Source organism: Agrobacterium sp. NPDC089420 (assembly GCF_044900305.1).
Classification (GTDB): domain Bacteria; phylum Pseudomonadota; class Alphaproteobacteria; order Rhizobiales; family Rhizobiaceae; genus Agrobacterium.
The window spans coordinates 57,026-172,368 of record NZ_JBJDMY010000014.1 but is presented as its reverse complement, the minus strand read 5'-3'; the positions used below and the strand labels follow the sequence as shown (position 1 = coordinate 172,368).

At 61.3% G+C, this 115,343-nt stretch carries 99 protein-coding genes and 1 riboswitch (2 of these 100 running past the window's edge); of the genes, 33 read left to right on the top strand and 66 right to left on the bottom strand.

What is annotated here, in order from left to right:
* Together ACI2KA_RS20440 and ACI2KA_RS20435 are read left to right on the top strand one after the other, a co-directional pair.
* Position 1, top strand: a 1-nt sliver of a protein-coding gene (locus tag ACI2KA_RS20440; RefSeq protein WP_404504299.1) for an MmgE/PrpD family protein. It extends 1,346 nt beyond the left edge of the window; only 1 of the gene's 1,347 nt is visible here; its start codon lies off the left edge, out of view; only part of the stop codon is in view: it crosses the left edge, with 1 base visible at position 1.
* A gap of 26 nt (positions 2-27) precedes the next feature.
* Positions 28-1,338: an LLM class flavin-dependent oxidoreductase gene (locus tag ACI2KA_RS20435; RefSeq protein WP_404504290.1), complete on the top strand. Its 1,311-nt coding sequence runs from the start codon at positions 28-30 to the stop codon at positions 1,336-1,338.
* Positions 1,339-1,415: 77 nt separating this feature from the next.
* Here the strand turns inward: ACI2KA_RS20435 and ACI2KA_RS20430 are convergent, their stop codons facing one another.
* A complete protein-coding gene (locus ACI2KA_RS20430; protein WP_404504289.1) occupies positions 1,416-3,152 on the bottom strand; it encodes a methyl-accepting chemotaxis protein in 1,737 nt (578 codons plus the stop codon).
* A 331-nt stretch (positions 3,153-3,483) separates the two neighbouring features.
* On the opposite strand from ACI2KA_RS20430, the gene ACI2KA_RS20425 reads away from it, so the two are divergent.
* Positions 3,484-4,737: an NAD(P)/FAD-dependent oxidoreductase gene (locus ACI2KA_RS20425; RefSeq protein WP_404504288.1), complete on the top strand. Its 1,254-nt coding sequence runs from the start codon at positions 3,484-3,486 to the stop codon at positions 4,735-4,737.
* Positions 4,738-4,815: 78 nt separating this feature from the next.
* Here the strand turns inward: ACI2KA_RS20425 and ACI2KA_RS20420 are convergent, their stop codons facing one another.
* Together ACI2KA_RS20420 and ACI2KA_RS20415 are read right to left on the bottom strand one after the other, a co-directional pair.
* Positions 4,816-5,349, bottom strand: coding sequence for a hypothetical protein (locus tag ACI2KA_RS20420; protein ID WP_404504287.1), 534 nt, complete (start codon positions 5,347-5,349; stop codon positions 4,816-4,818).
* Positions 5,350-5,417: 68 nt separating this feature from the next.
* Positions 5,418-5,642: an aa3-type cytochrome c oxidase subunit IV gene (locus ACI2KA_RS20415; protein ID WP_404504286.1), complete on the bottom strand. Its 225-nt coding sequence runs from the start codon at positions 5,640-5,642 to the stop codon at positions 5,418-5,420.
* Between the two features lie 401 nt (positions 5,643-6,043).
* Between ACI2KA_RS20415 and ACI2KA_RS20410 the strand changes: the two genes are divergently transcribed.
* Both ACI2KA_RS20410 and ACI2KA_RS20405 read left to right on the top strand, forming a co-directional pair.
* Positions 6,044-6,583: a TRAP transporter small permease subunit gene (locus ACI2KA_RS20410; RefSeq protein ID WP_404504285.1), complete on the top strand. Its 540-nt coding sequence runs from the start codon at positions 6,044-6,046 to the stop codon at positions 6,581-6,583.
* 32 nt (positions 6,584-6,615) lie between these two features.
* Complete coding sequence (locus ACI2KA_RS20405; protein ID WP_404504284.1) at positions 6,616-8,085, top strand: TRAP transporter large permease subunit; 1,470 nt, start codon at positions 6,616-6,618, stop codon at positions 8,083-8,085.
* 389 nt (positions 8,086-8,474) lie between these two features.
* Here the strand turns inward: ACI2KA_RS20405 and ACI2KA_RS20400 are convergent, their stop codons facing one another.
* Entirely contained in the window at positions 8,475-9,569 is a 1,095-nt protein-coding gene (locus ACI2KA_RS20400; protein ID WP_404504283.1) for a TRAP transporter substrate-binding protein, read from the bottom strand.
* A gap of 293 nt (positions 9,570-9,862) precedes the next feature.
* Between ACI2KA_RS20400 and ACI2KA_RS20395 the strand changes: the two genes are divergently transcribed.
* Entirely contained in the window at positions 9,863-10,618 is a 756-nt protein-coding gene (locus tag ACI2KA_RS20395; protein ID WP_404504282.1) for a gamma-glutamyl-gamma-aminobutyrate hydrolase family protein, read from the top strand.
* 94 nt (positions 10,619-10,712) lie between these two features.
* Here the strand turns inward: ACI2KA_RS20395 and ACI2KA_RS20390 are convergent, their stop codons facing one another.
* The 19 genes from ACI2KA_RS20390 to ACI2KA_RS20300 all read right to left on the bottom strand — a co-directional run bounded on the left by ACI2KA_RS20390 (position 10,713) and on the right by ACI2KA_RS20300 (position 35,202).
* The gene (locus ACI2KA_RS20390) at positions 10,713-11,744 is read right to left on the bottom strand and encodes an ABC transporter permease (protein WP_404504281.1); all 1,032 of its coding nucleotides are present in this window, start codon (positions 11,742-11,744) and stop codon (positions 10,713-10,715) included.
* Positions 11,745-11,776: 32 nt separating this feature from the next.
* Complete coding sequence (locus ACI2KA_RS20385) at positions 11,777-13,318, bottom strand: sugar ABC transporter ATP-binding protein (protein ID WP_404504280.1); 1,542 nt, start codon at positions 13,316-13,318, stop codon at positions 11,777-11,779.
* 236 nt (positions 13,319-13,554) lie between these two features.
* Entirely contained in the window at positions 13,555-14,484 is a 930-nt protein-coding gene (locus ACI2KA_RS20380; RefSeq protein WP_404504279.1) for a sugar ABC transporter substrate-binding protein, read from the bottom strand.
* 416 nt (positions 14,485-14,900) lie between these two features.
* Positions 14,901-16,343, bottom strand: a complete 1,443-nt coding sequence (locus tag ACI2KA_RS20375; RefSeq protein ID WP_404504278.1) for a M20 family metallopeptidase — start codon at positions 16,341-16,343, stop codon at positions 14,901-14,903.
* Between the two features lie 127 nt (positions 16,344-16,470).
* Positions 16,471-18,015: an ABC transporter substrate-binding protein gene (locus ACI2KA_RS20370; RefSeq protein WP_404504277.1), complete on the bottom strand. Its 1,545-nt coding sequence runs from the start codon at positions 18,013-18,015 to the stop codon at positions 16,471-16,473.
* Between the two features lie 138 nt (positions 18,016-18,153).
* A complete protein-coding gene (locus tag ACI2KA_RS20365; RefSeq protein ID WP_162936835.1) occupies positions 18,154-18,990 on the bottom strand; it encodes a serine hydrolase in 837 nt (278 codons plus the stop codon).
* Between the two features lie 13 nt (positions 18,991-19,003).
* Complete coding sequence (locus tag ACI2KA_RS20360; protein ID WP_404504276.1) at positions 19,004-20,638, bottom strand: ABC transporter ATP-binding protein; 1,635 nt, start codon at positions 20,636-20,638, stop codon at positions 19,004-19,006.
* On the bottom strand, positions 20,635-21,453 hold the full coding sequence (locus tag ACI2KA_RS20355) for an ABC transporter permease (RefSeq protein ID WP_404504275.1): 819 nt from the start codon (positions 21,451-21,453) through the stop codon (positions 20,635-20,637). Before ACI2KA_RS20355 ends, ACI2KA_RS20360 begins: the two co-directional genes overlap by 4 nt.
* A complete protein-coding gene (locus ACI2KA_RS20350) occupies positions 21,450-22,394 on the bottom strand; it encodes an ABC transporter permease (RefSeq protein WP_404504274.1) in 945 nt (314 codons plus the stop codon). Before ACI2KA_RS20350 ends, ACI2KA_RS20355 begins: the two co-directional genes overlap by 4 nt.
* Before the next feature lie 180 nt (positions 22,395-22,574).
* Positions 22,575-23,480 (bottom strand): LysR family transcriptional regulator, encoded by a 906-nt coding sequence (locus ACI2KA_RS20345; protein WP_404504273.1) that lies wholly within the window; start codon positions 23,478-23,480, stop codon positions 22,575-22,577.
* A 103-nt stretch (positions 23,481-23,583) separates the two neighbouring features.
* Positions 23,584-24,528, bottom strand: coding sequence for an isoaspartyl peptidase/L-asparaginase family protein (locus tag ACI2KA_RS20340; protein WP_404504272.1), 945 nt, complete (start codon positions 24,526-24,528; stop codon positions 23,584-23,586).
* 44 nt (positions 24,529-24,572) lie between these two features.
* On the bottom strand, positions 24,573-26,111 hold the full coding sequence (locus ACI2KA_RS20335) for a hydantoinase/oxoprolinase N-terminal domain-containing protein (RefSeq protein ID WP_404504271.1): 1,539 nt from the start codon (positions 26,109-26,111) through the stop codon (positions 24,573-24,575).
* On the bottom strand, positions 26,108-27,184 hold the full coding sequence (locus ACI2KA_RS20330; protein WP_404504270.1) for a DUF917 domain-containing protein: 1,077 nt from the start codon (positions 27,182-27,184) through the stop codon (positions 26,108-26,110). Before ACI2KA_RS20330 ends, ACI2KA_RS20335 begins: the two co-directional genes overlap by 4 nt.
* A 118-nt stretch (positions 27,185-27,302) precedes the next feature.
* Positions 27,303-28,898 carry an ABC transporter substrate-binding protein gene (locus tag ACI2KA_RS20325; protein WP_404504269.1) on the bottom strand — a complete coding sequence of 532 codons (1,596 nt, stop codon included), beginning with the start codon at positions 28,896-28,898 and terminating at the stop codon, positions 27,303-27,305.
* A gap of 43 nt (positions 28,899-28,941) precedes the next feature.
* Positions 28,942-30,075, bottom strand: coding sequence for a DUF917 domain-containing protein (locus ACI2KA_RS20320; protein WP_004438394.1), 1,134 nt, complete (start codon positions 30,073-30,075; stop codon positions 28,942-28,944).
* Positions 30,068-31,624 (bottom strand): hydantoinase/oxoprolinase N-terminal domain-containing protein, encoded by a 1,557-nt coding sequence (locus ACI2KA_RS20315; protein ID WP_404504268.1) that lies wholly within the window; start codon positions 31,622-31,624, stop codon positions 30,068-30,070. Before ACI2KA_RS20315 ends, ACI2KA_RS20320 begins: the two co-directional genes overlap by 8 nt.
* 17 nt (positions 31,625-31,641) lie before the next feature.
* Positions 31,642-33,288: a nickel ABC transporter ATP-binding protein NikE gene (gene nikE, locus ACI2KA_RS20310; RefSeq protein WP_404504267.1), complete on the bottom strand. Its 1,647-nt coding sequence runs from the start codon at positions 33,286-33,288 to the stop codon at positions 31,642-31,644.
* 4 nt (positions 33,289-33,292) lie between these two features.
* Positions 33,293-34,174 carry an ABC transporter permease gene (locus ACI2KA_RS20305; protein WP_006698626.1) on the bottom strand — a complete coding sequence of 294 codons (882 nt, stop codon included), beginning with the start codon at positions 34,172-34,174 and terminating at the stop codon, positions 33,293-33,295.
* A complete protein-coding gene (locus tag ACI2KA_RS20300) occupies positions 34,174-35,202 on the bottom strand; it encodes an ABC transporter permease (RefSeq protein WP_404504266.1) in 1,029 nt (342 codons plus the stop codon). Before ACI2KA_RS20300 ends, ACI2KA_RS20305 begins: the two co-directional genes overlap by 1 nt.
* 136 nt (positions 35,203-35,338) lie before the next feature.
* Between ACI2KA_RS20300 and ACI2KA_RS20295 the strand changes: the two genes are divergently transcribed.
* Positions 35,339-37,690, top strand: a complete 2,352-nt coding sequence (locus ACI2KA_RS20295) for a response regulator transcription factor (protein WP_404504265.1) — start codon at positions 35,339-35,341, stop codon at positions 37,688-37,690.
* A gap of 3 nt (positions 37,691-37,693) precedes the next feature.
* Here ACI2KA_RS20295 and ACI2KA_RS20290 read toward each other — a convergent pair whose 3' ends face one another.
* From ACI2KA_RS20290 to ACI2KA_RS20270, 5 genes are read right to left on the bottom strand one after another with little or no spacing between them, the layout of a single operon-like run.
* Positions 37,694-38,404, bottom strand: coding sequence for a ribonuclease activity regulator RraA (locus ACI2KA_RS20290; RefSeq protein WP_404504264.1), 711 nt, complete (start codon positions 38,402-38,404; stop codon positions 37,694-37,696).
* Between the two features lie 57 nt (positions 38,405-38,461).
* Entirely contained in the window at positions 38,462-40,186 is a 1,725-nt protein-coding gene (gene araD / locus ACI2KA_RS20285; protein ID WP_404504263.1) for an L-arabinonate dehydratase, read from the bottom strand.
* Position 40,187: 1 nt separating this feature from the next.
* Entirely contained in the window at positions 40,188-41,267 is a 1,080-nt protein-coding gene (locus ACI2KA_RS20280; RefSeq protein ID WP_404504262.1) for a Gfo/Idh/MocA family protein, read from the bottom strand.
* The gene (locus ACI2KA_RS20275) at positions 41,264-42,280 is read right to left on the bottom strand and encodes a Gfo/Idh/MocA family protein (protein ID WP_404504261.1); all 1,017 of its coding nucleotides are present in this window, start codon (positions 42,278-42,280) and stop codon (positions 41,264-41,266) included. Before ACI2KA_RS20275 ends, ACI2KA_RS20280 begins: the two co-directional genes overlap by 4 nt.
* Positions 42,273-43,325, bottom strand: coding sequence for a Gfo/Idh/MocA family protein (locus ACI2KA_RS20270; RefSeq protein ID WP_404504260.1), 1,053 nt, complete (start codon positions 43,323-43,325; stop codon positions 42,273-42,275). The genes ACI2KA_RS20275 and ACI2KA_RS20270 overlap by 8 nt, the downstream gene beginning before the upstream one ends.
* 119 nt (positions 43,326-43,444) lie before the next feature.
* On the opposite strand from ACI2KA_RS20270, the gene ACI2KA_RS20265 reads away from it, so the two are divergent.
* On the top strand, positions 43,445-44,158 hold the full coding sequence (locus ACI2KA_RS20265) for a GntR family transcriptional regulator (RefSeq protein WP_404504259.1): 714 nt from the start codon (positions 43,445-43,447) through the stop codon (positions 44,156-44,158).
* A gap of 56 nt (positions 44,159-44,214) precedes the next feature.
* Positions 44,215-45,114, top strand: coding sequence for an SMP-30/gluconolactonase/LRE family protein (locus ACI2KA_RS20260; protein WP_404504258.1), 900 nt, complete (start codon positions 44,215-44,217; stop codon positions 45,112-45,114).
* A gap of 25 nt (positions 45,115-45,139) precedes the next feature.
* On the opposite strand, the gene ACI2KA_RS20255 is transcribed toward ACI2KA_RS20260, so the two are convergent.
* The 10 genes from ACI2KA_RS20255 to ACI2KA_RS20210 form a co-directional block, all read right to left on the bottom strand.
* Positions 45,140-46,453 (bottom strand): HlyD family type I secretion periplasmic adaptor subunit, encoded by a 1,314-nt coding sequence (locus tag ACI2KA_RS20255; RefSeq protein WP_404504257.1) that lies wholly within the window; start codon positions 46,451-46,453, stop codon positions 45,140-45,142.
* Complete coding sequence (locus ACI2KA_RS20250) at positions 46,440-48,287, bottom strand: type I secretion system permease/ATPase (protein WP_404504256.1); 1,848 nt, start codon at positions 48,285-48,287, stop codon at positions 46,440-46,442. The genes ACI2KA_RS20255 and ACI2KA_RS20250 overlap by 14 nt, the downstream gene beginning before the upstream one ends.
* A gap of 14 nt (positions 48,288-48,301) precedes the next feature.
* On the bottom strand, positions 48,302-49,057 hold the full coding sequence (locus tag ACI2KA_RS20245) for a hypothetical protein (protein WP_404504255.1): 756 nt from the start codon (positions 49,055-49,057) through the stop codon (positions 48,302-48,304).
* A 105-nt stretch (positions 49,058-49,162) separates the two neighbouring features.
* The gene (locus tag ACI2KA_RS20240; RefSeq protein ID WP_404504298.1) at positions 49,163-51,928 is read right to left on the bottom strand and encodes a TonB-dependent hemoglobin/transferrin/lactoferrin family receptor; all 2,766 of its coding nucleotides are present in this window, start codon (positions 51,926-51,928) and stop codon (positions 49,163-49,165) included.
* A gap of 167 nt (positions 51,929-52,095) precedes the next feature.
* On the bottom strand, positions 52,096-53,094 hold the full coding sequence (locus ACI2KA_RS20235; protein ID WP_404504254.1) for a FecR family protein: 999 nt from the start codon (positions 53,092-53,094) through the stop codon (positions 52,096-52,098).
* Positions 53,095-53,205: 111 nt separating this feature from the next.
* Entirely contained in the window at positions 53,206-53,706 is a 501-nt protein-coding gene (locus tag ACI2KA_RS20230) for an RNA polymerase sigma factor (protein WP_404504253.1), read from the bottom strand.
* A 162-nt stretch (positions 53,707-53,868) separates the two neighbouring features.
* Positions 53,869-54,621, bottom strand: coding sequence for an ABC transporter ATP-binding protein (locus tag ACI2KA_RS20225; protein ID WP_404504252.1), 753 nt, complete (start codon positions 54,619-54,621; stop codon positions 53,869-53,871).
* Positions 54,615-55,682, bottom strand: coding sequence for a FecCD family ABC transporter permease (locus tag ACI2KA_RS20220; RefSeq protein ID WP_404504251.1), 1,068 nt, complete (start codon positions 55,680-55,682; stop codon positions 54,615-54,617). The genes ACI2KA_RS20225 and ACI2KA_RS20220 overlap by 7 nt, the downstream gene beginning before the upstream one ends.
* The gene (locus ACI2KA_RS20215) at positions 55,679-56,818 is read right to left on the bottom strand and encodes an ABC transporter substrate-binding protein (protein ID WP_404504250.1); all 1,140 of its coding nucleotides are present in this window, start codon (positions 56,816-56,818) and stop codon (positions 55,679-55,681) included. The genes ACI2KA_RS20220 and ACI2KA_RS20215 overlap by 4 nt, the downstream gene beginning before the upstream one ends.
* A gap of 95 nt (positions 56,819-56,913) precedes the next feature.
* Positions 56,914-58,047: an ABC transporter substrate-binding protein gene (locus ACI2KA_RS20210; RefSeq protein WP_404504249.1), complete on the bottom strand. Its 1,134-nt coding sequence runs from the start codon at positions 58,045-58,047 to the stop codon at positions 56,914-56,916.
* Between the two features lie 113 nt (positions 58,048-58,160).
* On the opposite strand from ACI2KA_RS20210, the gene ACI2KA_RS20205 reads away from it, so the two are divergent.
* Positions 58,161-58,985 (top strand): class I SAM-dependent methyltransferase, encoded by an 825-nt coding sequence (locus tag ACI2KA_RS20205; protein ID WP_404504248.1) that lies wholly within the window; start codon positions 58,161-58,163, stop codon positions 58,983-58,985.
* A 40-nt stretch (positions 58,986-59,025) separates the two neighbouring features.
* Here ACI2KA_RS20205 and ACI2KA_RS20200 read toward each other — a convergent pair whose 3' ends face one another.
* The 5 genes from ACI2KA_RS20200 to ACI2KA_RS20180 form a co-directional block, all read right to left on the bottom strand.
* Positions 59,026-59,499: a pseudoazurin gene (locus ACI2KA_RS20200; protein ID WP_404504247.1), complete on the bottom strand. Its 474-nt coding sequence runs from the start codon at positions 59,497-59,499 to the stop codon at positions 59,026-59,028.
* Positions 59,496-60,296 (bottom strand): ABC transporter ATP-binding protein, encoded by an 801-nt coding sequence (locus ACI2KA_RS20195; protein ID WP_404504246.1) that lies wholly within the window; start codon positions 60,294-60,296, stop codon positions 59,496-59,498. Before ACI2KA_RS20195 ends, ACI2KA_RS20200 begins: the two co-directional genes overlap by 4 nt.
* On the bottom strand, positions 60,293-61,321 hold the full coding sequence (locus ACI2KA_RS20190; RefSeq protein ID WP_404504245.1) for a FecCD family ABC transporter permease: 1,029 nt from the start codon (positions 61,319-61,321) through the stop codon (positions 60,293-60,295). The genes ACI2KA_RS20195 and ACI2KA_RS20190 overlap by 4 nt, the downstream gene beginning before the upstream one ends.
* Positions 61,318-62,349: an ABC transporter substrate-binding protein gene (locus tag ACI2KA_RS20185; protein WP_404504244.1), complete on the bottom strand. Its 1,032-nt coding sequence runs from the start codon at positions 62,347-62,349 to the stop codon at positions 61,318-61,320. Before ACI2KA_RS20185 ends, ACI2KA_RS20190 begins: the two co-directional genes overlap by 4 nt.
* 159 nt (positions 62,350-62,508) lie before the next feature.
* Positions 62,509-62,744, bottom strand: a riboswitch (cobalamin riboswitch).
* A gap of 124 nt (positions 62,745-62,868) precedes the next feature.
* Positions 62,869-63,747 carry a GNAT family N-acetyltransferase gene (locus ACI2KA_RS20180; RefSeq protein WP_404504243.1) on the bottom strand — a complete coding sequence of 293 codons (879 nt, stop codon included), beginning with the start codon at positions 63,745-63,747 and terminating at the stop codon, positions 62,869-62,871.
* A gap of 217 nt (positions 63,748-63,964) precedes the next feature.
* Between ACI2KA_RS20180 and argE the strand changes: the two genes are divergently transcribed.
* The 6 genes from argE to ACI2KA_RS20150 all read left to right on the top strand — a co-directional run bounded on the left by argE (position 63,965) and on the right by ACI2KA_RS20150 (position 70,605).
* Positions 63,965-65,089, top strand: a complete 1,125-nt coding sequence (argE, locus tag ACI2KA_RS20175) for an acetylornithine deacetylase (protein WP_404504242.1) — start codon at positions 63,965-63,967, stop codon at positions 65,087-65,089.
* An 18-nt stretch (positions 65,090-65,107) separates the two neighbouring features.
* A complete protein-coding gene (locus ACI2KA_RS20170) occupies positions 65,108-66,034 on the top strand; it encodes a 2-hydroxyacid dehydrogenase (RefSeq protein ID WP_404504241.1) in 927 nt (308 codons plus the stop codon).
* 28 nt (positions 66,035-66,062) lie between these two features.
* Positions 66,063-66,419, top strand: a complete 357-nt coding sequence (locus ACI2KA_RS20165) for a cupin domain-containing protein (protein ID WP_004438300.1) — start codon at positions 66,063-66,065, stop codon at positions 66,417-66,419.
* Between the two features lie 192 nt (positions 66,420-66,611).
* Positions 66,612-68,075, top strand: a complete 1,464-nt coding sequence (locus tag ACI2KA_RS20160) for an aldehyde dehydrogenase family protein (protein WP_404504240.1) — start codon at positions 66,612-66,614, stop codon at positions 68,073-68,075.
* 13 nt (positions 68,076-68,088) lie between these two features.
* Positions 68,089-69,132 carry a tartrate dehydrogenase gene (locus tag ACI2KA_RS20155; RefSeq protein ID WP_404504239.1) on the top strand — a complete coding sequence of 348 codons (1,044 nt, stop codon included), beginning with the start codon at positions 68,089-68,091 and terminating at the stop codon, positions 69,130-69,132.
* A 15-nt stretch (positions 69,133-69,147) separates the two neighbouring features.
* Entirely contained in the window at positions 69,148-70,605 is a 1,458-nt protein-coding gene (locus tag ACI2KA_RS20150) for an NAD-dependent succinate-semialdehyde dehydrogenase (protein ID WP_404504238.1), read from the top strand.
* Positions 70,606-70,836: 231 nt separating this feature from the next.
* Here ACI2KA_RS20150 and ACI2KA_RS20145 read toward each other — a convergent pair whose 3' ends face one another.
* Both ACI2KA_RS20145 and ACI2KA_RS20140 read right to left on the bottom strand, forming a co-directional pair.
* On the bottom strand, positions 70,837-72,111 hold the full coding sequence (locus ACI2KA_RS20145) for an NAD(P)/FAD-dependent oxidoreductase (RefSeq protein WP_404504237.1): 1,275 nt from the start codon (positions 72,109-72,111) through the stop codon (positions 70,837-70,839).
* 15 nt (positions 72,112-72,126) lie between these two features.
* Positions 72,127-72,795, bottom strand: a complete 669-nt coding sequence (locus tag ACI2KA_RS20140) for a haloacid dehalogenase type II (protein ID WP_404504236.1) — start codon at positions 72,793-72,795, stop codon at positions 72,127-72,129.
* A 324-nt stretch (positions 72,796-73,119) separates the two neighbouring features.
* Here ACI2KA_RS20140 and ACI2KA_RS20135 point away from each other — a divergent pair, with 324 nt between their 5' ends.
* The 7 genes from ACI2KA_RS20135 (at position 73,120) to ACI2KA_RS20105 (ending at position 81,567) form a co-directional block, all read left to right on the top strand.
* Positions 73,120-73,956 (top strand): GNAT family N-acetyltransferase, encoded by an 837-nt coding sequence (locus tag ACI2KA_RS20135; RefSeq protein WP_404504235.1) that lies wholly within the window; start codon positions 73,120-73,122, stop codon positions 73,954-73,956.
* 14 nt (positions 73,957-73,970) lie between these two features.
* Positions 73,971-75,344 (top strand): aspartate aminotransferase family protein, encoded by a 1,374-nt coding sequence (locus ACI2KA_RS20130; RefSeq protein WP_404504234.1) that lies wholly within the window; start codon positions 73,971-73,973, stop codon positions 75,342-75,344.
* Positions 75,345-75,599: 255 nt separating this feature from the next.
* The gene (locus tag ACI2KA_RS20125) at positions 75,600-76,313 is read left to right on the top strand and encodes an HAD-IA family hydrolase (protein ID WP_404504233.1); all 714 of its coding nucleotides are present in this window, start codon (positions 75,600-75,602) and stop codon (positions 76,311-76,313) included.
* 94 nt (positions 76,314-76,407) lie between these two features.
* Positions 76,408-78,018: an ABC transporter substrate-binding protein gene (locus ACI2KA_RS20120; RefSeq protein ID WP_404504232.1), complete on the top strand. Its 1,611-nt coding sequence runs from the start codon at positions 76,408-76,410 to the stop codon at positions 78,016-78,018.
* A gap of 92 nt (positions 78,019-78,110) precedes the next feature.
* The gene (locus ACI2KA_RS20115) at positions 78,111-79,061 is read left to right on the top strand and encodes an ABC transporter permease (RefSeq protein ID WP_404504231.1); all 951 of its coding nucleotides are present in this window, start codon (positions 78,111-78,113) and stop codon (positions 79,059-79,061) included.
* Positions 79,061-79,915 carry an ABC transporter permease gene (locus tag ACI2KA_RS20110; RefSeq protein ID WP_404504230.1) on the top strand — a complete coding sequence of 285 codons (855 nt, stop codon included), beginning with the start codon at positions 79,061-79,063 and terminating at the stop codon, positions 79,913-79,915. The genes ACI2KA_RS20115 and ACI2KA_RS20110 overlap by 1 nt, the downstream gene beginning before the upstream one ends.
* A complete protein-coding gene (locus ACI2KA_RS20105; RefSeq protein WP_404504229.1) occupies positions 79,912-81,567 on the top strand; it encodes an ABC transporter ATP-binding protein in 1,656 nt (551 codons plus the stop codon). The genes ACI2KA_RS20110 and ACI2KA_RS20105 overlap by 4 nt, the downstream gene beginning before the upstream one ends.
* Positions 81,568-81,814: 247 nt before the next feature.
* Here the strand turns inward: ACI2KA_RS20105 and ACI2KA_RS20100 are convergent, their stop codons facing one another.
* Positions 81,815-82,291 carry an Lrp/AsnC family transcriptional regulator gene (locus ACI2KA_RS20100; protein WP_046801438.1) on the bottom strand — a complete coding sequence of 159 codons (477 nt, stop codon included), beginning with the start codon at positions 82,289-82,291 and terminating at the stop codon, positions 81,815-81,817.
* Between the two features lie 229 nt (positions 82,292-82,520).
* On the opposite strand from ACI2KA_RS20100, the gene ACI2KA_RS20095 reads away from it, so the two are divergent.
* The gene (locus ACI2KA_RS20095) at positions 82,521-83,846 is read left to right on the top strand and encodes an NAD(P)/FAD-dependent oxidoreductase (protein ID WP_404504228.1); all 1,326 of its coding nucleotides are present in this window, start codon (positions 82,521-82,523) and stop codon (positions 83,844-83,846) included.
* 71 nt (positions 83,847-83,917) lie between these two features.
* On the opposite strand, the gene ACI2KA_RS20090 is transcribed toward ACI2KA_RS20095, so the two are convergent.
* The 7 genes from ACI2KA_RS20090 to ACI2KA_RS20060 form a co-directional block, all read right to left on the bottom strand.
* Positions 83,918-84,853 carry an ABC transporter substrate-binding protein gene (locus ACI2KA_RS20090; RefSeq protein ID WP_404504227.1) on the bottom strand — a complete coding sequence of 312 codons (936 nt, stop codon included), beginning with the start codon at positions 84,851-84,853 and terminating at the stop codon, positions 83,918-83,920.
* Between the two features lie 119 nt (positions 84,854-84,972).
* Positions 84,973-85,911, bottom strand: a complete 939-nt coding sequence (locus ACI2KA_RS20085) for an ABC transporter substrate-binding protein (RefSeq protein WP_404504226.1) — start codon at positions 85,909-85,911, stop codon at positions 84,973-84,975.
* Between the two features lie 23 nt (positions 85,912-85,934).
* A complete protein-coding gene (locus ACI2KA_RS20080) occupies positions 85,935-87,740 on the bottom strand; it encodes an amino acid ABC transporter permease/ATP-binding protein (RefSeq protein ID WP_404504225.1) in 1,806 nt (601 codons plus the stop codon).
* 13 nt (positions 87,741-87,753) lie between these two features.
* A complete protein-coding gene (locus ACI2KA_RS20075; protein ID WP_404504224.1) occupies positions 87,754-88,308 on the bottom strand; it encodes a GNAT family N-acetyltransferase in 555 nt (184 codons plus the stop codon).
* A gap of 21 nt (positions 88,309-88,329) precedes the next feature.
* The gene (locus tag ACI2KA_RS20070) at positions 88,330-89,517 is read right to left on the bottom strand and encodes a M20 aminoacylase family protein (RefSeq protein WP_404504223.1); all 1,188 of its coding nucleotides are present in this window, start codon (positions 89,515-89,517) and stop codon (positions 88,330-88,332) included.
* Between the two features lie 81 nt (positions 89,518-89,598).
* A complete protein-coding gene (locus tag ACI2KA_RS20065) occupies positions 89,599-90,939 on the bottom strand; it encodes an LLM class flavin-dependent oxidoreductase (RefSeq protein WP_404504222.1) in 1,341 nt (446 codons plus the stop codon).
* 23 nt (positions 90,940-90,962) lie between these two features.
* A complete protein-coding gene (locus ACI2KA_RS20060; protein WP_404504220.1) occupies positions 90,963-91,967 on the bottom strand; it encodes an LLM class flavin-dependent oxidoreductase in 1,005 nt (334 codons plus the stop codon).
* Positions 91,968-92,269: 302 nt separating this feature from the next.
* Between ACI2KA_RS20060 and ACI2KA_RS20055 the strand changes: the two genes are divergently transcribed.
* Complete coding sequence (locus tag ACI2KA_RS20055) at positions 92,270-92,719, top strand: RrF2 family transcriptional regulator (RefSeq protein ID WP_404504219.1); 450 nt, start codon at positions 92,270-92,272, stop codon at positions 92,717-92,719.
* A gap of 37 nt (positions 92,720-92,756) precedes the next feature.
* Here ACI2KA_RS20055 and ACI2KA_RS20050 read toward each other — a convergent pair whose 3' ends face one another.
* From ACI2KA_RS20050 to ACI2KA_RS20020, 7 genes are all read right to left on the bottom strand, one after another.
* Positions 92,757-93,701 (bottom strand): acyl-CoA dehydrogenase family protein, encoded by a 945-nt coding sequence (locus ACI2KA_RS20050; protein WP_404504217.1) that lies wholly within the window; start codon positions 93,699-93,701, stop codon positions 92,757-92,759.
* 49 nt (positions 93,702-93,750) lie between these two features.
* Positions 93,751-94,296: a flavin reductase family protein gene (locus ACI2KA_RS20045; protein WP_404504216.1), complete on the bottom strand. Its 546-nt coding sequence runs from the start codon at positions 94,294-94,296 to the stop codon at positions 93,751-93,753.
* 184 nt (positions 94,297-94,480) lie between these two features.
* Positions 94,481-95,650: an FMNH2-dependent alkanesulfonate monooxygenase gene (ssuD, locus tag ACI2KA_RS20040; RefSeq protein ID WP_404504215.1), complete on the bottom strand. Its 1,170-nt coding sequence runs from the start codon at positions 95,648-95,650 to the stop codon at positions 94,481-94,483.
* 170 nt (positions 95,651-95,820) lie between these two features.
* Entirely contained in the window at positions 95,821-96,018 is a 198-nt protein-coding gene (locus tag ACI2KA_RS20035; protein WP_404504214.1) for a hypothetical protein, read from the bottom strand.
* 210 nt (positions 96,019-96,228) lie between these two features.
* A complete protein-coding gene (locus ACI2KA_RS20030; RefSeq protein ID WP_404504213.1) occupies positions 96,229-97,410 on the bottom strand; it encodes a YeeE/YedE family protein in 1,182 nt (393 codons plus the stop codon).
* A 77-nt stretch (positions 97,411-97,487) separates the two neighbouring features.
* The gene (locus ACI2KA_RS20025) at positions 97,488-98,417 is read right to left on the bottom strand and encodes a sulfurtransferase (RefSeq protein WP_404504212.1); all 930 of its coding nucleotides are present in this window, start codon (positions 98,415-98,417) and stop codon (positions 97,488-97,490) included.
* Between the two features lie 234 nt (positions 98,418-98,651).
* Positions 98,652-99,275 (bottom strand): alpha/beta hydrolase, encoded by a 624-nt coding sequence (locus ACI2KA_RS20020; RefSeq protein WP_404504211.1) that lies wholly within the window; start codon positions 99,273-99,275, stop codon positions 98,652-98,654.
* A 399-nt stretch (positions 99,276-99,674) separates the two neighbouring features.
* On the opposite strand from ACI2KA_RS20020, the gene ACI2KA_RS20015 reads away from it, so the two are divergent.
* On the top strand, positions 99,675-100,745 hold the full coding sequence (locus tag ACI2KA_RS20015) for an LLM class flavin-dependent oxidoreductase (RefSeq protein WP_404504210.1): 1,071 nt from the start codon (positions 99,675-99,677) through the stop codon (positions 100,743-100,745).
* A gap of 56 nt (positions 100,746-100,801) precedes the next feature.
* On the opposite strand, the gene ACI2KA_RS20010 is transcribed toward ACI2KA_RS20015, so the two are convergent.
* The 3 genes from ACI2KA_RS20010 to ACI2KA_RS20000 all read right to left on the bottom strand — a co-directional run bounded on the left by ACI2KA_RS20010 (position 100,802) and on the right by ACI2KA_RS20000 (position 104,680).
* Positions 100,802-101,980, bottom strand: coding sequence for an acyl-CoA dehydrogenase family protein (locus tag ACI2KA_RS20010; protein WP_404504209.1), 1,179 nt, complete (start codon positions 101,978-101,980; stop codon positions 100,802-100,804).
* Positions 101,977-103,008, bottom strand: a complete 1,032-nt coding sequence (locus ACI2KA_RS20005) for an ABC transporter substrate-binding protein (RefSeq protein ID WP_404504208.1) — start codon at positions 103,006-103,008, stop codon at positions 101,977-101,979. Before ACI2KA_RS20005 ends, ACI2KA_RS20010 begins: the two co-directional genes overlap by 4 nt.
* 64 nt (positions 103,009-103,072) lie before the next feature.
* The gene (locus tag ACI2KA_RS20000; RefSeq protein WP_404504207.1) at positions 103,073-104,680 is read right to left on the bottom strand and encodes an ABC transporter substrate-binding protein; all 1,608 of its coding nucleotides are present in this window, start codon (positions 104,678-104,680) and stop codon (positions 103,073-103,075) included.
* A 270-nt stretch (positions 104,681-104,950) separates the two neighbouring features.
* Here ACI2KA_RS20000 and ACI2KA_RS19995 point away from each other — a divergent pair, with 270 nt between their 5' ends.
* The 7 genes from ACI2KA_RS19995 to ACI2KA_RS19965 all read left to right on the top strand — a co-directional run bounded on the left by ACI2KA_RS19995 (position 104,951) and on the right by ACI2KA_RS19965 (position 112,231).
* Positions 104,951-105,940: an ABC transporter permease gene (locus ACI2KA_RS19995; protein WP_065117478.1), complete on the top strand. Its 990-nt coding sequence runs from the start codon at positions 104,951-104,953 to the stop codon at positions 105,938-105,940.
* A complete protein-coding gene (locus tag ACI2KA_RS19990) occupies positions 105,937-106,932 on the top strand; it encodes an ABC transporter permease (RefSeq protein ID WP_404504206.1) in 996 nt (331 codons plus the stop codon). Before ACI2KA_RS19995 ends, ACI2KA_RS19990 begins: the two co-directional genes overlap by 4 nt.
* Positions 106,929-107,927, top strand: a complete 999-nt coding sequence (locus ACI2KA_RS19985; protein WP_404504205.1) for an ABC transporter ATP-binding protein — start codon at positions 106,929-106,931, stop codon at positions 107,925-107,927. The genes ACI2KA_RS19990 and ACI2KA_RS19985 overlap by 4 nt, the downstream gene beginning before the upstream one ends.
* A complete protein-coding gene (locus tag ACI2KA_RS19980) occupies positions 107,905-108,840 on the top strand; it encodes an ABC transporter ATP-binding protein (protein ID WP_404504203.1) in 936 nt (311 codons plus the stop codon). The genes ACI2KA_RS19985 and ACI2KA_RS19980 overlap by 23 nt, the downstream gene beginning before the upstream one ends.
* A gap of 18 nt (positions 108,841-108,858) precedes the next feature.
* Positions 108,859-109,914: an aldo/keto reductase gene (locus ACI2KA_RS19975; protein ID WP_404504202.1), complete on the top strand. Its 1,056-nt coding sequence runs from the start codon at positions 108,859-108,861 to the stop codon at positions 109,912-109,914.
* Between the two features lie 69 nt (positions 109,915-109,983).
* Entirely contained in the window at positions 109,984-111,222 is a 1,239-nt protein-coding gene (locus ACI2KA_RS19970; protein ID WP_404504201.1) for an acyl-CoA dehydrogenase family protein, read from the top strand.
* A gap of 37 nt (positions 111,223-111,259) precedes the next feature.
* Positions 111,260-112,231 carry a LysR substrate-binding domain-containing protein gene (locus tag ACI2KA_RS19965; protein WP_404504200.1) on the top strand — a complete coding sequence of 324 codons (972 nt, stop codon included), beginning with the start codon at positions 111,260-111,262 and terminating at the stop codon, positions 112,229-112,231.
* Positions 112,232-112,247: 16 nt separating this feature from the next.
* Here the strand turns inward: ACI2KA_RS19965 and ACI2KA_RS19960 are convergent, their stop codons facing one another.
* The 3 genes in view from ACI2KA_RS19960 to ACI2KA_RS19950 are tightly spaced (at most 52 nt apart) and all read right to left on the bottom strand, a layout consistent with a single transcriptional unit that may run on beyond the window.
* On the bottom strand, positions 112,248-113,600 hold the full coding sequence (locus ACI2KA_RS19960; RefSeq protein ID WP_404504199.1) for an LLM class flavin-dependent oxidoreductase: 1,353 nt from the start codon (positions 113,598-113,600) through the stop codon (positions 112,248-112,250).
* A 52-nt stretch (positions 113,601-113,652) separates the two neighbouring features.
* Positions 113,653-115,248, bottom strand: a complete 1,596-nt coding sequence (locus ACI2KA_RS19955) for an ABC transporter substrate-binding protein (RefSeq protein ID WP_404504198.1) — start codon at positions 115,246-115,248, stop codon at positions 113,653-113,655.
* 39 nt (positions 115,249-115,287) lie between these two features.
* Positions 115,288-115,343, bottom strand: partial view of a DUF3088 domain-containing protein gene (locus ACI2KA_RS19950; RefSeq protein ID WP_404504197.1) — the 3' portion only. The gene runs 295 nt beyond the window's last position; only the last 56 of its 351 coding nucleotides appear in the window; its start codon lies off the right edge, out of view — the gene reads right to left on this strand; its stop codon occupies positions 115,288-115,290.

The following is a 115,343-nucleotide window of genomic DNA, read 5'->3' as shown; positions in this document are numbered from 1 at the left end:
ACTTGACCGACACGAAGGCATGACCCGATGACCAACACGACCCGCAAAAGACAGATGCATCTCGGCCTTTTCCTCCAGGGCGCGGGACATCACGTTTCCGGCTGGCGTCACCCCGATGCGGAGGCGGGCAGCGAGAATTTCGACCTCCTGACCCGCGTCACGAAAATGGCCGAGGCCGCGAAGTTCGACATGGTATTCCTGGCGGACGGGCTGACCAGCGGCGTTGACGCCCACCCTTCGATGATCGCCCGTTTCGAGCCTCTGACACTGCTTGCCGCCCTTGCCATGGTGACCGACAAGATCGGGCTGGCCGCCACCGCCTCCACCACCTATGGCGAACCCTATCACACTGCCCGCGCCTTCGCCTCCATCGACCATCTGAGCCATGGCCGCGCCGCCTGGAACATCGTCACCACCTCCTATGCCCGCACGGCGGCCAATTTCTCCAAGAGCCACCCCGAACATGACGAGCGTTATGCGGTGGCGGAGGAATATGCGAACGTCGTTCGCGGTCTATGGGACAGCTGGGATGACGACGCCTTCATCAAGGACAAGCAGGCCGGCCGTTACGTCGATCCGGAAAAGGTCCACATCCTCAACCACGAAGGCAAATATTTCACGGTCAAAGGGCCGCTCAATATTCCGCGCTCGCCGCAGGGCCACCCGGTTCTCATCCAGGCCGGCTCTTCCGGCCCGGGACAGGATCTCGCCGCACGCACCGCCGATATCGTCTTCACCGCCCAGCAGGCGATTTCCGAAGCCCAGGCCTTCTACACCAGCCTCAAGGCGCGGGTGGAAAAATTCGGCCGCGATCCGGCAAGCGTCGCCGTCATGCCGGGTTTCATGCCGATCATCGGCCGGAGCTTCGAGGAGGCTGGCGAAAAGCTGAAGGAGCTGAACCGCTGGACGGATATCAGAAACGCCATGCCGCTGCTTGAAGAACGCATCGGCCACAGCCTTGCCGATTACGATCTCGATGGCCCGCTGCCGGACCTGCCGATCTCCGACCAGCTGCGCAGCCGCGCCGAACTGCTGACAGAGCTCGCCCGCCGCGAAAATCTTACGATCCGCGAACTGGCGCTGCGCGTCGCCGCCGGCCGCGGCCACCATATCGTCATGGGCACGGCCAAGGATATTGCCGACCGGATGCAGGAATGGTTCGAAAACGGCGCGGCTGACGGCTTCAACGTCATGCCGCCCTTCTTCCCCGGCGGGCTGGAAGAATTCAATCGCGACGTCGTGCCGCTGCTGCAGGAGCGCGGCCTGTTCCGCAGGGACTACGAAGGCTCGACGCTGCGTGACCATCTCGGCATCGAACGTCCCGCCTTGCGGGGATAATGGCGTTGGGGTGCCCGCTGCCGGGCACCCGCGTCACATGCATCATGGGCAAGACGACGTGGCCCCAGCCCGCTTCTTCAGGCGGCCGCGCGTCCGGCGTCCTGATTGCGCTGACCGTTATCGGAAGCCTCTGGCCGGGTGGATGAGCCGTCTTCGCGCTGCACGGAACGGCGGTTCAGTTTGAACAGGCTGACAAGCTGCGCCAACACATCGGCGCCCTGCGCGAGCGTGGTGCTGATTGCGGTGGTGCGGGCGCTCATCGCGGCATTTTCCTGCGTCATCCGGTCGAGCCGGTTGACCGCCTTGTTGATTTCAGTGATGCCGGCGGCCTGTTCGTCGGCCGCTTTCGAGATCATGTCGACATTGCCGTCAATGTGCCTGACCAGCGCGTCGATCTGTTTCAGCGCCTCGCCGGTCTCGCCGACCAGCCGGACACCTTCGAGAACCTCGGTGCCGGAATTGTTGATCAGCACCTTGATTTCCTTGGCGGCATTGGCGGAGCGTTGCGCCAGTTCGCGTACTTCCTGCGCCACGACCGCGAAACCCTTGCCGGCATCGCCCGCACGCGCCGCTTCGACCCCGGCATTCAGCGCCAGAAGGTTGGTCTGGAAGGCGATCTCGTCGATGACGCCAATGATCTGGCTGATTTCCCGCGATGCCGTCTCGATGCGCTGCATGGCGTCGACCGTCCGCTCGACCACTTCCGTGGAAGCCACCGTGGATGCCCGCGCGCTCTGAACGAGTTTGCGCGTTTCCTTCATGTTTTCGGTAGAGGAGTGAACCGTCGCAGTGATCTCTTCAAGCGCCGCCGAGGTTTCCTCCAGCGCCACGGCCTGTTCGCGGGAGCGTTCGGCAAGATTGACGGAAGCCTCGCTGACTTCCTGGCTGCTGCGCGTCAGGTCGCCGGTCTGACCGAGAACATTCTCCAGCGTCTTCTGAAATTCCGCGATCGATTTGTTGAAATCCCGCCGCAGCCCCTCGAACTCGCCGACAAACGGCTTGTCCAGCGTGATGCGGATGTTGCATTGGGAAAGCCGCTCCAGCGCCGCACCGAGTTCCTCCACCGCATGGACCCGATCCGACACGTCGAAGGCGAATTTGACGACCTTGAAGACCTGTCCCCGATCGTCGAGAATGGGGTTATACGACGCCTGGATGAAGATGCGCCTGCCATCCTTGCCAAGCCGCATGAACTGGCCGGTGGAGAAACGGCCGGTTCGCAGCTCTTCCCAGAAGGTCCGGTATTCCACCGATCTGGCATAGGAGGGCTCGCAGAACATAGAGTGGTTCTTGCCGATGATTTCCTGCGCCGAATATCCCATCGCTTCGAGGAAATTTTCGTTGGCGCTCAAGATCGTTCCATCCGGTGAAAATTCGATCATGGCCTGCGCGCGGGACAATGCCGCCAGCTTGCCGTTATCCTCGGCGCTCCGGCGCTTGACCAGCGTAATGTCGGTGGCGATCTTGACCACCTTGTAGGGTTTGCCGAAGCGGAAAACCGGATTGTAGGAGGCTTCTATCCAGATGTCGGCGCCGCTTTTCGCGCGCCGGCGGTACTGGCCGTTATCGTGTTCGCCGCGTGACAGTTTTTCCCAGAAAGCCTTGTATTCCGCGGAGGCCGCATCTTCGGCAGAAAGAAACAGGCGATGATGGCGACCCACTATCTCGTCCTGGCCGTAACCGATGGCCTTGCAGAAATTCTCGTTCGCCTTGAGAACCCTGCCGGTCAGATCGAACTCGATGATGGCCTGTGAGCGGTTCAGGGCCTCCAGTACCGCAGACGCATCCAAACCAAACCTAGAAAAGTGAGACATGCTTTTGAACCCCCAACAAAGACCGGTTTGCGGACCTCCGCAACCCTGAATAATCCAGGCGATTAAAACCGGTCGCTCTGCCTGCCCGCGAAACTAGCCGGACACCGTTAAATAGCAATTAATAATAACCCATAACTATTTCACCCGTGTCCCTTATTGGGGGATCCATGGCTGCGGGAACCCGCACCGCGGCCCGCGACATTCCCGCCAATGTGAACCGCTTATTTGCCACAGTGCTGATATTTCTGCCGCCATGACGCAATGCGGCCTTTCATCGAAGCGTCATTCATTGGTATGGCGGGCTTGAAAGATTTGTGTTGCAGGAGCGCCGATGACCAAAACCCTGAAATGCGACGTGCTGGTGATCGGCACCGGCATTATCGGTTCGATGGCGGCGCTCTATCTGCAAAATGCCGGACGCGAGGTCGTCCTTCTGGAGCGTGGCGAGGTTGCCCGCGGGGCAAGTTCCGGCAATGCCGGCATCCTGGCCTTTCCGGAAATCATCCCCATTCCCGCCCCCGGCATCATGAAAAAAGCGCCGCGCTGGCTGTTCGATCCGCTCGGCCCGCTCAGCGTGCCGCCGGCTTATGCGGCGAAGATCGCGCCCTGGCTCTGGCGTTTCTGGCGGGCCAGCGCCGAACGCAATTTCCGCCATGGGCTGAGAGTGCTGAGCGACATCAACCGCCTTGCGGCCACCGAAATGGCGCATGTCGCCGCCATGCCGGAACTTTCGGACTTCGTGTCGAAAACCGGGACGCTCGATCTCTATGACAGCGAGGCAAGCCTGAACGCCGCCGCCAGGGACTGGGATGAAAAGCGGCGCGCGGGCTTCTCCTTTGAGCGTGTCGGCCGCAACGAGATAGACGAATTGCAGCCGGGACTTGCCCCGCAGTTTCGCCACGCGATGTTCTCGCCGGACGGTATGCAGGTCTCCGACCCTCACGATTTCACCCGCGCGATTTTCGATCTGGTGATTGCAAGGGGGGCGAGCCTGCGCAAGGGCGAGGCGGAACGTATCGACGCCGTCGGTGAAAGCACGATCGTCACCCTGGAGAACGGCGACAAGATCGATGCCGACAGGGTGGTGATCGCCTGCGGCGCCTGGTCGAAGAAACTCGCCGCGACGCTCGGCAACATCGTGCCGCTGGAAACGGAGCGGGGCTACAACACCACCCTGCCCGCCGGAGCCTTCAACCTGACGCGTCAGCTTTATTTCAACGATCATGGCTTCGTCGTTACACCGCTGTCCTCCGGCATCCGTGTCGGCGGCGCGGTCGAGCTTGGCGGTCTGGAACTGGATCCGAATTTCAAACGGTCGGAAGCCATGCTGAAAAAGGCGGGGCGTTTCCTGCCCGGTCTCAAGATGGAAGGCGGCCGGCAATGGATGGGGTTCCGCCCGTCAATGCCGGACTGTCTTCCCGTCATCGGCACCGCGCGCACCACGCCGTCCGTCATCTACGCCTTCGGCCATGGTCATCTGGGCCTGACGCAGTCGGCAGCGACGGCCCGTCTCGTCACGCAATTGGCCAATGGCGAAGAGACGGCGATCTCCGTCGACCCGTTCCGGCCCGGGCGTTTTTCCTGAACCAGGCAAGGCTGGCGCAATGGCCGGCCTGCGGCAGGCATAACCCGCTCGCCCGCAAGACCCTTCCGCCGATGAAGGCTATTTCACCTGCTGCATGGAATCGTCTGGAAACTCCACCGTGGCGAAAGAGGGATAAACCTTCCGCAGGATCGTGACCTGCTGCTGGTCGCTCACGCGCAGCAAATACCAGTCCGGACCGTCCATCAGCGCCAGCGTGTGGGAATTCGCTTCGATCGTCTGCCCGTTGGTTTCCATCACCGTTTTCGTCGGGATGAGCGCATAGGGCGTTCCATCCGGCGTCTGCGCGAGGCTGATCGCCTGCCGATCCATGGTAAACTCGGTTATCTTGACCGCAGCGAGCGCCATCTGCATCTGCGTCGTCAAGGCGCTGCGCAACTGCTCGACGGTCACGCCGGCATCGCGCGCGATAAACTCGAAGATTTTCGGCGGCACCGTCTTGCCGACGGTCTCGAAATCCTGCCCGTTCAGGGCGGTGCTGAACCGTTCGATCTGCTTGTGCAAACTGTCCTGCTCAGACGGCGAGACATCCCGCGACAGAACGGGCTGCGCAAGCGCCGCGAACAATAACAGACAGGACAACAGGCGTTTCATGGCTTGGCCTTTCCGTAGTCCGCCTCGCCCGGTATCCACGACGGAGCCACCCGCGACCGGCGGCTCGTTCAGCGCAGCAGAATGAAACCCGCAGCCGAAAGCACGAGGAAGACGATGAGGCCGCCAAGGAGGCCCGCAGACGTGAAGAAACCGGCCACCATGGCCAGTAACAGCACGCACAGGAGCATGGTGCCGTATTTCGTCAAAGCCAGAAAGCCGTTATAGGTCTTTTCGTGCTCGGCATAGTTCATCTCGGCGCCAACTTCGACCGGACCCGTGTGGTGTTCGCTCATTCCGCTTCCCCTTTGCTCCATCCGACATTCCCGCCATGGGGGAAATCTGCCCCGCGGCCGACCGCGGGCTCATGCCGGATTCTCCGTAGCCAGAGGTAACATGAAGTCGAAGAAAAGCGCAATGCGTTCCGCGTGAAAGAGCAGCGATGCCGCAAGCGGTGCGGCGGAACCGGACAAAATGTGCGACCGGGCAACATTCTGGCGCAAACGGTTGAAAAGCGTGGCGCTTCGGCCTGTCTGATGGCGGTTTTGGTTGCTTTTCGAGCGCCCTGCCCATACACGGGATTCCATGGGAGGAACACCGGAACTCGGCTGAGCGGATGCACGTGGAGGCGTGACCGCCGCAAGAGCTGTCTGGCTTTGCTCCCCGCCATAACCCGCAAAGGGAAAAGGGGAAAGTCATGAAGTCGCTTTTGAAACTAAGTGCCTTGATAGACCTTGCGAGCGAAGCTCTGGGTAAGGTCGCCGGTTACCTGGTGCTTATCTGCTGCCTCGTCAGCGCCGGCAACGCCATGGTTCGTTATGCTTTCAACTACAGCTCCAACGGCTGGCTTGAAATCCAGTGGTACATGTTCGCCTTCATCGTGCTGATCGGCGCATCCTATACGCTGCGCATGAATGAACATGTGCGCGTCGACATCATCTATGGCGCGATTTCGCCGCGCAGCCGCATCTGGGTGGATATTGTCGGCATCGTTCTGTTCCTGCTTCCCGGCTGCTTTTACCTCGCCTGGCTGTCCTGGCCCATGTTCACCCTGTCCTGGCACCAGGGCGAAATGTCCTCGAATGCCGGTGGCCTCATCCGCTGGCCGGTGAAACTCGTCATCTTCGCCGGTTTCGCCCTCCTGGTTCTTCAGGGGTTTTCAGAACTCATCAAGCGCATAGGCGCCCTCAACGGGCTTTATGCGCTGGATACGAAGTACGAAAAACCGCTGCAATGATCGCGCCGATCTGAACCTTTAGGATATTTCCCATGTTCGAATATGGTATTCTTCCGCCACTGATGTTCCTCGGCATGATCATCTTCATGCTTTACGGATTTCCGGTCGCCTTCTCGCTTGCCACCGTCGGCCTCGTTTTCGGCGTCATCGGCATCTTCACCGAGCATTTTTCGCCGGCCTTTCTTCAGGCCTTGCCGTTGCGCATCTTCGGCATCGTCTCGAACGACCTTCTGCTCGCCATTCCCTTCTTCACCTTCATGGGCGCGATCCTGGAGCGATGCGGACTGGCGGAGGATCTGCTGGAGGGAACGGGCAAGCTGTTCGGCGCCATTCCCGGCGGCCTCGCCTATGCCGTCATCATCGTCGGCGCGATCCTTGGCGCAATCACCGGCACGGTTGCGGCCTCCGTCATCACCATGGGCGTCATCTCGCTGCCGATCATGCTGAAATACGGGTACAATCCGCGGCTTGCCACCGGCGTCATCGCCGCATCCGGCACGATCACGCAGGTCATTCCGCCGTCCCTCGTGCTGATCGTGCTTGCCGACCAGCTCGGCAAATCCGTGGGTGACATGTATCTCGGCGCGATCGGTCCCTCGATCCTGCAGGTGGCGATCTTCATGCTCTTCATCCTGCTGATGTCGATCGTGCGGCCGAAGGATCTGCCGGCGCTGCCGCCGGAAGCCCGCGGCGAACTCGACCGCAAGCTGGTGTTCCGCGTGCTGGCGGGCATGATCCCCTCGATCGTCCTGATCTTCCTCGTGCTTGGAACCATCTTCCTCGGCCTTGCCACCCCAACCGAGGCGGGTGCGCTCGGCGTCGTTGGCGCCATGGCGCTGGCCGCAGCACATCGCCGTCTTACCTGGGACCTCGTCAAGCAGGGCATGCATTCCACCATGCATATCACCTCAATGGTGGTGTTCATTCTGGTCGGCGCCACCTGCTTCTCCCTCGTCTTTCAGGGCATGGACGGGTCGCTGTGGATCGAACACATGTTGTCGGGCATTCCGGGCGGGCCGATCGGTTTCCTGATCTTCGTCAACATCTTCATCTTTTTCCTCGCCTTCTTCCTCGATTTCTTCGAGATCGCCTTCATCGTCATCCCGATGCTGGCGCCAATCGCCCAGTCGCTCGGCATCGACCTGATCTGGTTCGGCGTGCTGATCTGCATCAACATGCAGACGAGCTTCATGCATCCGCCCTTCGGATTTGCGCTGTTCTACCTGCGCTCCATCGCGCCGCGCTCGGTCAAGACGTCGGATATCTACATGGGCGCCATCCCGTGGCTCGGAATGCAGCTCATTCTCGTCGCCATCGTGATCTTCTGGCCGGAATCCGTTACCTACTGGCTGGACAAGGCGCCTGAGGTCGATCTGAACTCCATCAAGATCGAGGTGCCCGCCTTCGGCAATCAGGGCGGCAACACCATGCCTAATTTCGGCCAGCCGGGGGGCTTGCCGGGCATGCCTAATCTCGGCGAACCCCCGAAGATCGGACCGTAAGAGCTGTCTTGTAAGGATTGGGCGAAACGCTTATGATTGCGGAGTGGAAGACAGGGTTCCAGCCCTGCCTTCCGTTTGCTTATCTGCTTAGAAAATTGAACCGGACGGAGATAGACCAGCCCGTCCGGTTCTTCCTAAACCAAAGCGTAATGCTCAGCGGTTTCCACATCGCATCACCTCCACAGTTGAGAGCAAGGCCTTTGCCGAGGTCGGCGTGGCCAATCCTCGCCGACACTCCGGCTGGTCGCGGAGCCTGCTGCTTTCGCTCACAACAGGTCCGATCGTAAATCATCCTTTGTTGTCGGAGACATGAAGGCTTCCGCACAGCAAAAACCCCGGAGACCGAAATCTCCGAGGCCTTTGCCCGGTCCGCCGCCGTTACCGAATAATCAGAGCTTGCCGTTACGCTGCTGGATCATCATGAAGGTATCGAAGGTATATTCCGCAAGCTGCATCCACAGATAACCTTCACGCTTGAAGGCGACCTGGTCCTCGTAGATCTTCTTGAAGTCCGGGTTGGATGCCGAAATATTGGCATAGACCTCCAGCGCGGCCTTGTAGCAGGCCTCGAGGATTTCCTGGCTGAACGGCCGGAGCACCGCGCCTTCCGAAACCAGCTGCTTGATGGCGATCGGGTTCTTGGCGTCGTATTTCGCCATCATGCTGGTGTTGGCGAAGGCGCAGGCATCCTGAAGGGCCGTCTGATAACTCTTCGGCAGGCTGTTCCACTTGTCCAGATTGACGAAGGAATGGATGACCGGGCCGCCTTCCCAGAAGGCCGGATAATAATAATATTTCGCCACCTTCTGAAAGCCGAGCTTGTGGTCGTCGTAAGGACCGACCCATTCGGCGGCATCGATGGTGCCCTTTTCCAGCGCCGGATAGATGTCGCCGCCGGCGATCTGCTGCGGCACGACACCGAGCTTTTCCACCACCTTGCCGGCCAGACCGGCGATGCGCATCTTCACGCCCTTGAAATCGTCAACGGTGTTGATTTCCTTGCGGAACCAGCCGCCCATCTGGGCGCCGGTATTGCCGGAGATCATGCCGTAGAGATTATGTTTGGCGTAAAATTCATTGAGCAGCTTGTTGCCGTTGCCTTCGTAAAACCAGGAATTGGTCAGGCGGGCATTGAGGCCGAAGGGTATCGCCGTGCCGATGGCGAAGGTCGGATCCTTGCCGACATAATAATAGGAGCAGGTATGGCACATTTCCACCGTGCCGGACGATACGGCATCGGCCGCCTGCAGGCCGGGCACGATTTCACCGGCGGCAAAGGGCTGGATGGTAAAATTGCCGTCGGTTGCCGCGGCAACGTGCTTGGCAATGTCCTCGGCGCCGCCATAGATCGTGTCGAGCGATTTGGGAAACGACGACGTCAGGCGCCAGTTGATCTTGGTGTTCTGCTGCGCAATGGCGGGCGCGGCCAGAGCCGTCACGGCTCCCGCAAGCGCACCTTTTTTCATAAAGGAACGGCGATCCATCTATATCCTCCCAGATATGAACGCTGCCCGCAGCTTGAATTCCCCTTTTGCTGTTCAGGCATCACCGCAAAGTAAGCACGGTTACCGGCCAGATGACAAGCACCCGCACAAAGAATTAATCGCGGAAAATCCGGGCTTTTCCGGAACTTTCCTGCGTATTTTATTTGCAACTGAAATATCATCGCGCCGCCTTATACTTTAGACGCATATCCGACCCCAACAAAGCAAAAGGCGCGCTTGACTTGGCACCTCGGCAGTCGCACATATTTCGAAAATTCGCCGCCGGAGCCACCATGCCAAAACCGATCATCGCCGTCCCCGCCGACATCCGGCATTTTACCGGAGCCGACTGGCACGCGGCGCAGAACCAGTATGTTTCCGCCGCATTAAAGGTGGCGGGTGTCATGTCCTTCATCGTCCCCGCCTTCGAGGATGGTAACGAAGTGGATGCTATTCTCGACCGGGTCGACGGCCTGCTTGTGTCCGGCTCCGCCACCAATGTGCATCCCTCGATTTACGGAAAAGAAGCGCAGGAAAGCGACGGCCCTTTCGATCCGGCCCGCGACGCCACCAGCCTGCCGCTCATTCGCCGCGCCATCGAACGCGGCATTCCCATGCTCGCCATCTGTCGCGGCATTCAGGAATTGAACGTCGCGCTCGGCGGTACGCTGGCTTCCGAAATTCAGGAACAGCCCGGCATATGGGATCACCGCAAGCCCGAACATGACAACCGCGACGTGGCCTTCGCCATCCGCCAGCCCGTGCAGGTGCGCGAAGGTTCCTGCATTGCGCAGCATCTCGGCATGTCGGGGGAAATCCAGATCAATTCGCTGCACCGGCAGGCGATCGCCGAAACCGCCCCGCGCCTTCAGGTGGAAGCGACGGCGGCGGACGGCACCATCGAGGCCGTCTCCGTCATCGACGCCAAGGGTTTTGCCGTCGGCGTGCAATGGCATCCGGAATATTGGGCTGAAACGGACGCACCATCGCGCGCCCTGTTCGAGGCATTTGGCAAGGCTGTTTACGAATACCGAAACAGCAAGGCCTGAAACCGGCCAACCGCACCGCAAGAAAATCGGGCTTCAGTGCCACAACATAAAAAGGGGCAAGCCTGAAAGCTTGCCCCAGGTCCGGGAGGAATGCCTAACGTTTTGCGCGTTTCTTCTGCCGGTAGACGTCGGCGACAACGGCCGCCACTATGATCAGGCCCTTGACGATCTCCTGGTAATAGGCGTCGACCCTGAGGAACGTGAAGCCCGATGTCATGACACCGAGGATGATGGTGCCGATCACCGTTCCGGTGATGCGGCCCGCACCGCCGGCGAGCGACGTGCCGCCGATGACGGCAGCCGCGATGGCATCGAGCTCATACATCACGCCCATGCCGGCCTGCGCCGTCTGCGCACGGGCGGCGGTGACGACGCCGGCAAGACCGGCCAGCATGCCGGCAATGGCATAGACCTTGATCAGATGCGCCTCGATATTGATACCGGACACGCGCGCCGCCTGCTGGTTGGCGCCGATCGCATAGGTGAATTTGCCGTAGCGCGTATAACGCAGCGCCACATGGAAGATGACGGCGACGACAAGGAAAACCACCACCGGCCAGATACCCGTGCCGATGAAGTTGAAACCGTCGGTCAGGCCGGAAATCGGCTGGCCCTTCGTATACCACTTGGAAAGCCCACGCGCCGTCACCATCATGCCGAGCGTGGCGATGAAGGGCGGAATTTTGGTGCGCGCGATGAGCTGGCCGTTGATGAAGCCGGCCAGCGTACCGGCCAATATGCCCACGGCCAGCGGTATGAAGAAGGGCAGATCCGTCAACCCCGGATACAGCGCCCGCGGCCAGGTGGATGATTGCGCCACGCTGGCGGACAACATCGCCGTCAGGCCGACGACGGAACCGGAGGACAGATCGATACCGCCGGTGATGATGACCTGCGTGACGCCGACCGCGATGATGCCGATCACCGAGACCTGCAGGATCATGATCGTCAGGCGCTGCTGGTTCATCAGGAAGCTCTGGCCGATGAAAATCCAGCCGAGCAGTTCGTAAACCAGTGCGATCCCGATCAGCACGAAAAAGATATTGGCCTCCGGCGGAATGCGCCTGTGCGGCCTGCGTCCGGATTTTCCATCCAACTCTGTGTTGGCGGCGGCGTTCGTATTCATAGTCATTCCTCCTCGAGAAATCCCGGCGCGCCTCACCGCGATGCGAGATCCATCACCTTCACCTGCGTGGCTTCACTTCTGTCAAGGAAACCCGTCACCCGACCTTCATGCATGACCATGACACGGTCGCTCATACCCAGAACCTCCGGCATTTCGGAGGAAATCATGATGACGGCGACGCCCTGTCGCGCCATCTCGCAAACCAGCTTGTGAATTTCCGCCTTGGCCCCGACGTCGATACCGCGCGTCGGCTCATCCAGAATGAGAATGCGCGGCTTGGTCAGCATCCAGCGGCCGATCAGCACCTTCTGCTGGTTACCGCCGGACAGGTTCTCGATGCGCTCGTAAAGATGCGGCGTCTTGACCCGCAGCTTGCGGCACATCTCCTCGCAGGCGTCCGACAGCGCGTTCTCCTGCACGAAACCGTTGGCGACATATTTGTCCTGCAGGACGGCGATCTGCATGTTCTCGAGAATATTGAGAATGAGCAGGCATCCCGTATCCTTGCGATCCTCCGTCAGAAACGCCATGCGGCGGCGGATAGCCTCCGTCGGACTGTTGATCGCAACCGGTTTGCCGTCGATCGCAATGGTGCCAGAGGACGCGGGTGTCACGCCGAAGACCGTTTCCGCCACATTGGAACGGCCGGAACCGACGAGGCCGGCAACGCCGAGAATTTCACCGGCCCGGACCTCAAAGGACACGTCATGGAACACGCCGTCGAGCGTCAGGTCCTTGACCGACAGTACAACGTCGCCGATCGGAACCTCTTCCTTCGGAAACATCTGGGTGATTTCGCGACCCACCATCATGCGGATGATGTCGTCGCGCGTCACGTCGGAGGAAGCATGGGTGCCGATATACTTGCCGTCGCGGAAGACTGAAAACTCGTCGGCGATCTCGAACAGCTCGTTCATCTTGTGGGTGATGTAGACGATGCCGATGCCGCGCTCTCTGAGGTCGCGGATGATACGGAAAAGATGCTCGACCTCGCGTTCCGTCAGCGCCGATGTCGGCTCGTCCATGATCAGAACGTCGGAATCATAGGAAACCGCCTTGGCGATCTCGACCATCTGGCGGCTTGCGACCGATAGCTCGCCGACGCGGGTTTCCGGATCGAGATCGATGCCAAGCCTTTCCAGCAGAGTCTCGGTGCGGCGATACATTTCGCCATGGTCGATGAGACCCAGCCGATTCTTCGGTTCGCGGCGGATCCATATGTTCTCGGCCACCGTCATATAGGCCATCAGGTTGAGTTCCTGATGGATCATGGCGATACCGTTTTCGAGCGCATCGAGAGGGGAATCGAGGCGTATCGCAGCGCCTTTCAGGCGGATTTCACCGCTGTCGGGCTGATAAATCCCCGCAAGGATCTTCATCAACGTCGATTTGCCGGCACCATTCTCCCCCATCAGCGCATGCACCGTGCCACGCTTGAGATGGAACGACACATCATCGAGCGCCACGACACCGGGAAACTCCTTGCGCACACCTTCCGCCGAGAGAAGAAATTCCGAATTCGGCACGGCGCCGCTGGCGCGCACGGCAGCCATTGTCGATGGACTGACGACCATCTCATCCTCCACAATAGAAAAAATGACCGGAAAAACGGCCCTGCGAAACCGCGCCCTTCCTCCGGGGAGGCTTACAGCGCCGTGTCTCAACGACAGGGAACAGCGCTGTAACACTTTGAATTAACTGAAATTCTATTACCCGCATCGGCCCACGGGCCTGGCCTTCGGCTGCCGTCCGGCTGCGGCATCTGCTTGCGACCATATTTTGGTCGGTCGCAGATGCCGCAACGGGATCGTCAGTTCTTGGCCACGTAGTCCTTGACGTTTTCCGGCGTGACGAGCTGGAAGGGAATGTAGACCTTCTTCTCGACCTTGTCGCCCTTGACGAGCTTCAGAGCCGCATCGAGAGCGCCCTTGCCCTGGCCGGCAGCATCCTGGAACACCGTCACGTCGAGATCGCCCGCCTGCATCGCCGCAAGCGCGTCCTGGGTAGCGTCCACACCGGCAACGACATACTCCTTCATGTCCTTGCCAGCAGCTTTCAGCGCCTGAACGGCACCGATCGCCATTTCATCGTTGTTGGCGATGACGGCGTTAAATTCGATACCGCTGGAGAGCCAGTTGGTGACAAGGTCGGAACCCTGCGTACGCTGCCAGTTGGCGGTCTGCTCTTCAACAACCGAAATGCCCTTGCATTCGTCGGTCTGCAGAACGTCCTTTGCAGATTGCGTGCGCATGCGCGCCGCCTGGTTGGAAAGCTCGCCCATCATGATGACGGCTTTGCCCTTGCCACCGAGAAGGCGGCAAACTTCTTTCGCTTCAAGCGTGCCGGCCACCGTTTCATCGGAGGCGACGAATGCCTGTCCGTCCGGCAGCGTATCCACGTTCACCGGCTGGCGGTTGACGTAAACCAGCGGAATTTTCGCGTCCGCGGCCAGCTTGGACATGGCCGCCGTCGCATCGGTATCGACCGGGTTGACGATGATGGCATCGACCTTGGAAGCGATGAAATTCTGGATCTGGCTCTGCTGCTTGGCGACGTCGTTCTGCGCGTCTTCAACTTGCAGGGTAACGCCCTTCAGTTCCTTGGAATAATCCTGCATGCCGTTGCGCAGCACGGTCAGGAAGTTGTCGTCGAACAGCGCCATCGAGACACCGACTGTCTCCGCATGCGCCGCCGTACCGAGAAGCACAGACATGGCTGCGCCGATAATAAACTTCTTCATTGTTTTCTCCTCCTCGGTGTCCGGCGCCACCTCTCCCAGCCGGAGGCGACCCCGAAAGCTCGCCGCTGCCTCCTCACATACAGAAAACGGAATAATGAAACCGATTTTCTGCTGTGCGATATATTTATTCCATTTTTGGTCCGAACGTCAATGCTTTCTTCACGGCGAGACGGCGAAGCGGCACACAAGGCGGTGATGAGGAGAATTTTGGGAAGGGCGCGGAGCGGAGGCCGGATTGCGATAAGCGGACCGAAGCCGCTTTCGGTCACCCTCGCCTTTGAGGCGAGGATCCATAAGCCGTTGAAATCGTGGAGCCTGGGCTCGAACCCAAGAATGGCGCCGAATATGACGACGGATCTGCTTCCGACTTCAGACCCGCAGACCTGCGCCGAGGCGGGTGCGCGAACACAGGTGCTCTAGCCGTGCGAACCGGGCATCACATCGGCCGGAATCGGGCAGACATATTCGCTGCCTTCGGTCTTTTCCTGCCATTCTTTTTTGGCGCTGGCGAGCAGTGGCGGCGAGGTCATCAGCGCCAGGCCGGTCGATGCAAGTGTTTTGGCGGCATGCGCCATAGCCTTGTGGGCAGCGGGGCTTTTGCCCTGCGCCACCACCTGCCAGGTATGAGGATTGGTGCCGATCGCCCAGGCCGGCGTCCAGCACTGCGCCGTCGGCGTCACCCAGCTGACATCACCGACATCGGTGGAACCCGCCCGGAAATGCGACTGGCCCTCGAAATCCCGCAGCCCGAGATGCAGCGGCGTCGACCCGTCGATCTTCCGGTTGGAAAAGACATCGCCCTTTATCTGATAGAGCCGGATGCTGCTTTTGATCGCCTCGTCGGTGAAAGTATCCTGAATACGTTTGGCGAAAGCGATATCCGCCTCGTCGAAAGCGATGGGGCCGAGCGCCACCATGTTTTCATGCATCGCCGTTTCCAGCGTGATATTGGGCAGGAGATTGGTGGAAGCGGTATCGAAGACGATTTCCACCTCCGTTTCGGTCATCATCGCCGCGCCACGCGCCACCTTGTCCACCCTAGCGGCGAGATCGAGCGCCTGGCGCATCTCCGGCGCTCGGATCAGGTAGAGCACTTCCGCCTTCGCCTGCACCACATTCGCCGCCTTGCCGCCGGTATCGGTGATCGCATAATGCACCCGGCAGTCCTGCGGCATGTGTTCGCGCAGGAAGTTGACGCCGACATTCATGAGTTCGACGGCATCGAGCGCCGAGCGTCCGAGATGGGCCGCGTTGGAGGCGTGGGCCGCAACACCCTTGAAACGGTAGAAATATTCCAGCACGGCAAGATTGTTGGTGGAACGCACGCCGTTGAACGGTGCCGGATGCCAGGTCAGCGCCGCATCGACATCGCCAAACAGGCCGGCGCGCACCATGAAGGTCTTGCCGGAACCGCCCTCCTCACCGGGGCAACCGTAATAACGCACGGTGCCGGGCAGATTATTGGCTTGCAGATGCCGGGCGAGCGCAATGGCCCCCATCAGCGAACCGACTCCGAGCAGGTTATGGCCGCAGCCATGGCCGGTGGCGCCCGCCTCGCGCGGCTGCACCTGCGCCACATCGGCCACCTGGCTCATGCCGGCCAGCGCATCGAATTCGCCGAGGAAGGCAATGACCGGCTTGCCGCAGCCGAATTCGCCGATGAAGGCCGTTTCCATGCCTGCCACACCGCGGCGAACCGCAAAGCCGTTTTCCTCCAGCGCACTTGCCAGAACGCCGGCGGATTGCCGTTCTTCGAATTTAAGCTCGGCAAAATCCCAGATGCTGTCGCTCAAGGTGGTGAAGTCGGACTTCATGGCCTCGACTTCGGCAGCAATCGACATCACGGCATCACGGTTCATGGCTTGTCCTCGCATTTCCGCCCTTTGCGGGCACGCGCAAGCGCTTCGGCGGATGCACCGCCAAATCCTTGCACCCTATGATGGAAAGCCCGTGCCGGGGTCCGCCTCCGGCGCGGGCAAGAGTGGATCAGTTTTCGACCGAGACTTCCCAGAGGCGGGCGTTCGACTGCCAGACCGGCTGGCCCTTGAGCTTCTTCGTCGCGCCCCAGACATCGACCATGTCGTAGAGGAAGATGCCCGGCATTTCCTTCAGCATCAGCTCATGGAACTCGTCGAAAATCTTCTGGCGCTTCGTCTGGTCGGCCTCGACATAGGCCGCCTTCATCAGCTCGATCGCCTTCGGATCATCCCACATCAGCGAGGCATTCTTGTCCTTGTTGCCGACATAGAAGGCATACATCAGCGCCGGGTCGAGGCGCGGGGCAACCGACTGCGAAATCACCTGATAATTGCCGGAACGGCGGCGATCCACCTGCGTGGCATAGTCCAGCACCTCGATCTGCACGTTGAGACCCGCCTGCTGCATCATGGCCTGCGCCATGACGGCGGCCGGGAAACTCGGCACGTTGCCGCGCTTGTTGGCGATGATGGAGATCGGCTCGCCCTTGTAACCGGCGGCCTCCAGTTCCTTCTTCGCCGCTTCGACATCATAGGCCGGACGCTTTTTCTGGGTCTCGTCGAAATAGACCGAGTCCTGCGAGACCATCGAACCGTTGGCTTCCCCCGTGCCGTTGGATGCCGCCGCGACCAGTTCATCGAGATCGAGCGCCATCGCCATGGCGCGGCGCACGCCGGGATTGCTCAGCACCTTGTCGCGGGTCTGGATGTAGAACAGGTTCTTGCCGTTGTTGCGGGCAACGATGAGCTGCATCTTCTCATTGGTCTTGAATTCCGGAATGAGATCGGGAGAAATCTCGGCCGTGTCGAGCACACCGGATTCAAGGCCCGCCTTCACCGTCGAAGCATCAGGAATGACCATGAATTTGATGCCGTCGGCCAGCGGCCGCTTGGAGCCGACCATGCCATCAGGCTTGCCGTCATTTGCCGGCGAAACATAATCGGCAAATTTGGCGAGGCGGATATATTCGCCTTTCTTCCACTCGTCCCACTGGAACGGCCCGGTGCCGATCGGCTTGACGAAGCCGCCATCGGCAGCAACCGATTCCGGCGAGATCATGCCGGTATAACCACATTCCGGCCGCGACATGAGGCCAAGGAAAACGCCGGAGGGTTTTTCAAGGGTGATCTCGACCGTGGATGCATCCGTGGCCTTGACGCCGGTGACATGTGCTGCCCCGCCTTCGGCGAAATCGTTGAGGCAGGTCCATTTTGTTTCCGGTTTCAGATACCGTGTCCAGTTCCAGACGACATCCTCTGCGGTGAGCGGTTTGCCATTGTGGAATTTCACGTCCTTGCGCAGCTTGAACGTATAGGTCAGGCCGTCAGGCGCGACCTCGACGCTTTCGGCCAGAAGCGGCTTCACCTCGCCGGCATTGTTATAACCGACGAGGCCCTCGACGATGTGCAGGATCACCCCGTCCGTATTGCCGTCGCGGTTCACGCCCGGATTGTTGCTGCGCAGATCCGAGCTTTGCGCAATGGTGATGTCGCGGGCCGCCGCGATATTGACCGTTACCAGCAGGGCAACGCCTGCGAGAAGAAGTTTTTTCACTGTTCTACCCTCTTTGTTGTCGTTGATTGTGACTAGAGCACGTCCGTTTAAATTGAAGTTTTAGACGTGCTCTATCTCTTTGTTTTTACGCATTTTCCGGACGTAAAACCGCTACGCACTTTTACTGGAAATGCTCGGTTAAAAACCGTCCCAGCAGGCCTGTGCCAGCCGGCCGATCGTCTCGAGCGCGATGGTGTATCCCGGCGTGCCGTCAGGCATGGTTTGCGGCACCTCGTCGGTGTAGGTGGTGATGATGAAGGACGGCGCGCCGTTTCTGTAGACGATGCCGGCATCCATGCGCCCGCGCTTGCCGCGCCCACTCTTGCTGGCCACCACGGCCTCGAAAGGCAGGCGGGAGCGGATTCCATAACGCAAAATCTGGTTTTTCAGCGTCTGCATCGCCCATTCGCACAATTGCGGGCTGCAACCGAGCTTTGCCTGCGCTTCCGGCGAGGATTGCGCATCCAGAATTGTCTGCAGCAGAAGCACCTGATCCGCCGCCGAGGTGGTCGTAACTGTCTTCAACGGATGGTCGGCCGCCAGCGCCAGCGGCGGGATGAGGAAACGGTGATGGGTATTGGCCATGCCGAGCGACTTGCAATAGCCGTCCACCTCTTCCAGCGTCAGCCGTTCCAGCACCATCTTGGTGCAGACATTGTCGCTCAGCACCATCATGCCGGCAACGGCATCGCGCAGCGAAATGACGATGCCCGGCGTCATATAGCGGAACATGCCGCTCGCAACCTCTTCCGCCAGCCGCTCCTCATAGGTGACGGGCTGGTCGAGATCGATCCGCCCTTCGCTGGCGGCTTTCAGAACAGCCATCATGATCGACGTCTTGCGGGTGCTGCCCGATGGCGTCTCCTCGTTTTCTCCCCGCCCGATCTCTTCGCCGGTCAGGAGATTGCGCACCATGAAGCGCGTCACGAAAGGCTGTGCATCACAGATCGCATTTAATTGGGCAGCCACAGTCATTGTCATCTTCCTGTTAAACTTCATCTTCCAGACGCCATTTCAGTGTCACGCCGCCCTTTTCATTCTGGTCGAGGGCGGGAATGGCCGAGAGCAGCCGGCGCGTATAGGCTTCCTTCGGACTGTCGAAAATCGTGTTGCGGTCACCCTCTTCGATGATGCGGCCGTCCTGCATGACGACGACGCGGTCTGCCACCTGCTCCACCACGCCAAGATCGTGGCTGATGAACAGGCAGGAAAAACCGTAACGTTTCTGCAGATCGGAAAAGAGATCGAGCACCTGCGCCCGCACCGTCACGTCGAGCGCCGAGACCGGTTCGTCGGCGATCAGGAACCGCGGACGGCGGGCAATGGCGCGGGCGATCGCCACGCGCTGGCGCTGGCCGCCGGAAAGCTCGTGCGGATAACGGGCGGCGTAGTCAGCGCCGAGCCCCACTTCCTCCAGCGTTTCCAGCGCCCGCTTGCGCTTGGCAGCCTGATCGAGATCAGGCACGAGGCGCAACGCCTCTTCCACCAACGCCTGAATGGTCATGCGCGGATCGAGCGAGGAATAGGGATCCTGAAACACCATCTGGCAATTCAGGCGATAATCCTTCCAGTCCTCGTTGCGCTCGCGGCCCTGAAAGCGGATGTGACCTTCGCTCTCCTGCACGAGCCCGGCAATGGTGCGGCCAAGCGTCGTTTTGCCGGAACCGGAACCGCCGACGAGCGCCACGACCTCGCCCTCGTGAATATCGATGCTGACGCCATGCAGCGCCCGCTTCGGTTTGGCTTTTTTCAGCAGGGATTTGCGGCCGGCATAATCGACGACGATATCGCGGGCCGAAACCATCGGCGCCCTGGAGGTGTCAATACTGCGCGGCTCACCGCGAAACGGCAGGGAGGAAAGAAGTTTTTTCGTATAGGGGTGCTGCGGCGCGTCCAGCAGGTCCTCGGTACGGCCCTGTTCGACGATCGCGCCTTTTTCCATCACCACGATGCGGCTGGTATAACGTGCCACCATCGGCAGATCGTGACTGATGAGGAGAACGGCGGTACCTTCCGCCCGCGTCAGCTCCACCATCAATTCCATGACATCGCGCTGGATGACCGCATCAAGCGCCGTCGTCGGCTCATCGGCGATCAGCAGGGCCGGTTTCAGCAGCATGACAGAAGCCAGCATGATGCGCTGGCGCATGCCGCCGGAAAACTCGTGCGGATAGGCCGTCAGCGCGCCTTCGGGATCGCGGATGCCGACCCGGCGCAGCATGTCGAGAATTTTCTCACGGCGCTCTTCGGGCGACAACTTCGTGTGAAGGATCAGCCCCTCTTCCAGCTGCCGGCCAATCGTCATCGATGGGTTGAGGGAGGTCATCGGCTCCTGAAACACCACGCCGATCTCCGCGCCGCGCAGACGCCGAAGCTCCTTCACCGGCAGGGACATGACATCCTGCCCCTTGTAGACGATCGACCCGCCGGTGACGGCGATGGCCGGCGGCAGAAGCGAGATGAGCGCGCGGGTGGCGAGCGTCTTGCCCGAGCCGCTTTCGCCGACGATGCCGAAGATTTCGCCCGCGGCAATATCGAAGGAAACATCCTTGACCACCCGATGGCCGGTTCTGGCGACTTCGAGCGAAAGGCCGCGAACGGTGAGAAGTGTATTATCCGTCATTTGAGACCTCTCATGCGCGGGTCAAGCCTGTCGCGAAGGGCATCGCCCAGAAGATTGATGCCAAGCAGCGTCAGCGCAATGCAGAGACCGGGGAAAAGCCCGAGCCAGACGGCCTGCTGGATGAAGGGTCGGCCGGCGGCCAGCATGTTGCCCCAGGTGGGGGCCGGCGGCGGCACGCCGAGGCCGAGGAAGGAGAGCGCGCTTTCCGACAGGATGGCCCAGCCAAACATGGAGGTGGCAAGAACCGTGATCGGCGCGATGCAATTGGGCAGGATGTGGCGGAACATGGTGTAGATCTCGCCATTGCCCATCACCAGCGACGCCTCGATGAATTCCCGCTCACGCAGAGAAAGCACGGCACCGCGCACCACGCGGGCCATGGATGGCGTATAGGCGATGCCGAGCGCGAAGATGATGCCATACTGGTTTGCGCCGAAAACCGCGAGCAGGCCGAGCGCCAGCAGAATGCCCGGAAAGGCCAAGAGCGCATTGTTGATGGCCATGATGACGCCATCCACCCAGCCGCGCGCATAACCGCTGACAAGGCCGATCAGCGTACCGAAGATCGTCGCGAAGCTGACCGTCAGAAAACCGATCCAGACGCTGGCGCGTGCGCCGACCATCAGGCGGCTCAAAACATCGCGCCCGAATTCGTCGGTGCCGAGAAGATGGCTGGCGCTTGGGCCGACCAGACGCGAGGCAAAGCCGAGCTTCATCGGATCATAAGGGGTCCAGAACAGGCCGGTTGCGGCGGTGATGAGCAGGAGGGCGATGAGAAAGCCGCCGATAAGCCCGTTAAGTGTGAACTTTTTCATTCGGCAACCACACGCGGATCGAAGAGAGGATAAAGAAGGTCGACGAACAGGTTGACCAGCACATAGGACAGCGAGACGAACAGCAGGCAGCCTTGAATGACCGGATAGTCGCGGGCAAAAATACTGTCGACCATCAGCCGTCCGAGGCCGGGAATGGTGAACACCGTCTCGATGACGGCGATGCCGCCGAGAAGATTGCCGAGGATGAGACCGATCATCGTCCAGGTCGGACCGAATGCGTTCTTGAAAGCATGCCGCCAGAGCACGGCGCTTTCCGAAAGGCCCTTGGCACGGGCGTGGGTGATATAATCCAGCCGCAGCACTTCCAGCGTCGAGGCGCGCGCCATGCGGATCAGAACGCCCATTTCATGGATCACCAGCGTCATGACGGGCAGGACGAGATAAAGCATGCCGCCGACGAGATTATCGCTGATCGACACATATCCCAGCACCGGCAGCCAGCCGAGCTTGAGGCCGAAAAACAGCAGAAGCAGCAGGCCCAGCCAGAATGTCGGGATGGACAGAAGCAGGGTTGCCGTTCCCACCAGCGCAAGATCGGTCAGGCTGTTCTGTTTCCAGGCCGCTATCACACCTGCCGGAACCGCAATCAGGCTGGCGAGCAGCACGGCGACCACGACGATCTCGGCGCTGACGAGGAAGCGCGAGACGACCAGCGGCAACACCGCCTCGTCATTAACGATGGAGCGGCCGAAATCGCCCTGCACCACGTTGCCGGCCCAGATGGCGAATTGTTGCGGCATGGACTTGTCGAGGCCGAGTTCGGTCCTCATGGCTTCGATCTGTTCCGGTTGCGCCATGTCGCCCAGCATCAGGGCGGCCGGATCGCCAGGAATGAAGCGGATGAGCGCAAAGACCGTGATCGACACGAATGCGATCGTCGGCAGCGCCATCAAAAGACGGCTCAGTATGAATCTTATCATCGGTTCCCCACGATTGATGGCCGGGAATGACATCCCGCCTCTATCGGTTTCGTTGCTGGTAACTATGACGGATTGATAAATATGGCGCAATATTATGCGTAAACGTCATACGTCTATGCAGAATGGTGGCCCGTTTCATCCTGACAAAGACAATGAGATTTTTCCCGAAGAATCCTGTTTTCAGTCGATTTTTTGCGACAGCTGGATTTCCCGCTTCAGGGCATCGCTCAACGCCTGCGCCGCGATGGACAAGGGTGCACCGGAGGCGCGGGCAAGACCGAATTCCTGCGTCGCCTGCGGGACGAATGGCCGGGCAACGACGGGAAGATGCCGGTAGAGATTCGCATAAAAACTGCTGATGATCGTCACCCCCAGCCCGTGCGCCACATAGGCGCAGGCGGAACTGTTGGTGTGAGTCTCGATCTTCACCATCGGCTTGACACCGGCCTTCTTGAAAACCTGATCGAGCGCCATGCGGTTCGGCCGCTGGCGGCCGATCAGGATCAGCGGAATGTTGCGCAGGTCCTTCACGGTAATCTCGGCAAGTGTGGCCAGCGGATGATCTTCCCGGACCACGCAGACGCTTTTGCCGGCCGCCACCTGCTCGACATCGATGCCCGGTCCGATCTCGCCTTCCATCCGCAGGAAACCCAGATCGATCACCCGCTCGCCCACCAGCTTGTTGATGGCCGTCGTCGTTTCGAAGAAAGTTTCGATACGCACACCGGGGAAATCCCTGACATAGTCGATCAGCATGGCCGGCGCGAAATTCTCCCACATGCTGCTCGGCAGACCGATGCGGACGATTTCCGGACCGGCGGCGCCATTGCGCAGATCTTCGGCATGGCCGGACATGCGATCGACGGCGAGCAGCACATTTTCGGCATCACGGGCAAGAAGTGCGGCCTCCGGCGTCGGAATGAGCCGCCCTTTGTCGCGGGCAAACAGTGTCAGCGACAGATCCGATTCGAGCTGCGCCAGAAGCCGGCTGACACCGGACTGGCTGAGACCCATGGCCTTCGCCGTGGCGATGGTGGAGCCGGTGGAAAGAAGCGTGCGCAGGACTTCGAGCTGCTTGATGTTCATGAGGCCAGCACCATGGATGAAAAACGAGCCGGTATCGGTTCAGACCTTTTGCCGCCGATAGCGCTTCATGTCACCGGTTTTTTACTGCGAACGGGACAGCAGCCTATAATTTCACCTCATAGACCGTGTCATGGGTGGCCACGCGCGCCTCGCCTGCCGGCGTCACCCAGCCGCGGAACATGCCGGGTGTATTATAGGGTGCAGCAATACCGCCTTCGGCATCGATCGCCACTAGACCGGCACCGATATCATAGGGGGCCAGATCCTTGTGCACGAGATCGCCGGCGGCGGTCTCCAGATCCTGCCCGAGATAGGCAACGCGGGACGCGATCTCGTGGCCGACGACATAACGGATGAAAAACTCGCCCTTGCCGGTGCCGGAGACCGCACAGGCGCCATCGCGTGCATAGGTGCCGGCGCCGATTACCGGACTGTCGCCCACGCGGCCGTCCGGCTTGTTGGTGTAGCCGCCGGTCGAGGTGGCCGCAGCAAGATGCCCCGCCGTATCGAGCGCCACTGCGCCGACGGTTCCGTGTTTTTCATTTTCCGTCGCTTCCGTGCCTGTGGCGGCATGACGCTTCATCGCCGCCAGTGCCTCCACGCGCTTTTGCGTGGTGAAGTAGGATTGCGGTTCTGTGGCGAGCCCCTTTTCCTTCGCGAAGCGGTCGGCCGCCTCACCCGTCAGATAGACGGCACGTTCATCCGCCATCAGCGCGCGGGCCGCCTTCACCGGGTTGCGGATGGCGCGGGATGCGCTGATCGCGCCTGCCGCCAGCGTGGCACCGTCCATGATGGATGCATCGAGTTCGTGAACGCCGTTTTCGTTGAGTGCAGCCCCGTGGCCGGCGTTGAAATGCGGGCTATCCTCCATGACGACGACCGCCGCCTCGACCGCCTCAAGCGCGGTTCCGCCAGCCTTCAGCACGCCATAACCGGCACGCAGCGCCGCCGCCAGATCGTCGCGCGCAGCAGCCCACTCCCCGGCCGTCATGCTGTCTTCCGGCATCACGCCGCAACCACCGTGAATGGCCAGTGCGATCTTCGTCATGTGCTCACTCCCTCGTCGCCCCGCTCCGGCAGGGCCTCTTACCATCAATGAAAGGCGATATCGCCGATGACCCGTACGCGCACTCTGCGAGCGCCGCCCGGCAGATAGGCGATTGGAATATCCTCCACCTCAAGCGTCTTGAGGCTCGTCCGCTCCGCGCCAGACGCAACGGCTGCGTTCTGCGCCTCAGACTCGGCCTTCGCAAGGGCCTCATCGCGGCTCAGGCCGGAAAAGACCTGATCGACCTCGCCGGAAACCTGCGCCATCGCCGCGCCCAGCGCATTGGCAACGCCGGCATTTTCTACGCGCAGCACTTCCGATGCGCCCGGAACCGTCTCCGGGATCAGGAAAGCCCCGCCGCCGACGGCAACCAGCGGCACGTCTTCGGCCGAGGTCTTCATCTGGTCGAAACTGTCGGCCACCATGTCACGGATGCGTTGAAGCGAGACCTGCACGAAAGCCGGATCGAGGTCTTTCACACGGTCGCGGTCACCCATCTCGATCAGGCCGGCGGCAACGGCGATATCCGACGTCGTCAGCGTTTCACCGCCGAAAACCCGGGCTTCCGTCAGAATGCGGTAACCGACCGAGCGCGGGCCGATCTTGCCTGTCTCAGGGTCAACGATGGTGCCGCCGCCGAGCGCAATCGGCAGAAGATCAGGCATACGGAAAAGCGTGCGTACCCCGCCAATATGGACGATATTGTTCGCCTCGCGCGGAAAACCGCCGACAAGGCAGCCGATATCGGAGGTGGTGCCGCCGACATCCACCACCATGGCATCGGAAAGCCCGGTGAGGAAAGCCGCACCGCGCATCGAATTGGTCGGGCCGGAAGCGAAGCTGTGCACGGGGTTGGCGGCGGCCACATCCGCGAGCGCCACGGTGCCGTCATTCTGGGTCAGATAGAACGGCGCCTTCACGCCCGCTTCGCGCAGCGCATCCGAAAATGCCTGAACAGTAGTCTTGCCGAGCGTTTGCAGCGCTGCATTGAGGAGAGCGACATTTTCTCGCTCGAGAAGCCCGATGCGGCCAAGCGTATGGGAAAGCGTGATGCGCGCATCAGGGATTACAGAACGGACGATTTCCGCCGCCCTCACCTCGCACTCCGTCGTCAGCGGTGAGAAGGTTGCCGAAATGGCGATGGAGGTGATGCCCGCATCGCGGATTTTCATCGCAGCTTCGCGGATTTCATCCGGGATCATCGGCACCAGTGGGCTGCCGTCATATTCATGGCCGCCGTGAACCATGAAGATCAGCGGATCCACGGCCTCGCGCAAATCCTTCGGCCAATCGCACATCGGCGGCAGTGAAGAACCTGTTGGCAATGCGATGCGGATCGCCGCGACCCGTTCCAGCCGGGCGCGCTCCACCACCGCATTGGTGAAATGGGTGGTGCCGATCATCACCGCATCAATCGGCCGGTCGACCGCACCGACATGGCCCGCCACATGGGCAAGCGCCGCCTTTACGCCGGACAGCACATCTTGCGTTGTCGGGACCTTGATGGAAGCGACGATGGTGTCTCCATCGATCAGAACGGCATCCGTATTGGTGCCGCCAACGTCAATACCGATGCGTTTCATGGGAATACCGATCTGAAGTCAATGTCATAACCGAAGGCGCGCGGGCCGACGGCGGCGATGCCGGCAGGTGTCGTCAAAAGCTCCGGCGCCGGCAGGGCGACAATCGTGACGCGCTGGCCATATCGCACCGATTCCGTGCCGATGGCGCCGCCGGAAACCGTGTCGAGAAGGCAGAGCAGGTCAGGCGTCATGCCGACCGGCTGGCCATCGCGGAAGGCGACCGCCCATTCGTTCTGGAAGGCCAGCTCCATGCGCGAACCCCGGTCCGCATCGATGCCTTCAATAGTCGTGCTGCCGCGCAGGAAACCACCGGTGGTCTCACGCGCCACATCCACCACCTTGCCCCGGAACAGCTGCTTGCCGCCCTCATGGTCGAGAACCGCCTGAACCGGATCGTCATGGCGCGCACGCGCCTCCATCACCGCGCGCCCGAGTTCGGTCGCCTTGGTGACGGTGTAATGAATACCCCATTCCTTCACTTCCTTGCCGGTGCGCGGCGCCTTGCAGGTGGCGGCGGTGGAGCCGACTTCGGTGCAGACCTTGCGCGAGATGCGCTCCATCCATTTCCACGAAGCAGCCCGCGTCACGATCACCTCATTGTCGCGCACATCGACCAGCGACAGCGGAAACATCGGCAGGTTGCCGATGGCGAAGGATGTCATCTGCGCTTCCGGATAGGCGCGTCCCATGGCATCGGCATTAACGACCGGCCGGTCGAGCACGGCGGCGGCGAGGAAGGACGACAGCGCATTGGAACCACCGATTTCAACGCTCATGATCGCCCGGAACGGCTTGCCGAGATAATCCTCCATAACCTCGACGGCACGGGCGAGATGCACGGGATCCCCCAGCCGCTCCTGACCGACAAGCGGCGCACCCATCTTGGAGACGACGGCAACCATATCGTCATCGGCGAGCGCCATGGGGTCCATGACCTTTACCCGCCTGCCCTCGGCATAAAGACGGCGCAGGTTGAGCGTCGAGATATAGGGATTGCCGCCGCCTCCCGTTCCCAGAATCCAGGCGCCGGTGGCCAGAGGTTCGATATCGTCTTCGGAAAATTCCTGGATCATGCGTCATCCTCGGGCATGCCGCAGCCTTTCCGGCCGCAAGCGATGCTCCTTCCCTTTGAAGTTCCAAGTCTGGCCAACCCCGCCATTTGTGGCGGGGCCGGTTTTCATGAGGCGGAGATCACTCCGCCTTGCAGTCCCAATGGAAGTTGGAGAAGTTCAGGTCCCAGCTTTGCATGGGAATGAACTCGTAACCCTGAAGGCACTTGTTCGCCGCATAACGGCGGTTCGGCGCAACGGCCCAGACGTCAGGCTGAAGATCGGCGATCTTCGTCTGCAGTTCCTTGTAGGTGGCGTTCTGCTCATTGACATCGGTGGTGGCGCGAACCTTGTCGATCAGGCCGTCGATTTCCGCGTTCTGCAGCCATTCCATAGACATCCAGGTGCCGGAAACCTTGGAATGATACTGGTTGTAGAACATCGAATCCGGCGACGGATAGGTCGGAGAGATATTCACCTGCGTCGATGCCGGGGTGGTTTCGGGCTTGGAGGACAGCTCGACGATGCGGTTCCACGGCTCCGGCTTGATATCGAGCGTGATGCCGATCTGCTCGAGGCTGGACTGCAACAGCAACGCCACTTCGGCCTCGAAGGCCAGCGACGCGACATAGCTGTTGACCAGCGTGATCTTCTGGCCGGCATATTTCGACTTCGCCAGCTCTTCCTTGGCTTTTTCCAGATCGTAGACGCCCGGCTGGATATCGCCGTTATGCGCATCCTTGAATGCGTCGGAGAGCGGTCCGCGCATGTCGAAGCCCGGATAGATCACGTCCTGGATCGTCTTGTAGTCGGTCGCATAGGCGATGGCGCGGCGAACGTGCACGTCGTCGGTCGGATAGACCTTGGTGTTGAGCTTGATGACGAAACCGCCGGCGGTGCGGGTCTGGATCAGCTTGTAACCCTTCATCCGGCCGATGGATTCATAGGTGTCGTTGCCAAGACCGTGCGAGGAAAGGCCGAGTTCGCCCTTTTCCGCCAGCGCCTTGACGGTGGCGTCGTCGCTGGTCTGCACGAAGCGCACTTCGTCAATCGGCTTGCCCTTGGTCCAGCCGAGGAAATAATCGGCATTGCGGGCAATGACCATATCGGCGGAACGATTGTAGCTGACGAGCTTGTAGGGGCCGGAGCCGGCGGAATGTTCGCCGACATAGGCCTCGCCCCACTTGTCTTCCGGCTTGGCATTGGCCTCGATCAGCGTCTTGTTCAGCGCCATCATCAAGGGCGTCGCCGCCATGAAGGGCGAGAACTGGCGGTCGATCTTCATGACCAGCGTCGCATCGTCAGGGGCAGTGACGTTTTCGGGCTTCAGCACGCCGACGATGAGGTTTGACGGGCCTTTGTTGATGCCGAGCAGGCGCTGGATGGACCAGGCAAGATCGGCGGCCTTCACCGCCGTGCCGTCCTGAAACTTCGCATCGTCGCGCAGGTGGAAGGTGTAAGTCAGGCCGTCTTGCGAAATCTCCCAGGATTTCGCCAGATGCGGCACGATCTCGCCCTTGGCGTTCACCGTGGTCAGGCCGTCATACATGTTAACGATGGCCATGTAGCCGGTGTAATCGGTCACCTTCGCCGGGTCGAGCGAACTGAATATCTGCATGGTGTTGACCGCAACCGACACCTTGTCTTCCGCAAGGGCTGCGGAAGAGATAAGCGGCAGCACGAGCGCCGTGCCGAGCGCCAACGCGGCGAGACGGGAAGAAAGTACAGGCATTTTCATTGTCGTTCTCCTCTTTATTGCGGGTCATTGGCCCCGCTTATGGTTAGGCAGCCTTGCTGACCGGAACGGGCAGCGGTGAGAAAGGAATGTCCGGATAACCGAAGGCCGCCGGCCCGACGACTTCAAGCGCGCGGGCGCTGCGCAGCAGGTCATGGCAGGGGATGGCGATGACGGCCACGCGCTGGCCATAACGCAGGACTTCGGTGGTGATCGGATAACCGGTGTCGACATCGAGCAGGACGATCAGGTCGGGCACCGTCACTTCCACCTTGCCGTCACGGGAAAACAGCAGGAATTCGTTCTGGATGGCGACGCCCGCCGTCTGGCCGGCGCAATCGTCGAAGCCCGACAGCGTGAGATCGCCGACCGCGAAACCGCCGCGCAGATGGCGCTTCAGATCGGTGATCTTGCCGTTGAAGATGCGCCGTCCGCCTTCGAGTGCGCAGACTGCGGCAATCGGGTCTTCCTGCTGTTTGCGGGCACGGATCACCGCCTCACCGATGGCGATCGCCTTGGTGTAGGTTTTCGGAATGCCATACTGGTGCACGTAATGCGCCTGCATCGGCGCGGTCGCCAGCATTGCGCCGCCGCCCTGCGAGACGACGCAGGCGCGCGCCATGCGCTCGTGCCAGACTTCGGAAACGGCGTGGCTGAAAATGACGGCATTGCCGTGCAGATCGCACATCACCGATGGCGTGGAACTGTGGCCGTAGATGGAGAAGGTGGTCATCTGCATTTCCGGGAATGCGCGGCCCATGCCGTCGCAATCGAGGATCGGCAGGCCGCCAAGCGCCGCCGTCACCAGCGGGTTCATCGAATTGGAACCGCCGATTTCCTCGCAGACGATGGCGTCTACGGGCGTGCGGATCAGCTCTTCCATCGCGCGCAGGCAACGAAGGCCTTCGCGGCCTTCACGAATGCGCTCGACGCCGACGACAGGCGCGCCGATGCCGCCGATCGACATGCAGAGCGCGTCCGGCTCGATAGCGTCGGTCGCGAGGATCTTCATCTCGTAACCGGCCTTCATGGCCTCCAGCGCCAGCAACTTGCCGAGATAGGGATTGCCGCCGCCGCCCGTGCCAAGAATGCCGGCGCCGATTTCCAGCGCGTCGAGATCTTCACGGGTCAGCGTCCGCAATGCCGCTTCATCATATTTCAGCTTGCGTGTCTCAGCCATGATTGGCTCCCATTTCTCCAACAACTTTCACATGAATGCGGGTGGCATTGCCGGGCAGGTATGCAAGCGGCATGTCCTCGCGCTCGATGACCTCAAGCGTTTCGGCAATCGCGCCAGCGGCAATCGCCTTCTCGCGTGCCTCGGCCTCGGCTTCTGCGAGCGCGCTCTCGCGCGTGCGTCCATCCACCAGCGAGAAGACCCGGTCGGTCTCGCCGCTGATCTGCGCAATCGCCGCACCGACGGCATTGGCCACCGCGAAATTCTCAGGCCGGATGACGTCCAGATCGCCAATACGATCCGGCATCAGGATGGAGCCGCCGCCAACGGCGATCACCGGCACCGGTGACGACGAGATGCGGCTGCGCTCCACGCAGGCCTCGAGCATGTCGTTGATCTTGTCGACCGCCGCATCCACGAGCTTCTTGTCGAGGCTGGAAACCAGCGCTTTCTCGCCCACATCGGCCTTGCCGGAGGCAACGGCGATATCGGTTGCCGTCAGGGTCGAGCCACCGAAGCAGAGTGCCTCGCGGCGAACCCGGTAACCGACGGATTTCGGGCCGACGGTCAGGCCATTGTCGCCATTGACCACCAGCGAACCACCGCCAAGACCGATGGAGAAGACGTCGGGCATGCGGAAATTGGTGCGCACGCCGCCAATATCCACCGTGGTCGAGGCCTGACGCGGGAAGCCGTGCGACAGCGAGCCGACATCGGAGGTGGTGCCGCCGACATCCACCACCACGGCATCCTTAAGGCCGGTGAGGAAAGCCGCACCGCGCATGGAATTCGTCGGGCCGGACGCGAAGGTGAGCACGGGGAAACCGCGCACCACATCCGCCGCCATCAGCGTGCCGTCGTTCTGGGTGATATAAAACGGGCAGGTGATGCCCGCAGCCTTCAGCGCTTCGCCGAAAGCGGCAACGGTGCGGTCGGCAAGCGACAACAGGCTGGCATTCATGATCGCCGCACTTTCACGCGCAAGCAGACCGTGACGGCCAATATCCTTGGACATCACCACCGGCAGGCCGGGGCAGCGCTCCTGCAGGATCTCCTTCGCCCGCAGCTCCATCGCATCGTTGATGCCGCTGAAAACGCAGGTGACGGCAGCAGCCTTCAGGCCCTTGGCGCGGATATCGGCGGCGATACGGACAATTTCGTCCTCATCGAGCGGCGAAATTTCGCGGCCGTCGAATTCATAACCACCACGCACCTGATAACCGTGGTTGCCGACGATTTCCTTGAGATCATCCGGCCAGTCTACCATGGGCGGCAGGCCGGCGCCGGATGGCAGGCCGAGCCGGATCGCGGCCACCTCATCCATATGCCGACGCTCGATCACCGCATTGGTGAAATGCGTGGTGCCGATCATCACGGCGCCAATGCGTGCCCTGTCTATGCCCGATGCCTCGATGACCTTTTCAAGGGCTTCGATGACACCTGATGTCACATCCTCTGTCGTTGAGGCCTTCACCCCCGCCAGAACGGTTTTATCCTGCAACACAACGGCATCGGTATTCGTGCCGCCGACGTCAATTCCAACGCGATACACGTCAGGCTCCTCTTTCATCAATCGGTCGTTTTTACGAGGAAACGCATGCGCTCTTCCTCGGTCACGGTGGGTTTGAGACTTTCTTCCTCGTCGGTGACGACGGGGATGGCCGCGATCAGGGCGCGGGTATAGGGATGGGCCGGCTCGGCAAAGACCGCCGACGTCACACCCTCCTCGACAATCTCGCCGCGCAGCATGATGGCAATGCGCGAGCAGAAATTGCGCATCAGCGACAGGTCATGCGAGATCATCAGATAGGTCAGGCCAAGCTCCTCGCGCAGCTGCAGCAGAAGGTCGATCACCGTCTTCTGCACGGAGACATCAAGTGCCGCCGTCGGCTCGTCGAGGATGAGGATTTTCGGTTCTGCCGCGAGCGCGCGGGCGATCGCCACACGCTGCTTCTGGCCGCCGGAAAGCTCGTGCGGATATTTGCCGAGATAGGATTGCGGCAGCCGCACCAGCCCCAGCAGTTCCTGCATCCGACTTTCCCGCGCCTGGCCATCCATGCCGATGGATTTCAACGGCAGGGAAAGCGTCTGTTTCACCGTGCGCTTCGGATTGAGGGACGTGCCGGGATTTTGATAGACGATCTGCGTCAGCCGCTTGCCGCGCTCAGGCGCCGGGGCGTCGATGACAAGATTGCCGGAGGTGGGACGCGAAAGGCCCATGATCATGCGGGCGACCGAGGTCTTGCCGGAACCGGATTCGCCCGCAAGGCCAAAAACCTCTCCCTGCTTCAGCGTCAGGTTCACGTCGCGCACGGCATGGTAGCCATTGCGCCTGCCGTAAATCTTGTTCAGGCCTTCGATGGTGATGATCGGCTGCCGCGTGCTTTGCGCGAGATCCGTAACACGCGAGCCATAGAGCGGCGGCACCGCATCCAGCAGCGAACGCGTATAATCCGCAGCGGGAGAATGCAGGATTTGCGTGCAAGGTCCGGTCTCGACGATATCGCCGTGATGCATGACCACGACCCGGTCCGCCACCTTGCGCACGACGCCGAGATTGTGGGTGATCATCAGCAGCGCCATGTTTTCTTCGGCAACCAGCTGGTTGATGAGGTTGAGGATTTCATCCTGCGTCGTCACGTCAAGCGCAGTGCCCGGCTCATCGGCGATCAGGAGCTTCGGCTGGTGCAGCAGGGCAAGCCCGATCAGCACGCGCTGGCGCATACCGCCCGAAAGCTCGGACGGATAGGCATTCATCACCCGCTCGGTATCGGCAAGCTGCACCCGGCGCAAAACGGCTGCGATGCGGTTGCGGCGCTCCGCCTTCGACGAGTTGATACCATCGCGTTTGTCGGCAAAGCGCATGACATCATCGAGATGCGTGCCGATCTTGAAGACCGGATTGAAGGAGGACAGTGGGTCCTGCATGATCAATGAAAACGCCGTTCCCTTCAGCGCCTCACGGTCTCTGCGCGGCAGGGCAAGCACATCCCGGCCATCGATGACGATGGCGCCGGAGGTGATCGCGGCATTCTTCGGCAGGGTGCCGATGATCGCCTTGGCGGTGACCGATTTGCCCGATCCGGTTTCGCCGATCAGCGCCACGCGCTCGCCGGCGGCAACCGTGAAGGCGACATCGCGCAGCACCTGCCGGGTGCGGCCATAATTGGTGAAGGTGACGTTGAGGTTTTCGACCTTGAGAAGCGGTTCAGTCATGGCCTTAGCTTTCCACGTCGAACATGTCGCGCAGGCCGTCGCCCAGCAGGTTGAAACCCAGCGTCACGTAAAGCACGGCCGCACCGGGGCAGAGCACTTCCCACCAGAAATCCGGCATGAACTGGCGCCCGTCGGCAACCATCGATCCAAGGTCGGGGGTCGGCGGCTTGACGCCGAAACCGAGGAAGCTGAGCGTCGCGCCGAACAGGATGACGAAGGCGGCATCGAGCGTCGTCTTGACGGATATGACCGAGACGCAATTGGGCAGGATTTCGCGAAAGAGGATATGCAGGGGGCCGGCACCGGCAAGACGCGCAGCCTCGATGTAGTCTTCGGATGCAATGGACTTCGATACCGAATAGATCAGCCGCGCGTGCCAGGTCCACCACAGCAGCGTGATCGCGATCATGGCGTTCGTCAGTGTCGGTTCCAGGAGGTTGGAGACCGCGAGCGCCATGACGAGCGGCGGCATGGCCAGCATCACATTCGTCAGGCCGCTGATGAGTTTCTCGGTCCATCCGCCGAAATAACCGGCGATCAGGCCAAGCACCGTGCCAACAGGTACCGAAATACCGAGCACGCCGATGACGAGAAGAAGGGAAACACGCAGCCCGAAAATGGTACGGGAAAAGATATCGCGCCCGGCCTTGTCGGTGCCGAACCAGTGCTCCAGATCCGGCGGCATGTGGCGGGCGCGGAAATCGACGACCGCGCCTATGTGTTTCGGATAGGGCGTGAGCCATGGCGCGAAGACCGCCAGCACCAGCACCGACAGAAGGATCAGCGAGCCGATGACCGCCGCCGGATTGCGGCTGAAGCGATACCACATCATGTAACCGGCACTTAGACCGCGATCGGTGGGTTCGAGCATTTTCATATCAGCCATCAGCGAGCCTCCTTGCGGCGCAGGCGCGGGTCGATGATCGAGATCAGGACATCCACGATCAGGTTCGCAACGATGAAGAACAGGCCGGCCACCAGCACCACGGCAGTGACGGCATTGAGGTCTTTCTGCAGGATGGCGTTCAATCCGTAGGAAGCGAAACCGCCCCAGGCGAAGACCATCTCGATCACGAAGGCATTGCCGATCAATGACGCGAATTCGAGGCCCATGATCGTCAGCGGCGCAATGGAAGAGAGCTTCAGCAGGTAACGGAAGATGATCACCCGCTCCGGCACGCCGAAGCTCTGCAGTGTCAGCACATGGTCCTTGCGCTGGTTCTCGATCATCGAGGAGCGCGTGATGCGGGTGATCTGGCCGATGCCGGCCATGGAAAGCGCAAATGCCGGCAGCGCAAGGTGTTTCAGCGCATCGAGCACCACATCGAACCGTCCGGCCAGCGTGCCGTCGATCAGGATGAAACCGGTTGGGCCGCCCTGCCAGCCGAGCGAGTGATCGAGCCTGCCGATGATCGGCCAGCCGGAGAGAAACCGGGCGGCCAGCAATTGCAGCGTGATGGCGAAAAGAAAGCTCGGGATCGTCACCCCGGTGAGCGACAGGATGCGGCCGATATGATCCAGCGGCCGGTCGCGATAATGTGCGGTGATGACGCCAAGCGGGATGGCGATGGCGAACATGAAGATGACAGAGACCAGCACCAGTTCGACGGTGGCGGGAACGGTCTGCGCCAGATCGGTGGTGACAGGGCGCTGCGACACCAGCGAAAAACCAAGATCGCCATGCAGCGCATTGCCGATATAATCGAGATATTGGACGGCAAGCGGCTTATCGAGGCCCATCTCGCCGCGCAGCGCATCCACCTGCTCCTGCGTTGCCGCGGGACCGAGCGCCATGCGGGCGGGATCTCCCGGCACCACACGGGCGAGCCCGAAAATCATGATGGACAGGGCGATCATGACCAGCACGAAGGTGCCGAGCCTGTTCAAAATCGCGACCAGCGGATGTTGCTGCATCGGTGGAACGTTCCTTGTGCATCGGTTGCTTGAACACAAGTTTTCACCAGATGGCGGTTCGAACAATTGCCGAAAGGTATAGTTTTTTGAAGAATGAGTATAGGTTTTTAAATCCGGATGCCCTATCCCTTTCCCGATGATACTCCTGCCCCGTCCCCGCCTATGCCACCGCGTCACCAGCGAAACCGCGGGCGTGGTATTTCTGCGCGCGCCGGCGGGAGCCGGAAAAAGCGTGCTGCTGGAGATGCTCGCAGAAGAACTGGGAACGCAGATATGCCGCACGCACCAGCCGCAAGGCGACGACGCGGCAAACGGCTACCTGCTGTGGGACGTTCCGGTCTTTGCACGGGCAGTACGCATGCCCGCCCCCATTCTGGAGTCGGTGCGTTTCGTCGTCATCGCCTGCCGGCCTGACCAGCGGATCAGCGGGATGGCGCGGCACATCCTGCATCGCGGCTCGCTCACCATAGGATCGGACGAACTGGCCTTCAGGCCGGACGAGGCCGAAAGTCTTCCGCCCGAACAGAAGCATCTGGCACTCGAGGATTATGCGGGATGGCCGGCATTCCTGTCGCTGGCGCGCCTGCCGGACGAAACCTTATGCGCCGACTATCTTCGGGAAAGCTATCTGCCGCATCTTTCCCCTGCTCAAACCGTCGAACTGTCCTTCTGGCTCGAAAATCCCTCCGCAGACCCCAATGCGGACTGGACCAGGCTTCTGCCGCCCTTTCTGACGGGAAAGCCCGACAATCACCGCACGCTGATACGGCTTCTGACGGTGGCGGCAAAAGAACGCCTCGCCACATTGCAGACCGGCAGCGCCGTGGTGGAAGTCGCCTCGGCGTTCGAAAAGGCTGGGCGTTCGCTGGCCGCCATGGCCATGCTGCTGGACCGCGGTTACGAGACCCATGCCGCACAAATCCTCGAGCGCGCCGACGGCCGTGAGCTGATCTACAGAAGCAGCGTCGACCGGTTTCGCGAAATCATCATGCGGTTTTCGCAGGATATGATCGCGGCCAATGAAACCGTGCTCTTTGCCGTCACCCGCGCGCTGCTGAAACAGGGTGAATTGCAACGCGTGCGCCATCTGCTCGGCAAAAGCCTCGGGTCGGATTATCTCGATCCGCTGAAGGTGCTTGCCCGCGGCTCGCGGTTTTCCTTCGCCGCCCGCACCTTCCGGCTGAACCTGATGATCGCCGAGGACCTGACGCCCAATGACGCGATGATAACGCGGCTCGGCGAGTTCATGGCCGATTATCCGATGGACGATCACGGCAAATGGGCGGCCTATTACAATGCGCTGCTGGAATTTGAAATCCGCCGCCGCAATTTCCGCGAGGCGGAGGCGGCTGCCGCCCGCGCGCTTATCTATCTGCGCAAGATGGGCGGGCAGCCCCTGCTGGAATTCTTCATCCACCTGCACCAGATCGTGCTGCGGCTGATGAGCGGCGATGTGCTTCTGGCCCGCCGGGCGGCGCGGGAGGCGCGCGCACGGCTGGAACAGGTGCCGCATGATGCCGTGCAGGAGTTCCGAATGCTGCGGCTGGCGGAAGCCTGCCTTGCCTATGAAGCGGGAAAAACCCGCGACCTTCTGCATTTCGTCGAGCACGAATTCGATCACTTCGCCGCTGCCGAAATCTGGCCGAGCCTGATGCAATTTGCCCTGTTTTACGCCTCGCAGGTGTTGATCGACCATCTTCCGATGACCGTTCGTCCGGGCTTTCTCGATGGCCTGTGGATCCATCTTTCGGAAGGGTTGCAATTCCATGCGATGATGGAGATCAGGACGGCCCTCGCCTATCAGAACGCCAACCGCTGGGCGGATGCCGCAGCTACCCTATCCGCAATCCGCATGCCGATGGGCCGCAACTGGGTGGAAAGCGCACATGAAGACCTTTCCCGGCTGACGCGCCGGGACGAAATCGCCTATGTCATGGCCTGGCTTCGCGATGCGGTGCATCTTTTCACACCGCGCGCCTATCTTTCCCGACAGATGGACGCGATGATCGCCAATCCCAAGGTCACCAATCGTGAGAAGGTCGCGCTGAGAATCTGGCAGAGCTATGCCGCGCACCAGCGCCGCGACAATGCCGCCGCCCGCGCCCACATCCTCACCGCTCTTGAATCGGCAACCCGTCTTGGCTGCAATGGCGTGCTGTCGGAAGAGCGTGTCTTCCTGTCGCCGCTTCTGAACAATCGCCGCATCCGCAGCTTTATCGAAACCTCTTCCGATGTGCGCGCGGCGCTGTCGATCTTTGCTGCTTCGGTGAACTCGCCGCAGGCGCGTGCCCTGCATGGCGGGCTTTCCCAACGCGAAGCGCAGATGCTGCAATTGCTGGCCAGCGGCATGTCCAACAAGAAGATCGCCCAGACGCTCAACATCTCGGAAGTGACGGTGAAGTTTCACCTTAGCAACCTGTTCCGCAAGCTGGATTGCAAACGCCGCGCGGAGGCGATCCGCGCGGCGAAAGCGCTGGGCTGGTTATGAGGTTCAGCGGTTGTTCTTCTTGCGCCATTCGGCAAAGGCGATCTGGTGCTCTTCCTTGGTGCAGGGGTAAAGCCCGATGATCGTCTGGCCGGCCTTGACCTGCTCCACCACGAAATCCTCGTAAGCCGTCATTTCCACCGCCTCGGTCGCAATCTCGTCGGCAATGCCGGCGGGGATGACGATGACGCAATCCGCATCACCGACGATAATGTCGCCGGGAAAGACAGGCGCGTCACCGCAGCCGATCGGGCCGTTGATCTCGATCGCCTCGTGTTTGGTCAGATTGGTCGGGCTGGAAGGCCGGGTGTGATAGGCCGGAATATCCAGTTCGGCGATGGTGGCGGCGTCACGAAAACCACCATCGGTCACGATGCCCGCACCACCGCGAACCATCAGCCGCGTCACCAGAATATCGCCGGCCGAGGCGGCGCTCGCATCCTTGCGGCTGTCGATCACCATCACATGGCCCGGCGGGCAGGTTTCGATCGCCACCCGCTGCGGATGCGCCGGGTTACGGAATTCCACAAGCTGGTTGCGGTCTTCACGGGCGGGCATGTAGCGCAGCGTAAATGCCGGGCCGACCATGTTCACCCCCTTGTATCCGAGCGGATGGACGCCCTGTATGACCTGGTTTCGCAGGCCGCGCTTGTAAAGTGCCGTCGCCAGCGTGGCGACGGAAATCGTTTTCAGCTTGTCGCGGGTCTCTTGGTTCATCCCGGTCTCTCCTGTCATTCTGTCTCATCGGCAGGACGCATTGCCCTGCTCATAGCTTCAGTAAATATCCGGCTCGCCGGCCGAACGGCCGAAATCGGTCTGCAGGAAGTCGAAATCGCATCCCTCGTCGGCCTGGCTCACATGTTTGGAGAAGATATAGCCATAACCGCGCTCGTAACGCGGCGGCGGCGCCTGCCAGGCAGCCCGGCGGCTGGCGATCTCCTCATCGCCCACCAGCATGTCAAGACGGCGCTGCGGCAGGTCGAGCCGCACTATATCGCCGGTTTTCAGCAAGGCCAGCGGCCCGCCGACAAAGCTCTCCGGCGCGACATGCAGAACGCAGGCGCCATAGGAGGTGCCGGACATGCGGGCATCGGAGATGCGCAACATATCGCGATGGCCTTTCTTGATCAGCGCCTTGGGAATCGGCAGCATACCCCATTCCGGAAAACCGGGACCGCCGAGCGGACCGGCATTGCGCAACACCAGCACATGATCCGGCGTCACATCCAGCGTTTCATCGTCGATCGCCGCCTTCATCTCGGGATAGCTGTCAAACACCAGCGCCGGGCCTTCGTGGATGTGAAACTTCGGGTCACAGGCCGCAGGCTTGATGACCGCGCCATCCGGACAGAGATTGCCCCGCAGCACCGCCAGCGAACCTTCCGCATAGACCGGATTGTCGAGCGAACGGATCACATCGTCATTATAAACCTTCGCGCCTTCGAGATTTTCACCCATGCTGCGGCCGGTCACCGTGAGAGCCGAGCAATCCAGCCGGCTTTCAAGCTGCTTCATCAGGGCGCGCAGGCCACCCGCATAATAAAAATCCTCCATCAGATAGTCTTTGCCCGACGGGCGGACATTGGCGATGAGCGGCGTTACACGGCCAAGCTCGTCCAGCTCATCGAGCGTCAGCGGCACGCCGGCGCGGCGGGCCATGGCGATCAGATGCACGACGGCATTGGTGGAGCAGCCGGTCGCCATGGCGACGATGGCGGCATTACGCACGGAGGCGGCAGTGAGAATAAGGTTCGGCGTCAGCTCTTCCGCCACCATCTCCACGATACGACGGCCGCAGGCGGCGGACATGCGCTGGTGTTCGGCATCCACCGCCGGAATGGAGGATGCGCCCGGCAAGGTCAGACCCAGCGCATCGGCAATCGCCGTCATGGTCGAAGCCGTGCCCATGGTCATGCAGACGCCGGCGGAACGGGCGATGCCGCCCTGCAGCCCGCGCCATTCGTCATCGCTGACATTGCCGGCCCGGCGCTCGTCCCAATATTTCCAGGCATCGGAACCGGAACCCAGCACCTTGCCGGCGTAATTGCCGCGCAGCATTGGCCCCGCCGGCAGATAGATCATCGGCACGCCGGCCGAAATCGCACCCATGACAAGGCCGGGCGTCGTCTTGTCACAACCGCCCATCAGCACCACGCCATCCAGCGGATGCGAGCGGATCATCTCTTCCGTCTCCATCGCCAGCATGTTGCGGTAAAGCATCGAGGTCGGCTTGGTGAAACTCTCATCGACCGATAGCGACGGCATTTCGACCGGGAAGCCGCCCGCCTGCAAGACACCGCGCTTCACATCCTTCACGCGTTCGGGAAAATGCGAATGGCAGGTATTCAGCTCCGACCAGGTGTTGAGGATGCCGATGACGGGTTTGCCGACAAAGTCCTCCTCCGCATAACCGAGCTGCATCATGCGTGAGCGGTGGCCGAAACTGCGCAGGTCATCGGGTGCGAACCAGCGGTCGGATCTCAATTTTCTGTCGGTCATGTCAGACTTTCCGCGAAACGGGCGCCTGAGGCGCCCAGCCTTTATAGAGATCGTCATCCTCGCGCAGCGGCAACCGCACGGGCTGCCCCTGCCGTACGGATTTATAGATGGCCGTGACGAGTTCGATGGATCGTAATCCGTCGGCAGCCGTCACTTCATTGCCGCCTTTGCCCTCGATCGCATCGGCAATGGCTTCGAGGAAACCGGCAAACCCGTCCAGCCCGGTGACGACCCGCGCCAGCACCGCATCGATCTCTTCCTGCGTCGTGGGGGCACGCGCGGTGAAACGCCATGTATCCTCGGCCGGCGCATAGGGCTTGGTGCCGCTTTCAGCGGTCAGCCCTTCGAAACAGAAACGCAACCGTGACGTATCGCTGCCGGCGCCGAGCGTGACCGAGCTTGTCACCAGCGCGCCGCTCTTCATGCGCAGGCTGATGGCGGCGCAATCTTCCGTCTCGATGGCGTTCACCCGCGTATCGGCGAAAGCGAAAACTTCCTCGACCGGGCCGAGCACATGGCAGATGAGATCGTGGGCATGGATGGCATGTCCGAGGATCGCGCCGCCGCATTCGCCCTTCCAGGTGCCGCGCCAGGGGATATGGTAATAATCCGCGCCGCGGTTCCAGTGCACTTCGGAACTGGCGACAAAGGCCTTGCCGGCAAGACCGGCATCGATCAGCGCCTGCAGCTGCCGCATGGCATGGCCAAACCGGTACTGGAACACCGGAAACACCTGCTGGCCGGTGTTCTTCACCGAAAGAAGCAGCGCATTCGCCTCCTCCAGCGAACGCACCAGCGGCTTTTCGCAGATCACATCCTTGCCGGCGGCATGGGCCTGCAGGGCGACCGGAAAATGCAGGTGCGGCGGCAGGCAGATATCGATCAGCGAGAGGCTCTCATCCGCCAGCACCTCCTCGAGACTTGCGGTCACCTTTATCGAGGGATCATCCTCGGCAAGCTTGCGCGCCCGCTCCAGATCGAGATCGCAGATGGCCCTGACCGCAAAACGACCGGGGAGTGCCCGATAGCCTTTAAGATGCAACGCGCCGATGCCGGCGCCGATGATTGCGACGCCTATCATGCCGCTCTCCCTTCGGCCTTTGCCTGTGCCCGAAGCGCCAGTTCACACACCCTGAAAACATGTTGCTGCGGCATCGCGGTTTCGGTGCGGTTGCGGATATCGGCCGACAGGCGGTCGAAATAAGGCAGGCCGGCATCGGAAGCGTCTATGTATTCGCAACGGTCGCCATTAACGAGAATGAGCCGGTCGGTGCCCGGCTTGTTGCCGAGATCGACATATTTCCGCAGCTCGATATAGCCCTGCGTGCCCAGAATGGTCAGCCGGCCATCACCCCAGGTTGGCAGGGCATCCGGCGTGTACCAGTCGACACGGATGTAACCATGGCCGCGATCGCCGCGCAGCAGCACCTCGCCGAAATCCTGCAAACCGGGATCGCCGGGATTGGCATAATTCGCAACCGTCGCAGACACAACTTCCACATCCGTCGAGCCGGTGAAGAACATGAACTGGTCGATCTGGTGGCTGGCAATATCGGTCAGGATACCACCATAGGATTCCAGATCGAAAAACCAGTCGGCGCGCAGCGCCCGGTTAAGGCGGTGCGGCCCGGTGCCGATGGTCTGCACCACCCGGCCGATGGCGCCCGCCGCCACCAGTTCCGTGGCCTTCGTCACGCTCGGCACCTCAAAACGTTCCGAAAAATTCACCGACCAGATGCGTTTCGTGCGGGCCACGGCGGCGCGCAGCTGCTCCAGTTGCGCAAGCCTGGTGCATCCCGGCTTGTCCGACATCACATCCTTGCCCGCTTCCATGGCGCGAACGGCAAGATCGGCGCGTTTCTTCGGAACATCGGCAATCAGGACGAGGTCGATGGTCGGATCGGCAAGAATTTCTTCGACGCTGCCGATACGCGGCACATCGGGGAAACGCTTCAGGAAGCCTTCCACGACTTCGGGCTCGCCCTCCGTCCACCAGCCGGCAAATTCCGCGCCGGCATTCAGCATGTTCTGTGACATGCCGAAAATATGCCGGTGTTCGATACCGAGAGCCGCAAACTTGATCGGTTTAGTCATTGCGCAGTTCCACTTCCTTGCCGCCTTCGGCGGATTTGACAATTGCATCAATCAGTCGATGAGAAAGGAGCGCCGCCTCGCCGGTCACCACCGGCTCCCGCTCCGAAACGAGGGCATCGACGAAGTCCTCGATAATGCCCTGATGCCATTCATGGGTGAACGCCATGGGATCGGCGCCGCCGCCGGTGCCGGATGCCGTCCCGCCAAAGGTCTCGCTGCGCCCGTCCCGCCAGTCGACGCTCAGAACGCCGGATGCCAGCCGCAGACTGGCCTTGTCGAAATGCAAGGAGATGGTTTCGGCACTGCCGGGAAAGCTGGCCGTACTCGCCATGAGCGAACCGACGGCCCCATTTTCGAAACACAGCCCGGCAGAGACGAAGTCCTCCGTCTCCATGCTGTGAAAACGTGTCGTTGCCGCCATCGCCTGCACGCGCGCCACCGGTCCGGCAAGGCTGAGCGCCAGATCGATCGTATGGATCGCCTGCGATATCAACACACCGCCGCCATCCCGCTCGCGCGTGCCGCGCCCCGGCTCGTCGTAATAGGCTTGCGCGCGCCACCACGGCACGGAAATCTCGCAGACGCCGAGTGCACCGAGGCCGCCGTCCGCGACAAGCTCCTTCGCCTTGCGCGAAGCCGCCCGCATGCGATGCTGGAAGACAATGCCGAGCGAGATGCCCGCGCTGCGGCAGAAGGCAACCAGCGCGGTCGCTTCTTGCGTATTACGGGCAACCGGTTTTTCAAGGAGAATATGTTTACCGGCGCGGGCGAGCGGTTCAATCACGCTTGCGCGGACGTTTGGCGGCGTCACCACAATAGCGAAATCCACGTCGGGATCGTTCGCAACCTCCTCGATGGAGCGATAGACGGCGACCTCGCGGCCGACCAGTGCGGACACCTCCTGCGCCAGGCGGGCGGCCCGCCCGGAGCCGCCATCCACAATACCCTTGAGAGTGACTTTTTCGGGAGAAGCGGCTGCGGCGAGCACATGCGTTCTGGCGACCATTCCCGCCCCCACGATGACACAAGTTCTACCTGTTCGCATGATCGCGAGCCTCCCAACCCACGCTTGGTAGCCCAAAGTGCATACCGGTATGCCGGTTGTCAATAAATTTGCATTCCGGTAAACAGGTTCATGAAAAATTGCCGGACGCAGGGGGGAAAATGCGAAAAGGCCTGACAACGGAATACCCGACCCCGGAGATGGAACCGCTGGATCTGAACCGCCCGGCGGTGGACCAGATTTACGCCGCGCTGAAGGCGGCCATCCTTGACAGGCAGCTTGCGCCGGGTCAGGCCGTCTCGGAAAACGACATCGGCCAGCTTTTCAATTCCAGCCGCACACCCGTCCGCGAAGCATTAAGCCGCCTGCGCGACGACGGGCTGATCGTTACCCTGCCAAGCCGTGGCACCTATGTCTCGAAACTCTCCGAACTTCAGATCAGAAGCGCACAGTTCATTCGCGAAGCGCTGGAAGTCGCGGCCATCCGCCGGCTCTGCCAGATGCATCTTTCCTCCCGGGCGATGGGCGATATCGAACAGGCATTGGCCGCCCAGCGCAGGGCCATTGCCGACGGAGACCGAAAGGCGTTTCGCCTGCATGACGACCAGTTTCACAGCGCCCTGGCAGCCGCCACCGGCCTCGACCGGCTGGAAACATTGCTGATGCGGGAAAAATCAGCGCTCGACCGGTTGCGCGTACTCGCCATCACCGACGAGGCCCACATGGCCCGCCTGCTTTCCGAACATGAGGCCGTCTATGATGCGGTGAAGGCGAAGGACGAAGACCGGGCAGTACAATGGCTGCGCCAGCATCTGCGCCGCGTCCTTGGCATCCTGTCGCAAATCTACGAGGCCCATCGCGAATATTTCGATTAGGCCACGGAGATGCATGGGAAGTTCAGACGGAATGAAATGAGAGCATGATGGCAAAAATGATGCTGACTATGCAACGAGCGGAACTCGTCTGCGATGTGATCGGCACCCTTGCGGAATCACCCGTATGGGACGAACGGCGGCAGACGCTTTTCTGGTGCGATATCATGGAGAGGAAACTCCATTCCGTCACCCCTTCGAGCGGCAGACGCTGGACAATGACGCTTCCGGATACGGTTTCCTGTCTTGGCCTTTGTGAAAGCGGCAGGCTGATCGTCGCCTGCGGCATGCAAATTCTGCTGGTGGACCCCGAAAACGGCACAATAGCGACGCTTGCCACCATTCCCGCACCTGACGGCCTGCCCTCTCGGCTGAATGACGGGCGGGTCGGTCCCGACGGTGCGTTCTGGGTCGGTACGATGGATGCCGGCCCCTTCCACGATATTCGGCCGACGGGGCAATTGTGGCGGGTCACGGCGACAGACATTCGCTGTCGCCAGACCGGGCTGACCTGTCCGAACGGCCTTGCCTTTTCCGCCGACGGCGCGGTGATGTGGCACAGCGATTCCGTGCAGCGCTGGATCCGCCGTCGGCATTTCGACCGGCGGACCGGTCTTTTCGATGAAGGCGACATCATCGCCCGGCCGACCGAGGCAGATGGCCGCCCGGACGGCGGTTGCGTGGATGGTGACGGCCGCTATTGGAGCGCCGGCGTTTCCGCCGGGGTGCTGAATATTCACGGCGAGGACGGCGCGCTGCTGGAAAAAATTCCGATGCCGGTGCCGCACCCCACCATGTCCTGTTTCGGCGGGCCGGATTTCAGGACAATTTTCGTCACCTCACACCGCAACAACATGGGCGAGGAAACCCGCACGCGCTTCCCGCGATCGGGCGGCGTATGGGCCATTCCGGCCAATGTCCAGGGCTTTCCCGCCTTCCGTTTTGCGGACGGGGCCTGATCCGCGACCCCGCCGGACGCAAGCGCTACTCCTCCCGGAAAGCGCGGCTGATCTGGTCCGTCAGCGGTTTGGCAATATAGGAGAGCGCCGTGCGCTCGCTGGTCTGGATGAAGGCCTCAGCCGGCATGCCCGGCACCAGCGGCGCATTGTTCAGCTTGTTCCGCTCGGCAACAGGCACCGAAATCCGCGCCAGATAATAGGAAAGGCCGCTGCGCTGGTCGGTGGTGATATCCGCCGCGATACGGCTGACATGGCCTTCCAGCTCCGGCGTGACGCGCTGGTTGAAGGCGGTCATGCGCAGCATGGCCTTTTGCCCCACCTGCAACTGGTCGATATCCTTCGGCACGATCTGCACCTCCAGCGCCAGTTCGTCGCCGTCAGGCACGATCAGCATGATCGGATCCGCCGGCGTCACCACGCCACCAACGGTATGCACGGCCAGTTCATGCACCATGCCGGATTGCGGCGCGACGATATCAATGCGTTTCAACTCGTCTTCCGCGGCAACCTTGCGTTCGACGAATTCACCCATCTGGGCCTGTATCTCACGCAGCTCCCGCCCGACCTCGGTGCGCAGTTCCTGATCGATCTGCAGGATCTGCAGCTTCGTTTCGGTGATACGCCCCGCCGTCTGCGCCTGATAGGCGATTTTTTCACCGCGCTCGCCGCCGAAGGTCGCTGCCTGCGTCTGCAGGCTGTTCAGCCGCTGCACGGAGACGACGCCCTGTTCGCGCAGGGATTTTTGCGAGGTGATTTCCGCCTCCAGCACGGCCAAGCCGTTATCATAGGCGACTTCCTGCGCCTTCAGCCCTTCGATCTCATGCTCGAACTGGGTGATGCGTTCGGAAAGCTGCGCTTTTCGGCCCTCGCGGTAGGATTTGCGGAACTCGAACAGCTTGGTTTCGCTGCGCATGGCGGAAGCGACATCGGGATCGTCCCTTCGCGCCATCAGCGATTGCGGAAAAACGAGGTCCGGCAGATCGTCTCGCTCGGCTTCAAGCCTTGCCATGCGGGCATTCAACTCGTCGAGACGTTTGGTGACGATGGCGAGATTGGCGCGGGTCTGGGTCGCATCGAGGCGCATGACCACATCGCCGGCCTTCACTTTGTCGCCTTCATTCACCAGAATTTCGCCGACGACACCGCCACTCGGGTGCTGCACCTTCTTGCTGTAGGAATCCACCACCAGATGACCGGACGCAACGACGGCCCCGGCGAGATTGGTCGTCGCGGCCCAGCCGCCGACACCGGCCAGCAGCGCAACGCTTGCGGCAAGGCCGGCGAAAAGATGCTTGCGGATGGACCGGGAAACATGGCTGCGCTGATCAATGTTTGACATCCGCATCTCCTTCCGGACTGTTCTCTTCCCGGCCGTCTTCCGGCACGGCCGGCTGAAGCTGGGTATTGGCAACGACACGCAGCGGTGACACTGTCTGGGCGGATGCGGCAAACCCCTTGGCGGCCTGGCTCTGCGGAACACGCAGCACCTTCGACAGCACGTCGTCGCGGGGGCCGAAGGCCTTCATCCGGCCCTCTTCCATCATCAGAATGAAATCGACGGCGCCGATGGCGCTCGGCCGGTGGGCAACGACGACGGCAATGCCGCCGCGCGCCTTGACCGCGGAAATCGCCTTGACCACGGCGGCTTCGCCTTCCGCATCGAGATTGGCGTTGGGCTCGTCCAGCACCACGATGAAGGGATCGCCATAAAGCGCCCGGGCCAGGCCGATGCGCTGGCGCTGCCCGGCGGAAAGGGCGGAACCAGCCTCGCCGATATCGCTGTCATAGCCTTTTTCAAAACGCAGGATCAACTCATGCGCACCCGCGGCCCTGGCCGCCGCGATGATGGCCTCGGGATCGGGATTAGCCTCGAAACGGGAAATATTCTCGCCGATCGTACCGTCGAACAGCTCGACGCCCTGCGGCAGATAACCGATATGGCGGCCAAGCGCCTCACGGTCCCATTGATCGAAGCTCGCGCCGTCGAGCCGCACCTTGCCGGCGGCAGGCATCCAGGCGCCGGTCAGAATGCGCGACAGGGTGGATTTGCCGGAGCCGGAGGGACCGATGACGCCAAGCGCCTTTCCGGCGGTGACGACAAAACCGAGACCGACGACGGTCGGTTTTCTCTCGCCCGGCGGAACGATAGTGACGTTTTCGACCCGCAATTCCTTTTCCGGCCTCGGCAGGGCCATGGCGGCGGCATTGGCCGGCATCTGGGCGAAAAGCTCCCGCAGCCGCGCCCAGCTCTGCCGGGCGGCCACGAAGGATTTCCAGTTGGAAATGGCAAGATCGACGGGCGCCAGCGCCCGGCCCATCATGATGGAACTGGCGATCATCACGCCGCCCGAGGCCTCCTGGTTGATGACGAGCCACGCCCCAACCGCAAGAATGGCCGATTGCAGCACGACCCGCAGGGATTTCGCGATATTGCCGAGACCGCCGGCCACATCGCCCGACTTGCGATTGGCGGCGAGATAGGCTTCGTTGGAAGTTTGCCAGCGTGCGCCGAGCCGGCCGCCAAGCCCCATGGCTTGCACGACTTCGGCATTGCGGCGCGAAGCCTCCAGCTGCCGGTTGCGGGCCATGTTTTCCACCATGGTGTCGCGGATCGGCTTCTGTGAGAAGATGTTGGTCAGGATCGTCAGGGAAACGAGCAGCACCGCGCCGGCAAGCGCCGTCACGCCGATCCAGACATGAAACAGAAAACATATGCCGAGATAAAGCGGCATCCACGGCAGGTCGAAAAAGGCCGTTGGCCCCGTGCCGGAGAGAAAACCGCGCACATTGTCGAGATCGCGCAGCGGCTGCAACCCATCGCCCGGCATGCGGTTGACGAGCGGCAGGCGCACCACCGCATCGTGCACCCTGCCGGAATGGCGCATGTCGAAATCTTCACCGATACGGATCAGAACGCGGGCGCGGATGATGTCAAGCAGGCACTGGAACCCATAAAGGCCGAGCGCAAGTGCAGCGAGCCCGACCAGCGTCGGCAGGCTGCCGCTTGCCAGCACGCGGTCATAGACCTGCAGCATGAAGAGCGGCGAAGTGAGTGCGAGTATATTGACCACGCCGCTGACGAGCGCCACGCCGAGAAACGTGCTTTTAAGGGGCGAAACAACCGCCGCAGTGAGGGACTGCGGCGGCGTCTGCTGGTGGTTTTGAAAGCCCACAGCCTGATTTTCCTTTACGCGGCAAGCGCCGATGCGCTGGCGAAAATGAAGTCCGATGCGTCGAGCACGCTGGAATCTACACCAACGAGGGTGATGGAAACAGCCGAGTTCGAGTAAGAACCAACAATAGTGTCACCGGCATCGTCAACCCAGTAAAGATCGCTCACCGAGGTGGAGCCCCAACCGGAAACGTCCAGCTTGTCGACGCCGTCCTGATAACCATAGGTGCCGGTCGGGCCAGCCGCAACAATATCGTTGCCGCCGGAGAAGACGAAGGTGTCGGCGCCGGCAAAGCCCGTCAGAGTGTTGGAAGCCGCCGTGTCTTCGATGACCGTGCCGGTGGCCGCGAAGTAGTCATAGAAACCGGCCAGCGAGCCGAAGCGGGCGAGCTGGTAAACGGCGAGATCGAGAAGATCGCGCGCGCCGTCAAGCGAGTAGGCGCTATCGGGATCGATCAGCAGTTCCTGCTGGCTGACCGCGATGCCGCTGGTGGACTGGCTGTAGCCGGTGCCAAGAACGATGCTGTCGACCGAGCCCGTCAGGTTGCCCTGGGAGTACTGGAGAGCGCCGCTCATGACGATGCCCTTGCCGCCGGTGCTGCCATCGCCCCACGCTTCGTAGGTGGTGTTGGGATCGATGGTGGTGGTGGCAAGCGAGCTGGTCTGAGCGTCGTAGAACGCACCATAGGTCGAACCGAAACCGCTCGTCCAACCGTTGAGGTAGCCGATCAGGTCGGAGGAAGACTGCGTCAGTTGAATTGTGGTAGCCATGGGTGTACTCCTTTACTGGCCAATATCGATACCTTCATCACGTGACGAAGGCGTTTCATCTCCGGGACGGGCTGCAACCCCGGCCCGGAGAATTTCTTTTGCTCCTCAGAACTTCACGTTCATGGTCGCAATAAAAGTGCGGCCCGGGGCCGTATAGGCGCTGGCGGCCGGGATATATTTGCGGTCCGTCAGATTGTTGACGGCAAAGCGAAGCGTGGCCTTGTCGTTGAAGGCGTAGGATCCGTAGAGATCCACCGTCGTATAGGGGTCGGTCACCTCGCGCAGATTGCCCTCCGTATCGAGGGTGCGCGACTGGGTCGGGGTGACGTGGTTGAGCCTTGCGCCCAGCGAGAACTTTTCATCGAAGAAGCGCATGCCGCCATCCAGCGTCAGCTTCATCTTCGGCGCGACATCGCCCGGCCAGGCAACGATCTCACCGCTCGTCGTGGTCGTACCGTTGGAAAATACCTGTGTCTTCTCAGGCCATTCGGTTTTCAGGAGCGTCGCCGATCCGCCGATCCAGAAATTGCGGGCGTCGTAATTGCCCTCGAATTCAAGCCCACGCATATAGGTCGTGCCGTCGAGATTGACGAAGCTGGTATAGGTGCGGTTGGCGACCTGATCCGTGACGAGATAGCCGAGAGCGATGTAATCCTGCACCTCACGGCGAAAGGCGGCCATCTTGATGCGGAGGGAATCATGCTCCAGCAACACGCCGTCAAAGCTCATATTCGCACCGATTTCATAGGTCGTGGCTTTTTCAGCGCGTAGAGCTTCATTGGGTGCGTATTCATATCCCACGGAATCACCCGGACGCGCGCCTGCAAAGAAAGCCTCGAGGATGGTTGGCGGGCGAAGGCTTTGCGAAAAGCTGAGATACGGCCGAAACCAGTCAACCGGCTTAAATTCTATCGTCGCCGATGGAAGCCATGCGTGATAGGTGCGGTCAATGTCGACCTCATAGTCCGAGACAACTTCGGGCGTCGCACTGTTCGGGATCAAAGTGCCTGCATAATACCATGTACCATTATGAATCTCCCCCAATCTATTAAGGGTGTTACAAATGGCCGTAAGATTCAAATTATAGCAAAGATTGTACTGTGTGGCATAGGTGGCAGGGCTGTATGCCTGCAGATACGCGGCGCGGGTCGTAACGGAACCGGCCTGGCGGTTACCGGTCGCCGCCTGATAGTCGTAATATGTCGCAGTGCCCTTCAAACGCGACCAATCGTAGCGCACGCCACCACGTAACGTCACCCAATCCGCTGGCTCCAGTTCGCCATTCAGGAAAAGACTGGCAACATCGCGCCGTCCGGCAGGGCTGAACGCCGTATAGCTGCTGGCGAAAGACGGATTATTGGTAATGGCGGAACTGGTGGCAACCGAAGAGGCGATGTCGCGGAAGGCTTCGGCCCCATAATTCAAACTTAGCTCGCCAGCCGGGGTATCGAGGCGGCTGGTATTTTCCACGCTGCCGCCGAAGCTGCGCAAACCCATATCCAGGTTCGTTTCAGAAGCATAGCCGGTGCGCGCCGCGCGCAGTTCATGCGTCATGTTATCGTTCAGCCACAGCGACGACTTGAAGTCGATGAGTTCGCTCTCCGGGTCCCAGTCCAGCTTCGCGACAACGCTGTCATTGCGCACGCTTTCCCGGTCGATCAACTCGGAAGCACCCTGGACGAAGTCATTTTCCTGATGCATCCATGACAGCGAGGCATGCACATCGCCAAAATCGCCTTCGCCCTTGAAAAAGGTCGACCAGCCATCGCGGCCGAGCAAATCCTTCATCGTCGTCGCGGTGCTTCGGGACTCGCCCTTGGTGCCGATCTTGTATTCATCCATGATCGTGCGGCTGTAGCCGGCGACAAAGGAAAGAGGGCTATCCGGCGCGCGAACGGCGCCGAGCACCGAACCCTGAAAATCGTAACCATTGGTGCCGCGCGAAACATTCACTTCGCCGCCCTTGTTTTCACCCGCGGCAATCAGATCATCGGCGCTGACGGTGCGGAACTCCACCTTGCCGCCGAGAGAGCCGGCGTTGCCCGACCGCGCATTGGTGATTTTCTCGATCTCCACAGCGCGGATGAAGGCGACATCGACATAGCCCTGCCCGGCGCTTGCGGTGTAGCTGGTGGCGCCGCCGAAAGCCGCGCCGCGCTGCGCATTCTGCCGTGCGCCATCAATGGAAACGACCACACGGCCGCTTTCCTGCAGACCGCGCACATTGGGTGAAACAGTCGGGAAGCTGCCATTGCCCTCGCCGGCATAAACGCCGGAGACGCGGTTGAAGACATCACGCGTGTTGCGCACGCCGGCGGACTGGATCGCCTCGCGGCTGACGACGCTGACGCTGGCGGGAGTTTCGTAAACCCAGTCGGGCGTTCCCTGATAACCGGTGCCGGCAATGGCGTTGCGCCCGGTCTTGCCGGTCACGGTGATGGTTTCAAGAACCGTCGTTCCCTCCGTCCCGGAAAGATCGACAGCAGCCTGCCCCGTGCCGATGACGACGGTTCTGCCATTGCCGGCGAGGCGGAAATTGACCCCCGTACCGGCCAGAAGCCGTGACAGCGCCTCCCGCACCGTGAAACTGCCGGTGACGGCATTGGTGCGCACATTGCCGGCCGACGGCGTGGCAAGCGTGACCTGAAGACCGGATTGCCGCCCGAAAACGCCGACGACGGATGACAGCGACTGGGCGGGAATGTTGAACGGCCGCGTCGCGCCCTGTTCGCCACCGGGGCGCTGGCCGTTGGCGGCATCGGGTACCGTCTGCGCAAAAACCGTCGTCGAGATCGAAACGACCAGCGCCGTCGTCGCCAGCAACGCTGCGCTGCGCGACTGCTTTCCCGCTTTTTTCTTCTGGTCCTTCATGCATATGTGGAGGCGCATATTACTTTCGTCTTCCTGTCTTTCAGTCCGGATATATCTTGACCGGATTACTCAACAAAAAGACGATTGCCTCGGCAATTTTTTTCAGGATTTCAGAAAGAATTTTATAAATATCTGAAAAATAAATATGATTTTTGTTTCGAAACGTTTCAGAAGCGGGTGATGATACGGGCGCTGCCGCCGATTGCATGCACCTTACCCCTATAGGGTTCCACCAGGGCTTCCAGCGCGCGGTCCGGGTCGCGCAGATCGTAAAACCCCGTCACCCGCTGCTCGGCGAGCCTCTTGTCGGCCATGGTCAGCCAGGCCGGATGGTAGCGCTGGATCTGCTCCACGACCGAACCGATCGTCGCATCCACCACATAAAGGGCGCCGTTGCGCCAGCCGCCAATATCCTCGACGGAAACATTCTCCTTGCGGATCGCGCCGGAAGCATCGACGATCAGCATCTCTCCGGGCACGAGCCGGGTTGGCGGCGCGTTGCCGAAGGAGGCTTCCACCGAACCATGGGCAAGCGCGACCTGGGTGACGCCATCCGTCAGGTCGACATCGAAAGCCGTACCCAGCACCTGCACCGTCACGTTCTTCGCCTCCACCACGAAGGGGCGCGTCTTGTCCGATACCACATCGAAAAAGGCTTCGCCTTTCAGCACCTTCACATTGCGGCGGCCGCCGGTGAAATCGGTGGAAAGCGCACTCGCCGCGGCAAGCTGCACCCGGCTGCCGTCTTCCAGCACGATTGTGCGGCTTTCCGCGGTGCTGGTCTGGTAATCAGCCTTGATCTGGACGAAAAATGCCGGGGCGAACAGCACCGCAAGACAGAGAGCCGCCGCCGTCATCGCCGCGCCGGCATAGTGCCGCAAAGACCAGCGCCGGCGCGGCGATACCGGTTTTTCGGCCTCTTCCGACAGGCGCGGCGCGTCCTCCCACAGGTTCCTGAAAGCCGGCTCCACCAGGCCGAGGCTTCGCCATGTCCTGCATGTCCGTTCCCAGGCAAGCCGGTTCGCCGGAGACGATGCCAGCCATCGGTCGAATTCCGCCTTGAGGCGTGGTTCCGCCGAGCCCGCCTGCAGGCGGAGCAGCCAGCCGGCCGCCTCCTCCGCCTTCCCTGTCGGCAATTCTATTTTTTTATCTGGATCGATGGTCATTGAACCCGGCCAGTTCCTTTGGCCAGGCGGAGGGCCGCCTGGTTTTCGACGTTTCTATAAAGACGTTTGAGAAAGAGATTTTTTTCACGGGATGCGGCAATCAGGACAACTTTACTTCATTTCCTTGGTAATCGCGGCAATGCTGCCCTTGATCAGCCGGTGGGCACTGGCCACGGACACGCCAAGGTGACGCGCGATTTCCTCCATATTGTAACCACCGAATCTATGCATTTCCAATGCCACGCGCGCCTGAACCGGCAGAGTGGCCAAAATAGTCTGCATCTGCCGCACTTCATCGCAAAACAGGGCATGTTCCTCCGGCGTGCCGTTATCCTGCGGCATGCCCCAGAAGGGGGTATCGTCCGGGCGTTCGCGAAGGTCCTGGCGGCTGCGCCGGCGATTGTCGAGGGCAAGGTTGCGGACGATGCGGAAAAGATAGGATTTGAGATTGGAGGGATTGCCGGAGGCCTCGGGAACGAATTTCAGGAACGCCTCCTGAACAACGTCCTCCGCATCCGCCCGCGATCCCAAAATAAGGGTGGCGTATTTGATCAGGTCGACCCTATGCGCGACGTAAGCGTTATAACGCTTGTCATCTTCTCGTATGCCCATGTCTCAACCGAGAGAAATTTCAAGGATCAACAAAACCGCAAGCCGCCCGCATGGCAGCGCGGTTTTTCACCCAACCTCTAGCATTCTAACCGCCGGTCGAACAGATATTTCATGACTATTATCATCAAGAATTTGTGCGGCCGCGGGCGGAGGCGGCCGCGGTCAGATCGCCCCGTCGACGATAACCATCGGCCTGCCCTGCGAGCAGGGTTCGATACGGGCATCGATGCGATAGATGTCACGCAGCATATCGGCCGTGATCACCGCCTCCGTGCTGCCGCTCACCACCATTTCGCCGCGCGCGATCACCATCGTATTGCCGCAATAACGCAGGGCATGGTTGAGGTCATGCAGGGCGATCAGCACGATCATGCCGGTTTTCCGGGCAAGCTCGGTAACGAAACCCAAAACCTCGATCTGCCGGTGAAGATCGAGCGCCGACGTCGGCTCGTCCATCAGCAGCACTTCCGGCTTGCGCGCCAGCGCCTGCGCCAGCGACACCAGCTGCCGCTGGCCGCCGGACAGCTCGCCAAGGCCGCGGAAGGCGAGATCGTGGATTTTGAGCGCCTTGAGAATGGCGTCGATCTCGAACAGTTCATGATCCTGAACACGCCAGCCGCCGCCCTGCTTGGCGGAAAGCAGCACGGATTCATAGACCGTCAGCACGGCGTTGGCGCCGGTATCCTGCGGCATGTAGCAGATGGCGCGGTCGCCACGGGCCGTGTCGGAGAGTTCCACCAGACCGGGACCGGAGATCAGGCTGGCGATACGCTTGAAAAGCGTGGACTTGCCGGCGGCATTGGGGCCGATCACCGCCGTCACGCTGCCGCTTTCGAGCGTATCGATGCCGACCTTGGAGAGAACCGTGGTGCGCCCATAGGCGGCACCGACATCCTTCAGTGCGAGCGCTACCATGCGCGTCTCCTGTTGCCGAAAATGAGCGCGAAGAAGAACGGGACGCCGACCAGCGCCGTGATCACCCCGATCGGCAGGACCGCACCGGGAATGAGGATCTTGCTGATGACCGAGGTTGCCGACAGCAGCAGCGCGCCGCAGATCACCGAACCCGGCAGGAAGAAACGCTGGTCCTCACCCACCACCATGCGGGCGATATGCGGCCCGACCAGCCCGACGAAACCGATGGTGCCGACGAAGGAAACCGGAATGGCCGCCAGAAGGCTGACCGTCAGCATGGTCGTCAACCGCAGCCGTCGGACATTGATGCCCATGCTGGCTGCCTTGTCGTCACCCAGTCTGAGAGCCGTCAGCGCCCAGGCGTTGCGCATGAACATCGGCACGGTAACGAGAAGGATGGCGGCGGTGATATAGACCTTGTCCCACGTCGCCTTCGTCAGGCTGCCCATGGTCCAGAAGACGACGGCGGCAAGCGCCTGCTCGGAAGCGAGATATTCGAGCAGCGACAGGGCGGCATTGAAGGTGAAGACCAGCGCGATGCCGAGCAGCACGATGGTTTCGACAGTCACACCCCGCAATGTCGAGGCGAAATGAATGAAAAGCGCCGCCACCATGGCCATGATGAAGGCATTGATCGGCACCATGTAATGCACCGCACCGGGAAAGATCGCCACGCCGCCGACAAGCGCCAGTGCCGCACCGAAGCTCGCCGCGGCGGAAATGCCGAGCGTGAACGGGCTGGCGAGCGGGTTCGACAGGATGGTCTGCATCTGCGCACCCGCCACCGAAAGCGACGCGCCGACGGTGACCGCCATCAGCGCGATCGGCATGCGGATATCCCAGATCACCACCCGAAGCTGATTTCCGACGGCGGCCGGATCGGCAATGGTCGCGAGAACTTCGGAGAGCGTATAGCGGGCCGGGCCGAGCGCCATGTCCGCGGCCATGCTGAAACACAGGGCGAGAAAAAGCCCGAAGAGGATGATGATCCTGCGCGCGGCAAGGGCGCGATATTGATCGCGCCCGCTGACGCCAACGGCGCTTTCATTCAGCGAACTCATTGGTTCAAACCTTTTTCGAGCGAGGCGAAATAGCCCGGCTTGTAGGTGACGGGGAGGAATTTGCGGTGAAACTCCTCAAAATTCTTTTCCGGGTCGAGATCGGCGAAGAGGTCCGGATGGAACCACTTGGCAAATTGCTGGATGGGGAAGAACTCGTAAGGCGCACCATAGAACTGGTGCCAGACGGCATGGACATTGCCGTCCTTGACGGCCTTCAGTTCCGGAAACGGCGTGCGTTTCATCAGATCGGCCAGCCGCGCGCGCGAAAGCGCCATGTCGGCGCCACGTCCGACGGGAACGAACTGGTTGATGTCGGATTCCGCCGCCCAGTTGGAGCCAGTGACGATGACGTGTTCGGGATCGGCGACGACAAGCTGTTCGGGATTGAGATCGCCGAAGGTCGTATTGATGATGCCGTCGGCAATATTGCGGCCGCCGGCGAGATCGACCATGGCGCCGAAATTGACCGGGCCGAAGGTGCGGCAGCAATTGTTTTCGCCGGAAATGCCGGGCGCGCGCTCGATGAAGACATTCGGGCGTTTCAGCTCCTTGACGCTGGCGAGACGGTCGGTCACGCGGGCGATTTCGGCGCGGCGATAGGCAATGAATTCCTTGGCGCGCTCTTCGGCGCCGAACAGTTTCCCGAGGATTTCCACCGAGGCTTCGCTGTTCTTCTCGGGATCGATGCGGAAATCGAGATAGACGACCTTGATGCCCGCTGCCGCCGCTTTTTCTTCGAAACCGCTCTCCTTGGCGGATTTTTCCGCTTCCAGATTGAGGGTAATGACGTCGGGCGAGAGGGTGATTGCCGTTTCGAGGCTGAAATCACCCTGCGGCACATAACCGAAGCGCGGCAGTTTTTCGATCTGCGGAAAACGCTCGACATAGGCGGCGTAGCTGTCCGGGTCCTTCTTGAGGAGATCGTCACGCCAGCCGACGATGGTGTCAAAGGTCTGATCACCCTTCAGCGCCGCGATGACATGCACCTGGCGTGCTTCGCCGACGATGACACGCTTGGCCGGCAGGTCCAGCTCGACCTTGCGGCCGGTGACATCGGTGATTTCACCGGCATGAGCCGTCATGGCAAGAAGAGAAAAGGCCAGCACCGCAAGATGCCTGAGAGCATTAAGCCGCATCAGAAGTCCTCTTTGGTTCCAAAAGAAAACGGTGAAGCCGCACGACTGCGGCTTCACCCATCGAATGGACGGCGCTCGTCTTCACCGTCCCTGTCTTATTGCGCGTCTTTCAGCGAAACGAAGTAGCCGGGCTTGTAGTCAAGCGGCAGGAAGCGGGCGTGCAGTTCCTTGAAGGTCGCCTCGGGATCGAGGTCCTTGAAGAGATCCGGATGCAGCCACTTGGCGATTTCCTGAATGGCCACGAACTGATACGGGTTGTTATAGAACTGGTGCCAGATGGCGTGGACATTGCCATCCTTCACCGCCTGCACGCCGGTAAAGGCCGGGCGCTTGGTCAGGTTCTCAAGCTTGCGATGGGCTTCCTTCACATCCGCGCCGTAACCGACGCCGACCCAGTTGCCGCCGGGAACGTAACCGTTCCAGTTGCCGCCGGTGATGATGATCTGCTCCGGGTTGGAGGCGATGATCTGTTCCGGATTGACGGTGCCGAAGGTGCCGGGAATGATATTCTTGGCCATGTTGATGCCGCCGGCAAGCTCCACCATCTTGCCGAAATTCTCGTTGCCGAAGGACATGCAGCAATCGTCGGAATAACCGCCGGCGCGCTCGACGAAGACGACCGGCTTCTTCGGATTGGCTTTTTCCAGCGTATCGGTGACCTTGGCGATGGAGTCGGCGCGGAACTTGATGAAATCCTCGGCGATCTTTTCCTTGCCGGTCAGCTTGCCCATCAGGCGCATGCTCGGCTCGGTATTTTCCATCGGCTTTTCGCGAAAATCGACATAGACCAGCGGAATGCCGACCTTGGCGAGCTTTTCGATGTAGCCTGCCTCTTCGGTCGCCGTCTTGGCGTCGATATTCATCAGGATCACGTCGGGCTTCAGCGCAACGGCCTGCTCCACGTCGAAGGTGCCGTCCTTCATGCCGCCGAAGGTCGGCAGCTTGGCAATATCGGGATATTTGGCGAGATAGGCATCATAGGTTTCCGGGTCGGCCTTCGCCAGATCGTCGCGCCAGCCGACCACATGCTGGAAAGGGTTTTCCTTGTCGAGCGCCGCGAGGAAATAAATCTGCCGGCCTTCGCCGAGAATGACGTGCGAAACGGGAACATTGACCTCGACATCCCGGCCTGTCACATCCTTGACGGTGACCTTTTCGGCCAATGCCGGCCAGGCGGCGGATACGAGAAGGCCAAAGGCAAGTGCCGCAGATTTGGCTGAGATGCGCATCGGATATTGCTCTCCAGTGGTGACTGGCGGGGCTGTATTATTTTCTGACTATACTAGTCAACATTTATGTTTTAGAGCCATTCTCAACTGACCGGTGCGTGAGCTGAAGACCAATGATCGACACTATTCAATACGGCAAGAACGACAGCCTGAGAGACGAAATCAAAGCCTATTGGTCGGGCCGCGCCGCCACCTTCGACCTCTCCCCCGGACACGAGATTTTTTCCGAAGAGGAGCGTGACGCCTGGCATGCGCTGATCCTGAAACATCTGGGCGCCGGAGAGGGCCGCAAGGCGCTCGATCTCGCCAGCGGCACCGGCGTCATCTCGCATCTGATGGACGATCTCGGCTTTCAGGTCACCGGCATGGACTGGTCGGAAACCATGCTGGCGCTGGCCCGGGAAAAAGCGAAAAGCCGCGGGCGCAACATCCGCTTTTTTGTCGGCGACGCCGAAAATACCATGGAGCCGGATGAAAGCGCCGATGTCATCATTACCCGCCATCTCGTCTGGACACTGGTGGACCCGCAGGCAAGCTTCGCCGAATGGTTCCGTGTGCTGAAGCCCGGCGGACGGCTGCTGATTGTCGACGGCGACTTCGTCAATGTCGGCTGGCGCGAAAAACTCGTCAAGAAACTGGCTGCAGGCCTCGAACGCGCCGGGCTCGTGAAACCGGACCAGCCGCACAAGCCGGCGGATCCCGGCAATACGTTCAACAGCATCCTTTCACGGGTCTATTTTTCCGGCGGCGCGCGGGCCGGCGATGTCGCAGCGCTATTGCGTGCCACCGGTTTCGAAACTGTCGCGGTTGATCAGGAACTTCAGGCCATCCACCGCGCCCAGGCGAAAAACTTCAGCCTGCTGAAAGGCGTCCTGCGCGGCCTGCAGCACCGTTATGCCGTTTGTGCGGTAAAGCCGGATATTGCCCGGCAGGGCTGAGGACGGCGGCGATCGCCACAGTCGGATCTCCGGCGCCGCATCATTTTTCGGCCTGTTCGAAGAGGTCCTCGAAGCGCGGCTTGGCGCGGCCGGGCACGTCGACTTCCCTGTAGCTCTGCGGCAAGGTCGCCTCGCCCACCTTTATCAGCATCACCATGCCCATGCCGTAATGGGGCGAGCATTTGATGCCGTAAAAACCCGGCCTGTCGAAAGCGGTCTCGAATTCGTCATTGATGCGGCTCTTGAAGCCTTCGGCACCGTCCGGAACCATGCCGTCGATGGTCGCGGCATTGTGGCTCTTGTGGGTCGGCACGAAACGCACGCGGTCGCCGGGGGCGATTTCCAGAAAATCGGGCTCGAACACCATGGGGCCTTTTTCACCCCGGTTCAGCATTTTCACCTCGAAGGTTTCGGCCATGGCATGCAAGGGAAGGCCCGTGGCCAGCGCCAATGCAATTCCAGCCAGCGCATGACGCCGCTGCACGCCAAGGCGAAGCTTTTTCAATCTCATCATCGCGCCAGTACTTTCTTTGTCTGATCGGCCATTCCATGCGCCGGCAGAAAACGAATATGGGAAAAGCCGCCCTCATCCGTGGTGACGACGGACTGCACCCCGAAAACATCGGCGATCGTCGCCGATGTGAGGACCTCGTGCGGCGGACCGGCCGCAATCACCTGCCCGCGATGCATGATGGCGACGCGGTCGCAGAACATGGCGGCGTGATTGAGATCGTGCAGCGCCGCCACGACGGTCAGCCCCTGTCTGCGGACCAGATCGAGCAGGCCGATCTGGTGGCCGATATCGAGATGATTGGTCGGCTCGTCCAAAAGCAGGATGTGCGGCTCCTGCGCCAGCGCGCGGGCAATGTGCAGGCGCTGGCGTTCACCGCCGGAAAGGTGGTGCCAGCTTCGTTCTGCCTTGTCCGCCATGTCGACATTATCGAGCGCAGCGTCGACGATGGCGTCATCCCTGGCTGACCAGGCGGATAGCGGCCCGAGATAAGGCGTGCGCCCAAGCTCCACCGCCTGCCGCGCGGTGATGCGCTCGGTGGTTTCGGCCTGCTGCTCCACAAAGGCCAGCCGGCGAGCGAGTTCGCGCCGGCCGAAGGAGGCCAGGGGATCGTCGCCGAGCGTGACATGGCCACGGCGCGGCTTGCGGATGCCGGCCAGCATGGAAAGCAGCGTGCTTTTGCCGGAACCGTTCGGGCCGATGATGCCCAGAAACTCCCCGGAGCCGACATCGAGAGACACGCCACGGACAATATCGACATTGCCGGCATGGAAATGCAGGTCGTGAGCGGACAATTTCATGACCGCCCCCTCTTCTGCCCGAGAATGAAGGCGAAGGCCGGCGCACCGACGAGCGCGGTGATGACACCGATCGGCAGCACCTGACCGGGAATGACGATGCGTGAAAGGATATCGGCGACGATCATGAAAACAGCGCCGGTCAGCGCCGTTACCGGCAGCAATAACCCGTGGCGAACGCCGACGAAGATGCGCGCCGCGTGCGGAATGACGAGACCGACAAAACCGATGGAGCCAACCAGCGACACCATCACCGCCGTCATGATCGCCGAAACCGAGATCAGCACCGCATAGGTCCGGCGCACCGGAATACCGAGGGAGGCGGCGGCCTGTCCGCCGAAGGCAAAGGCATCGAGCGCCCGGGAGTACCAGAGACAAACCGCAAGGCCCGCAATGCTGACCGGCAGGGCAAGCCAGACATCCGGCCAGCGCACGCCGGAAAGATTGCCGAGCAGCCAGAACATGATGCCGCGCGCCTGTTCGGCATTGGCCGATTTGGTGACGATGAACGAGGTCATGGCGTTGAACAGCTGCGAGCCGGCCACACCGGCCAGAATGATGGCGCTGTTGCCATGGCCAGCCCGCACCACCAGAAGGCTGACCAGCGAGAAGGCAACAAAAGCGCCGATCAGCGCCCCCGCCGGCATGGTCAGGAATCCGGCTCCGAAACCCAGAAGAGCCACACCGACCGCTCCGGTGGAGGCGCCGGCGGAAATGCCGAGAATATAGGGGTCGGCCAGCGGGTTGCGCAAAAGCGACTGCAGCACCGCGCCGGCGAGCGCCAGCGAAGCGCCGCAACAGGCGGCGACAACGGCGCGGCTGAGACGGTAACTCCACACGATGCCTTCATCCAGCGGCTCCAGCGGATAAGCCGCTTGAAAGACCCGGTTGGCGATGGTCTTGGCCACCACCTCGAAGGGAATGGCGGTCTCGCCGATGGCCGCTCCGGCCATCAGCGCGACAAAAAGCAGGGCGAGCGCGGCCAGAGCCAGCCCCGCCCTGCCGAGATGGACGGAAAAACCCCTCACTTGGCGAGGCCGGCAGCCGAAATCGCCTCGGCCAGCGTTTCCATGCCTTCGATCGTGCGGATGGTCGGGTTCATTGCCTGCGCATCCATGTCAAAGACATGACCTTCCTTGACGGCCGACATGATGCTGGCGACGGGATCGGTGGCGAGGAACTTGTGCTTGACGGCAACGTCATCGGCCGGAAAACGGCGGCGATCCATCTTGCCGGCCACGATGACGGACGGGTTGGCCTTGGCGATGGTTTCCCAACCGACCGTCGGCCATTCCTCGTCGCTCTCGATGATATTCGTCAGACCAAGCGCCGACATGATGTAACCGGGAGCGCCATGGCGGCCCGCCACGTAAGGATCGATATCCAGTTCGGCGCTGGAGAACCAGAATACGGCCGAGAGCTTGCCATTCGCGGAGGCGATCTTGGCGCGGGCGGCTTCCTCGCGCTTCTTCAGATCGGCGACAACCTCCTCGCCACGGTCCTGCACGTTGAAGATTTGGGCAAGATCGCGGATTTCCTGATAGATCAGCTCCATCGTGAAACCGGTCTTGCGCACGCCGTCACCACCGCCGGAATTATCCTTGCCGACGCAATCAGCCGGTGAGGTGTAAACGGGAATACCAAGCTCGGCGAATTGCGCCGGCGTGCCGACGACACCTTCGGGGCCGATCTGCCACTGGAACTGGGTCGTCACCAGGTCCGGCTTCTTGCCGACGACGGCCTCGAAACTCGGATCGTTGTCGGCCAGCCGCTCCACCTTGGCGTTGGCGTCTTCGTAACCCTTCAGAACCGGGCCGATCCACAGCGCCGTGCCCACCACCTTGTCCGCGAGGCCAAGCAGGTAAAGAACCTCCGTGGTGCTCTGGCCGACGGATACCGTGCGGGCAGGCGCCTGCTTGAAGGTGATCTCGTGACCGCAGCTGTTGATCGTCAGGGGATAGACCGTTTCCGCCGCATGGGCGGCAGCGGCGGGCAGAACTGCGAGCGCAGCGGCCAGAAGGCCGGCATAGGCCGGCAGGCGTCCAGAATGAAACATATGTTCTCCAGTCGAAATTAAATCGCTTGTTCCAGAGCGGCAAGCGCTAGAACGCGCGGCAACAGCGGAACGTCTTGTACGGAGAACGACGACGGGACGCAAAGCAAATGTTATAAAATAACATTACAATATCCTCCTCCGGGCTTCCCCGCCCGTAACGATGGTTCATATTTTGACGGCAGGTCTCCTGGCTCACGGATTTGCGCCCTTCATCTGCCTTCCCGCATTCCGCGGAATGCAGTGGCATGACGCGTTGAAGCGTCACGAGGATGAACGGCAATCCGCTTACAGTTGCGGGGGCAGCCACGGCATTGGGCGATGATCATCACCCGCACCATGTTCCCTATTAATCCCTTCGCCTTTCGGCTGCAGGAACCGTCGCTTTCTCACATACGGGGCAAGAGACCGGGCGTCAATCGCCAAAGCATGTCGCGCAAACGCATGGGAAAGGTTCCGCGCCGCATGCTGGCGGGAAACAAATCAAAGCATATCGGATAATTCGATGAGACGCGGCGGGGCTCAGCAGAGGGACGGGCCTGCCAGGGCGAAAACTCCCGCCGACCCGGAACCTGACGGCTGCGGTGTATTTTTAGACATGGTCGTCAGGGTTTCAATGGCAACCAGCCCGGATTGCGCCAGAAAATCGGTCAGAAGACCATCGTCGCGCACGGTATCCAGGCGGACGAGCTGCCCGTCGAGATCGACAAGATGCCGTCTCACCAGTACAATCGCATCCGTCTCGTCATCCGCAACCACCGGGCCGACGATGTGGCCCCGCCCGGCCGCCCGCCGCAGCGCGAAGGCGACAAGGCGATCGGCCTCGAACAGGCCGTAACCGTTGTTCTCCCGCAGGAGCCGTTGCAACACGGTCCTGCGCGAAACGCCGAAAGCCGCCCGGTCCAGATCTTCCACGGCGGGCAAATGATCTTGCGAAAGCGGCTCGATCCGCTGTCTTTTGCCAGGCTGCGGCGTCTCGGCGCTGCCACGGGCCTTTCCCCGCAGAAGATGCACCTTCTCCGTATCTCCGGTAAAACCGAGCCCTGAAAAAAGCCGCCGCGACACCTCCGTGGCGTTCAGCCGCAAGGCGGCGGCGGGATGTTTCGCCACAAGCTGCCGCACCAGCCAGGGTGCTACGCCCTGCCCCTGCAGGCGCGGGGAAACGATGACCATGCCAAGCGTCGCAAAAGCCTGATCGTAAGGAAAGAGCATCGCGGTTGCGACCACGCGGTCGATCTCGTCCAGCGCCGCAAGGCCGATACCGCATTGACGCAGGAAACACCATTCATTGGCGTGATACCGCCATCCGACAGCCATGGAGAGGGCATGCAGATGATTCGCCTCCACATCGGCTATATCCACGGTCCGCAACTCGAAACTATCGACTTTGAGCAGCTCCATAACCAACGGCTCTCATCCCCTCCGGCGCGGAACCATCTGTCCCGGCAGCCCAGCCCACGACATCCGAAGATAACCGGCCTTGCCGGCAGGAATTTTCTGAAAGTCCTGGGAGCACACAACAATCTACCGAAATCATTGCCATTTCAGCAGATAAACGCCGCCAGCCGCTCTAAGCTTCTGCGGTGAATAATCCGGCCAGCGGCCAGTGGGGACGAGCATGAACGCAATCGAAATCCTTGAGCGTCTCGTCGCCTTTCCGTCCGTCGTTGGAACCGCCAATGGCGATATTGCCGGATGGATCGCCGATTATCTGGAAAGCCATGGCGCGAAAGTCTCGCTGCTGCCGGGTCCGGAGGGCGACCGCGCCAATCTCTTCGCTACTTTCGGGCCAGCCGATGCCGCCGGTTATATCCTCTCCGGCCACATGGATGTGGTGCCGGCCGGAGAACCGGAATGGTCTTCCGATCCCTTCACGCTGAGAACCGAAAACGACCGGCTTTACGGGCGCGGAACGACAGACATGAAAGGGTTTCTAGCCACTGTGCTCGCCGCGGCGCCGGCATTTTCGCGCATGGCGCTTGAACGGCCGGTGCATATCGCCTTTTCCTATGACGAGGAGGCGGGCTGCCGCGGCGTTCCGCATCTCATCGCCAGCCTGCCGCAGCTTTGTGCCCCGCCGGCGGGCGCCATCATCGGCGAACCGAGCAATATGCGCGCCGTTCGTGCCCACAAGGGCAAGGCCGCCGCGCGCATCACCCTGCGCGGCCGGTCCGGTCATTCCTCACGCCCGGACCAGGGGGTGAACGCCATTCACCTGATGACAGGCATCATGGCGAAGGCGGTCGAAACCGCCGATACGCTGACGCAGGGACCTTTCGAAGCGACCTTCGAGCCGCCCTATTCCTCGCTGCAGATCGGCACGGCCAAGGGCGGGCAGGCGATCAACATCATTCCCGATCATTGCGCCATCGAACTGGAAGCGCGGGCAATTTCGGGCGTCTCCCCTCTCGCCCTGCTGGAGCCGGTAAAAAGCGCCGTCGAAGCGCTTGCCGCAAAGGGCGTCGATATCGAATGGACACCGATGAGCGCTTACCCCGCGCTATCGCTTCCAGCCGATGCGCCGCTTGCCTTGCTTCTGGAGGAACTGACCGGCACCGCCAACCTCGCAGCCGTCAGCTATGGAACGGAGGCCGGGCTTTTCCAGGCGGCGGGCATAGATGCCATCATTTGCGGCCCGGGGGATATCGGCCGCGCCCACAAGCCGGACGAATTCATAACCGCGAGTGAACTTTTCGCCTGCCAGTCGATGCTGGAAACACTTGGCCGCCGCTGCGCCGCTTAACCGAACGACGGATTTCCGATGACGTTTCTCTTCAATTCCGACGCAAAGCGCGGTGAAATCTTCCGGCAGGCCCTGGCCGCCGCGCTGCCGGACCTGCCGTTTTCGATGGATGCCTCCACCGTCGATCCCGATGCGGTGCGTTACCTCATCACCTGGACGGTGCCGCAGGACATCGCCCGTTACCGCAATCTCGAAATCCTGTTTTCGATCGGCGCGGGTGTCGACCAATTTCATATCGATGCGATCCCGGAGACGGTGAAGGTGGTACGCATGGTGGATGAAGGCATCATCCGCATGATGCAGGAATATGTCTGCCTCGGCGTGCTTGCCCTTCACCGCAACCTGCCGACCTATCTCGAACAGCAGCGCAGGCACCTATGGAAGGCCCTGCCGGGCCAGCGGCAGGCGGAGGAATGCCGGGTCGGCATTCTCGGCCTCGGCATGCTGGGTGTTGCGGCACTGGAGCGCTTGCAACCTTTCGGTTTTCCGCTTGCCGGCTGGAGCCGCTCGCCGCGCCAGATCGACGGCGTCACCCGTCACCATGGCGATGAGGGGCTGAAAGCCATTCTTTCCGCCAGCGACATCCTCGTCTGCCTGCTGCCGCTGACGGACGAGACCACCGGGCTCCTCAACGCCGAGCGCCTCGGCCTGCTGCCCGATGGCGCGGCGCTCGTTCACGCCGGACGCGGCAGGCAACTCGACCACGACGCGCTCCTTGATGCGCTCGATGGCGGCAGGCTGTCCGGCGCGGTGGTCGACGTCACCGACCCCGAGCCGCTGCCTGCGGATCACCGTTTCTGGACCCATCCGAAAATCCTGCTGACGCCGCATATTGCCAGCGTCACCCAGCCCCATTCCGCCGCCCGCACCGTCATCGACAATATCAAACGATACCAGTCCGGCCTCCAGCCGCTCGGCCTCATCGACCGCAGCCGCGGATATTGATCACCCCCCATCTCAGAAAGGAAAATCCATGCCGCTTCTCAAGCCCATCGACACCAATCCCGATTTCGAACCGAAGGCCTCCAAGGCCCTGCCGGAGCGCCTGATCGCCGGCGATCCTTCCTTCAAGACCTGGGCGCTGGACGAAGCCCGCGACGGAACCGTAAAGACCGGCATATGGGAAGCGACCCCGGGCGAAAGCCGCTCCATCAAGGGAGAAACCTTCGAGTTCTGCCATATTCTGGCCGGCGTCATCGAAATCACCCCGGACGGCGGCGAACCGCAGCGGTATACGGCAGGCGACAGTTTCGTGATGAAGCCCGGCTTCGTCGGCGTCTGGAAGACCATCGAAACGGTGCGCAAGATCTACGTCACCGTGAATGGATGAGGTAAAACCCGCCGTTTTTTTTCGAGATCGCTCACGGTAGCGGAAAGAAAGACACCACAGGCAGCGCGCCGCAAAAGATTGCGCTGTCTGCCGGTGAAAAACGGGATTTTCATTCATCGCCCGCGCCGCAGTCGGTCGATGCTGCTTGTTGTCCGGGGGTAGCGTTGCGGGCATATCCACAGAGGATTTGCCATGACGCTCAGCTTCGATCCCGACAGCCTGTCCCTGCCGATCGGCCACTTCATCGGCGACCGGCTGATACCCGCGGCAAACGGCATCGACATGCACCGCCCATCGGACGGCATCGAATATGCCGGTTGCCCGAAGGCGGATGCGGGTCTTGTGGATGAGGCGGTGCAAACCGCCAAGGCCGCGCTGAAGAGCAGCAACTGGGGCGGCGTGCGGCCGCGCGAACGCACCCGGGTCTTGCAGCGCTGGGCGGACCTGATCGAGCAGGAAGCCGAGACGCTGGCGAAAATCGAGGCGCTGTCCTCGACGCGGCCGGTGGGCCAGCTGATTGCCGGCGACATCGCCGTCACCGCCGAGCAGATCCGCTTCTTTGCCGAATTCGCCGACAAGGAAGGCGGCGATCTGGTGCCGACCGACGATACCAGCTTCGGCATGATCATGACCGAGCCCTATGGCGTCGTCGGCGCGATCACACCCTGGAATTTCCCCGTCTCCATGGCCGGCTGGAAGCTCGGCCCGGCCCTGGCAGCCGGCAATGCCGTGGTGCTGAAACCATCGGAGATGACGCCCTTCTCCAGCATTTTCATGGCGCAGCTGGCGATCAGGGCCGGATTGCCCGCCGGCCTCATCAACATCGTGCTGGGTGACGGTCCCGTCACCGGCAACGCCATTACCGGCCACCCGGAAATCTCCAAGGTCAGCTTCACCGGTTCCACCGCTGCGGGCGCCGCCATCATGGCCAATATCGCCCGCACCGGCATCAAACCCATGACGCTGGAACTCGGCGGCAAGAGCCCGCAGCTGGTCTTTGCCGATGCCGATATCGAAAAGGCGGCCGCCGCGATCGCCGGCAATATTCTCTCCAATGCCGGGCAGGCCTGTGTGGCCGGCTCCCGCATCATTGTCGAGGAAAGCGCGGCCGAGGCCCTGTCCGCCGCGATCATCGTCCGCATGAAGACGGTCAGGCCCGGCCCGACCTGGGACGAGACGACACAATATTCGCCGATTATCTCCGAGGTGCAGCGCAGGCGCATCGACGGCATCGTGCAGGCCGCCGTCGCCCATGGCGGCGAATGCCTGACCGGCGGCGCGAACATGGATGGTCCCGGCTATTTCTACCAGCCGACGCTGATTACCAATGTCGACCAGACCTCGCCCGCCGTCACCGAGGAAATCTTCGGGCCGGTGCTGACGCTGCAAACCTTCCGCACCGAAGAAGAAGCGCTGGCGCTTTCCGATCATCCGACCTACGGTCTCGCGGCCGGGCTGTTCAGCCGCGATGTCTCGCGCGTCATGCGCCTGTCCCGGGCCATCCAGGCGGGAACGATCTGGGTCAACCGTTACGGGCGCTCGCGCGACCATATCCTGCCGACCGGGGGTTACAAGCGCTCCGGCATCGGCAAGGATCTCGGACGGGAAGCCTATCTCGCCAACCGCAAGAGCAAAAGCGTCCTGATTGGACTGTAACAGGGGAAATCTTTTGAAAACGCATCGCATCGCACTCATTCCCGGAGACGGCATCGGCAAAAGCGTGACGGACGCCGCCTGGCAGGTTCTCAACGCCGCCGCAAAGACCTCCGGTTTTACGCTTGAAGGAACGGAGTTCCCCTGGTCCTGCGCCTTCTACAAGGAAACCGGGGCGATGATGCCCAAGGACGGCATCGAAACGCTGCGCGGCTTCGACGCCATCCTGCTCGGTGCGGTCGGCTGGCCGGCGCAAGTGCCGGACTCGGTCTCGCTGCATGGCCTGCTGCTGCCGATCCGCAAGGCCTTCGTGCAATATGCCAATATCCGCCCGCACCGGCTTCTGCCCGGCGTGCAAGGCCCTTTGAAGGCCGATGGCTTCGACATTCTCTGCATCCGTGAAAATACCGAGGGTGAATATTCCGGCGCCGGCGGACGCGTGCATCAGGGCACGGACGACGAGGTTGCCGTCGAAACCTCGATCTTCACCCGCAAGGGCGTGGAGCGCATCCTGCGCTTCGGCTTCGAACAGGCGCAAAAGCGCCGCGGCAAGCTAGCCTCCGTCACCAAATCGAACGCCCAGAAATATTCGATGGTGTTCTGGGACGAGGTAACGCAAAAGCTCGCCACTGAGTATCCCGACGTCGAGGTTTCGAGCTATCACATCGACGCCATGGCGGCGCGCATGGTGATGGCGCCGGAAAGCCTTGATGTCGTTGTCGCCTCCAACCTGTTTGGCGATATTCTGACCGATCTCGGTGCGGCCATTCAGGGCGGCCTCGGTTTTGCCGCCTCCGCCAACATCAATCCCGATCGCAGCGCGCCGTCCATGTTCGAGCCAGTGCACGGTTCGGCTCCTGACATCGCTCATCTCGGCATCGCCAATCCCATCGCCGCCATCTGGTCCGGCGCGATGATGCTGGAGCATCTCGGCGAAAGCGATGCGGCGGCGAAGATCATGACGGCGCTGGAAACGGCAACCGGCCGCGGTATCGGCACCGTGCCGGGCAAGGACAAGACGGACGCCATAACGGCTGCGGTTCTCGCGGCGCTCGACTGATTTCGGAGACAGATGATGCAAGGATTGAAGGACAAGGACCTCTTCCGCCAGACGGGTTTGATCGGCGGCGCATGGAAGGTTGCGGCATCGGGCAAGGTGGTCGACGTGATCGACCCCGCGACGCAGGCCGTGATCGGCAGCGTGCCGGACATGGATGGCGGGGAAACCCGCGCCGCGATCGAGGCGGCCAACGCCGCCTTCGGACCATGGAAGAAGAAAACCCATGCCGAGCGGGCCGCACTTCTCGAAAAATGGTTCGCGCTGATGATCGACAATGTCGACGATCTCGGCCTGATCCTGACGACCGAGCAGGGAAAGCCGCTGGATGAGGCGAAGGGCGAAATCCGCTATGGCGCATCCTTCGTCAAATGGTTCGCGGAAGAAGCCAGGCGCATCAGCGGCGGCACCATTCCCTCGCCGACGCCGGATCGCCGCATCGTGGTGCTGAAGGAACCGGTCGGCGTCTGCGGCATCATCACGCCGTGGAATTTCCCCAATGCGATGATCACCCGCAAGGTGGCGCCAGCGCTCGCGGCGGGCTGCACCGTGGTCATCAAGCCGTCGGAATTCACCCCCTATTCGGCCTTGGCGCTCGGCGTGCTCGCCGAACGGGCCGGCATTCCCGCAGGCGTCATCAACATCGTCACCGGCATGCCGACCGATATCGGCAACGAGATCATGGCCAACGAGACGGTGCGGAAAATTTCCTTCACCGGCTCCACCCGCGTCGGCTCGCTTCTGATGCGCGGTGCGGCCGACAGCGTCAAGCGGCTGTCGCTGGAACTTGGCGGCAATGCGCCCTTTATCGTGTTCGACGATGCCGATCTCGATCTCGCCATCGAAGGTGCGCTGGTTTCGAAATTTCGCAATGGCGGCCAGACCTGCGTCTGCGCCAACCGCATTCTGGTTCAGTCGGGCGTTTACGATGCCTTTGCGAAAAAACTGGCGGATCGCGTCGACACCATGCGGGTCGGCCCTGGAACGGAGGCAGGCGTTGCCATCGGCCCGATGATCAACGAACCGGCCATCGCCAAGATCCGCGCCCATATCGATGACGCCGTTGCCAAGGGCGCGACGATCATCACCAAACCGCATGATCTGCCGGACGGCCCGCAATATACCGCACCGGTGGTGCTGACGGGCGCCACGACCGGCATGCGGCTGGCGAGCGAGGAAACCTTCGGACCGGTCGCCCCGCTCTTCCGCTTCGAGACCGAAGAGGAAGCGATCGCCATCGCCAACGGCACGCCCTTCGGCCTTGCCGCCTATTTCTACACCGAAAGCCTGAAACGCGCCTGGCGTGTGGGCGAAGCGCTGGAATTCGGCATGGTCGGCCTCAATACCGGCGCGATCTCCACCGAAGTCGCCCCCTTCGGCGGCGTCAAGCAATCCGGCCTCGGCCGCGAAGGCGCCGAGGTTGGTATCGAGGAATATCTGGAAATGAAGACGTTCCACATCGGCGGGCTTGCGTGAAGCCCTGATCTTTCTCCCCGCCTAAAGGGCCGCCCTGCGGCCCTTCTTTTTGTGCCGGTGCAACGAAAAAGTGGCCGAAACGGCCGCCAAGATAGTGGAAATGTCCAACTCCTCCGTCATCCTCGGGCTTGACCCGAGGATCCACGACCGCGCGAAGAATGGATCCTCGGGTCAAGCCCGAGGATGACGTCGAGTGTAGGGGCGTTCCTCCCAGCGTAGGACTCCAGCCGCCTACTGAATCTTGTCCAGCATCTTGTAATAAAAGCCCACCAGCGGCAGGAACCACGGCTTGCCGAAATGGCCCGGCACCGCCGGCCAGTCCAGCCCCTTCAGCGGATTGTTGTCCGGACGGCCCAGAATGGCATCGGCCATGATCATGCCGAGATGGGTGGAAAGCTGCGCGCCGTGGCCGGAATAGCCCATGGCGTACCAGACGCCGTCGTGGAAACCGGCGCGCGGATAACGATCCTTGGTCATGTCCACCAGACCGCCCCAGCAATAATCGATCGGCACATGCGAAAGCTGCGGAAAGATGCGATGCAGGCTTTCCGTCAGGATCGCGCCGCTTTTGGCGTCCGAACGCTGGTCCGACGTGGCGGAAAAGCGTGCACGGCCGCCGAAGATCAGCCGATTATCCGGCGCAAGCCGGAAATAATTGCCGATATTCATCGAATTGACATAGGTACGGTTGCCCGGAACCGACGCCTTGATCTCAGCATCCGTCAGCGGCCGCGTGGCGATGATGAAACTGCCGACCGCAATGATGCGGCGGCGGAAATAACCGAAGTTGGAGGGCGTGTAGGCCCCGGTCGCCACCAGAACATTGTCGGCCGTCACCTTGCCGCGCGGGGTTTCCAGTTCATGGGTCTTGCCGTTCTGGATATGCTTCGTCACCGCCGCATTTTCGAAGATCACCGCGCCATGACGGCTGGCGGCTTCGGCAAGGCCGGCAACATAACGGCCCATATGCATCATCGCGCTCTTCTTCGAGAGCATGGCGCCATAAAAGGGCGAACCGATCTCCGCCTTGAGATCGGCTACGGACAGAAGCGCCGTATCGGGATCGGCCTCGGCATGCAGCGCCTCGAAGTTTTTCGCCAGCCCTTCGAAATGCTGCGGCTTGGAAGCAAGCTTCAGTTTGCCCGAGCGGCGAAAATTGCAGTCGATCCCCTCTTCGGCAATCAGCGCTTCCAGCGTATCAACGGAATCATCCAGCGCCTTGTAAAGCGCGATGGCGCGTTCCTTGCCAAGCTCCGCCTTGGCGGAGAGATAGGAATGGGCAAGGCCGTTGTTGAGGTGCCCGCCATTGCGGCCGGAGGCGCCCCAGCCGACCCGCTCGCCCTCCAGAACCACCACCCGCGCGCCTGCCTTGGCAAGCTGGCGCGCGGCGCCGAGACCGGTAAAGCCGCCGCCGATGACGGCGACATCATAATGACCTTCGACGGGACCTTGCGCGGCACCTGAAAATTGCGGCGCGGTATCGTGCCAATAGGAGACGAACTTCATGGTCCCGACCTTTCCTTACAATCCAACCACGCCTGCAAGGCCGGAAATATCGGCGATTTCGACATAACCGTAATAGGGGTTGGCCGGCTCGTGGCCACGATTGACCCAGACCTTGTTCTTGATGCCGAGATCATGGGCCGACATCAGGTCGTAACGGAAGGAGGAGGAAACATGCAGCATGTCCTCCGGGCCGCAGCCGAGCATGTCGAACATATATTCGAACGCCTTGAAGCGTGGCTTGTAGGCCTGCGCCTGCTCGGCCGTATAGACCGCGTGGAAGGGCGCGCCGAGTTTTTCGACATTGGACATGATCTGCGAATTCATGGCGTTGGACAGGATGACAAGAGGAATTTCCTTCGCCACCTTGGCAAGGCCGGCCGGAACATCGGCATGCGGACCCCAGGTCGGAACGCGCTCGTAAACGAAGGTGGCGTCTTCATCCTTGAAGGCGACGCCGTTGCGCTTGCAGCTGCGCGAGAGCGAGTTATAGACGACATCGGCATAGGGCTGCCAGGCGCCCATGATCTCATCGAGACGATAGGCCGCGAAATTCTTGATGAACTGCAACATCTGCGCTTCGTCCAGACGATCACCATAAAGATCGCGAGCGGCCTCGGCCATCTGGAAATTGATCAGCGTACCGTAGCAATCGAAGGAGATGTATTTCGGGCGGAAGATGGTCATGTCGTCGTCATCCTTGCTTGGAGATCGGGTGTGGCCGGAATAGTGAGATCATAGAAAGCCTTTGTCCGGTCGGCGCACCGCAATTGCCGGTCGCGAAAGCAGATTGTTGCGTATGCAGCCGCCAGTTTGGCAGAGAGTTGCGTATGGAGAAACCGAAAGCCGCCACCCATCCCCGGTTGATGGCCGGATGTGGACGACAGGCGGCATAAGATGCGGCGGCGGATAAAAGCAACAGCGAAACATATCGAACCTTCCCATTTGTCGGGACAATCTTCTTCCAACGTCAGTCTATCAATGAATAGCAAGAGCAAACGGAGTTCCGGCATGCAGGCCAGCCCCATCGACATCCAGTCTTTTCAACCCGAACATCTCGATGCCGCCGTCGAATTGTCGCGCCAGGCGGGATGGCCGCACCGCAGGGAAGACTGGGCGCTCGTCCTTTCGCTGAGCAGGGGCTTCGTCGCGCTGGAGAACGGTCGCGTCGTCGGCACCGCCATGGCGACGCTTCTGGGAGACGGCTGCGCCACCGTCAATATGGTGATCGTGGATGAGACGATGCGCGGCCGCGGCCTCGGGCGCCAGCTGATGCAGGCGGCAATGGATGCCGCGGAACATCGCGAATGCCGCCTGGTGGCCACGGCTGACGGCCTGCCGCTCTACGAAAAACTGGGTTTCGCCGCTTCTGGCGAGGTGCTTCAGCATCAGGGCGTTCCGGCCGTGACCGAAAGGCCAGCCGGCGTGGCGTGGGCGGAAACCGTGGCGCCGGCTACGCTTGCGGCGCTTGATGCACAGGCCTTCGGCGCGGATCGCACCGCGCTTTTTGCAGCCCTTGCGCAGAGGGCACGTTTCGCGCTCGTACAGGAACAGGGTGTCATCAAGGGATTTGCCGCGCTCCGCGCCTTCGGCCGCGGCGACGTCGTCGGCCCGGTTGTCGCGGAAAATGTTGAAATCGCCAAGGATTTGATTGCGTTCATCTTTTCCGAGCGACCCGGCGCCTTTCTGCGCGTCGACACCACCGCGGATACCGGCCTTGCCCCCTGGCTTGCGGAAAGAGGTCTTGCCCATGTCGGCGGCGGCATCGCCATGCGCCGGCCGAAAGCCGAGATCACCGCCGACAGACAACTGAAAACATTTGCACTGACCAGCCAGGCGCTGGGCTGAATCTGGAGAGACACATGTTAAGCAATTCCCTGATCGAACTGGACCGCGCCCACCTCGTCCATCCCGTCTCTTCTTTCCGCGGCCATGAGAAGCTTGGCGTTCGGGTGCTGCAATCGGCAAGCGGCGCCACCGTCACAGACATGACCGGCCACCAGCTGATCGACGGTTTTGCCGGCCTGTGGTGCGTCAATGCAGGCTACGGGCATGAAAGCATCGTCGAGGCGGCGGCGAAACAGATGCGGGAGCTGCCCTATGCCACCGCCTATTTCGACATTGGCAGCGAACCGGCGATCCGCTTGGCTTCCGAGCTGGCCGACCGCGCGCCGAGCGACCTCAACCATGTCTATTTCACGCTTGGCGGCTCCGATGCGGTGGACAGCACCATCCGCTTCATCCGCTATTACTGGCACGCCAGAGGCGAGCCGCAGCGCGACCAGTTCATTTCCATCGAACAGGGGTATCACGGCTCCACCACCGCCGGTTCGGGTCTCACCGCCCTGCCCGCTTTCCATGCCGGTTTCGGCGTGCCTTATGACTGGCAGCATAAAATCCCGTCTCACTATGCCTACCGTAACCCGGTTGGAAGCGACCCCGCGGCCATCATCGCCTCCTCGCTGCAAATCCTGAAGGACAAGATCGAAGCCATCGGTGCGGACCGCGTCGCCGCCTTTTATGCGGAACCCATCCAGGGTTCCGGCGGCGTCCTGGTGCCGCCGCCGGGCTGGATCAAGGCCATGCGCGAGCTCTGCCGCACCTATGGCATCCTCTTCATCGCCGACGAAGTCATCACCGGCTTCGGCCGCACCGGGCCGCTCTTTGCCTGTGCCGAGGAGGATATCGTGCCGGACTTCATCACCGCCGCCAAAGGCCTCACCTCCGGTTATGTGCCGATGGGCGCCGTCTTCATGGCCGATCATGTCTATGATACAATCGCCGACTTCGCCGGCGAAGCGGCGGTCGGGCATGGCTATACCTATTCCGCCCACCCGGTCAGCGCCGCCGTCGGCCTGGAAGTGCTGAAGCTTTACGAAGGCGGGCTGCTGGCGAATGGCCGCCGTGCCGGAGCGCGGCTGATGGCAGGACTGGAAGGCTTGAGAAGCCACCCGCTGGTGGGCGATGTGCGCGGCCGCGGCATGCTCGCCGCCATCGAACTCGTGACCGACAAGGAAAAGAAGACCCCGCTTCCGGCCGCCGCCGCACCGGCCCGCAAGGTTTTCGACCGCGCCTGGGAAAACGGGCTCATCGTCAGGGCTTTCGCGAACGGCATCCTCGGCTACGCGCCGCCGCTCTGCTGCACCGATGGCGAAATCGACGCCATCATCGAGCGGACGCGCAAAACCCTCGACCAGACGCTCGAGGACCCCGCGGTGCGGGCCGCCATGGGCTGAGGCTGAAGACGGGCAGCCTCGCGGCACATTCGCGAAATGTCGCAAGGCACCGCATATTCGCAATATTCTGCCGAACTGCCGATCCATTTCGGCGAATCCGGCGCGCTGGAAGTGCCAAACTATCCTTGGAAAAGACGCTAAACGCCATAAAAAAGGGCGTTATCGACAATGGGAACGGGATAAGGATCCCGCCCGGGAACAGAATAAAATGCCGCAGCCTTCCCTTGAAGCGCGGCGGCAGAGCGGAGACCGACATTGCCCAAAAAACTGAGCGACTTCAAATATATGAGCTTCGACGTGGTGGGGACCCTCATCGATTTCGAAGGCGGCCTGAAATCGACGCTTGCCGCGATCGGTGCGGAAAACGGCGTGGAGGTCGACGGTGAAAAGGCGCTCGCGCTTTATCGCGCCGCCCGTTATTCCGACGCGACCGACCTGTTTCCGGACGACCTCGTCCGCGTATACCTCATCATCGCTCCTGAACTCGGCCTGCCGGCGGAACGTGCTTTCGGCGAACGCCTGCGCGACGCGGCAAAAAGCTGGAAAGGCTTTGAAGACAGCCGCGCCGCCATGGCGGAGCTTGCCAAGACCCACCGTCTCATTGCCATGACCAACGCCCAGCGCTGGGCTTTCGACTATTTCTCGCAGGAACTCGGCAATCCCTTCCACGCCGCCTTCACGGCGGATGACACCGGCACGGAAAAGCCGGATCCGGCCTTTTTCGAGAAGGTCTTCGCCTTTGTCGAAAGCGAAGGCGCGTCGAAGGACGATATTCTGCACGTCGCACAAAGCCAGTACCACGATATCGGCATTTCCCGGAAACTGGGCATGACCAATTGCTGGATAGAGCGCCGCCACGCCCAGAAGGGATATGGCGGGACGATCGAACCGGAGGATTTTACCGAGCCGGACTACCACTTCACCTCCATGGCCGGCCTTGCCGAAGCCGTGAGGCAAACGGGCGGCTGAACCGCCCCTACCACGGGCGTGGCGCGAACTGGGACGCGGCCCGCCGGAATTTTCTGCAAACGCATTTCAACAAATCATACAAAAGGGGAAGACCATGAGTGACAGGATTACAAACTGGACCCGCTCCGACGATGCCGCCGTTGAACAGGCGATCCGCCGCGGCGCGACGCGGCGCGAGCTGCTGCACATGATGCTGGCGGGCGGCGTCGCCCTTTCCGCCGGTTCGGCCATTCTCGGCCGCGCCTCCCGGGCCGTGGCGGCCACCCCCGTTTCCGGCGGCGCGCTGAAGGCGGCCGGCTGGTCCTCCTCCACAGCCGATACGCTCGATCCGGCGAAGGCATCGCTGTCCACGGATTATGTCCGCTGCTGCGCGCTTTATAACCGACTGAGCTTCCTCGATGCTTCCGGCACGCCGCAGCTGGAGCTGGCCGAATCCATCGAATCCAAGGACGCCAAGACCTGGACGGTCAAACTGCGTTCCGGCGTCACCTTCCACGACGGCAAGGCGCTGACGGCAGACGACGTGGTCTATTCGCTGAAGCGCCATCTCGATCCGGCCGTGGGTTCCAAGGTCGCCAAGATCGCCGCGCAGATGACCGGCTTCAAGGCTCTCGACAAGAGCACGGTCGAAATCACGCTCGCCAACCCGAATGCCGATCTGCCATCCATCCTGGCCCTGCATCATTTCATGATCGTTGCCGACGGCACCACGGATTTCTCCAAGGGCAACGGCACCGGCGCCTTCAAGCTCGAAAAATTCGAGCCGGGCGTCCGTTCGATCATGGCCAAGAACACCAATTACTGGAAGTCCGGCGGCCCGCATATCGACAGCTTCGAATTCATCGCGATTTCCGACGACAATGCCCGTGTCAACGCCCTTCTCTCCGGCGACATCCACCTTGCCGCCGCCATCAATCCGCGTGCGCTTCGCCTGCTCGACAAGCAGGACGGCGTCGTCCTGTCCAAGACGACCTCCGGAAACTATACCAACCTCAACATGCGGCTCGACCAGGCGCCGGGCAACAATGCCGATTTCGTCGCCGGCATGAAGTCGATCGTCAATCGCGAGCAGATCGTCAAGGCGGCGCTGCGTGGTCTCGGAGAAGTCGGCAACGACCAGCCGGTTCCGCCGATGAGCCCCTATCACAATCCGGACCTGAAGCCGAAAGCCTTCGACCCGGACAAGGCGAAGTTCCATTTCGAAAAGGCCGGCCTCATCGGCCAGTCCATCCCGGTCATCGCATCCGATGCGGCCGCCTCTTCGGTCGACATGGCGATGATCATCCAGGCCTCGGCCGCGGAAATCGGCGTCAAGCTGGATGTACAGCGCGTTCCCTCCGACGGTTACTGGAGCAATTACTGGCTGAAGGCGCCGGTCCATTTCGGCAATATCAACCCACGCCCGACGCCGGACATCCTGTTCTCGCTGCTTTACGCCTCCGACGCGCCCTGGAACGAAAGCCAGTACAAGTCGCCGAAATTCGACAAGATGATGCTGGAAGCACGCGGCATGCTCGACCTCGAAAAGCGCAAGCAGATCTATTTCGAGCTGGAAACGATGATCGCCGACGAAGCCGGCACCATCATTCCCGCCTATATTTCGAACGTCGACGCCATCACCTCCAAGCTGAAGGGGCTGGAGGCCAATCCGCTGGGCGGCATGATGGGTTACGCCTTTGCGGAATACGTCTGGCTCGAAGCCTGATAGACCATGGAGCCGGGCGTGAAAACGCGCCCGGCAACCTTTCCGCCAGGGCGGAAAGCCTCCACCGTCAGGCAGGTCGCAGGAGCATGTGAATGAACAGCCGGATATTGTCCCTTGTCGCCAGGCGGCTGGTCGTCATGCTGACGACGCTGCTGATCGTGTCGTTTCTCGTCTTTTCCGCCACCAGCCTGCTGCCCGGCGACACGGCGACGATCCTTCTCGGCCAGGCGGCGACGCCGGAAGCCGTGGCCGGCCTGCGCACCGCCATGCATCTCGATGATCCCGCCCTGCTGCGGTTCGTGCGCTGGCTCTTTGGCCTGCTGCAGGGCGAACTTGGCACGTCCTATGCGAATAACATGGCGATCGCCGACCTCATCGGCCCGCGCTTCGTCAATTCCATGAAGCTTGCCGGCATCACCACCATTATCGCCGTGCCGCTGGCGCTCACCCTCGGCATCAGCTCCGCCATGCTGCGCGGAACGCTTTATGACCGCGCCGTCACGATCCTGACCATCGGCGTCATTTCCGTGCCGGAATTCATGATCGCAACACTCGCGGTGCTGCTGTTCGCCGTCTATCTGAAATGGCTGCCGGCCCTGTCGCTGGTCACCGAAGTCAATACCCTGTTCGATGTGCTGCGCGTCTACGCCATGCCGGTCATCACGCTGACCTTCGTCGTTTCTGCACAGATGATCCGCATGAGCCGCGCCGCCGTCATCGAGACGCTTGATACGCCCTATGTGGAAATGGCGCTTTTGAAGGGTGCGCCGCGCATGCGCATCGTGCTGCGCCACGCGCTTCCCAATGCGCTCGGCCCCATCGTCAATGCGGTGGCGCTGTCGCTGTCCTATCTTGTCGGCGGTGTCATCATCGTCGAGACGATCTTCAACTATCCGGGCATCGCCAAGCTGATGGTCGATGGCGTCGCAACCCGCGACCTGCCACTGATTCAGAGCTGCGCGATGATCTTCTGCGTCGGTTATCTCCTCCTCATCACGACGGCTGACATCATCGCCATCATGTCCAATCCGAGGCTGCGCTGATGGCCGACACTATCAAAACAACTTCGGGGACCTCGCGTTTGGGTTACAAGATCAACGCAGTCGGCGTTTTCGGCTTTCTCGTCATCCTCCTCTGGGCCATGGTCGCGATCTTCGCGCCCTATCTCATTCCGCATCCGGTCGGTGAAATCGTCGATCTCGATTATTTCGGGCCGATGACCTCCGATCTCTGGCTCGGTTCCGATTATCTCGGCCGCGACGTCTTTTCCCGCATCCTCATGGGCGCGCGTTTCACGGTCGGCATTTCGCTGGCGGCCGTCACCATTGCCTGCGTGTCCGGCGTCGTGCTCGGCATGTGCGCCGCCGTCATCGGCGGCTGGTTCGATGCGGTGCTCAGCCGGTTTCTCGATGCGGTCAATTCCATTCCGAGCAAGCTTTTCGGCCTCGTGGTCGTTGCCGCCGTCGGCTCGTCCATTCCGGTGCTGATCGCCACCCTGTCCGTCATCTATACGCCGGGCGCCTATCGTTTTGCCCGGGCGCTGGCCGTCAACGTCAACACCATGGATTTCGTCACCGTCGCCCGCGTGCGCGGCGAAAGCCTGTTCTATCTCATCGGCTCTGAAATCCTGCCCAACATCCTCCGGCCGGTGCTGGCCGATCTTGGCGTGCGTTTCGTTTTCATCGTGCTGCTTCTGTCGGGCCTGTCCTTCCTCGGCCTCGGCCTGCAGCCGCCCGACGCCGACTGGGGCGCACTGGTGCGTGAAAATATCGGCGGCCTGCCGTTTGCGGCACCCGCCGTCATCTTCCCGTCGCTGGCCATTGCCAGCCTGACGATCAGCGTCAACCTGCTGATCGACAATCTGCCGCAGAAAATCCGCGACAGGAGCGAAGCATGAGCAATCTCGTCGAAATCCGCGGACTGAAGGTCGAAGCCACCACCGACAGCGGCCGCCGCATCGACATCATCAAGGGTGTCGACATCGACATCGCCGATGGCGAGATCGTCGCGCTGATCGGCGAAAGCGGTTCCGGCAAGACCACCATCGCGCTGACGCTGATGGGGTATGCCCGGCCGGGCTGCCGCATTTCCGGCGGCAGCGTCAAGGTTGCCGGCCGCGACATGGTGCAGCTTTCCGAGGCCGAACGCGCCAGGGTACGCGGCACACAGGTGACCTATGTGCCGCAAAGCGCCGCCGCCGCCTTCAACCCGGCGCAGAAGATCATCGACCAGGTCATCGAAGTCACCCGCATCCACCATCTGATGCCGCCGCAGGAAGCGCGCTCCCGGGCGGTGGACCTCTTCAAGGCGCTGTCACTGCCCAACCCTGAGACCATCGGCGAGCGTTATCCGCATCAGGTTTCCGGCGGCCAGCTTCAGCGCCTCTCCGCCGCCATGGCGCTGATCGGCAATCCCAAGCTGGTCATTTTCGACGAACCGACCACCGCGCTCGATGTGACGACCCAGATCGAGGTGCTACGCGCCTTCAAATCGGCAATGCGCAAGGGCGGTATCGGCGGTGTCTACGTGTCGCACGATCTTGCCGTCGTCGCCCAGATCGCCGATCGGATCGTGGTGCTGAAAGGCGGCGAGGTGCAGGAAACCGGCGCCACGGCGGATATTCTTGACAATGCGCAGCACCCTTACACGAAGGAACTGCTGACGGCATTTCATGACAAGGCGCGCGTTGCTGCGCCGGTCAAGCAGCAGCAGGCGACGCCGCTGCTGGATATTGAAAAGCTGATCGCCGGTTACGGAACCAAGGGCGAGGACCGGATGCCGCTGGTGCGGGCGGTGGATTCCGTCAGCCTTGCGGTCTATCCCGGCCGCAATCTCGGCATCATCGGCGAATCCGGCTGCGGAAAATCAACGCTGGCGCGGGCCATTGCCGGCATTCTGCCGGCGGCAAGCGGGCATGTCATCTTCGAAGGCCGGGAGCTCGATGCCGATGCGCGCCGGCGGACCAGCGACCAGCTGCGCCGTATGCAGATCGTTTTCCAATATGCCGATACCGCGCTCAACCCGTCGAAAGCCATCGAGGATATTCTCGGCCGGCCGCTGACCTTTTATCATGGCATGAAGGGCAAGGCGCGCGACGCGCGCATCGACCAGCTTCTCGACATGGTGAAGTTGCCGCGTTCGGTACGCCACCGCCATCCCTCCGGCCTTTCCGGCGGACAGAAGCAACGCGTCAACTTCGCCCGTGCGCTTGCGGCCGAACCGTCGCTGATCATCTGCGATGAAATCACCTCGGCGCTCGACACCGTCGTCGCGGCCGCGATCATCGACCTGCTCGGCGAGCTGCAGCGGGAGCTGAACCTCTCCTACATCTTCATCAGCCACGATCTTTCGGTGGTCGAGACGATCTGCGACGAAATCGTCGTGATGTATGGCGGGCAGAAGGTGGAGCATCTGGAAACGGATGCGATCAAATCGCCAACGCATCCCTATTCGAAACTGCTGTTCTCCTCGGTGCCGAAACTGGACCCGAAATGGCTCGACAATCTTCAGCAGGATGCGGAGCTGGTGCGGGCGTTTTCGAAGAGGTGAGCCGCTGGAAAATAGTAAGGCGTTGCAAAAACCTGGGTGAGTGCCAAAGAGGATTGAGAAGCTGTCCTCCGTCATGCCGGACTTGATCCGGCATCCAGCCACGGCGCGTCTGCGCTGTGGGGAGAGTCTTTCGCGATCAAGGACTTGATCGCGCTGGACCCCGGATCAAGTCCGGGGTGACGGAGTGTAAGTGCAACACCCTGTCAAACCCATCGCTTCTGCGGACGTCTGATGCACCCCTCTCACCTCAAAGCGGAAACAGGCTGGTCAGCGGCATATGCGACTTGGTGATGGGTGATTTCAGCACCACGAAGCTGAAATATTTGTCGATGCCGACATCCATGTCGGTCAGCCTCTCCATGATCGACTGATATTCGACGATGCCGGATGTGACGAATTTCAGCAGGTAATCGTAACCGCCTGAAACGAGATGGCATTCTACCACCTGGTCGATCTTCTCGACGACGCCGAGGAAGCGGGCGAAATCGATCTGGCGATGGTTCTTGAGCGTGATTTCGGTGAAAACCGTCAGCGTCTGGCCGAGTTTGTTGATGTTGATCTGCGCCGAATAGCCTTCGATATAACCTTCTGACTGCAGCTTTTTCACCCGCATCAGGCAGGGGCTTGGCGACAGATTGACGAGTTCCGCCAGCTCGACATTGGTGATGCGACCGTTTTTCTGCAATTCGTAGAGGATCTTGATGTCGATCCGGTCAAGTTTCATCACGTGCGGAACCCCTTTTATGTTTTTGAACGCGCGGCATAAAATTCTGACGCGGCATGGGAAATCTTAACACACGGGCGCGCCCTGTCGACGTGGGGATATTTTTTTGATGCAGCATAAAGAGTTGCAGACGTGCCGGCCAACAGCAGGAGATTCTGGCGAGACGCCCAGTCTGGCAGCGTTTACACGTCAGCTGAGGTAAATTAGGACGAATAAAAGGAGTCCGACCATGCCCGCCCCGCTGCAACAGATCACGACATCGCCGGAGCTGCCGGCATTCGCGGACGCCGTCATTATCGGCGGCGGCATCGTCGGCGTCTTTACCGCCTATTATCTCGCCCGGCGCGGCCTGAAAGTGGCGCTGCTTGAAAAGGGTCTGATCGGTGCCGAACAATCCAGCCGCAACTGGGGCTGGTGCCGGCAACAGAACCGCGACGCTCGGGAATTGCCGATCTCCACACACAGCCTTGCGCTCTGGGAAGAATTTGCCGCTGAGAGTGGCGAAGACACCGGCTTCCGCCGCTGCGGACTGTTTTATCTCAGCGACAACGAGGCGGAACTTGCCGGCTGGGCGCGCTGGCGTGATTTCGCCATCACCGCCGGCGTCACGACCCATATGCTGGGCGCCGATGAAGCCAGCGAACGCGGGCGCGCCACGGGCAAACGCTGGAAAGGCGGCGTCTTCTCGCCGACCGACGGCACGGCCGATCCTTCCATGGCGGCGCCCGCCGTCGCGCGCGCCATCATCAAACTCGGCGGCACGATACATCAGAATTGTGCTGCACGCGGGCTTGAGACGGAAGGTGGCCGGGTCAGTGCCGTCGTCACCGAAAAGGGCACGATCCGCACCAAAACCGCCATCATGTCCGGCGGGGCCTGGGCGTCATCCTTCTGCCGCCAGCTCGGCATTCGTTTTCCGCAGGCCTCCGTCCGCTCCTCCATCCTGTCCGTTACGCCAGGTGCGGAAGGCCTGCCGGATGCATTGCACACCGCCGCCGTCTCGGCAACAAAGCGAAAAGACGGCGGTTATACGCTTGCCATCAGCGGGCTGGGGCGCATTGACCCGACGGCGCAGCAGATACGGTTCGCCCGCGAATTCATTCCGATGTTCCTCAAGCGCTGGCGCAGCCTCCGGCCCGGCGGGCTGGAAGGCATTCGCGGCGGCCACGAGACGCTGAAACGCTGGCGGCTCGATGCACCGACGCCGATGGAGCGGGTCCGCATTCTCGATCCGAAACCCAATGCCGCCGCCATTCGCGAGACCCATAAAAGGGCGCTGGACCTTCTGCCCGCTCTTGGCAAAACCCGGGTTTCCGCGGCCTGGGCCGGTTTCATCGACAGCACGCCGGATGGCGTCCCCGCCATCGGCGAAACCGGCGAGTTGCCCGGTTTCATCCTCGCCGCCGGTTTCAGCGGCCATGGTTTCGGCATCGGCCCGGGCGCCGGCCGTCTGATCGCCGATATCGTCACGGGCTCGAACCCGATCGTCGATCCCGCGCCCTACCACCCCAGCCGTTTCCTCGGTTCGTCATGGGGCAAGGTCGCGGATTTCTGACGCCAGACCAGCAAAGCACTATCCGCAGGCGGACCTGCGGATAGTGCCGTCCGCCGCATTTGTCGGCACAATCAGCTTTTTGGCAGGCCGGGCGGGTTGGTGCGCGATTCCGGCAGGGCCTCCTCCGAAAGCTGCCAGCGATCAAGAATTCTTGCGTAAGCACCGCTCTTGATCAGGTCGTTGGTGGCAAGCGTCAGCGCATCGGCCAGTCCCGACCCCTTGCGGGTGGTGATCGCCACGTCGGACCGTTCCGGCCAGCCAGCGGATAGAGTTCCCACCCGCTTGATGCTTTTGTCGCGCGCGGCAATGAAAACCAGCTGCGCATGCGGCTGGACAATCACATCCGCCCGGCCCGCCGAAAGGGCGACGAGACGAGTGGCTTCGTCATCATAATATTGCAGCTCGATCGGCTTCAAACCGGCGGCGACATTCTCGTCGCTCCATTTCAGCAGGATACGCTCCTGATTGGTGCCGGCGCCGACGATGATCCTCAGACCGGCCGCATCCTTCGGCTCGCGGATGGAGGTTATGCCGCTGTCCGACTTGACGAAAAAGCCGTGCAGGCCCTGGCGGTAGGTGGAGAAATCGAACTTCTCCTTGCGCTGTTCCGTGACGCCCACATTCGAGATCACCGCGTCGTATTTGCCGGAGGCAAGCCCCAGCGGCCAGTCTGCCCAGGCGACCGCCACCAGTTCCAGCTCGAGACCGAGGCTGTCTGCCACCGCAAGGGCATAATCAGGATCAGCGCCGACCACCGTTTTTGCATCCGTCGCGTAGGTCGCGAGCGGCGGTCCGCCAGGTGCGACCGCGACGGTCAATTTGCCCGGCGTGACGAATTTGAAATCCTTCGGCACGGCGGCAATCGCGCCGGGGTCTTTTTCAACCCTGATGCGGCCCGGCTGATCCGGCGACAGATCGAAGACATCGGTTGCGAAGGCCGGTGCGAAACCGGCGATGGAGAGAAAGGCGCCCAGCGTGGCCGTGGCGAAGCGAGACGTGAAGCTCATCGTGATTTCCCGATAAATCATTGCGGGACGAAAGGTAGCGCGGGCGGGAGGATGCCCGCGCTACCGGCTGAGTGATGTCCCACCGTCAACTCAGCTTTTGGCTCTTCAGCTTTTTACGCTCAGCTTTTGGGCAGGCCGGGCGGATTGGTGCGGGATTCGGTGATGGCTTCGGAACCCAGATTCCAGCGGGCGAGAACCTTGCCGTAATTGCCGTTCCTGATCTGGGCGTTCAGCGCGGCGGTGACGGCCTCGGCAATGCCGGCGCCCTTTTTCGAAGCGACGGCGATTTCCGCCGCTTCCGGCCAGCCGCCGGAGAAGGTGCCGACGAGCTTCGTCTTCTTCTGGCTTGCCGCCTGGAAGGCCGAGGTCGCATTGGGGCCGAGATAGGCATCCGCGCGGCCGGATTGCAGGGCGACGTCAAGCACGGCCTGATCGTCGTAATATTGCACCTCGGTATCGGCCAGTCCCTTGGCCTTGTTGTCCTTGATCCACTTCAGCAGGATCTGCTCCTGATTGGTGGCAGCCCCGACGATGACCTTCAGCCCTGCGACATCCTCAGGCTTGCCGATGGACGTCACCTTGCTGTTATTGCCGACGTAAAAGCCGAGCAGATCGTTGCGATAGCTGGAGAAATCGAACTTTTCCTTGCGCGCTTCCGTCACCGTGATGTTCGAGGTAACGGCATCATATTTGCCGGACGCAAGACCGAGCGGCCAGTCCGCCCAGGCGATCGGAACCAACTGCAGCTCAAGGCCGAGGCTGTCGGCGACGAGCTGGGCAATGTCCGGCTCCACGCCGATCGGCGTTTTTGTGTCGCTCGCATAATCCACCAGCGGCAGGCGGAAGGGCACGGTCGCAACCGTCAGCTTTCCGTCGGCGATGAATTTATGCCCGGCGGGCAGAAGCTTGATGGCCTCCTCAACCTTTTCGGCGCGCACCCGGCCCTTCTGCTCCGGTGACAGGTCAACCTCCTGTGCGTGCGCAGCCGGGATGAGCGCGGCGGTGGCGGTGAAAAGACCGCTGGCAAGCAGAGACAATAATTTCGATGAAAATGCCATGTGAGTGTTTCCTTTGTTGTTGATTAAAGAACTTTTGCAAGGAACTCGGCCGTGCGCGGATGATCCGGCGTGTTGAACACCTTTTGCGGCGTGCCCGTTTCGAGAATGCGGCCCTGCTCCATGAAGACGACCCTGTCGGAGACTTCGCGGGCAAAGCCGATTTCATGGGTGACGATGATGAGGGTGACGCCGGAGCGGGAAAGCTCCTTGATGACGTCAAGCACCTCGTTGACGAGTTCGGGGTCGAGCGCGGAGGTCGGCTCGTCGAAGAGCAGCACCTTCGGCCGCAGCGCCAAGGCCCGGGCGATCGCCACACGTTGCTGCTGGCCGCCGGAAAGCTGGCGAGGGTAAGCGCCGGCCTTTTCGGCCAGACCGACGCGGGCCAGAAGATCGCGCGCCTCGGCTTCCGCCTGTTCTTTCGATATGCCGCGAACCACGACCGGCGCCTCGGCGATATTTTCAAGCGCGGTCAGATGCGGGAACAGGTTGAAGCTCTGGAACACCATGCCCACTTCGACGCGGCGTTTCAGAATGTCCTTTTCCTTCAACTCATAAAGCGTGTCGCCCTTCTGACGATATCCGACCAGTTCACCGTCGATGGCGATGAAACCGTCATCGACGCGTTCAAGATGATTGATGGAGCGCAGCAGGGTGGACTTGCCGGAGCCGGACTGTCCGAGAATGGTCGTGACGCTGCCTGCCGGAATGGAGAGCGAGACATCGTCCAGCACCTTCAGCGTTCCGAAGGACTTGGAAACGCCGTGGATATTGACCGAACCGCCACGATTGCCGAGCTGGAAACGTCCCGTCCTGGCGGCAGCCTGTCGTTCAGGTCTTTCAATGGCGAGCGCTGGCGTCTCCACCGCTTCCGGCAAAGGCTTGCGCGGCAGGAAGGTGCGGTAGAGCGTGGCAAACAGCGAGGGGGGCGGATTGCGCAGCGCGCCGCGGGAAAAATGCCGTTCGATATGATGCTGGACGATGGACAGCGCCGTCAGGATCACCAGATACCAGACGGTGGCGACCATCAACAGCGGGATCACTTCCAGATTGCGGCGATAGATGATCTGGATCGTATAGAACAACTCCGGCAGCGCGAGGATATAGACCTGCGACGTGCCCTTGGCGAGCAGGATGATCTCGTTGAAGCCATTCGGCAGAATGGTTCGCATCGCCTGCGGCAGCACGATCCGCGAAAACTGTCGGCGCCGCGGCAGGCCGAGGGAAGCCGCCGCTTCAAGCTGGCCTTGCTCCACCGAAAGAATGCCGCCACGCACGATTTCCGACGAAAAGGCCGCGGCATGCAATGTCAGTCCCAGAACCGCTGCGGCAAAGGGCGTCATGAGCTGCGTCGTATTCCAGCTGAAAAAGTTGATGCCGGTATAGGGTACGCCGATCGTCACGGTCTCGTAGAGATAACCGAGATTGTTGAGGATCAGCAAAAGCACGATCAGCGGAATGGAACGGAATATCCAGATGTAGGTCCAGGAGATCGCGACAAGCAGGGGCGAACCGGACACGCGGGCGAGCGCCAGAACCGTGCCGAGCACGAAACCCAGAAACGCCCCGAGCACCGTCAGCAGCAGCGTCCGGCCGAGCCCCACGAGCACCGGCTCGGCAAAGAACCATTCCGCAAAGACGTTCCAGCCCCAGCGGGGATTGCCGAAGACGGAATGCAGGATGGCGGCAATGATAAGAACCGCGAGAACGGTGCCCGCCGTGCGCAGCGGATAACGGGCGGGAACGACGCGGAAATGCGCATAGCCGTGCTTGACCGGCTCATCCTTCTGTTCGCTCACCGCAACATGCGGAAAATCGGAGGCTATTGTCATCGGATAAAGCCTTTCAGGTATGAACCGGCGAGAGTTGCGGCCGCGCTGCCTGTATCGGCGCACCGTCCGGGATGGCGGTGGTCGTGTCGGAAAGAAATTTTTCGAACGGCAGCGAGCGGATCGTCTCGGGATCGGCCGCGGTATCGAACAAAGCGCGATACCCATTGGTGAGATAAAGGCCGACCGCTTCCGGCTGGCGGAAGCCGGTGGTCAGATAAATGCGGGCATAACCCTGCCGGATCGCCTGCTGCTCCAGTTCCCGCAGCACGATTTTCGCCAGCCCCTGCCGGCGATGGCCGGAATGGGTCCAGACGCGCTTGAATTCCGCCGTCTCGTCGTCGTAGCGCATGAAGGCGCCGCCGGCGATCGCCTTCCCGTTGCGCAGGAGCAGCAGGAAATTGCCGGATGGCGGGCTGAAGGCCTCCGGCGGATATTTGTTCAGCTCCGCCTTTGCCCCTTCCGCATTGAAGAATGTGCCGTAACGGCTGTCATATTCGAACAGCAACTCCTCCAGAAGCGGCGTTGCGAGCGGATCCTTGACCGATGTGTAGAGAAAACTGTCGCTCATGTCCTTGTCCTCAATTGCGCGTCAGGAGAGGTACGCTTCGGCCAGACGCACCCAGAAACGTGCGGCCGGCGCGATGATCGCGTCGTTGAAATCGTAATGGGGGCTGTGCAGCGGTGCGCTTTCGCCATTGCCGACGAACAGATAGGAACCCGGCCGTTCCTGCAGCATGAAGGCGAAATCCTCGCTCGCCGTGCGCGGTTGGAACGTTTCGGCGATCTGCCCGGCGGCGAAATGCCGTTTGGCGACATCGCGGGCGAAGACCGTCTGCGGGACGTGATTGATGACGGGCGGGAAACCACGGGAATAAGCGACCTCAGCCTTCGCGCCGAAGCTCTCGGCCTGCCCTTTCGCCAACGCCGGAAGCCGCTCTTCCAACCTGTCACGCACGGCAGGCGAAAAAGCCCGGGCTGTGATCTGCAGTTCGACGCTCTCTGGAATGACGTTGGAGGCGGTTCCGCCATGGATGGAGCCGACCGTCAGCACCGCCATCTCGCGCGGATCGACGTTGCGGGAAACAATGCTTTGCAAGGCGGTGACGAAACTGGCCGAAGCGAGAACCGGATCGACCGTTTCATGCGGCGCGGCGCCATGCCCGCCTTTGCCGATGATCCGCACCGTCGCCTTGTCGACGGAGGCCATGGCGGGTCCCTCGACAAAACCGAACTGCCCGGTTTCCACACCCGGCCAATTGTGCAGGCCGAAGACCGCATCGACCGGAAACCGCTCGAACAGCCGGTCCCTGATCATCGCCCTGGCACCCGCGCCGATCTCCTCGGCCGGCTGGAAGATCAGCGTCAGCGTGCCGGAAAAACTCGATGTTTCCGCAAGATAACGGGCGGCGGCGAGCAGGATCGTCGTATGGCCGTCATGGCCGCAAGCATGCATCACGCCCTGCGTCTGGCTGGCATAGGCAAGGCCGGTTTCCTCGATGATCGGCAGGGCGTCGATATCGGCACGGATGCCGAGACGTTTTTCGCCGTGACCGCGCTTCAGCGTGGCGACGACACCGTGGCCACCGACACCCTCCGTCACCTCATATCCGAACGACAGGAGATAACGGGCGATCAGCGCGGCCGTGCGTTTCTCCTTGAGCGACAGTTCCGGGTGCCGGTGGAGATCGTGCCGGATGGCGATGCTTTCCTCGATAAAGGCAAGGATTCCCCGTTCGGCGTCGTCCTGCGGACGCGCGCCGTCAATGCGGATATTCATGGTTCTGTCTCCTGCGCGGCCCTTACGCGCCCCGTCTTGAAATCTGCGCCGGAAAGCGGTCATCGCAAGCCGGCTGCAACCTTATGCGATGGCCTTGTCCGCGCCGTTTTCACCGCTGGAATAGACGCTTTGCCGGAAAGGCAGGCCGAGATGATCGCGCAGCGTCGTGCCCTCCAGATGCGGATCGAAATAACCGCGCCGCTGCAGCACCGGAATGACAAGGCGAATGAAGTCGTCCAGCCCTTCGGCAATCACCGGAAAGCCCAGAATGAAGCCGTCGGCCGCGTCATGTTCCACCCAGCGGATGATTTCGTCCGCCACCTTGTCCGGCGTGCCGATGAAACCCTCGCGCGGGGTCGCTGCCTCCAGCGCCGCTTCCCGCAGCGTCTGGTTCTTTTCCTTTGCCCGGCGCTTGATGCGGTCGGTCGTCGAGCGGAAACTGTTCTTGCCGATCTCGCCGAGTTCGGGGAAAGGCTCATCCAGCGGATAGGCGCTGAAATCGTGATGGTCGAAGAAGCGGCCGAGATAGGCGAGCGCATCCTCGATGGTGATGAGGTTGCGGATGACGTCGTATTTCGCCTCCGCTTCCTCCTGCGTTTCGCCGACGATCGGGCCGATGCCGGGGAAAATCTTCACATCGGCGGCCGACCGGCCCTGCGCAACGGCGCTCTGTTTCACACGCTTGAGGAAGGTCTGGTTCTCCTCCAGCGAGGCGGAATTGGTGAAGACGGCATCGGCATGTTTGCCGGCAAGGCCGATGCCGGCATCGGAGGAACCGGCCTGGAACACCACCGGCTGTCCCTGCGGCGAACGCTGGATGTTCAGCGGGCCTTCCACCTGGAAGAAACGGCCCTTGTGACCAAGCGTGTGAAGCTTGGCACGGTCAAAGAACTGTCCTGTCTCGCGGTTGCGCACAAAGGCGTCGTCGTCCCAGCTGTCCCACAGGCCCTTGATGACCTCGAGATATTCATCGGCGATCTCGTATCGCAGCGCATGTTCGGGATGGTTGCGGCTATAGTTCTTCGCCGTGCCTTCAAGCGGCGTCGTTACGGCATTCCATCCGGCGCGGCCGCCGCTCAGAAGATCGAGCGAGGCGAACTGGCGGGCGATGGTGAAAGGGTCGCTATAGGAGGTCGAAACCGTACCGGCGAGACCGATCTTCGAGGTGACGGAAGCGAGCGCCGAAAGAATGGTCAGCGGTTCGAAACGGTTGAGGAAATGTGGAATGGATTTGTCGTTGATATAAAGCCCGTCCGCCACGAAGGCGAAGGCGATGCCGGCCGATTCCGCCTTCAGCGCGTTTTTCCTGAAGAACTCGAAATTGACGCTGGCATCGACCGGGCTTTTGGGATGCCGCCAGGCGTTCATGTGCCCGCCGGGACCTTGAAGCATGATGCCGAAACGGATTTTCTTTCTCGTCATGTCATTTCCTCCTGAGGACAAAATCACGCCGCCCGGGAAAGGCGATGCGTGGCCAAGAGTTCGATAGAGGCGAGCCGCTGATCGGCCCCCACATGCGGCGGCTCGATGATGAATTCCTCGATGCCGTGCTCTTCGGAAAGGGTCCGCAACGCCCGATGAATATCCTCCGGCCCGCCATGCAGCACGTTGGGCTTGCGCTCCTCGATGCGGTAATCGCTATCGCCCGACTGGCGGGCGAATTCTTCCGCCTGCTCGCGGCGGCCAAGGTTGAACCCCCTGCCGTCGCTCAGGAACACCCGGTAGATGCGCTGGCCTTCGACCTGTCTCGCGGCATGGTCCGGATCGCTCGCGGCAAAAGCCGACAGGGCAAGGACCGGGGCGCTGCCGCCGCTTTCCTCACGGAAAGCCGCGAGGCTGCGGCGCAGAACTTCCGGATCGCCATTGAGATGGCCGGCAAAGACGAAGCTCCACCCTTTTGAAGCCGCGAGCCTTGCGCTCTCCGGGCTCGCGCCGAGCAGGAATCTTTCCGCGGCAACCGGCGGCACAGGTGTCGCCTGCAATCCGGCCTGCGCATGATCGCGCGGCGCAGCCCCGGAGAGAAATCTGGTCAGTTCTGCAAAGGCGGTTTCGAAATCCGGTTTGCGGGCGGGATCATAGGCCTGCTGCAGGGCGGAAGTCGCCAATGGCAGGCCGCCCGGCGTCTTGCCGATGCCGAGATCGACCCGTCCGGGCGCAAGCGACGACAGGACATTAAAGACCTCGGCCACCTTGTAAGGGCTGTAATGTTGCAGCATGACGCCGCCCGAACCGACGCGGATATGCGACGTCTTCGCCAATATCCATGCCACCAGCGCCTCGGGCGCCGATCCGGCAAGCTCCGGCGAATTGTGATGTTCTGCCACCCAGAAACGGCGGTAACCCAGTTCCTCGGCGCGTCTGGCGAGATTGACCGTGTCGCGGAACGCGCTTGCCGCATTCTCGCCCGCGGGCACCGGGCTCTTGTCCAGCAAACTGAGCGTGTACATCATCACCTCGCAAGTCTTTGATGCATACTTTGTCTACCGATTTTATATTCTAATAAAGGATGATCGTTCCACGTTGCGCGGGGAACAGAGAAAATATTGTTTTCAGCCAGCTTTTTGAAAGCCAGCGCCGATGACGCCGTCCCGCGGGCCGGCAGAACGGGCTAAAAAAGCTGCAATAAGCCGCTTTCGGCGCCAAAGCCAGCCGAAACGGGCTTGCGCCGGAATTCGCTAAAAACTACTTAGTAAGTTAGGAATAATATGGCGCGGCATTGCGGACTATGCCGGCTCTCTTTTCGGATCGTGCGATGTTGACCAAAAAAGGCAAATACGGATTAAAGGCTCTTGTCGATCTGGCGCGGCTGCCCCAGGGAGAGACTGCTTTTGTGACCGAGATTGCGACCCGCAACAATATTCCGAAGAAGTTTCTGGATACGATCCTTCTGGAGCTGCGCAACAGCGGTATTCTGCGGTCCAAGAAGGGGCCGAACGGCGGTTATTCTCTTTCGAAAATGCCGTCCGAAATCATGATCGGCCAGGTCATCCGCACGCTGGACGGGCCATTGGCTCCCATCCGCTGCGCAAGCCGCACCGCTTTTGAAGCCTGCGACGACTGTGACGATCCGGAGACCTGTCAGGTCAGGGTTTCGATGACGGACGTGCGTGACGCCATCGCAACCATTCTGGACAATATGACGCTCGCGCAATTCGTTGCAAAGGACGAACAGGACAAGCGGTTCGTCCCGGCGGGAGAATAGGATTTCGCGCGGCCCGCGCATCGTGGCCGCGCATCGATCATTGCCGGCGCAGATCGTCGCCTAGGGATGCAATCAGTCCCGATTCGCTGACGCCGTCGATCAGGCCGAGACGCGCCATCAGAATTTCAAGCGTGATGGCATTGTTGCGAACCGAGCGAAAGGTGACATTTTCCGCGCCCACCTGCGCCGCGTCGATGTGGGCCGCGAGGCTGGATATCTGCGCCTTCAGCAGTTCGGTGGCGAGAAATATTTCCCCTATGACGGGACGCACCGCGCCTTCGTCGGCCAATCTGTCGATCAGCAGTGATGAAAGCTCACGCTGTTTTGTCCCGAGAGCCACCGCAGCTTTCAGCAGCGTGGACAGGGAGGCCGCCAGATTTCCCGCGCCCTGGGCAAGGAACACCACCTGGTCGGCACGCAACAGGCCCTCCCATGAGGTGTTCGGACGGTTGCGCAGAATGATGAGCAAGGGCTGTCCGGCCGTATTGACGCCCGGCGCGACGATCCAGTCCGCGTCGGCCCTGACCGATCGCGCAATTTCATCGGGAAGCCGCAACGCGTAGTCGTCGTCGGTCACCAGAACCGCGCGATCGAGATCGGCGTCGGACGAGGCCAGCGCAAAGGTCTCACCGAGATCAAGACGGGCGAAGAGGGCCTTGCGCTGCTCTTCGCTACCCGCATTTCGGATAAGTTCAAGCGCGGTGAAATGCTCCGCGAGATCATGCGCCGCGCCCGCATCGGCTGCGGCGATGATGGAAAGCGCCTGCGACAGCACATCATTGGTGATATCCGCCCCGCCCAGTTCGTTCGGAACCGAAAGAGCAAGAAGGCCGGACCGGGCAATCCGCGCATGGATCTGCCCCGCGCTTTCCACCCCGCATTTTTCAGCAATCGCCCGGGCAACGGTCAGCACATCACCATCCGCGCCAAGCCGTGGAGGAACGAAACGAAGCCTTTCGCCGAGTGGCGTGACAGATCCCATGCTCAACTCCCTCAAAGATGTTCCGGTGAAAGCGCCGGTGGACCGCCGCTCAGTCCAGCGAATGATAACGCCCGTTCTGATAGACCAGCGAATGGCCGGAACCGATACGGATCGCTTCGACCTTGCCAATGACGATCACGTGGCTGTGGCGCTCGATCGCCTCTTCAATGGTGCAGTCGATCGCCGCAACGGCATCTTCGAGAATGGGTGCGCCGCTCGCCAGCCGGGTCCATTCCGCCCCGCGATACCGATCCGAACCCTTCAGGCCGCCGATGCCGGCAAACTGATTGGCGATGAATTGATGGTTCGCTCCGATGATGTTGACCGCCAGATGGCCGAAACGCTGCACCACAGGCCATGTGGACGAGGAACGGTTGAGCGCCACCAGAATTCTTGGCGGATCGACAGAAAGCGCGGTGGCGGACGTCACCGTTGCACCCGTGCGCGCATCTCCCTCCCCCGCCGTGATCACGCTGACGCCGCCACCCAGGGTTCTGAGCGCCGCCTTCAGGCTATCGGCATCCGCCGCCCTGCCCGAAACCGGATCGCGGAGATTGATGAATTGTTGATCCTTGGCTGCATATTGCAATGTCATCGGTGGCTCCTGAAAACGGCTGAATTGTTCAATAGCTAGCAGCAGCGGCGGGATGTGAAATAGGCATCGTTTTTCGTAATGCTTATATTCTATAGAAATAATGTTTTATGTGGCTTTCATCGATCTCGACCCGCCGCGAGCTTGCCGAAACGACAGAAGACACAAACCGTCCTGCCTCCGTGGATCAGGATCCGGACACCAGCTTGACGTTGCCGCCGTGACCGCCGCCGCCGAAAACCTGTTTGGCGCCGAACGAGGAGCGGATCTGATTGCGCGGCCCGTCGAGGCCGATTTCCGGGAACAGCAACTCGGAAAGGCGATAGGCTTCCTCCAGATGCGGATAACCCGACGCAATGACGGTATCGATGCCCAGAGCCTGATATTCCCGCAGCCGCGCCGCTACCGTTTTCGGCGAACCGACCAGAGCCGTGCCGGCGCCGGAACGGACGAGCCCGATGCCCGCCCACAAATTGGGCGACACTTCCAGCTTGTCACGCCGGCCATTGTGCAGGGCCTGCATCCTGGCCTGGCCGACGGAATCCGACGCCTTGGAGAAGACCTCCTGAGCCGAGGCGATGGTTTCATCCGAAAGCTTCGAAATCAGCCGGTCGGCGTCGGCCCAGGCTTCCTCGTCGGTTTCACGCACGATGAAATGCAGGCGGATGCCGAAGGTGACATCCCGGCCCTTTTTTGCAGCGGCGGCGCGCACCTTGGCGATTTTTTCCGCCACCTGCGCCGGCGGCTCGCCCCAGGTAAGATATTTGTCGGTGATACCAGCCGAAAATTCGATGCCGGCATCGGAAGAGCCGCCGAAATAAATCGGTGGGCGCGGCTCCTGCACCGGCGGCAGACCAAGCCTGGCATCCCGCGCCGTGATATATTTGCCGTCGAGATTTCCCTTGCCGGTTTCGATCAGCGAATTGAACACCTGGAAAAACTCGTCCGCGTGGTCGTAACGCTCGTCATGGGGCAGGAAAATGCCGTCGCCGGCCAGCTCCTGCGCGCTGCCGCCAACCACGATGTTGAGCAGCAGCCGTCCGTGGGAAACGCGATCCAGCGTGGAAGCAAGACGCGCATAATAGGCGGGTGACGCAACACCCGGACGGATGGCGACGAGGAATTTCAGCTTTTCGGTATAGGCCGCAAGATTGGCCGCGAGAATGAACGATTCCTCACAGGCGACGCCGGTCGGAATAAGCACGCCGGAATAACCCAGCCGATCCGCCGCCTGTGCGATTTCCCGGAAATATCCGGGATCGGCAGGACGCGACAGATCGTCGGAGCCAAGATAGCTGCCATCGCCTGAGGAGGGTATGAACCACAGGAAATCGAGTGGCTTATCGAGTGTGGTCATCGGCAGGTCCTTTACAATCCGCCCATAGGGCAAATGCAGCTTGAGAATAAGAGGGTAGTCAATTCGCCGGCGCGTTTAAGAAATTTTGTTCCAATTTCCAGCCGGCGAAGAGAGTTTCTCTCCGGGCGGAGCGGCACGGCGGAGGAAGACGGTGTTTTCTGCACCGGCGGTTAGAAAACCGGATAAAGGCCGAGCATGGCGAAGTTCATTTCACAGATCTCTTCCCGCTCGAGGTCGAGATCGCTTTTTTCATGCCTGACACGCCCGGAATGATCCAGGGGATGAAGATTGCCCGCTTCATCCTCACGCGGCGGGCGACGGGTGAAACGGAACAGATCAGCAGTAAATGCATGAAGTCCCTGCGGCATGTGCGCCTCCTTTGGTCAACTCCCTCTATCCTCCGGTGGCAAGCCAAAATGGTCAATATTTTCCATAAAATTACTATTCTATAATTGGCCGATGGCCGGCAAATGTGGACTAAGGTTAGGGTTAGCGGGAAAAATTCCATTTCCGGCGGCTCAGAACCGGGTTGTCACGCAGGCCGTGACGCGATGGCGGCGAATTTCAGGGGCGAGCCTTCACGGCCAGGCGAAGCGACGCTTGAAAAACAGTCCGGCAAAAGCGCCAAGGCCACAGAAAACCAGGAACACCCAGCCCGACAGAGCACCGGCATGAATACCCGACAACAGGACGCCAACGGTGCAGCCAAGCGCGGTCATTCCGCCCCAGCCCATCAGCACGCCGCCGGCAAAACGCGTCGCCAGCCCGCCGGCGGAAGGCCATGACGGCTGGAATTTTCCAGCCGAAAGAGCGGCGGCAAAACTCGCAAAGATCAGCCCCAGGACAAAAACGCCGTTCGCCGACAGGATCGTGGTTTTGACAGCGCTGATACATCCCCGCACCGTATCGAGGCCCGCAAGCGTTTCCGGCACCCATGCGGCGGATGCGCCAGCAGTCCTGACGATACTGCCGAGTTCGGCCGTGACCCCAAGCGGCGCCACGCGGAAATAGGAAAAGGCGCTGATCGCCGCGACGAGAATGCCGGTTATGACGGGTGGCCAGCGTTCGACAAAAACGCGGACCAACGCCTGCCGCAGATGGCCTGCCGGAACGGCAGCCGCGGCAGCCGGACCTTTCTTGTCGAAAAAAAGCACGGCAAGGATCAGGACCGCCAAGATGACGCAGGCAAGCAGCAGGGCGGTGCCGTATCCCAGATAATGCGGCAGCCAGATCGGCAAGTCGTTGAAAATGGTGAACGTGTAAAGAAAATTCCAGCTGAGGAATGCCAGCAGAAAACCAAGCGCCGCGCCGGCGATGGCAAGCAAGGATCCGAAAGCACCCTCACCCAGCCGGTAAAAATGCCCCGACAGGCAGGAGCCGGAAAACGCCGCCCCCAGCCCGAATATCGTCGATGCCAGCGCCAGAACCCAGCCGACCGGGCCGATATGGGCATTGGGCGGCAGGCGGCCGGGCTGCGGAACCGGCATCCACGCCATGGTGACGATCTGGTAAAACACCACGCCGGCAAAGAGCGCCACGAGAATTGCGAGAACGCCGTCCGAACGCCTGTGGTCGACGAAATCGCGAAAATTGCAGAGAAAACAGAAGCGTCCGCGCTGCATCACGATGCCGAAAGCGGCACCGGCCAGAAGGGAAAAAGCAAGCTGCCTGCCATTTTCGAGCACTCCCAGCCGAGAGGCAACGATAATCAGGCCGCAAAAAATGGCGAAAGCCGCAAGGCGGCGCAGGGTCGAACGCATGAAATACCGGACATGTCAGGAGAAAACGCCGGCGCGCCGCCCTGGCACGCCGGCTGCACGGACAAAGAGCCCGCAGCTTATTTGCCTGTCCAGACCGTGCCGGTCGGATTGCTGATCGGAACGCCGACCGCATTTCCGTATTCGGTCCAGGAGCCGTCATAGTTGCGGACGTCATAACCGAGTATCTTCTTCAACGCGAACCAGGTATGGCTGGAGCGCTCGCCGATGCGGCAATAGGTGATAACCGGCGTGGAACCGTCGATGCCCTTTTCCGCATAGATGGCCTTGATCTCGTCCACGGATTTGAAGGTCCCGTCCTTGTTGACAATGGTTCCCCACGGCACATTGACGGCGCCGGGAATGTGGCCGGCGCGGACGGAAAGCTCCTTGACGCCATCGGGCGCAAAAATCTTGCCGGAATATTCATCCGCCGAACGAATATCGACCAGCTTGATATTGTGCTTGCCCTCGGCCACGGCGACCACATCCACGAAGCGCGCCCGGACCGACGTGTCCGGCTCATTGAGCTTCAGCTTCGTTTCGGCCGTTACCGGTGCGGAAGTATCGAAAGGCAGGCCCTGCGCTTCCCACAACTTGCGGCCGCCATCCAGCAGCTTTACCCGGTCACCAAGACCGTAGGTCTCGAAAATCCACGCGCCCCAAGCGGCAAACCAGTTATTGTTGTCGCCATAAAGAACAATCGTCGTATCGTCGCCCACACCGGCTTTCTGCAGCAGGGCCTGGAAATTTTCCCGCGCGGCAATGTCGCGCTTTTCCTTGTCGACGAGATCCGTATGCCAGTTGAGGTTCACCGCGCCGGGAATATGGCCGCGCTCGTAAACACCCGTGTCGACGCTGACCTCAAAGACGCGCACCTTCGGATTGTCGAGATTTTCCTTCAGCCAACCGGCCGTCACCAGCGCTTCCGATGCGCCGGCCGCTGACAGCGACAGCGTGGACAGCAGCAATCCGCCAAGAGCCGACACTGCAAACTTGATCCTGGACATTCCCTTACCCCTTCCTGATTTGATGACCGATGAAGGGTGGCAACAAAAACGTCCAAAGCGAAGAAACGCTTTTTCATATTTTCTGTAGAAAATAAATACAGTCACTCAAAAACAATCAAAAGGTGAGATTCTAAATTTCTGTCGTCAAAAATGGCCATAAAGCTCCTATTGGTTGCATATGTGCCCGATCCAAGAACGGATCATGTGAAACGCTGTCACGCACGGATTAGACCATCATAAAGCGCCGGCATCGCCCTGGAGGGAGACGCCACGCACCACCGGCAACCCGCGCATTCGCGTTCTGGTCTGCACCAACGCAGAGCCGGCTGCCGCGCGCAGGCGCGCCAGAAGGGCATATCCCTCTGGCCACGGGCCGAAACCGGAGGCGATGTTGATATGGCCGACCGAACCGAGATTGACGAGATCACTTCCCCAGCTGGCGGCGGTGGCGGCCAATTCCTCCGGGGTCATATAGGGGTCGTTCATGCTGCCCACGACGAGGCTGGGAAAAGCAAGCGGCGCCCGCGGAAAGGCGCCAAACCGAACGATACAGGGATGCATCGCCTCCACCCGGTCGAGATGGGCTGGCGCAACAAGCAGCGCGCCCCTGATTTTGGCGGCGAGCGGCCGCGACGCCATGTTTGCGACCAGTAGGCAACCCAGACTGTGAGCGACGAGATAGGCACGGTCGGTCGCGGCAAGAGCCGTTTCGAGACGACCGAGCCAATCCTCGAGAACCGGGCAGCGCCAATCGTCCTGATCGACCAGCTGCGCGGCAGGATCATCCCGCAGCCAATGCCGCTGCCAGTGCCCCTCATCCGAACCGTTGAGACCGGGGACAATCAAGGTGGTACACATGCCTGCTCCGTGGTTTGCGGCGGTCTTTGGCAAGCATGATGAATTTCGCGATTCCAGTCGACTATCGACTTTCTCACCTGTTCGGACATCAGGAAAAATCGATCTATACAATCCGCATCATAGAGAAAACGCGTCCATAATCCTGCAAGTCAGCCCTGAAGGAGTAGAATCGTATGCTCAAATTATTTCTATGGAAAATATGTGCAAAATAGCTGGCCCCGACGCAAAGCTTTTCCGCTGACTAGGAGCAAAAGAGACGTCGCTGCTTGGCCGGGCCACCGCCTGTTTGCCATTCTCGCACCAGCAGAAGGCCGCGCCTCAGCAATCTGAAGATTGGCGATATCCGAAGGTTGGCAGGGCCGCTTCACCGCAGCACAAACGAAAATTCAGGCGGATAATGTGAGCAGCACGAGTGAATTTCTCTGGTATATCCCGAATGACGTCAAACCCGGCCATCGTGGCGATGCCGTCAGCGACAATCACAACAGCCTTGATACATTGACCCGTCACGCGACGGCGCTGGAGAATCATGGCTGGAAGGGCGCGCTGCTCGGCACCGGCTGGGGCAGACCCGATACATTCACGGTCGCGACAGCCCTTGCGGCGCGCACCACCACATTCGAACCGCTGATCGCCATCCGCCCCGGCTATTGGAAGCCGGCCAACCTCGCCTCGGCCGCCGCCACGCTCGATCAGCTTTCCGGTGGCCGGGTGCGGATCAACATCGTCTCCGGCAGGGACGAGCTTGCCGCCTATGGCGACGAGGAAGGCGATCAGGCACAGCGTTATGCACGCACCAGGGAGTTCATGCGACTGGTGCGGCGGCTCTGGACGGAAGAAAACGTCACCTTCGACGGCGATCATTTCCGGGTAAGGAATTCCACTGTCCTGCCGCGTATCGCCGCACGCGACGGCCGGCCGCATCCCAGGCTTTATTTCGGCGGCGCGTCCGAGGCGGCCGAACAGGTCGCCGCAACCGAGGCCGATGTGCAGCTCTTCTGGGGCGAACCGCTTGCCGGCGTTCGCGAGAGGATCGAACGGCTCAGGCATTTCAGCCGGACGCTCGGCCGCGACCTGCCGCCGCTGCAATTCGGCCTGCGCATCACCACGCTGGTGCGTGAAACGACGGCAGAAGCATGGCGCGATGCGGAAGCGAAGGTCGCCGAGATGGCCGCCAACAGTGGCGTGCGCTGGAACGACCATCTTCAGGCAGTTGCGGTCGGTCAGCGCCGCCTGCTGGATCTGCACAGGCAAAGCGATGTGCTGGACGACAATCTTTATACCGCACCCGGCAAATTCGGCGGCGGCGGCGCGGCGACGACGTGGCTTGTGGGTTCGGCGCAGGATGTTGCCGCATCACTGCGCAAATATCGCGCGCTCGGCATCACCCATTTCGTGCTTTCCGACACGCCCTATCTCTCGGAGATAGAGCGGCAGGGCGACAGGCTGTTGCCTTTGCTGCGGGATTGAAGCGGAGCCGATGCCGGACGATCTTGCCAAGGCAAGGCGCCCGGCGTCTTCATCGATCAGCCGCCCGCCGCCTTGATGCTCTGACGACCGAGAATTGTGCGGATCATGTGGCTTTGCGGCGCATGCGCCCTTGCCGTAACGGCGTCGCGGTGATGGCGTTCGAGATTATAGTCCCGGCGCAGGCCGCGATTGCCGCCAAGCTCCAGCGCCAGATCGGTCACCGCCACGGCATTGTCGATTACCACATGGCGCACGGCGAGCGCATCTGTGCCCAGTTTTTCCCCCGCATCGGCGTCGCGGGCGACGGAAAGAAGCAGACGCCGGTTCGTCGCAAGCAGCACCTCGATCTGACCGAGACCTTCCTGAATGCGCGGGATGGAGGAGAGCGGCGCTCCGAGGCTTACCGGCACATGGCCGGTCAGATGGCGCAACAGATCGTCGCGGGCCGAAAGCGCGACACCGTGATAGACCGACGCCAGAAGCACGAAGAAATTATAGCCGTCGGCCTCGTCGCGCCGCAGCGGCTCGTCCGCCGGCTGTTCGGCGACGATATCCTCGAGCGGCACCCTCACATCCTCCAGCACCAGATCGTGGCTGGCGGTGGCATACATGCCGGTCGCCTCCCATGCCTTTTCCTGGACTATGCCCGGCGCATCCAGCGGCACCAGAAGCTGGATGAGGCGCGGCGTCTCTTCCGTTGTCAAGGCCAGCACGATCGCCCATTTCAGACCCGGCAGGCCGGTGACGAAACTCTTGCGGCCATTGACCACCCAGACATCGCCCTCGATCCGCGCCGTGGTTTCCGGCAGTCCGCCATGGGCGGGTGACCCGACACCCGGCTCCGCCTGCGCATTGTTCAGAAGCGCCGGCTCCCTGTTATTGGCCGCCAGCACCTTTGCGGCGAGGGCGGCCGGCCACCCGCCGCGCCGGATCGCGGCGTGAACGCTGTAATGCATGGCAAGGATGAGAGCGGTGGACGGATCGCCCTTGGCAATCGCCGCAATGACGGCATGCGCCGTCTCCATGCCCTCGCCCCAGCCGCCATCCTTTTCTGCCGTTACGAGACCGAGCAGGCCCGACCTGAAAAGCGCTTCGAAATTGCCGGCGGCGAATTCGCCGCTTTTGTCATGGTCCGCCGCCGTCAGGGCAAAATCTTCGGCCAGCGCAGCTGCAACGGCGACCGGGCTGGATGGCTGTTCCGGCCGGCGCGGAACGGCGGAAAGTGCAACGCTCATGCCACCGCCCTTTCGCTTGCCGTTACGAAACGGTCGTCAATCCACGCTGCAAGATCGAAGTCGTTTTCCAGAAAGCCCCATTGGTGCAGGAAATCCTTGTAATGGCCGACAGCCGCCACAAGGTCGGCATCAAGGCCAAGACCGAGATGGCGGTGAACCTCCGGCCCGTTGGCGGCCAGAACCTGCTCTTCCGTCGCGCCGGCCTCCCGCGCAATGAAACGGCGGGTCTCTTCCGGATGCTGCTCCGCCCAGAGCGACGCCGTGCCGATGGCGGCGACGAGCCGCTCCACCAGATCGGGGCGCTCGTCGGCAAGCCGGCCATCAACCGTCAGCACCCGCGGCGAACCGGAATTGATGCGTATCTTCGGATCGGCATGGAAACCGAACTCCACCACCTGCACGGCCCCGATCAGGTTTGCGGCGGCGATGCCGGCCGTTCCCTTGACAAAAATCGCGTCGACCTCGCCCCGCAGCAGCGCGATGATTTCCTCGCCGAAGGATTGCCGGCGCTTGAGGCCGAACAACGACGGCCCTTCCTGCGAGGCCAACACCGAATCCGCGATGACGATATCCTTGAGCTCGACATCCCCGACCGTCAGCCCTTCAAGCGAAAGCGCCGAGACGATACCCTTCAACGCGGTTGCCCGCATGAAATCGACGATGCCTTCCGGGCGGCGCGGCACACCGAAACGGCGTCCGGCAAGATCGGCGACGGAGCGGATGCCGGTTTGCGGCAGGGTGATGATGGCCTGAAACTCATCCGTCCATGTAATGCCGATAAGACGTGTATTGCGCCCCTCCGAGCGGGCGCGGATGGGCGGCACATTGCCGCCGTGGCGGAAGGACCATTCCAGCGTGTGGTTGAAATGGCTCTGGCGAACGGAGCGATCCGGCGAATCGATGATGGATTTCAGCGTTATGCCGACCTCCTCGAAGGTTTTTCCGAGATAACCGAGCTGCGCCGCCAGCCCCACCGGTGTGGGGACCGGGCAGCGTGTGTACCAGATTTCAGAAAGTGTCGTGCTCATGGCTTTGGCCTCGATGAAAGGGAAAGGTCCCGGCCCCGCAAGAGGGCCGGGTCTGGCGAGACGGTCAGGATGCGGCGATATGCGCGAAGGCGAGGCTTCCCGCGACACCTTCGGCACCGATGGTGTGATCCGAAATACGCTTGTTGAAGATGGTGATCTCAGGCGCTGCGACGATGTCGATGGCCGGCACGTCGTCCACCAGTATCTGCTGTATTTCCTTCCACTGCGCGACGCGCTTGTCCGGATCGATCTCGATGGCGGCGGCTTCGAGAAGCGCATCCACCTTCGGATTGCTGTAGGCGGCGCCGTTGGAGAAGGGCACGCCCTTCTTGAAGTTCTTCGACCAGTAAAGCCGCTGCACGCCGACGGTCGGATCGAACAGATTGCTCATGCCCTCATAGGCAAAATCGAAATCGCGATCCGTGTAGATGCGCTTGGTATAGGTGGCGAAGTCCTGGGTCCGCACCGTCACATCCACGCCGACCTTCGCCAGCGCCTGGCGAATATAGTCCGCGCCGCGCGGATAGGCCTCGGTGCTCGGCACGTAGTCGAGATTGAGCTTGAAACGGATGCCATCCGCGCCGCGCTTGTATCCGGCCTCATCCAGCAGCGCTTCCGCCGTCTTCAGATCGATCGGATAGGTCTTCAGATCCTCGACGAACCATTTCGTCAGCTTCGGATTGATGGGGCCGGTGATGGTTGCGCCATAACCGTAATTGACCGTATTGAAGATGACGTTGCGGTCGATCACATGCGCGAAGGCGCGCCGGACGCGCACATCCTTGAACACGTCCTTTTCAAGATTGAACTCCACGCGGCTGATCGAATTCGAATATTGATAGCCGTTGGTCTCGAAGCCGAGGCCCGGCAGTTCCTTCAGCCGGTCGAGATCGCTATAGGCGACCGGCGTGCTGGGCGCGAGGTCGATCTCCCCGGTTTCGATGGCGATGGCGCGCGCCGAGGCATCCGGAATGAAACGGACGATGAGCTTGTCGAGATAGGGGCGCGGCGCATCCCAATAATCGGCATTGCGCTCGAAAACGATATGGCTGCCGCGCACCCATTCCTTGAACCTGAACGGGCCGGTGCCGATGGGGGCGAGATTGACCGGATTTTCGGTGACTTTCGTGCCCTCATAGAGGTGTTTGGGCACAATCGGCGTTTCGGCGGCGGCAAGCGCCGTGATCAGATAGGGCGCGGGTTTGGAAAGAACCAGAACCGCTGTCAGCTCGTCCGGCGTCTCGACGGCCGTGAGATTGAGGAAGGTATTGCGGCCGCGCGGATGCACTTCCTTGATGGTGTTGATGGAAAACGCCACATCGGCGGATGTGAAGGGCTTGCCGTCATGCCACTTCACGCCGGGCCTCAGCTTGAAGGTATAACGAAGACCATCCGCGCTCACGTCCCATGATTTGGCCAGCAGCGGCTTGGGATTGAGATCGAAATCATAGGTCAGCAGCCCTTCGGTGACCTTGGGCGATATATAGACGGAATTATAGGCCGTATGTGCGATCGTCGTCAGCACCGGCGGCTCCGACGAGATCAGCAGCGTGGCGGTGCCGCCGCGCGCCGGCTCTGCCGCCTGGAGCTTCAGCCCCGGCAGCGACACCACTCCAAGCGCCACCGACGCCAGCAGAAATCCACGCCGTGTCGTCTGGTTGAAAACAGTCATGCAATACCCTCTCCTTGATTGAACCGGCGAAAAACCGGCAAAACTGAACGGCGACGCCTAGAAAGAAGTTTGTTCCGCCAGAGAGAATGAGATTGGCATGAGGAACCAACCATTCTCAAAAATAGGAATTATCTTTTCTTTATGGCGCTTTATTTCGTAAATTTCAGAAAATAATTCTATTACTCTTTGACAAATTCCATAAAATTAGTCAACTAATACCAGCGCCTTCACCGGCCGATTTCACAATTTCACGCTGACGGACTGGAGCCGATGTCGAATTCGAAAAGGATTTTATCGCAGGCAAGACGAGTGGCCATCCAGGCCATTCCGACGGTTCTTGGCATTGTCATCCTGAACTTTTTTCTGCTGCAACTGGCGCCCGGCGATGCCGCCGATGTGCTGGCCGCGGAAGCGGGTTCGGCGACTGTCGAGACCATGGCGGAAATCCGCTCCCGCTTCGGACTGGATTTGCCGGTTCTGCATCAGCTGATGAACTATCTCGGCAATCTGGCCCAGTTCAGCCTTGGTTTTTCGCCGCGATACGGCATGCCGGTGGCAGACCTTATCGGCCAGCGCCTGCCCGGCACGCTTGCGCTGATGGGTGCAGCCCTTGGTATCGCGATCTTCGTCGGTGTGTTCCTCGGCTCCATCATGGCGCTCTTCTCCGGCAAGCTGCCGGACCGGATCATTTCGATTGGCTCACTGATCTTTTATTCCGTACCGGGTTTCTGGATCGGCCTGATGCTGATCCTGACCTTTTCCGTCAAGCTCGGCTGGCTTCCGTCCGGCGGTGACAGCACCATCGGCAGCAGCCTTACCGGTTTTTCAGCCTTTCTCGACAGGCTGCGCTACATCGTGCTCCCTGCCCTGTCGCTGGCGCTCTATTTTCTGGCCATTTATGCCCGCCTTACCCGCGCGGCGATGCTGGAAGTGAAATCCCAGGACTATGTGCGCACGGCGCGTGCCAAGGGCGTTTCGCCGATCAGGCTCACCACACGCCACATCCTGCGCAACGCCCTCATCCCCATCACCACCATGGCCGGCATGCATATTGGCGGCCTGCTCGGCGGCGCCGTTGTGGTTGAAACCGTCTTCAGCTGGCCAGGCCTTGGCCGCCTCGCCTTCGAAGCCGTCATGGCGCGGGATTTCAGCGTGCTGCTCGGCATTCTGCTTCTCTCCTCACTCGTCGTCATCATCGTCAATGCGGCCGTAGACCTGTTGCAGGCATGGCTTGACCCCCGCATCGGAGAAAGCCGATGAATTCCTCCCACACGACAGCGGTTCTCAACACGGCCGAACTTGGCGCTGAAGAGACCAATCCCAAACCGAAAAAGCCGGAAGAAAAGGCCTGGCCTTATATTCATGCGCCGGATGCGCTTTCGGCCCGCTCCGTCTCCGTGCCGCGACGTGGACTGCGGCGCGAACTGAAAATCTTCCTCACCAATCCCAATGCCATCGTCGGGTTGCTGTTTCTCGCCACCGTCATCGTCACCGCACTGATCGCCCCGTTGATCTATCCCGGCGATCCCCTGGAAATGGTGGCCCGCCCGTTCCTGTGGCCGGGCCAGAACGCGGCCTATCCGCTCGGAACCGATTCCATGGGCCGGGATGTTCTGGCCGGCATCGTGCATGGCGCGCGCATCTCGCTCACCGTCGGTGTCGTGGCAACGCTGATCGGCCTCACCATCGGCATCGCGGTTGGCGCCTTCGCCGGTTATTTTGGTGGCGTCATTGATGATATCCTCGTCAAGCTGATCGAAATCTTCCAGACCTTGCCGAATTTCGTGCTCTTGGTGGTGCTCGTCGCCATCGCCCAGCCGTCTGTCACCACGGTCACGTCAGCCATCGGCATCATCACCTGGCCGCTCGTTGCGCGTCTTACCCGTGCGGAATTCCGCGCCATCCGCGAAAAGGACTATGTGCTCGCCGCGCGTAGCCTCGGTTATGGCCATGCCCGCATCATTTTTCAGGAAATCCTGCCGAATGCGCTGCCACCGATCATCGTCACCTCATCCGTCATGGTGGCGGGAGCGATCCTCATGGAAGCAGCGCTGTCCTTCATGGGGCTTGGCGATCCCAACCGTGTCTCCTGGGGTTCGATGATCGGTTCCGGCCGTGATGTCATCCGCACGGCCTGGTATCTGACCGCCCTTCCCGGCCTTGCCATTGTCTTCACCGTCATTTCGCTGAACCTCATCAGCGATGGCCTCAACGATGCGCTCAACCCCCGTTTTTCGGAGGAACGCCGATGAGCAAACTGATCGAAGTCCATGATCTCTCCGTCAGCTTCGGCTCAACCCAGCCGGTCAAAGGCGTCAGTTTCGATGTCAGCCCCGGCGAAATGCTGGCGATCGTCGGCGAAAGCGGCTCCGGTAAATCGCTGACGGCGCTTGGCCTGATCGGCCTTCTGCCCTCCCACGCCAAGACCGGCGGCCGGGTTCTGCTCGAGGGCCGCGATCTGCTGCCGCTTCCCGAGCGGCAATGGCGCGGCATTCGCGGCCGGGATATCGGCATGATCTTTCAGGAGCCGATGACCTCGCTCAACCCGGTGCTGACGGTCGGCGAACAGATTATCGAGGTGCTGCGCATCCATGAGAAGATCGACCGGCATCAGGCGCGCAAACGCGCCGTCGAGCTGCTGGACCTCGTCAACATTCCCGATGCCGGCCGCCGGGTGGATGATTATCCGCACCAGCTTTCCGGCGGCATGCGCCAGCGTGTGATGATCGCCATCGGCGTTGCCTGCAATCCGAAACTCCTGATCGCCGACGAGGCGACGACGGCACTTGACGTGACGATACAGGCGCAGATCCTGCAGCTGCTCGACAATCTGCGCCGCGATCTCAACATGGCGGTCATCCTCATTACCCATGATCTCGGCATCGTGGCACAATGGGCGGACCGGGTGATGGTCATGTATGCCGGCCGTAAAGTGGAGGAAGGGCTGCCGGAACCGGTTTTCTCCAACCCCTACCATCCCTATACGCGCGGCCTGCTTGCCGCTTCGCCGCGGGCGGAAGACGGCCAGCATTATCGCGACGGGCCGCTCATCGAAATTCCCGGCTCCATCGTTTCCGCCACGGGGGAACGCGGCTGCGCCTTCCGGCCGCGCTGTCCGAGCGCCCGCGGTTTTTGCGGGCAGTTCGTGCCGCCATTGAGGCAAATCTCGGAAGGCCGTCACGCCGCCTGCCCCTTCGTTTCTCCCACATCCCAGGAGGTCTCCGATGGCGCTCTTGTCAGTGCATAGTCTTTCCACACATTATGCGGGGGGACGCGGAACAGTCCGTGCCGTCGATGACGTCTCGCTCGATATCGAGGCGGGGGAAACGGTGGCGCTGGTGGGCGAATCCGGCTGCGGCAAGTCCTCGCTCGGCAAATCGCTGATGCGGCTGGTCGAACCGTCGTCCGGCAGGATCACCTTCAAGGGCGCCGACGTCACGGCAATGACGTCTTCCGAACTGCGCGGCATCCGCCGCCGCATCCAGATGATTTTTCAGGACCCCTTCGCCTCGCTCAATCCGCGCCAGACGGTGCGCACAATCCTCACCGGACCGCTGAAGGTGCATGGCATCGGCGACAAAGCGCGCCAGCGGGAGATTGTCGAAGCGATCGTCGCGCAGGTGGGCCTGCCGCCGGATTCGCTCGACCGTTATCCGCACGAATTTTCCGGCGGCCAGCGCCAGCGCATCGGCATTGCCCGTGCACTGGTTCTGGAACCGGAACTGGTGGTCTGCGACGAACCGGTTTCGGCGCTCGATCTTTCGATCCAGGCGCAGATCCTCAATCTTCTGGTGGAGATGAAGAAGCGGCTTTCGCTCTCCTATCTCTTCGTCTCGCACGATCTGTCGGTGGTGCGTTATTTCTCCGACCGCGTGCTGGTCATGTATCTCGGCAAGATCGTCGAAAGCGCGCCGACTGCAGAACTCTGGGCCGCGCCGAAACATCCCTATACCCGCGCGCTTCTGGCCGCCGTTCCGGATCCGGCCCGCCGCAAGCAGGCGGCACCGATTTCCGGCGATCTGCCGAGCCCGCACGATCCGCCATCCGGCTGCCGGTTTCACACCCGCTGCCCGCTCGCCACCGATCTCTGTCGCGAAAAAGCGCCGGATTACACCCTTTTCGGCAAGAACCACGCCGTGGCCTGCCACCATGCCCAATAAACTGAAGGAGCAACCATAATGGTCGACTATCGCTATCTCGGACGCAGCGCGCTGAAAGTGTCACCGCTGAGCCTCGGAACGATGATGTTCGGAGGCCCGACACCGGATGACGTGGCCTTCCGCATCATCGACAAGGCCCGCGAACAGGGCATCAACTTCATCGACACCGCCGATGTCTATCACGACGGCAAGTCGGAAGAGGTCGTTGGCCGCGGCATCAAGGCAACCCGCGATCACTGGGTTCTGGCGACAAAATTCGTCAATTCCCATACCAAGGGTCCGAACCTTGGCGGCCATTCGCGCAAATGGGTGATCGAGACCGTCGAAAATTCGCTGCGCCGCCTCAACACCGACTATATCGACATCCTCTATTTCCACCGCGCCGTCTTCGATGCGCCGCTGGAAGAGCCCGTGCGCGCCATTGCCGATCTCATCCGCGCCGGCAAGCTGCGCTATTTCGGCGTTTCGAATTTCCGTGGCTGGCGCATCGCCGAGATTTCGCATCTGGCCGACCAGCTCGGCATCGACCGGCCCGTTGCCAGCCAGCCGCTCTACAACATCGTCAACCGCACGGCGGAAGCCGAGCAGCTGCCGGCCGCCAATCACTATGGCCTCGGCGTCGTGTCCTATTCGCCGCTCGCACGCGGCGTGCTGACCGGCAAATACCAGCCGGGCGAACAGCCGGGCGCCGATACCCGCGTCGGCCGTGGCGACAAGCGCGTTCTGGAAACCGAATGGCGTCCGGAATCGGTTGAAATCGCCCAGAAGGTCGCCGCCCATGCCGCTTCGAAGGGCGTTTCCGCAGCGGATTTCGCACTCGCCTGGGTGCTGAACAACAAGTTCGTCACCGCCGCCATCACCGGCCCGCGCACCGAAGAGCACTGGGACGGATATATCCGCGCGCTGGATGTGAAGATCGATGCGGAGGATGAAGCGCTGGTCGACAGCCTCGTCACCACCGGCCATCCCTCCACGCCCGGTTTCAACGATCCGAGCCATCCCGTCGAAGGCCGCGTGCCGCGCAATCTCGAACCCGCAGCCCGCCCGGCGCTCAAGCCGCGCGCGGTCGCCTGATCGTCCAGACCAACATGCCTGCGGCGTTGCTGCGCCGCAGGCTCTCACATCCGCTCAGGGAAAACCGCAATGTCCAATCCGAAACTGCAGACGACCACCACCGACAATTCCGGCGTGCCGAGCCGGGACGAGATTCTGACCCGGGCAAAGGACATTGCGGTTATCGCGGCAAAGGACGCCGCCCGCCGCGAGCGCGAACGGGAACTGCCCTTCGACATTTTCGCCCTCATCAAGGAGGCGAAGATCGGCACATTGCGCGTTCCCGAAGCCAAGGGTGGACCGGGCGGCTCGATTTCCGATTATATCGAAGTCCTGATGATCCTCGGCGAAGCAGACAGCAATATTCCGCATGCGCTTCGCAGCCATTTCAATTTCACCGAGAACCTCGCTCTCGCCCCCATCGAGCTGGAGGACCGGCGGCATCTCGAACATGTTCTTGCCGGCAAGCTCTTTGCGGGCGCCAGCACCGAACAGGGAACGAAGCGTCCGGGTGAGATCACCACACGGCTCAGTGCCGATGGCGACCGCTACCGGCTGAACGGTCGCAAATGGTATGCGACCGGTACTGCCTTTGCCGATTTCGGCACCTTCAGCGCCATTGGTGACGACGAGCAGCCGATCGGCGTGCTCATTCCGCTCGACCGCCAGGGTATCACCATTCTCGACGACTGGGACAGCATGGGCCAGCGCATGACGGCAAGCGGTGGCGTCCTGCTCGAGAATGTCGAGGTGCTGCCGCATGAGCTGACAACCCGCAAGCTCGGCACCCAGATCGGCCGCCACAGCTCGGCCATGCGGCAGTTGCATCTCGCCGCATCTGCCGCCGGCGCGGTTCAGGGGGCGCTCAACGATGGTGTGGAGTATGTTCTGCGCCAGGCGCGCACCACGCTTCACAGCGCTGCGGAAACCGCCAACCAAGACCCCTTCGTGCAGAAGACGCTCGGTGAAATCAGCGCCGGCGCTTTCGCCGTCAAGACGCTCATCCGCGAAGCGGCCAGAACGCTCGACCGAACGGCTGCCGCCTTCGCGAATGGTGACGAAGAGGCCATTGAGGCAGCCCTGCTGGAAGGCTCGCTCGCCACCGCCCGCACCCAGATCATCGCCTCGCAGCTCTCGCTGACCGTCGCTACCAACCTCTATGAGCTCGGCGGCGGCTCGGCGACATCGAGCGACCGGAATTTCGACCGCCACTGGCGCAACATCCGCACTGTCTACAATCACAATCCGCTTGCCCATAAGGCGCGGGTGATTGGTGACTATTACCTCAATGGCACCACGACGCATCTCAGGGAAGGCCGGGTGTTCTGACCATGCGGAAGATGCAGGCGGCAAAGGAGGAACAGCAATGAGAACGGAGTTTGTCGCTCCCGCCGCGAGCCGGGCAGCTTTTCGCCTGCCCACACTTTCCAGGCTGCCGCCGCTGACCGCCTTGCGCGCCTTTGTGGTGGCCGCCCGCCATGCGAGCTTTTCGCGGGCGGCGGAGGAGCTGCATGTCTCCACCGCCGCCATCGGCCAGCAGGTCCGTATTCTCGAAACCCATCTCGGCCAGCCGCTTTTCAGCCGCCAGCGCGGTGAATTGCTGCTGACGGATGCCGGCAGCGCGCTTTATCCCGGCCTTGCCGATGCTTTCGAGACCATGATCGGCAGTCTTTCCGACCTAATGGTTTCGAATACCCGGCCGCAGTTGAAGGTTCTGGCGGAAGGTTGCTTTGCCGCCCGCTGGCTGGCGCCGCGGCTGGGCAGCATCGTTCCGGCCCTCGGAGACGTCGAGCTTTCGATCGAATCCATCGAGGGTGAAACCGTCGATCTCACCCATTTTGATGCCGATTGCGCCATCGTCGCCACCCACGCGCAAATTCCGGGCTTTCTTCACGAGCCGCTTTTCGCCGATACCGTTAGCGCTGTCTGCACTCCCGAGTTCGCAGCCCGCCATGAGCTTGCAGGCGAGCCCGCCCAATTGCGGGATCTCGGCTTTGCGATGTTGCGCGGCAATGGCCTGGACGCCGCCTTCGAATGGGCGAACTGGCTGCGCGCGTGCCGCATTCCGCTCCGGCTTTCGGCGACAGGCCCACGTTTTACGCGCCAGACGGCGCTGATAGAAGCAATCTTATCCGGCCATGGCATCGGCCTCGCGCGCCACTCGCTGATTTCGGAAGAGCTGAAAAACGGCCGCCTGATCGCCCCCTTTGGATCACCGCAGCCGACCGCAAGCCGTTACCACCTGCTGACCAGTCCTGACAGGCGGCGGCTGCCGGAGGTCGCATCTCTACTCGCTTTGTTGCGCGAGGATATACGCTCCCTCGAAGCCGCCGCCTGAACACGCCCGTCCCACCTCAGGCGCGTTCCCTTTGCAACTCTCTGGCCGCGTAGATATTGTCCGGCCGTGGCAGGCCATAATGGTCGCGCAGCGTATCGCCTTCGTAATCCTCACGGAACAGGCCACGCCGCTTCAGGATCGGCACCACCTCATCCACGAAGATATCGAACCCGCCATTCAGCCATGGCGGCATGATGTTGAAACCATCGGCTGCGCCTTCGCGGAACCAGGTCTCTATCCAGTCCGCCACCTGTTCCGGCGTTCCGGAAATCACCTTGTGGCCGCGCCCGCCGGCAAGCCGGTGCAACAATTGCCGGATCGTCGGGTTTTCCCGGTCTATGACATCGAGAACCAGCTGATGGCGGCTGCTATCCGCCTGTGCGCGTGTCGCTTCGACGGCCTCTATTGGCAGCGGCTGGTCAAGATCGGCCGATGACAGGTCTATGCCTGTCATGCGCTGCAATTGCCCGAGCGAAAATGCCGGCTGGATGAGATCGTTGAAGGAGGCCTCAAGTTTGCGCGCCTCCTCCTCGGTTGAGGCGATAAAGGGGCTGATGCCAGGCAGGATTCTAACATGGGCGGGATTGCGACCTGTGGCGGCAACACGTCTCTTGATGTCAGAATTAAAAGACCGCGCACTCTCCAGAGTCTGATGCGCGGTAAAGATTGCCTCAGCATAGTGAGCCGCAAAACCACGGCCCTCCTCCGAGGAGCCTGCCTGCACATAGACCGGCCGGCCCTGGGGTGAACGCGGCACGTTGAGCGCGCCCCGCACCCGATAAAATTCCCCATCGTGATTGGCGGGGTGGATGCGGTCTGTCTCGGCAAACAGACCGCTTTCCTTGTCGGCGACGATGGCATCGTCTTCCCAGCTGTCCCAGAGCTTCGTCACCACATCGACGAACTCGATGGCCTGACGGTAACGGTCGGCATGCGGCGGATGTTTCTGGAGATTGAAGTTACCGGCCGCAGCATCGGCCGAAGTCGTGACGATGTTCCAGCCAACCCGGCCACCGCTGATATGATCGACGGACGCAAACAGCCGCGCGAGATTATATGGCTCGTAATAGGTGGTAGAGGCCGTGGCGATGAAGCCGATCTTTTCGGTGACGGCGGCGAGCGCCGAAAGCATGGTGATCGGCTCCAGCCGGTGGCGGGCGGCATAGCGGATATTGGCATCCAGCACCGGCGCATCGGCAAAGAAGATGGCATCCAGTTTCGCCGCTTCGGCCTTGCGGGCGATATCCTGATAGAGCTTTATATCGGTGACGCGATGCGGTTCCGAATCCGGATGCCGCCAGGCCGCCTCATGATGTCCGCCCGGATAGATGAAGGCATTGAGAACCAGCTTTTCGGATTTTCTGCTCATGGAAATGACCTCTTATTCGCGCTGACACGATCCGGACCGATGGTAAGGAGGCTCACGCCTCCTTCGTCACCCAGGCCTTGGCGAGATTGCCACCGAGCCCCTCCGCGCCCGTGGCATAATCCTTGATGCGCACGCTGCCGACGACCGGCTGGATGGGAGAGACAAGATTGATGACGGGAAGATCCTTGGCGACAACGGCCTGAAACTCCTTGAAGAAGGCGGCGCGTTTCTCGATATCCGGCTCCACCGCCGCCGCTTCCAGCAGCCGGTCCACTTCCGGGTTGGCGTAATGGCTGGCATTGGAGAACGGCAGGCCGATCTTGAAGTTCTTGCTCCAGTAGACCCGCTGCACGCCTGCGGTCGGGTCGAAGGTGTTGGAAAGGGATTCCACCGAAAGATCCCAGGCGCGGTCGGTATAGACCACCTTCACATAGGTGGCGAAATCGAATTTCTGGATATCCGCCTCGATGCCGATCTTCGACAGCGCCTGCGCGATGAAATCCGAATAGGTCTGCGGATTGAACGGGTTGGTGGTGACGCGGAGCTTGAAGCGCTTGCCGCCGTCCTTGCGCGGGAAGCCCGCCTCATCCAGCAGTTTTTCCGCCTGCGCGACGTCGAACTTGGCAAAACCGATATCGGGGTTGTGGAATTTCGCAAGGCCGGGGCTGATCGGTGTCGGCGATGGCACGGCATAACCATAAAGCACGGTATCGATGAGTGCGGGAACATCGATGGCATGGGCGATGGCCTGCCTGACCTTCAATTCCCTAAGATATTCGTTCTCCAGATTGATCACCAGCTGGTTCTGCTGGCCGGCATAGGCATAGATGCGGTCATCCACCTTCAGTGTCGGGATGGATTTCAGCCGTTCCAAATCGGCAAGCGCGACCGGATTGGGGCCAATGTCCCCCTCCCCGGTTTCCAGCGCCGCCGCGCGGGCGCCGGCATCGTTGATAAGGCGGATGATGACGCGGTCGAGATAAGGGCGCGGCGCGTCCCAGTAATCGGCGTTTTTTTCCAGCAGGATGTGGCTGCCAGGCACCCATTCCTTCAGCACGAAGGGGCCGCTGCCGATGATCTGGGCGGGCTTGGGATTATCGGTCGGCTTGAAGGTCTCGAAAATGTGCTTCGGCACAACAGGTGATTCCGACGAGGCGAGCGCGGTGATCAGGCCCGGCGCCGGCTTGGAAAGTTTCACCTTCGCGACCAGCGGATCGGAGGTATCGACACTCTCGACATTCGCGAACGTTGCCCGGCCGCGCGGATGGGCCTCCTTCAGCCGCAGGATGGAAAATTCCACATCCGCCGACGTTACCGGTTTACCGTCATGGAATTTCGCATTCGGCTGCAGATGGAAGACATATTCCAGCCCGTCGGCCGAAACGCTCCATTCCTTGGCAAGGCTGGGCTTGGGCGAAAGCTCGTAATCATAGGTCAAAAGCCCGTCGTAAATCTTCGAGCCGATGAATTGCGGGCCGCCAGCGCTGGTGTTGATGGCGACGAGCTGGGTCGGCTCGGGAAAATAGACGATCTTGAGCGTGCCGCCCGAAACCGGCTCTTCGGCGGCGGCGAAAGAACCGCCCGGAAGCGCCACGAATGCGCCGGCGGCAAGTGCAATCTTGTGAAACTGGCGTCTGGAAATGGTCATGTCTGTCTCCGAAAAAAAGATATGCGGGCGCGCGGCAGATCAATGCAGCTGCGGGAACCCGTGGCGCTCGGCGAGGATCTGCAAAATGCGTTTGG

What these genes read in the sequence shown, in the direction of transcription:
- ACI2KA_RS20435 (WP_404504290.1), top strand. Translation starts at nt 28, where the DNA reads ATGACCAACACGACCCGCAAAAGACAGATGCATCTCGGCCTTTTCCTC.
- ACI2KA_RS20430 (WP_404504289.1), bottom strand. Translation starts at nt 3,152, where the DNA reads ATGTCTCACTTTTCTAGGTTTGGTTTGGATGCGTCTGCGGTACTGGAG.
- ACI2KA_RS20425 (WP_404504288.1), top strand. Translation starts at nt 3,484, where the DNA reads ATGACCAAAACCCTGAAATGCGACGTGCTGGTGATCGGCACCGGCATT.
- ACI2KA_RS20420 (WP_404504287.1), bottom strand. Translation starts at nt 5,349, where the DNA reads ATGAAACGCCTGTTGTCCTGTCTGTTATTGTTCGCGGCGCTTGCGCAG.
- ACI2KA_RS20415 (WP_404504286.1), bottom strand. Translation starts at nt 5,642, where the DNA reads ATGAGCGAACACCACACGGGTCCGGTCGAAGTTGGCGCCGAGATGAAC.
- ACI2KA_RS20410 (WP_404504285.1), top strand. Translation starts at nt 6,044, where the DNA reads ATGAAGTCGCTTTTGAAACTAAGTGCCTTGATAGACCTTGCGAGCGAA.
- ACI2KA_RS20405 (WP_404504284.1), top strand. Translation starts at nt 6,616, where the DNA reads ATGTTCGAATATGGTATTCTTCCGCCACTGATGTTCCTCGGCATGATC.
- ACI2KA_RS20400 (WP_404504283.1), bottom strand. Translation starts at nt 9,569, where the DNA reads ATGGATCGCCGTTCCTTTATGAAAAAAGGTGCGCTTGCGGGAGCCGTG.
- ACI2KA_RS20395 (WP_404504282.1), top strand. Translation starts at nt 9,863, where the DNA reads ATGCCAAAACCGATCATCGCCGTCCCCGCCGACATCCGGCATTTTACC.
- ACI2KA_RS20390 (WP_404504281.1), bottom strand. Translation starts at nt 11,744, where the DNA reads ATGAATACGAACGCCGCCGCCAACACAGAGTTGGATGGAAAATCCGGA.
- ACI2KA_RS20385 (WP_404504280.1), bottom strand. Translation starts at nt 13,318, where the DNA reads ATGGTCGTCAGTCCATCGACAATGGCTGCCGTGCGCGCCAGCGGCGCC.
- ACI2KA_RS20380 (WP_404504279.1), bottom strand. Translation starts at nt 14,484, where the DNA reads ATGAAGAAGTTTATTATCGGCGCAGCCATGTCTGTGCTTCTCGGTACG.
- ACI2KA_RS20375 (WP_404504278.1), bottom strand. Translation starts at nt 16,343, where the DNA reads ATGAACCGTGATGCCGTGATGTCGATTGCTGCCGAAGTCGAGGCCATG.
- ACI2KA_RS20365 (WP_162936835.1), bottom strand. Translation starts at nt 18,990, where the DNA reads ATGACTGTGGCTGCCCAATTAAATGCGATCTGTGATGCACAGCCTTTC.
- ACI2KA_RS20360 (WP_404504276.1), bottom strand. Translation starts at nt 20,638, where the DNA reads ATGACGGATAATACACTTCTCACCGTTCGCGGCCTTTCGCTCGAAGTC.
- ACI2KA_RS20355 (WP_404504275.1), bottom strand. Translation starts at nt 21,453, where the DNA reads ATGAAAAAGTTCACACTTAACGGGCTTATCGGCGGCTTTCTCATCGCC.
- ACI2KA_RS20350 (WP_404504274.1), bottom strand. Translation starts at nt 22,394, where the DNA reads ATGATAAGATTCATACTGAGCCGTCTTTTGATGGCGCTGCCGACGATC.
- ACI2KA_RS20345 (WP_404504273.1), bottom strand. Translation starts at nt 23,480, where the DNA reads ATGAACATCAAGCAGCTCGAAGTCCTGCGCACGCTTCTTTCCACCGGC.
- ACI2KA_RS20340 (WP_404504272.1), bottom strand. Translation starts at nt 24,528, where the DNA reads ATGACGAAGATCGCACTGGCCATTCACGGTGGTTGCGGCGTGATGCCG.
- ACI2KA_RS20335 (WP_404504271.1), bottom strand. Translation starts at nt 26,111, where the DNA reads ATGAAACGCATCGGTATTGACGTTGGCGGCACCAATACGGATGCCGTT.
- ACI2KA_RS20330 (WP_404504270.1), bottom strand. Translation starts at nt 27,184, where the DNA reads ATGATCCAGGAATTTTCCGAAGACGATATCGAACCTCTGGCCACCGGC.
- ACI2KA_RS20325 (WP_404504269.1), bottom strand. Translation starts at nt 28,898, where the DNA reads ATGAAAATGCCTGTACTTTCTTCCCGTCTCGCCGCGTTGGCGCTCGGC.
- ACI2KA_RS20320 (WP_004438394.1), bottom strand. Translation starts at nt 30,075, where the DNA reads ATGGCTGAGACACGCAAGCTGAAATATGATGAAGCGGCATTGCGGACG.
- nikE (WP_404504267.1), bottom strand. Translation starts at nt 33,288, where the DNA reads ATGACTGAACCGCTTCTCAAGGTCGAAAACCTCAACGTCACCTTCACC.
- ACI2KA_RS20305 (WP_006698626.1), bottom strand. Translation starts at nt 34,174, where the DNA reads ATGGCTGATATGAAAATGCTCGAACCCACCGATCGCGGTCTAAGTGCC.
- ACI2KA_RS20300 (WP_404504266.1), bottom strand. Translation starts at nt 35,202, where the DNA reads ATGCAGCAACATCCGCTGGTCGCGATTTTGAACAGGCTCGGCACCTTC.
- ACI2KA_RS20295 (WP_404504265.1), top strand. Translation starts at nt 35,339, where the DNA reads ATGATACTCCTGCCCCGTCCCCGCCTATGCCACCGCGTCACCAGCGAA.
- ACI2KA_RS20290 (WP_404504264.1), bottom strand. Translation starts at nt 38,404, where the DNA reads ATGAACCAAGAGACCCGCGACAAGCTGAAAACGATTTCCGTCGCCACG.
- araD (WP_404504263.1), bottom strand. Translation starts at nt 40,186, where the DNA reads ATGACCGACAGAAAATTGAGATCCGACCGCTGGTTCGCACCCGATGAC.
- ACI2KA_RS20280 (WP_404504262.1), bottom strand. Translation starts at nt 41,267, where the DNA reads ATGATAGGCGTCGCAATCATCGGCGCCGGCATCGGCGCGTTGCATCTT.
- ACI2KA_RS20275 (WP_404504261.1), bottom strand. Translation starts at nt 42,280, where the DNA reads ATGACTAAACCGATCAAGTTTGCGGCTCTCGGTATCGAACACCGGCAT.
- ACI2KA_RS20270 (WP_404504260.1), bottom strand. Translation starts at nt 43,325, where the DNA reads ATGCGAACAGGTAGAACTTGTGTCATCGTGGGGGCGGGAATGGTCGCC.
- ACI2KA_RS20265 (WP_404504259.1), top strand. Translation starts at nt 43,445, where the DNA reads ATGCGAAAAGGCCTGACAACGGAATACCCGACCCCGGAGATGGAACCG.
- ACI2KA_RS20260 (WP_404504258.1), top strand. Translation starts at nt 44,215, where the DNA reads ATGATGCTGACTATGCAACGAGCGGAACTCGTCTGCGATGTGATCGGC.
- ACI2KA_RS20255 (WP_404504257.1), bottom strand. Translation starts at nt 46,453, where the DNA reads ATGTCAAACATTGATCAGCGCAGCCATGTTTCCCGGTCCATCCGCAAG.
- ACI2KA_RS20245 (WP_404504255.1), bottom strand. Translation starts at nt 49,057, where the DNA reads ATGGCTACCACAATTCAACTGACGCAGTCTTCCTCCGACCTGATCGGC.
- ACI2KA_RS20240 (WP_404504298.1), bottom strand. Translation starts at nt 51,928, where the DNA reads ATGAAGGACCAGAAGAAAAAAGCGGGAAAGCAGTCGCGCAGCGCAGCG.
- ACI2KA_RS20235 (WP_404504254.1), bottom strand. Translation starts at nt 53,094, where the DNA reads ATGACCATCGATCCAGATAAAAAAATAGAATTGCCGACAGGGAAGGCG.
- ACI2KA_RS20230 (WP_404504253.1), bottom strand. Translation starts at nt 53,706, where the DNA reads ATGGGCATACGAGAAGATGACAAGCGTTATAACGCTTACGTCGCGCAT.
- ACI2KA_RS20225 (WP_404504252.1), bottom strand. Translation starts at nt 54,621, where the DNA reads ATGGTAGCGCTCGCACTGAAGGATGTCGGTGCCGCCTATGGGCGCACC.
- ACI2KA_RS20220 (WP_404504251.1), bottom strand. Translation starts at nt 55,682, where the DNA reads ATGAGTTCGCTGAATGAAAGCGCCGTTGGCGTCAGCGGGCGCGATCAA.
- ACI2KA_RS20215 (WP_404504250.1), bottom strand. Translation starts at nt 56,818, where the DNA reads ATGCGGCTTAATGCTCTCAGGCATCTTGCGGTGCTGGCCTTTTCTCTT.
- ACI2KA_RS20210 (WP_404504249.1), bottom strand. Translation starts at nt 58,047, where the DNA reads ATGCGCATCTCAGCCAAATCTGCGGCACTTGCCTTTGGCCTTCTCGTA.
- ACI2KA_RS20205 (WP_404504248.1), top strand. Translation starts at nt 58,161, where the DNA reads ATGATCGACACTATTCAATACGGCAAGAACGACAGCCTGAGAGACGAA.
- ACI2KA_RS20200 (WP_404504247.1), bottom strand. Translation starts at nt 59,499, where the DNA reads ATGATGAGATTGAAAAAGCTTCGCCTTGGCGTGCAGCGGCGTCATGCG.
- ACI2KA_RS20195 (WP_404504246.1), bottom strand. Translation starts at nt 60,296, where the DNA reads ATGAAATTGTCCGCTCACGACCTGCATTTCCATGCCGGCAATGTCGAT.
- ACI2KA_RS20185 (WP_404504244.1), bottom strand. Translation starts at nt 62,349, where the DNA reads ATGTTTCATTCTGGACGCCTGCCGGCCTATGCCGGCCTTCTGGCCGCT.
- ACI2KA_RS20180 (WP_404504243.1), bottom strand. Translation starts at nt 63,747, where the DNA reads ATGGAGCTGCTCAAAGTCGATAGTTTCGAGTTGCGGACCGTGGATATA.
- argE (WP_404504242.1), top strand. Translation starts at nt 63,965, where the DNA reads ATGAACGCAATCGAAATCCTTGAGCGTCTCGTCGCCTTTCCGTCCGTC.
- ACI2KA_RS20170 (WP_404504241.1), top strand. Translation starts at nt 65,108, where the DNA reads ATGACGTTTCTCTTCAATTCCGACGCAAAGCGCGGTGAAATCTTCCGG.
- ACI2KA_RS20165 (WP_004438300.1), top strand. Translation starts at nt 66,063, where the DNA reads ATGCCGCTTCTCAAGCCCATCGACACCAATCCCGATTTCGAACCGAAG.
- ACI2KA_RS20160 (WP_404504240.1), top strand. Translation starts at nt 66,612, where the DNA reads ATGACGCTCAGCTTCGATCCCGACAGCCTGTCCCTGCCGATCGGCCAC.
- ACI2KA_RS20150 (WP_404504238.1), top strand. Translation starts at nt 69,148, where the DNA reads ATGCAAGGATTGAAGGACAAGGACCTCTTCCGCCAGACGGGTTTGATC.
- ACI2KA_RS20145 (WP_404504237.1), bottom strand. Translation starts at nt 72,111, where the DNA reads ATGAAGTTCGTCTCCTATTGGCACGATACCGCGCCGCAATTTTCAGGT.
- ACI2KA_RS20140 (WP_404504236.1), bottom strand. Translation starts at nt 72,795, where the DNA reads ATGACCATCTTCCGCCCGAAATACATCTCCTTCGATTGCTACGGTACG.
- ACI2KA_RS20135 (WP_404504235.1), top strand. Translation starts at nt 73,120, where the DNA reads ATGCAGGCCAGCCCCATCGACATCCAGTCTTTTCAACCCGAACATCTC.
- ACI2KA_RS20130 (WP_404504234.1), top strand. Translation starts at nt 73,971, where the DNA reads ATGTTAAGCAATTCCCTGATCGAACTGGACCGCGCCCACCTCGTCCAT.
- ACI2KA_RS20120 (WP_404504232.1), top strand. Translation starts at nt 76,408, where the DNA reads ATGAGTGACAGGATTACAAACTGGACCCGCTCCGACGATGCCGCCGTT.
- ACI2KA_RS20115 (WP_404504231.1), top strand. Translation starts at nt 78,111, where the DNA reads ATGAACAGCCGGATATTGTCCCTTGTCGCCAGGCGGCTGGTCGTCATG.
- ACI2KA_RS20110 (WP_404504230.1), top strand. Translation starts at nt 79,061, where the DNA reads ATGGCCGACACTATCAAAACAACTTCGGGGACCTCGCGTTTGGGTTAC.
- ACI2KA_RS20105 (WP_404504229.1), top strand. Translation starts at nt 79,912, where the DNA reads ATGAGCAATCTCGTCGAAATCCGCGGACTGAAGGTCGAAGCCACCACC.
- ACI2KA_RS20100 (WP_046801438.1), bottom strand. Translation starts at nt 82,291, where the DNA reads ATGAAACTTGACCGGATCGACATCAAGATCCTCTACGAATTGCAGAAA.
- ACI2KA_RS20095 (WP_404504228.1), top strand. Translation starts at nt 82,521, where the DNA reads ATGCCCGCCCCGCTGCAACAGATCACGACATCGCCGGAGCTGCCGGCA.
- ACI2KA_RS20090 (WP_404504227.1), bottom strand. Translation starts at nt 84,853, where the DNA reads ATGAGCTTCACGTCTCGCTTCGCCACGGCCACGCTGGGCGCCTTTCTC.
- ACI2KA_RS20085 (WP_404504226.1), bottom strand. Translation starts at nt 85,911, where the DNA reads ATGGCATTTTCATCGAAATTATTGTCTCTGCTTGCCAGCGGTCTTTTC.
- ACI2KA_RS20080 (WP_404504225.1), bottom strand. Translation starts at nt 87,740, where the DNA reads ATGACAATAGCCTCCGATTTTCCGCATGTTGCGGTGAGCGAACAGAAG.
- ACI2KA_RS20075 (WP_404504224.1), bottom strand. Translation starts at nt 88,308, where the DNA reads ATGAGCGACAGTTTTCTCTACACATCGGTCAAGGATCCGCTCGCAACG.
- ACI2KA_RS20070 (WP_404504223.1), bottom strand. Translation starts at nt 89,517, where the DNA reads ATGAATATCCGCATTGACGGCGCGCGTCCGCAGGACGACGCCGAACGG.
- ACI2KA_RS20065 (WP_404504222.1), bottom strand. Translation starts at nt 90,939, where the DNA reads ATGACGAGAAAGAAAATCCGTTTCGGCATCATGCTTCAAGGTCCCGGC.
- ACI2KA_RS20060 (WP_404504220.1), bottom strand. Translation starts at nt 91,967, where the DNA reads ATGATGTACACGCTCAGTTTGCTGGACAAGAGCCCGGTGCCCGCGGGC.
- ACI2KA_RS20055 (WP_404504219.1), top strand. Translation starts at nt 92,270, where the DNA reads ATGTTGACCAAAAAAGGCAAATACGGATTAAAGGCTCTTGTCGATCTG.
- ACI2KA_RS20050 (WP_404504217.1), bottom strand. Translation starts at nt 93,701, where the DNA reads ATGGGATCTGTCACGCCACTCGGCGAAAGGCTTCGTTTCGTTCCTCCA.
- ACI2KA_RS20045 (WP_404504216.1), bottom strand. Translation starts at nt 94,296, where the DNA reads ATGACATTGCAATATGCAGCCAAGGATCAACAATTCATCAATCTCCGC.
- ssuD (WP_404504215.1), bottom strand. Translation starts at nt 95,650, where the DNA reads ATGACCACACTCGATAAGCCACTCGATTTCCTGTGGTTCATACCCTCC.
- ACI2KA_RS20035 (WP_404504214.1), bottom strand. Translation starts at nt 96,018, where the DNA reads ATGCCGCAGGGACTTCATGCATTTACTGCTGATCTGTTCCGTTTCACC.
- ACI2KA_RS20030 (WP_404504213.1), bottom strand. Translation starts at nt 97,410, where the DNA reads ATGCGTTCGACCCTGCGCCGCCTTGCGGCTTTCGCCATTTTTTGCGGC.
- ACI2KA_RS20025 (WP_404504212.1), bottom strand. Translation starts at nt 98,417, where the DNA reads ATGTCCAGGATCAAGTTTGCAGTGTCGGCTCTTGGCGGATTGCTGCTG.
- ACI2KA_RS20020 (WP_404504211.1), bottom strand. Translation starts at nt 99,275, where the DNA reads ATGTGTACCACCTTGATTGTCCCCGGTCTCAACGGTTCGGATGAGGGG.
- ACI2KA_RS20010 (WP_404504209.1), bottom strand. Translation starts at nt 101,980, where the DNA reads ATGAGCGTTGCACTTTCCGCCGTTCCGCGCCGGCCGGAACAGCCATCC.
- ACI2KA_RS20005 (WP_404504208.1), bottom strand. Translation starts at nt 103,008, where the DNA reads ATGAGCACGACACTTTCTGAAATCTGGTACACACGCTGCCCGGTCCCC.
- ACI2KA_RS20000 (WP_404504207.1), bottom strand. Translation starts at nt 104,680, where the DNA reads ATGACTGTTTTCAACCAGACGACACGGCGTGGATTTCTGCTGGCGTCG.
- ACI2KA_RS19995 (WP_065117478.1), top strand. Translation starts at nt 104,951, where the DNA reads ATGTCGAATTCGAAAAGGATTTTATCGCAGGCAAGACGAGTGGCCATC.
- ACI2KA_RS19990 (WP_404504206.1), top strand. Translation starts at nt 105,937, where the DNA reads ATGAATTCCTCCCACACGACAGCGGTTCTCAACACGGCCGAACTTGGC.
- ACI2KA_RS19985 (WP_404504205.1), top strand. Translation starts at nt 106,929, where the DNA reads ATGAGCAAACTGATCGAAGTCCATGATCTCTCCGTCAGCTTCGGCTCA.
- ACI2KA_RS19980 (WP_404504203.1), top strand. Translation starts at nt 107,905, where the DNA reads ATGGCGCTCTTGTCAGTGCATAGTCTTTCCACACATTATGCGGGGGGA.
- ACI2KA_RS19975 (WP_404504202.1), top strand. Translation starts at nt 108,859, where the DNA reads ATGGTCGACTATCGCTATCTCGGACGCAGCGCGCTGAAAGTGTCACCG.
- ACI2KA_RS19970 (WP_404504201.1), top strand. Translation starts at nt 109,984, where the DNA reads ATGTCCAATCCGAAACTGCAGACGACCACCACCGACAATTCCGGCGTG.
- ACI2KA_RS19965 (WP_404504200.1), top strand. Translation starts at nt 111,260, where the DNA reads ATGAGAACGGAGTTTGTCGCTCCCGCCGCGAGCCGGGCAGCTTTTCGC.
- ACI2KA_RS19960 (WP_404504199.1), bottom strand. Translation starts at nt 113,600, where the DNA reads ATGAGCAGAAAATCCGAAAAGCTGGTTCTCAATGCCTTCATCTATCCG.
- ACI2KA_RS19955 (WP_404504198.1), bottom strand. Translation starts at nt 115,248, where the DNA reads ATGACCATTTCCAGACGCCAGTTTCACAAGATTGCACTTGCCGCCGGC.